The sequence below is a fragment of the Cellulomonas septica genome (assembly GCF_012396155.1).
Lineage (GTDB): Bacteria > Actinomycetota > Actinomycetes > Actinomycetales > Cellulomonadaceae > Cellulomonas > Cellulomonas septica.
In genome coordinates, this window is the sequence record NZ_JAAXOY010000001.1 from 1 (window position 1) to 92,375 (window position 92,375).

Here is a 92,375-nt window from a genome sequence, read left to right on the forward strand (position 1 = left end):
GGTGGGTGCGAGAAGGCGGGCGGCGAGGTCGAGGGCGAGCTGGTCGTCGAAGGCGCGGGCGATCACCGTCACGCCGAACGGGCCGCCGTCGGCCTCGCCCGCGGGCACGGCGACGGCCGCGAGGTCGACGACCTCGGCCTCGGCGACGTCGGACGGCTCCGGCTCCAGGAGCGCGGCCGCCTGGTCGGGCGGCAGGGCCCGCAGGAGGCCCGGCATCCCGGCAAGCTCGGCGACCCGGTCCTGGCAGGCGTCGCAGACCGCCAGGTGCTCCTCGAACCGTCGACGGTCCGACGGTCCGAGCGCCCCCAGCACGTACGCCGCGTCCCACTCGCGGAACGGGTCGTCCGCGGGCAGGTCGGGCCGGTCGGCGCTGTCGCGGCCGGTCATGACGTCACCCCTCTCTCCTGCAGCGCGAGCCGCAGCGCGCGCAGCCCGTAGTGCAGCCGCGACTTCACGGTGCCCTCCGGGATCTGGTTCTCGCGGGCGAGCTCCGCGACCGACCGCCCCCCGTAGTACGCCCCGACGACGACCGCCCGGTGCTCGGCGGACAGGCCCGTGAGCGCGTCCGCGACGAGCCACGCGTCGAGCACGGCCTGCGTGCCGTCGGGCGTCGGGACGTCCGGCGTCTGCTCGGTCATCTGCTCGCGCACGTGCCGGGCGCTGCGCCGGTCGTCGATCACGAGGTTGCGCGTCACCCGGTACAGCCAGGCGCGCGCCGCGTCGTCGTCGCGGGCCATCACCTCGGGGTGCCGCCACGCGCGCACCATCGCCTCCTGCACGACGTCCTGCGCGAGCTCGTGGTCACCCGTGAGCCGCACGACGTAGTGGTGCAGCGGGCGCGCGTACGCCGCGTGCAGGGCGCGCAGCAGCTCGTCCGCGTCGTCGTCCACGCGCACCCCACCTCCCGTCCTGTCACCCACACCACGGACCGCACCCGCCCCGGGTTCAGGTGAACCCGAGACCTCACCCGCCCGTGGACTCCACGGGGAGCCCGCGACACCGCACCACCCGGCGCGGGCCCGCTCCCCCGGGGAAAGGGGACCACCGTGCGACGCACCATCCTGCTCACCACCCTCGGCCTCGTCGCGACCGCCACGCTGGTCGGCTGCTCGGGTTCCGGGGACGACGACTCGGGCGCGCAGACCGAGGCCACGACCGACGAGATGACCGAGTCGACACCCTCCGACGACGGGTCGGCGGGCGCGGCCGACCTCATGACGGCCGACACCAGCCTCGGGTCGGTCGTCGTCGACAAGGACGGCATGACCGTCTACTACTTCCTCAAGGACACCCCCGGCTCCGGGACGAGCGCGTGCACGGGCGACTGCCTCACGGCCTGGCCGCCCGTCTACGCCGAGTCCGAGGACGTCGTCGCCGACGGTGTCACCGGCGAGCTCGGCACCATCGAGACGCCCGACGGCGAGTACCAGGTCACGATCGACGGCCGGCCCGTCTACCTGTTCGCGCAGGACATGGCGCCCGGGGACGTCAACGGCCAGGGCGTGAACCAGGTCTGGTACGCGGTCGCGCCGGACGGGTCGCAGGTCGGCCCGTGACGCTCAGCCCTCCGCGCCGGTCTCGACGTTGAGGATGTTGCCGTCCGGGTCCGCGAACCAGGCCGCCTTCATCTCGCCCGAGACCAGCACCCCGTCCTGCCACGTGCCCTCGGGCACGTCGAAGGTCTGGAAGTCGACGCCCCGGTCGCGCAGGTCCGCGACCTCGGCGTCGAACCGGTCCGCCGACAGCTGGAAGGAGATCGCCGTCGCCTGGTTGGTGCCCGCGTACCCCGAGGGGTACACGAGGAACGAGCCGCCCCCTGACCGGTACATCACGCCCTCCGCGGCGTCCCCAGCGCTGGTGAACCCCAGCGTGGTCTCGTAGAACGCGCGCGCCTTCTCGAGGTCCGTGACCGCGAGGACGGGGATGGCGTCGAAGTCGGAGAGCATGACGGCCTCCTGGGCGGGCCAGACGACCCTCGGCTGGCCGGCGGCTCGACGCTAGGACCGGGGCCGTGACAGGGTCAATCGCGCTGCACGGACGTGCACGTTGTCGATCCTGGCGCGGCCCGCGCGTCATGGGGTCGTCCGCCGGGCACCGCCGCCCGGTTCCTGCGAGCGACGGAGAACCACCATGCGCTACATGCTGCTCATCTGCACCGACCCGACCGGCGAGCCCTACACCCCCGAGGGCGACCGCATCCAGGACTGGCTCGACGAGACCGGGTCCGCCCGGCTGCACGGCGACCGCCTGCGTCCCGTGTCCGACGCCCGCACCGTCCGCGTGCGCGGCTCCGAGACGCTCGTGTCCGACGGCCCCTTCGCCGAGACCGCCGAGCACATCGCCGGCTACGACGTCGTCGAGTGCGAGTCGCTGGACGACGCGCTGCGGATCGCGGCCGGGCACCCCATGGCCCGCTTCGGGCGCGTCGAGGTGCGGCCGTTCTGGCCGTTCGAGGGCTGAGGCGCGCCGACGCGCAGACCTGAAACGGGTGGACGGGCACCCCGCCCCGGTGAGGTAGAGTTTCCGAGGCCCCTGCGGGGGCCATCGGGCTGTGGCGCAGCTTGGTAGCGCACTTGACTGGGGGTCAAGGGGTCGCAGGTTCAAATCCTGTCAGCCCGACACATCAGGCCTGGTGAGACGGTGTCTCACCAGGCCTGAGGAGTCTCTGGACATGGTCCATCCCGCGTTTATCCCGCGTTTTCGGCTCACGAGCACCGTCGCGGGAGCGTCAACGTCGAGCCTGGCCGGCAGCGTCGCGCACTGCGTCGCGACATCTGAGCGGGGTGCGCACACCTCTCTGCATGACCACGCAGACCCATCTCCCGAACGACGTCGCCGGCCCGAGCTCGAGGGTCCCGGGCCTCGAACCGCTGCTGAGCATCGACGCACTGGCCGAGTACGTCGGCGTGCCGGTGGTCACGATCTATCGGTGGCGCACGGAAGGCAAGGGGCCGTGCGCCCTGCGCATCGGCCGGCACCTGAAGTTCCCGTTGTCGTCTGTGCAGAGCTGGCTCGACAGCGTGCGGGAAGCCTCGCCGGGGACGTATCGCGCCGGGCGGTGAGCGGACGTGCCTAGGTCACGGCTGGGGGTGGGCGCGTTCGGCGAGATCTCGACGCAGCAAACACCCGGCGGCCGGTTCCGAGCCCGGGTGCGCTACCGGGACGGGCATGGCCGCTACCGCCAGCTCGAGTCGACCGGTGGCAGCCGGGCCGAGGCGCGGAGGCGGTTGCAGCTCAAGATGTCGACGGTGTCCGACGAGCTCGAGCCGACGGGCGAGATCACGGGCGGCACCGCGTTCGCGGACCTCGTGGCGTACTGGCTCGCGGCTCTGGAGGCCGAAGGCGAGCTGGCGATCAGCACGCGTGAACGATACGCGTGGGAGGCCGAGCACCTCCTGCTGCCGGCGTTCCGGAACTTCACCGTCCGCGAGATCACCGTGGCTCGAGTGGAACGCTGGCTCACGCAGCAGCGTGCATTCAGCTACGCCCGTGCCGTGCACTCGAAGAAGATCCTCAGCCTGGTGATGGGCCTCGCGGTGCGGCTCGAGGCGGTCGACCGCAACCCGGTCCAGGCCACGCGACGTCTCAAGCGGCCTGCCCGGCCTCCGATGGCCCTCGAAGCGGTCGAGCTCGACGTCATCCGCGACGCCGTCGCGTCATGGCGACGGAACGAAACGTCGGTGGGCCCCAGACCGGATGGTCAGCTCGAGGCGATCATCGAGGTCATGGTCGGCACGTCCGCGCGCATCGGGGAGGCGCTCGCTCTGCGCATGTGCGACCTCGACCTCGACGCCGAGCCGCCGACCATCCGGATCGCCGGCACGATCGTCTCGCCCAAGAGCCGGCCGACGTACCGACAGGACCACCCGAAGTCCGCGAGATCGGTGCGCCGGGTCGCCGTGCCGTCCTTCACTGTCGAGGCCGTGCTCTCGCGGCTCGCAGTAACAGGGCCACTGCAGCAGGACCACCTCGTCTTCTTCAGCCGCAACAACACGCCCCTCACGACCGCGAACGTTCGACGTCGACTCCGCGATGCGCTGCAGTCCGCGGGAGTTGCGACGGTGACGCCGCACGCTTTCCGTCGCACGGCCGCTACGGTGGTCGACAAGCACGGCGGGCTCGACCTCGCCGCTGAGCTCCTCGGGCACACCTCGACCGCGATCACGCGGCTCCACTACATCCAGCCGGACGAGCAGGTGGACGCACGAACGGCCGAGATCCTCGAGCACCTGGCGCCGGGCAGCGGTCGCCACGCGAAAACGATCCCCCGATGACACCAGTGCGATCTGCGCCGTGCGTGTGGCAGGGCACAGACATGACCCTGACCCTAAAGTGCGCCGCAGTGCAGTTGAGCGGCGTGCAGATCTCGGCGCTTCCCCGAAACTTCGCCCTGAACTGGGCTGACGCCGGGAATCTGAGGGCGTCGTGGACCCATCTTGTGGCGTCGAATCGGTCGTCCTCGGGGCCGTTGGGTGCCGCGAGGTGTTCAACTGTCCAGCGCCATGGACCCCCGGCCGTGTGTAGGTCGAGTCGATGCCCCACAGTCGAAGGGTCGGCCCTGGCGTGGAGATGCCGAGGGTTCAGCCCGACAGGGGCGTCTCCAGCATGCCGAAGTTGTCGGCTATCGGTCCCCCTTCCGTTCATGGATCGTTTGGCCGAACGACATAGAGGTGTGTCTAAATAGAGCCATGTCGAATCAAGAGCGCGATCTCGTCATCGTCGGATCGGGCCCCGCGGGGTACACCGCGGCGATCTACGCGGCCCGCGCGGGCCTCGCGCCGCTCGTCGTGGCCGGCTCGGTGACTGCCGGCGGTGCGCTGATGAACACCACCGAGGTGGAGAACTTCCCCGGCTTCCCCGACGGGATCCAGGGCCCCGAGCTCATGGACCAGCTGCAGAAGCAGGCCGAGAAGTTCGGTGCCGAGGTGCTGTGGGACGACGCCGTGTCGCTGTCCCTGGACGGTCCGGTCAAGACGGTGACCGTGTGGGGCGGCGAGACGTACGAGGCGCGCGCCGTCATCCTGTCCACCGGCTCCGCCTACCGTGAGCTGGGCCTGGACGACGAGAAGCGCATGTCCGGGCGCGGGGTCTCCTGGTGCGCGACCTGCGACGGGTTCTTCTTCCGCGACCAGGAGATCATCGTCGTCGGCGGTGGCGACTCCGCCGTCGAGGAGGCGACCTTCCTCACCCGCTTCGGCAAGCGGGTCACGCTCGTGCACCGCCGCGACCAGCTCCGTGCCTCGAAGATCATGGCCGACCGCGCCGCCGCGGACCCGAAGATCGAGTTCGCGTGGAACTCCGAGGTCGTCGCGATCCACGGCCAGGACAAGGTCACCGGGGTGACGCTGCGCGACACCCTCACCGGCGAGACCCGTGAGCACCCCGCGACCGGCGTGTTCGTCGCGATCGGCCACGTGCCGCGCACCGACCTGCTGGTCGGGCAGATCACGCTCGACGAGAACGGCTACGTCGAGGTGCAGGGCCGCTCCACGCGGACCAACCTGCCGGGCGTGTTCGCCGCGGGAGACGTCGTCGACCACACCTACCGGCAGGCCATCACCGCCGCCGGCTCCGGGTGCGCCGCCGCGCTCGACGCCCAGCACTACCTCGCCGCCCTCGGTGACGCCGCGCACCAGATCGCCGACCCGACTCCCACCCCCGAGATCCTGGAGACCGCCCGATGAGCCCGACCGTCGTGACCGACGCGACCTTCGCCTCCGACGTCCTGCAGTCCGAGCTGCCGGTGCTGGTCGACGTGTGGGCGACGTGGTGCGGCCCGTGCCGACAGCTGTCGCCGATCGTCGACCAGATCGCGGAAGACTACGCGGGCCGTCTGGTGGTGACGAAGCTCGACGCGGACGCCAACCCGGCCACGGTCGAGCAGATGGGCGTCGTCTCGATCCCCACCCTGGCCGTCTACTCTGCCGGCGAGCTCGTGACGTCGATCATCGGTGCCCGCCCGAAGGCTGCGATCGTCGCCGAGCTCGAGAAGGTCCTCGCGTGACCGCGACCCTGCCGAGCCCGGCGCCCGCGGTCGAGACACGTGGACGGCTGTCGACGCTCGACCGCTGGCTCCCGGTGTGGATCGGCCTGGCGATGGTCGCCGGACTGGTCCTCGGCCGGTTCGTGCCCGCCCTCGGTGACGCGCTGGAGGCGGTGCAGGTCGGCGGCATCTCCGTGCCGATCGGTCTCGGCCTGCTCGTGATGATGTACCCGGTGCTCGCCAAGGTCCGCTACGACCGGGTCGCGTCCGTGACCGGAGACCGGCGGCTGCTCGTGAGCTCGCTGGTGCTCAACTGGGTCGTCGGACCGGCCGTGATGTTCGCACTCGCGTGGCTCCTGCTGCCCGACCTGCCCGCCTACCGCACGGGTCTGATCGTCGTCGGTCTCGCCCGTTGCATCGCCATGGTGGTCATCTGGAACGACCTGGCCTGCGGCGACCGGGAGGCTGCCGCGGTCCTGGTGGCGATCAACTCGGTGTTCCAGGTCGTCGCGTTCTCGCTGCTGGGCTACTTCTACCTGACGGTCCTGCCGGGGTGGCTGGGCCTGGACACCCAGGGTCTGGACGTCTCCGTCGGGCAGATCGCGCTCAACGTGCTGGTCTTTCTCGGGGTGCCGCTGGCGGCGGGGTTCGCCTCGCGATGGATCGGTGAGCGCACCCGCGGCCGGGACTGGTACGAGGAGCGGTTCGTCCCGCGGATCGGGCCGTGGGCGCTGTACGGGCTACTGTTCACGATCGTCCTGCTGTTCGCGCTGCAGGGCGACGCGGTGACGAGCAACCCGCTCGACGTGGTCCGGATCGCGGTCCCGCTCCTGGCGTACTTCGCGATCATGTGGGGCGCCGGCATGGTCGCGGGCTACGTGCTCGGACTCGGGTACGCCCGATCCACGACCCTCGCGTTCACCGCCGCGGGGAACAACTTCGAGCTCGCGATCGCGGTCGCGATCGCGACGTTCGGAGCCACGTCCGGCGAGGCCCTCGCGGGGGTCGTCGGCCCGCTGATCGAGGTCCCGGTCCTCGTCGGCCTCGTCTACGTCTCGCTGGCCCTCGCTCGCCGCTGGCCGGTACCCGTCTCCGCTGGAGGTGCTGTCGATGACGACTGACACGACCTGCACGCCGCTGACGCCGATCGCCACCCGGGCGATGAGCGCGGGCGCGGCGGACGACGTCGCCCGGTCGCTCAAGGCGCTCGCGGACCCGCTGCGCCTGCGGGCGCTGTCACTCATCTCCGCGAGCCCGACGGGAGAAGCCTGCGTCTGCGACATCAGCGAGCTCACCGACGTCTCCCAGCCGACGGTGTCGCACCACCTGAAGGTGCTCAAGGAGGTCGGGCTGCTCACGTCCGAGCGACGCGGCACCTGGGTCTACTACCGCATCGCCCCGGCGCACCGCGGCGCCCTGCGGTCGCTCCTGGAGACGTTCGCCCCGGCCACAGTCAACCCGGCTCCCGACGTCGAGGAGACCGGCGCGGACCAGCAGCCGGCCGATCTGGACCGTCTGCTCGACCGTGTCGCGGCAGACCTCGCCTTGCGGTTCCCCGCGATCGGAGCGGAGCGCGTCCGTGACGTCGTGCGCGACTCGTCGACCGCGCTGGCGCGGAGCGCGGGGGTGAGCAAGCACCTCGTCGTGCTGACCGAGCGGTTCGCCCGTCAGCGGCTCGAGGACCTGGGCCGAGCAGTCACGGGCGACGGCGTCCCGCACGTGCTCTTCGTGTGCGTCGCCAACGCGGGGCGCTCGCAGCTCGCGGCAGCGCTCCTGCACCGGTACGCCGGTGACGCGGTGGTCGTGCGCTCGGCGGGGTCCGCTCCCGCGTCAGACGTCCACGCACACGTCCGGGCCGCGCTCGACGACCTCGACGTCGGCAACGGCGTCTTTCCCAAGCCGCTCACCGACGACGCCGTCCGCGCGGCCGACGTCGTCGTGACGATGGGATGCGGCGACGTGTGCCCCGTCTACCCGGGGACCCGCTACGAGGACTGGGCCGTCGGCGACCCCGCCCTCGCCTCACGGGAAGGGGTCGCCGCGATCCGCGACGACATCGACGCCCACGTCCGTGCGTTGCTGCACGAGCTCGTCCCGGACCTCGCGCTGCCGCGCACCTGACCGACGCCCCACCACCCGCACGACCGACTCCTAGGAGCATCATGAGCACCACGACCGACAAGCCCAGCGTCCTGTTCGTCTGCGTCCACAACGCCGGACGCTCGCAGATGGCGGCCGGGTTCCTCACCGCCTTGTCGGGGGGCGCGGTCGAGGTCCGCTCGGCGGGTTCGGCACCGGCCGACCAGGTCAACCCGGTCGCCGTGGAGGCGATGGCGGAGGTCGGCATCGACATCCGCGCCGAGCAGCCCAAGGTGCTGACCACCGAGGCGGTCCAGGCGTCGGACGTCGTCGTCACCATGGGCTGCGGCGACGCGTGCCCCTTCTTCCCCGGCAAGCGCTACGAGGACTGGGTGCTCGAGGACCCGGCGGGCCAGGGCATCGAGTCGGTCCGCCCGATCCGTGACGAGATCCGCCGGCGTATCGAGGTCCTCCTCGGCGAGCTCGGCGTGACCCCGGTCGCGGTCTGACAGGTGACGACATGGCCGCACCGGCGGAAGTTGCGGAGGCGGAGGTAGCCTCGACGGGTGCCGTCGACCCGCTCAGCATCGTCGCCGGTGCCTGTCTCCGAGACCGGCACCGGCGCGCTGCGGGCTGCGATGGCGCGCGAGCGGGCCGAGGACATCTCGCGCCTGCTGCGCGTCGTGTCCGAGCCGACCCGACTGCAGCTCCTGAGCCTGATCTTCCAGGCGCCCGACGGGCGTGCGCGGGTGGTCGACCTCACCGCGGCGCTGCGGCTGCGGCAGCCGACGATCAGCCACCACCTCAAGCTCATGGACGAGGCGGGGATCGTCGCACGCGAGCCGATCGGACGCGAGGTCTGGTACTCGATCGTGCCGGGACGCCTCGAGGCGATCGGCGACCTGCTGCGCTGACTCGCGGCCGCTCTTCGGGGAGCGCTCGATGAACGCGGCGTACGCCGCTCAGCAGGCGGCGGTGCTGGCCGACCCGGACCGTGTGCAGCTCCTCGCACTGATTCTGAGCGACCCGGGGGGCGAGGCGTCGGCGGACTCGATCGCCGGCGACCGAGACGCGCGCGCGGTACGTCGGCACCTCGAGGCGATGGCTTCCGTCGGTCTGCTCGACCGGATGGGTTCGGGGACGAGCGCGACGTACCGGCCGACGCACGACGCCCTGGCGCGGTTCGGTGCGCTGCTCGGTTCCGAGTCGTCGGCACCCGTCGACCCGCCGCCCGATGTGCTCCGTCGAGTGAGCGATCAGCTCGTGATCCGGTTCGCTGGGTCGCTCTCGGCCGAGACCGTCAACAGGTTCGTCGACGAGAGCTACGAGCTGCTCGCGTCACGCGCGACCGTCCGCACCCACCTGCCCGTCTTGACCGCGCGGTTCGCGGCCGAGCGACTGGAGGCACTCGCCGACGTACGGTCGGCACGGCAGCATGACGGGGCAGACGTGCTCTTCGTCTGCGTGCACAACGCCGGGCGTTCGCAGCTGGCCGCCGCTGCCTTACGCACCCGCGCCGGGGCCTCGGTCCGAGTGCGCACCGCCGGATCGGTCCCCGCCAGCCGCATCGAGCACACGGTGCTCGAGGTCATCGAGAGGCGCGGATGGACACCCGCGCTGGAGTTCCCGAAGCCGTTGACGGACGAGGTCGTGCGAGCGTCCGACTATGTGATCACGATGGGCTGTGGCGACGCCTGCCCGGTCGTCCCGGGACGGACCTACCTCGACTGGAGGCTCGACGACCCGGCCGGACGACCCGTCGACGAGGTGGAGTCGATCGCGGACGAGGTCGACGCTCTCGTGCGAGGCCTCGTCGAGCAGATCCGCAGCTCCCACCACTCGGGTCGCTGATCGTCGCGTCAGCCCTGCGGCGCGAGGTCGGAGAGCAGCGACTCGACCCGCCTCGCGATGTCGTCGCGCAGGGGGCGGATCCCGTCGACGTCCCAGTCGGCCGGGTCGGGCAGCGACCACGTCACGACTCGAGGGTGAGCCGGCAGGTGCAGCCCGGGCTTGAGAGCGACGAGGAGGTCGGCCTCGGCGGCCAGCTCAGGGGTCAGCAGCCGTGGGACCTGGTCGGACCGGTCGATGCCGAGCTCCGCGAGGGAGTCGAGAACCGTCTGGCTGACGTGCTCGTCCGGCTCTGTTCCGGCCGAGAGCACGCGCACGCCGGGAACCGCCTGAGCGACGGCGAGCCCTGCCGCGAGCTGCGAGCGACCGGCGTTGTGCACGCAGACGAACAGCACCGTCACCTGACCGGTCTGCTCTGTGCGAGCGGCGACCCGACGCCCGGGAGTGGTCGTGGTGCGGTCTGTCATGCGCGCAGCGTCCCACGCATCACCGCGGTGTCTCACGCGGTGATCACCGCACCGCTGCCTGTCAGGGCGAGGTGGGGCGTGTCGGCGGGGTCATCCCAGCGATAGCCGACCCCGCGCAGTGTGACGATCGACTGGGCGACACCGAGGGCGTGCAGGCGAGCGCGGATCCTTGTGACCGCGGCGACGAGGGCGCCGTCGGGGTCGCGCGCCCCGGGCCACAGCGACCACAGGTCCTCCCGGGCGACGACCGCTCCCGCTCGCTGAGCGAGCCGCCACAGGACGGCGAACTCCGTGACGGAGGTCTGGAGGCGCCGCCCACCGACGCGAGCGGCCAGGCGGGCGTGGTCCATCTCGAGAGTGCCGAGCCGGAGCGTGACCTCGGGACGCGGGGGGTCGATCCAGACGGGTGCGAGAACGCGCAGCATCTGGATGGGCGACAACGGCAGACTCAGCGCCGGTGTCCCGCCGGCGACGATCGCGGAGGCCGCGCGAGCCACGTCACCGTCGCCGAGTGCCACCAGCACCGGGCAGTGCAGATCGAGGCGCAGGCGCGTGACGAGGTCGGCGGGATCGGGCACGGGTGCCCGCGCGGACAGCACGACCACCTGTGGCGGCCTCTGACGCAACGCGGTCAGCACGCTCGCCGAGTCGGCGTACCGCTCGGCGTGGATCCCGGCGCGCTCGAGAGCGTCCGTCGTGGACGGGGTGAGCTCGTCGCTGTCTACGACCGGCAGCACTCCTGGAAGGCGCCCGCCGCGTCTCCACTCGCGGATGGCGTCGTCGACCCGAAAGTGCGCGGTGACCCCCTGCACGACCGCGGACATGACCGGATGTCCTCCCTGCGCCCTGGTCGGCTCCGGCTCAGCCGAAGCGTCCACTGATGTAGTCCTCGGTGCGCTGGTCCGCAGGGTTCTCGAAGATCTTCCCCGTGTGGTCGTACTCGACCAGGACCCCGCACCGCTCTCCCGTGCGGACGTCGACGTCGGCCGTGAAGAAGGCGGTCCGATCGGCGACGCGTGCGGCCTGCTGCATGTTGTGGGTGACGATGACGATCGTGTAGCGGCTGCGCAGCTCGGCGATGAGGCTCTCGATGCGCAACGTCGCGATGGGGTCGAGCGCCGAGCAGGGCTCGTCCATGAGGATCACATCAGGCTCGACGGCGATGGTGCGTGCGATGCACAGGCGCTGCTGCTGCCCCCCGGACAGGCTGTACGCGCTCTGCTTGAGCTTGTCCTTCACCTCGTCCCACAGTGCAGCGCGCGTCAGCGCCTGCTCGACGTGGTCGTCCATCGAGCCGACCTTCATGCCCGTGACGCGGGGGCCGTAGGCGATGTTGTCGTAGATCGACTTCGGGAACGGGTTCGGCTTCTGGAAGACCATCCCGATACGGCGGCGGACCTCGATCGCGTCGACGCCCGCGCCGTACAGGTCCTGACCCCAGTAGCGCACGCTGCCCGTGACGTGCGCGCCGACGATCAGGTCGTTCATGCGGTTGAGCGAGCGCAGGATCGTCGACTTGCCGCAGCCGGAGGGGCCGATGAGGGCCGTGACCTCATGCTCGCCGAACACGAGCGAGACGTCGCGGACGGCTCGGTGCGTCCCGTAGAGCACGTCGACGTCGTCGCACTCGAGCACGGCGACGGGGTGGGGCGGCACCTCGCGATGCACGCCCGGCTCGGGGCGGGTGCTGATCGATCCGCCGGCGGCATCGCGCCTCGCGTCGTCGACGGTCGACGTGGTGCTGGTCATGGCGTGGCGTCCTTCGGTCGGTGCGCTCACCAGCGGCGCTGGTAGCGGTTGCGGATGACGATGGCGAGGGCGTTCATGGCGAGCAGGATCACCATCAGCAGGACTGACGCGGCAGCGGCGAGCTCGCGGAACCCCGCCTGCGGGCTGTTGGTCCAGCCATAGATCTGGATGGGCATCGTGGTGAAGCCGCTGAGCAGCCCGTTCGGGTCGAACGAGATGAACACCAGCGCGCCGAGCAGCAGCAGTGGCGCGGCCTCGCCGAGCGCGCGTGAAAGCGCGAGGATCGTGCCGGTCGCGATGCCGGGGATCGACGAAGGCAGGGTGATCCGCCAGGCGGTCTGCAATGGTGTCGCGCCAAGGGCGAGGGAAGCCTCACGCATCTCCGCCGGCACCGCTCGCAGCGCCTCCCTCGTCGCGATGATGACCACCGGGAGGATCAACAGGGCCAGGGCGAGGGCGCCGCCGATGACGATGTTCTTGTTGCGGACGCCGATCAGGGTGAGGGCCCCGATCGCGAGCATCCCGTAGATGATCGACGGGATCGCCGAGAGGTTTTGGATGTTGAGCTCGACGAACCGGTTGATCCAGTGCCGCCGGTCGGCGAACTCCTCGAGGTGCAGCGCGGCGGCGATCCCGAGGGGGATGGCGAGCACGGCCGTTGTGACGATGACCCACAGCGAGCCGAGCACGGCGGGCCGCGCGCCGGCTTCCTCGGGTCGGGACGACGGGTACTCGGTGAGCAGACGTGCGTCCAGCCGCGGAGCACCGGCGTCGATCGTCGTGACGACGAGCGCGATGAGCGTGACGAACGCGATCAGCAGGCTGAGCCAGAGCAGCCCGAGGAAGACGAGGGAGGCTGTGCTGTGGTCCTTCGTGCGACGTCCGGTGGCGAGCCGGGTCGTGGTCGCGGACAGCGCGGTCATCAGTAGGCCTGCCGGAAGCGTCGGACGAGCCGGATCGCGATGAGATTGACGACGAGCGTCAGGACGAACAGCAGGAGCCCGACGGCGAAGAGGGTGTTGTACTGCAGCGACCCCACGCGCGCGTCACCGAGGGCCATCCGCGCGATGAAGCCGGTCATGGTCGCCCCCTCCATCGTGGGGTCGGTCACCATCTGCGGCCGGGCACCGGCGGCGATCGCGACGATCATCGTCTCGCCGATCGCGCGGGAGATCCCAAGGACGATGGCCGCCACGATCCCGGACAACGCGGCCGGGACGACGACGCGCAGGCTCGTCTGCATCCGGTTCGCGCCGAGCGCGGCGGACCCCTGCCGCAGCGCCTGCGGGACCGCGGACATCGCGTCCTCGGAGAGCGAGGCGACCGTCGGGATGATCATCACGCCCATGACGAGACCCGCCGCGAGGATGGAGAACGTGCCGACCTGGATTCCGAACCACTCCTTGAGCACGACGGGTGCGACCCATGTGAGCGCGAAGAAGCCGAGCACGACTGTTGGGATGCCGGCGAGGATCTCGAGGATCGGCTTGAGGACGCGCCGGACTCGGTCGCGGGCGTACTCGGCGAGGTAGATCGCGGCTCCCAGTCCGAACGGGACAGCGACCGCCAGGGCGATGCCGGTCGTCCAGAACGTCGCGGTGACCAGCGGCAGGACCCCGAACGTCGGGTCGGCGAACTGCGGTGCCCAGCGCGTTCCTGTGAGGAACTCGACGACCGAGACCTCTCGGAAGAACTCGAGCGCCGGAAGGAGAAGCGAGATGACGATCCCGAGGGTGATCGCGATCGAGAGGTACGCCGCCAGGCGCAGCAGCAGCCGGACGAGCTGTTCGCCACGGCGAGGTCGGCTGCTGGAGAGGTCGGGAGGGCCGCCCTGCACCGACCGGCGCTGCGCGCGCAGACCGGCCGGTGCAGAGGCACGGACTGTGCTCATGTCAGCCGTCGACCAGCGAGGCGAGCTCGTCCTGGGCCGTCGTGACCTGCTCGTCCGTCAGCGGGACGAAGAGGGCGTCCTCGGCCGCCGAGACGGCGTTCGCGACGTAGAAGTCGACGAAGTCGCGCAGGGCGGCGTTGTCCGCGTAGCGGGTGTTGTTGACGTAGATGAACAGAGGCCGGCCGAGCGGCTCGTACGAACCGTCCTGGACCGTCTCCGTCGACGGGACCACGCAGCCGGACCCGTTGTCGACGGCGAGGAGCTTGATCGTGTCGGCGTACTCCTCCGCATAGCTCAGCCCGAAGAACCCGATGCCGCCTGCGGCCCCCGCGACGCCCTGGACCGTGAGGTTGTCGTCCTCGGAGGGTGTGTAGTCGGCACGGATCGCGCCCTCCTCACCGTTGATCGCGTCGGTGAAGTAGTCGAACGTCCCCGAGTCGGTGCCCGCTCCGTACAGCGCGAGAGGCTCGTCCGGGAAGGACGGGTCGACGTCCTTCCAGCTCATGACCGTGCCCTCTGCTGTGGGTCCCCAGATCGTGGCGAGCTGCTCGGTCGTGATGCACTCGAGCCAGTCGTTCTCCGGGTTGACCACGACGGAGAGCCCGTCGTTGGCGATGACGATCTCGGTGTACTCGACACCCGCCTCCTCACAGGCGGCGGTCTCGTCCTCCTCGATCGGGCGCGAGGCGTTCGAGATGTCGGTCTCGTCCGCGCAGAACTTCTTGAACCCACCGCCGGTGCCGGAGGTGGCGACGGTGACGTCCACGTCGGGCTGCTCGTCGCGGTAGAGCGTCGCGGCAGCAGACGTGAGCGGCTCGACGGTGGACGAGCCGTCGGCGACGACCTGCCCCGACAGCGCCGAGCCGCCGGTCGAGTCGCCTGAGACATCCGCACCCGCGGCGGGGTCCTGCCCGCCGCACGCGGTCAAGGCCAGCAGGAGGCCGGCTGCCCCGAGGGCGGCCGACGAGCGAAGGCGGAGTGTGGACACGTGGGGGTTCCCGTCTCTCGTGCGAGCACCGGTGCGCTCGGCCATCTGGACGGATTGATAGAAGTCGGTCTATCGAAACAGGAGGTGAACCACAGTGCAACGAGAGATGATGAATAGATGGTCACCTATTCATCGGTGATCCGGCATCGGGAGGTGCGGCATGACCAGCGACGTCATGGTCTCCGTCGAGCTAGCGGCCCCACCGGCGACGGCATGGGACGCGGTCGCCCGCACCGGGCGCGCGACGGTCGCCGGCAACCGGCGGCCGCGCCGCCTGCGGCTGTCGACGGCGGACATGACGGTCGAGGTCTTCGTCCCCGACGAGGACGCGATCGGCACCGCGGTCTGGGACGGCCAGGAGTTCCGCGTCTCGGTTCACCTCGTCCCTCGTGCGACCGGTCGAAGCCTGCTCATCCTCACCGCGGCACCGATGCGGGAGTCGTTGCACGTGTTCGGTGACTCGCACTCCCGCCGGGCGCACCGGCTCGCCCACACCGCGCTGCGCGCGTTCGCCGATGCCGTCGCCCACGACGCCGAACGCGACGGCGCCCGGCCGACGACGGTCAGGAAGGGTCGACACTCCGACCGTGCGGCTCGCCCGAGCTGAAGTCCACGTCTGGCGCCGCGAGCTCGGTTCGCGCGGTCGTCGTATCGTCAGCCTCGCGCGCGCCTCGCGAGCTCATTGATGCGGTGCCGAAGGGCCGGGTCGTGGTCGCCAGACTCGACGCGTCGAACGAACTCGGCCGCCTCCGTCTCGCTGATCAGCCCGGCGCGCAGCACCGGAGCGAGACGTGCACGGACGTGCTGGGCGCAGACACCACGGAGGACCTCCTGCTGGGCCAACACGATCGCGTCGCACCGCTACGAGGTGCGGACCGCCGTCCTGCGTGCCACGTCCACCGTGGTGGCGGATCGCGGGCTGCTGGGGGTGACGATGACGGCGATCGCGAAGGAGGCCGGCATCGGGCGAGCCACGCTGTACAAGTACTTCCCCGACGTCGAGTCCGTCCTCCAGGAGTGGCACTCCGAGCAGGTGCACGCGCATCTGGAGCAGCTTCACGCGCTCGCCGCCGATGCCGGCGACCCCGTCGAGCGGATTCGACGTGTGCTCTGCACACACGGCGTGAACCTGTTCGAGTCGCGGATCGACGCCGGTGCGGCGGCCGTGGTCGCGTCGCGGCACGCGAGCGGCCGGTTCGAGGAGCACGGATCTGCCTTGCAGCGCCTGGTGGCAAGTCTGATCAGGACCGCGCAGGCCGATCCCAGGTGCGTGACGACCTGGATGCGGACGAGCTCGCCCTGTTCGCGATCAGTGCAGTTTCGGGAGCTGGGAGCGCAGCCTCGAAGGTGGCGGCCCTCCGGCTCGTCGACACGACCTGCGCCGCCCTAACGCCATAACCGGACGACCGTCGTCGGGCGCTGCGTAGGTGCTACACCGAGTCTCCGATCCGCCGCCGCAACGGTCGACGCAGGTGCAGCGCCATCGACATCGCGATGACGTGTCGATGACGCGCCCGGACGCCGGTGGACGCCCCCACGGCGTCACCGACGCGTCTAGTGAGCGTGAGGAGGGTCGCTGCCGACGACAGATCGGAGGCGACCATGAGCACGAGCCTGCGCGGCCAGCCGCAGCGCATCACCAGAGACCACGCGTCGCTGCTCGGGGCGCTCGAACGCATCGACTCTGAGGGCTGGGACGGCCCGAGCGCGACGGAGCTGCTGACGTTCGTCCGCGTCCAGATCGCTCGCCCGCTCGCCATCGACGTGGGTCTGCGCGGGCTTGCCGCGTCGCAAGGCGAGGCCTCGGCGTGGCAGGCAGCGTGGGTCGCGATGACGAAGCCCGCGATCCGGCGGGCCGAGTCGCCGTGGGGCGTCGTCTGGCGCGCGGCCAAGCGAGCAGCGCTGGGTGAGGTGATCGCGGCCCGGTACGGCAAGGTCGAGCGTCGAGCATGGGAGCTGCTGCGCCCGGCGGACGGCTCGGCGCCCGTCCGGCTGCCGCTCAGCCTCGACGTCCTCCTGGAGAACGGCTGGGAGGCTGCGACGCCCGAGCCCGCGGCCGGCGAGCTCCTCCCGGTGATCGACTGCGTCGTCTCGGCGCTCGTCGAGAACGGGTGGCCCGACGAGGAGGCCCGGCGGATCGTCCGTGCGGTCGTCGACCTTCCCGACGCCTCGAACGGTCCACGCTCAGGAGCGCTCGGCTGGCGGCACATGGCTCGCGACCTCGATCTCCCGCCGTGGCAGGCGCGTCGTCTGTGCGTGGCGCTGCGTGGGACGGCGACATGGTCCGGTCTGATCGCGAGGATCCTGCGTGACGGTCCGGCCGCAGCCGCCACGCCACCGATGCGCGCCGCCCTTCGTTCGACCCGGGTACGCCGGCACCGGTCCCCCGTGCTCGCCGCGGAGCGAAGTGGCGCGCCGCTCGACGGTCCACAGCCCGCTTCGCGGTGAGCCTGTCCACAGATCCGACCGGATCAGCGGCGCGCGTTGGCAGACTCGTGGCACACCTGCACCTATGACGACGTCCACGATGCTCTGGGACACGTGCCCAAGATGCGCGCGTCGCGCCGAAGGGTGTGCAATGGGCGCTCCGACGCAGTCGTCGAGCCGGTTCGCGGGCGCGCGGACCGCAGGGGGCGGGTGTCCGATGAGGCATCGACACATCTCCACGCGCTCCGCGTTGGGCGGGCTTCTCCTCGCCGGCGCGGTCCTCCTCGCTGGCTGCACTCAGCCGGGACCGGACTCGACCGCCACGACTACTGCGTCGCCGGCATCTCCGACACCGTCGGCGAGTCCGACGCCGACGAAGGACCCCGCCACCGCCTCGGCAGAGGCCGCGATCCTTGATGCCTACCGTGGCTACTGGGCGGCGAAGGTGACGGCGTTCAGCGACCCCACCGTGGAGCCGGGTGCGGAGCTCGAGCGGTTCGCCGTCGATACGGCGTTCGCGGAGGTCATCTCGGGCGTCTACACGTTCCGTCGCAACGGCATCAAGGTCCTCGGCGAACCGACGCTCTCCCCCCACGTCTCGGACATCGTCGTCGGCGAGCAGGGCACGGCCACGATCGTCGACTGCGTCGACGGCGCCAATTGGACCCCGGTGTACGCCGCGACCGGAGAGTCCGCGGCGCAGCCGGGCCAGGCGTCGAAGCTGACGACGACGAGTACCGCGTACTACTACGTCGACCGCTGGACCATCCGGTCGTCAGTCGTCGACCACGAAGCGCCATGCTGATCGACGGTGCTGTCGCAGTGGCACTGGCGCTCGGCTCTGTCATCGGTACGAGCGGCGAGGTCGTCTGCTCGTCGCACTCGACGTTCTGCGTCATTGACGTCGGCACGCCGGGCGCGCCCGCCCAGCCCGCACCGCCCGCGGGTGGGGGCAGCGGGAGCGGCGCGGAGCGTCGGTGCATCGTCTCCGCGACCGGCGTCGAGGTCCCGTGCCAGAGCCCGCTCGGGTGGTTCAACGATCGCGACGACTGCTACTGGCGCAAGCTCGACGTCCAGCCACCTGCCACCGACGTGATCTGGGCCGGCCACCACCCCGAGGGTGCGATCTACTCCGTGTCGTGCGTCGGTACCCAGCCCGGGGGGCGCCAGGGCTGGGTCTGGTCGGCGGCCGAGCCACCCGGCTACGGCGGGACGTCAATCACGCCGCAGCAGCTCGCCCAGCGTGCGGTGTCCCTGCTCGAGCTCGCCGGGCCAACGATCCGGCTGACCATCGGCTCGGACGAGACGGGTGTCGTCGGTGTCCCTGTCTGGCTGTGGACAGACGTCACACCGTCGACGTGGGGGCCCGCTTCGGCGACCGCAAGCGTGCCCGGGCTGTCTGTGACGGCCACCGCCAAGGCGCGACACATCGTCTGGTCTATGGGTGACGGGCGATCGGAGACCTGCGCCTCGCCCGGGACCCCGTACGTCGAGGGCGGAGTCACCTCGCCGACCTGCCAGCACATCTACGACCGTCCGTCGACGGCCGAAGCAAACGGCGTCTTCCCGATCAGCGCCACCACGACGTGGGACGTGACCTGGAGCGGAGGCGGCGCGTCGGGCTCCCTCACCGTCACGCGCCAATCCACGGCAAGTGTCCGCATCGACGAGGTGCAGGTGCTCGTCACCCAGCAGTGAGCTCAAGCAGGAGGGGCCATGACGGCCACCAGCGAGAAGCAGACACATGACGGATCCCCGGCTCGGCCGGACCTTCGGCCACCGCTGACCATCGCGCCACGAGGGCGGCGGCGACCGTCGCTGGTCATCGCCGGCGTTGCCATGGTTGCTGTCGGCGCCCTGGCGGTGGCGTGGCTGGTGTCCTCGGCCGGAGACCGCGAGGAGGTCGTCGTCATGGCCCGCGACGTGCCGTACGGCGCGACGATCACGGCGGCCGACCTCACGACCACCTCGGCCTCGCTCGACCCCACTGTGCGGGCGGTGCCGGCGCGCGACGCCGACGACCTTGTCGGTCTCGTCGCCTCGACCGAGCTCACACGGGGCAGCCTCGTCTCCCCGGACGATGTCGTGACGGGCGGCATCGTCGAAGCCGACGAGGTGCTCGTACCTCTTCCCCTCGTGCCGGAGCGCGTTCCGGCGGGCGGACTCGCAGCGGGCGACCGACTCCTCGTGGTCGACGCTCCTTCACCCGGCGCGGACCCCGTCGCCGGCGCTCCCTCGACGCACGAGGCTCGCGTCGTCCGGGTCGGTTCCCCCGACGTCAACGGGACGGTCGTCGTCGACGTCGTGACCAGAACGGACGATGGACCCTACCTCGCGACACGAGCCGCGACGGGGCGCTTCGCGATCGTGGTCCTCCCGCCTGAGGCCTCGCCATGACGGTCGTCGCGCTGTGCTCTGCAGGAGGTGCACCGGGCGTCACGACGACCGCGCTCGCCTTCCTCGCCGCGTGGCCGTCCGGACGGCCGGGGCGGCGGGTTCTCCTCGTCGACGCGGACCCGGCAGGTTCCGGAGTTCTGGCAGGCGCGCTCCTGGGGACGCCGACGGAGTCGGTCGGGGTCTCGCTGGTGGCGGCGGACCGGGGGTCGGTGTCGCCCAGCTCGGTCATCGAGCGGACGGCCGCGCTCGACCTCGAGGCGAGCCGGATGGTGCTGCCGGGCGTCAGTGAACCCCGACAGGCACGCCCGCTCCTCACGCTCTGGCCCGCGCTCCTCGACGTCGCACGAGATCTCTCCGACGACGGGATCGACGTCGTGGTGGACGTCGGTCGGATCGGCCATCGGTGGGAGCCGACGCCCTGGATCTCCGGTTCCGACGTCGTTGCTCTCGTGGTCCGGCCCACGGTCGGGTCAGCCGTTCGAGCCGCAAGCGCGATCAGGGCGATCGCAGCGGACCGCGCCGGTCGCACCCCGCCGCTCGGCATCCTCGTGGACGCCGGTGGATACAGACCACCCGAGATGGCAGACGCGATCGGCACAACCGATGTCTTTGCCCTGGCGTACGACCGCTCGGCGGCAACGACGCTCTCCGCGCCGACGTCGCTCGACTCGCACCGTCTCGCCGCCTCGCGACTCGTGCGGTCGTCTCGCGCCGTCGTGGAGCGGCTCACTGAGCTCGCGCCGGACCCCATGGCGGTGGCGCCATGACCGGGCGTGACGTGGGCATGGACCACAGGAACGGCCACGCCGCAGGGTCGCCCTTCGCCGCGACGTCGGTCGCCATCCAGTCCCCCGCGGGCTCGGTCGCCGCCGACCTTTCGCTGGTCCGAGACGTGCGAGCGGTTGTCGCGGCACGGCTCGCCGAGCGCTTGCAGACCCAGCGGATCGACTCCCCAGAGGCTCGTCGGGAGCTCGCGCGGTCGCTGGTCGCCGCTGAGCTCGGCGAACGAGCGCGAGACCGCGTCCGCCGTGGCGAGGACCCGTGGCCGCTCGAGACCGAGCTGGCGACCGGGCGGGCTGTCATGGCCGCGCTGTTCGGTCTCGGGCGCCTCCAGCCCCTGATCGACGACCCGGCGGTCGAGAACATCGAGGTGGATGGGCACGACCGCGTCTGGGTGTCGTACGCGGACGGTCGCATCGTCCGCCATGCCCCGGTGGCCGACTCGAACGACGAGCTGATCGAGGTGCTGCAGCTGCTCGCGGCGCGCACCGGCACCGCAGAGCGCACGTTTTCGTCCGCGCACCCGGCGCTCCACCTCCGGCTCGACGACGGCTCACGTCTCGCCGCGGTCGCCTGGACGACGCCGCGGCCGCACGTCGTCATCCGCCGGCACCGGGTCCGTGACGTCGACCTCGACGACATGGTGACGCTCGGCTCGCTCGACACCGTCCTCGCAGCCTTCCTGCGGGCTGCCGTCCGAGCTGGCAAGAACGTCGTCGTGACAGGTCTCCAGAACGCGGGCAAGACGACGCTGGTCCGGGCGCTGGCGAACGAGTTCGACCCGATGGAGCGGTTTGCCACGATCGAGAAGGAGTACGAGCTGCACCTGCACGATCTCCCAGACCGACACCCACGCGTCGTCGCGATGGAGGCCCGCGAGGGCTCGGCCGAGCTCGATGCGCTCGGCCGTCGTGCAGGCGAGGTGACCTTGACCGAGCTCGTCACCACGGCCCTGCGGCTGAACCTGCGCCGGATCATCGTGGGCGAGGTTCGGGGGGCCGAGATCCTGCCGATGCTCGAGGCGATGTCGACCGGTGACGGTTCGCTGTGCACCCTGCACGCGCGGTCGGCGCATCACGCGGTCGACCGGATCGTCACGCTGTGCCTCTCGGCGGGCGTGCACATGACCGACACGTTCGCGTACCGCCTCCTTGCCGGGTCGGTCGACTTTCTCGTGCACATCGAGCTCGTCGACGAGCCACCGCCCGCGAAACGTGAGCGCTTCGTCTCCCAGGTCGTGGAGATCGACGGACTCGGCGAGCGCAACCGGCCTACGACGACAACCGTCTTCGGGCCCGGTCCGGACGGACGTGCCGTCCCGCTCCACCGACCCGCGTGTCTGGCGGACCTCGTCCGGGCGGGCTTCGACGAGCGACTGCTCGACCACCCCATGGGCACCTGGGCAGTGCACGAGGCGGGGGCGGGCTCATGACCGGCGTCCTGGCCTCTGTAGCGGGCGCAACGCTGGCGGGCGGGCTCGTGCTCGTCGGCATCGGGCTGCTGCGACGTCCAGGTGCGGACGCGCCCCGCGCACGACGGATCCTGCGGCGACGGGCTTCTGCGGCGGGCTGGCACCGCTGGCGATGGCTCGCCGCCGGCGCCAGCGGGGTCGCGGCGTGGGCGGCGTCGTCGTGGCCGGTGGCCGGTGTCATCGTCGCCGCCGCGGTCGTCGGCCTTCCCTACTTGCTCGGGTCCGAGAAGGTCGCTGCACGGGCGATCTTGCGCGTTGAGGCCATCGAGGAGTGGACCCGCCGTCTTGCTGACGTGCTCGCCACGGGTGTCGGCCTCGAGCAGTCGCTACAGGCGTCGGTGGCGACGTCCCCTGCGCCGATCTCGCGCGAGGTCGGCGCGCTCTCCGCGCGACTCTCGGCGCGTTGGACGACGGAACAGGCGCTGCGATCGTTCGCCGACGACCTGGACGACGCGGCCGGCGACTTCGTCGTGGCATCCCTCCTGCTCGCGTCACGGCGGCGCGGGCCTGGGCTCTCCTCCGTGCTCACCGCCGCTGCCGGTTCGGTCGCCGACGAGGTGGCCTCTCGCCGCAAGGTGGAGGCCGAGCGAGCCCGGCCTCGGTCGACCGCTCGCCTCGTCACGCTCATCACGCTCGGTGTCTCCGCGGTGCTCATGCTGAACGGTTCCTACCTGGCGCCGTACGGCGATGGACTCGGGCAGCTGGTGCTGCTGGCGATCGCCGGCGCGTTCACGGGTTGCCTGCTGTGGGTGCGTGCGCTGACTCTCAGCCCGCCCTCCCCTCGCTTCCTGGCGGCCCCGGACGGTGCACGATGACGGCGAACCTCGTCATCCTGATCGCCGGCGGGCTCGTGGGCGCCGGGATGGTCGTCGTCACGGCGGGCCTCAGACCAGCGCGGCCCGACGTGGTCCAAGCTGTCCGCTCGCTCACGGAGTCGTCCCCATCGCGCCGTGCGCCGAGGACGACGCGATGGGGCGCGCTGCAGGACCGCGCGCTCCCTCCGGCCGCGCATGTCTTCAGACTGACGCGGTACGCCAGCGACCTGCGGATGGTCGAGATGTCGCCGGAGGACCTCGCAGCGCGGAAGATCCTGTACGGCCTCGTCGGTGTCGCCGCTCCCCCGGTGATGTCCGGGCTGATGCTCGTCGCGGGGGTCAGCCTCCCCGCTGGTGTGCCGGTCGGGGCAAGCGTCGCGCTGGGCGCGGTCTTCTTCCTGCTTCCCGACGTGAACGTCCGCCAGCAGGCGGTCACCGCGCGAGCATCGATGCGGGCGGCGACATGCGTGTTCCTCGAGCTGGTCGCGATGGAGCGGCTCGGCGACGCAGGACCTACGGAGGCGCTGGACCGCGCGGCGGGCGTCGGAGGGTCGCGCGAGTTCGCGCGGATCCGGGACGCCCTCCTCCGAGCCGAGCTCGCGGGCCTGCCGTCGTGGCACGGCCTCACCGAGCTCGCGGCAGCGACACGCGTCCCCGAGCTCGCCGACGTCGCCGACATCATGCGACTCGCCGGGCGCGACGGCGCCGCCGTCTACGCGACGCTCCGCGCCCGCGCCGCCTCCCTCCGAACCCAGCTGCTCGCGACGTCCGTCGCCAAGGCGAACGCCGCCTCCGAGCACATGGTCGTGCCGGTCTCCCTGCTCGGCCTGTGCTTCATGGCCCTCCTGGGCTATCCCGCGTTCGTGCGCATCCTGCTCGCCTGACCGGAGGACCTCATGCTCCCGCTCCTTGCCCTCGCCTACCTCGACAGCCTCATGACGTCCGCTCGAGCGAGGGTGCGCTCGCGAGCGGGGTCGGACGCCGGCGCCTCGACGCTCGAGCTCGTGATCATCATCCTCGGCCTGATCGCCGTGGCCGGCGTGCTCGTCGTCGCCATCACCGCCGCCGTCCAGCGGCGGGTCGACCAGATCACGTGACGGCGACTGATGTCGTCAGCCAAGCGCCCGCGCGACGAGGGGTCGGCCAGCGTCGAGCTGGTCATCCTCTTCCCCGCCCTGCTGCTGATCGTGACCGCGCTCATCCAGTACGGGCTGTGGTTCCACGCGCAGTCGGTCGCGACCGCGGCGGCGCAGGAGGGCGTCGCCGCCGGCCGCGCGCTCGACGCTGGGCCGGGCGCCGCACAGGCGAGCGCACTGTCCTTCATCGCTGCCCACGGGTCCGACACGCTCGTCGATGCCACTGCCACCTCGGCAGGGCGCGTCGGAGAGATCACGGTGGTGGTGACGGGCCGCTCGTTGTCAGTCGTTCCCGGCGTCGGAGGCCTGGCAGTCCAGGCCTCCGCGCACGCGCCCGTCGAGCGCTTCGTCAGGGAGGACGCCGGATGATTCGCCTGCCACCTCACGACGACCGCGGCTCGGTCACTCTCGAACTCGCGATCATCGCGCCTGCGCTGCTGCTGCTCCTGGCCCTCGTCGTCGTGGCCGGACGGGTCACCGCCGCGGCAGCTGCTGTCGAGCAGGCAGCGCGCGCGGCCGCTCGGGAGGCGTCGCTCGCTCGGTCTCCGGAGGGTGCCCGAGACGCGGCGACAGCTGCAGCCCGGGCGGGCCTCGACGAAGCGCGCTGCACCTCTTCGAGCATCAGCGTCGACACCAGCGGCTTTGCCGCGCGACTGGGCAGCGACGGCAGCGTCTCGGTCTCCATCGTCTGCCTGGTCACCTTCGGCGACCTCGTGGCGCCCGCGATCCCCGGTTCCCGCTCGATCACCGCGTCGTCGACGTCACCGCTCGACAGGTACCGGTCGCGATGAACGCCCGCCTGCAGGCTCTCGTCGCGGACTCCGACCGGGGATCGGTCTCGGTGTTCGTCGCCATCAGCATGCTCGGACTGCTCGTGCTGGTCGGGCTTGTCGCCGACGGCGGAGCGAAGCTGCGGGCGACGCAGCGCGCCGATGCTGTGGCCGCAGAGGCGGCTCGTGCCGGCGGCCAGGCACTCGACCTGCCCGCCGCCGTCACCGGCCAGCACGACCGGGTCGACCGAGCGGTCGCCGTGCGTGCTGCGGAGGCGTACCTGGCAACCGTGGGCGCGACCGGTTCCGTCACGGTCAGCGGCGACCGGACGCACGTCGAGGTCACCGTCACCGACACCGCGCCCACCGCCTTCCTCGGCCTCCTCGGGATCGAGCAGCTCACGGTGACAGGGAGCGCCTCGGCCACGCTGGTCGACAGCACAGGAGAAGGTGCGCCATGACCGCGTCATCTGCGCGATCGGAGACGGCTCGGGACACCCACGACGTCGTCCGCGCGCTCGCTGCCGTAGCGACCCTGGCGGCGTTCGTCTTCGGAGTGCCGTTGGCGCTTGTCGCCCTGGCCCCCTCCTACGTACCGGGCGGGGCCTTCGCAGCGTCCGAGAGCCCGGCCGACCTCGTCACGCGTCCGGACGACGGCGCGCTCCTCCTGCTCGTGCTCGCCGCCGCGGCGTGGCTCGCGTGGCTCGCCTTCACTGCATCGGTCGTCGTCGAGGTCGTCGCGAGCCTCAAGCGGGCGGCATCACCGCGGTTGCCCGGCCTGCCAGGGGTGCAACGCGTGGCCGCGAGGCTCGTCGCGTCGGTGTGGCTGCTGGGCTCGGTCGGCTCCGGAGTGGCCGCGCTTGGAACGCCGGCCCTCGCGTCGCCGGCGACGCTGGCGTCCGCGCCGGTGGTACCGCACGGGCCAGCCGATGGTGAGCGACCGCCGCTGAGTCCCGAGCCTGAGTCTGTGCCTGAGCCCGCGGTCGACGCTGGGGTCACGCCCACCACCGGACCGATCGTCCGCGTCGAGAGGGGCGACACCCTGTGGAGCCTGGCCGAACGCCACCTGGGCAACGGTGCGCGGTACGTCGAGATCCGGGACCTCAACGCAGGCCGCCTGCAGGCCGATGGTCGGACGTTCGAGGACGCTGACTGGATCCTGCCCGGCTGGACGCTTGAGCTCCCGAGCGATGCGGTGGGCGTGCAGCCCGCACCCGGGGCTCCCGCACACGAGGCGGCAGCGACCGTCACCGTCGAACAGGGCGACACTCTCTGGGACCTCGCGGCCGAGCACCTTGGCGACGGTGGGCGCTACGGCGAGATCCTCGACGCGAACCGCGGGACCACTCAGCGCGACGGCACCACGTTGACGGACCCCGACCTGATCAGGCCCGGGTGGGTCCTGCAGATGCCCGGCATGGACGCTGCCCTCCCGGCAGCCGAAGCCGAAATCACCTCGCCGGCCGCGACGTCAGAACCGGTGCGCCCGAGCGCGGCCACTGGGAGTCAGACGCCGGCCGTCGGGTCGCCTCTCGAGGAGACTGCCACGCCAGACGCCGAGCTGAGCGATGCCGCAACAGCACCCGCTCTGGCGGACCTCGCGGCAGGCGCAGGTCGGGATCAGGGCACCACTGACCAACCTGGAGAGGCGAACCAGCAGCTCTGGTACCTCGGGCTGACCGCGCTCGGTGCAGCCGGTGTCGTGGCAGAGATCGTCCGGCGCCGCCGCCTCCAGCACCGAGCGCGCCGGCCAGGTGAGCTCATCCCGATGCCGACTCCGGATTCCGGAGCGGCTGCCGCCGAGCGCTCGCTCCGGGCGGCACCGGCGCCGGTGAGCCCGGCAGCCCTCAAGGTCGCGCTCGCGAACCTCGGATGTCGGTGCTTCGACGCCGGACTCGACCTCCCACGGATCGGCGCGATGCTCCTCGACGAGCACTCCCTGACCGTGCTCCTGACGGAAGACTTCGTGCAGCCCGTTACCCCGTTCGTCGCGGTCGACAGCCGCACGTGGCGGGCGGCGACCGCGGACATCGCGGCGGAGCGTCCGATGGAGGACAGCGAGCAGTCCGTCCCGCACCCTCTCGTCGTCGTCCTTGGTCATACGGAGTCGCAGACGCTGCTCGTGAACCTCGAGGCAGCGGGCACGCTCGTCGTCACCGGGCAGACTCACGTCCAGGACGTCGTGCGAGCGCTGCTCGTCGAGCTTGCGACGTCTCCGCTCTCCAGCGACGTGACCGTCGTCGTCGACTCCGAGTGGTCGCGGCTGGCCGAGGTCTTCGAGGCACATCGGATGCGCGGGCGACACGACGACGCCGAACGGCAGACCCTCGCGCGACGCGTCGCGCACCACCTCACGGCGACCGGCGTCGACGACGTCCTCCAAGCACGGGGAGATCGCCATGCGGGCGACTCCAGCATGCCGATCGTGTTTGCGGAGCACGAGGCAGTGGGCACGGAGTGCGCGCCGTGGAGCGGTACCGCGCTGGTCACGACAGACAGCGCAGCCGCCGGATGGCGGCTCGACATCTCGCCTGAGGGCGAGGCAACACTCGTGCCCTGGGAGATCCGGTTCCGCCCTCAGCGACTCGACGCTGCCACGACCGAGCGCCTCCATGAACTGCTTCTGACGTCCGTACCGCCGGCACCGGCGGGGGTAGCACCAGGTCCGGGCGGGGACCCGCTCGACCTCCTGAGGGAGCCGCCAGAAACGGCGGTCGCCCGGAGCTCTGATGAGAACGCCGATCCGGTACTCGTCCGCGTGCTCGGCCACGTGGAGATCGAAGGCCTGCGGACGCCAACAGACAGTCTCAGCCCGAGGATGACCGAACTCATCGTCTACCTCGCCCTTCACGGACCTGCGACCGGCGCCGAGCTGGACGACGTGCTGTGGGCCGGCGCGAGGATCAGCGCCGGAACTCGAAACGCACTCGTCTACAGGACGAGGCAGAAGGTCGGCGAAGAAGTGCTCCCCCTCGTGGGACCGGACGGGATGTACCGGCTGGGCCACGAGGTGGACTGCGATTGGCAGAGGTTCCAACGCTTCGCCAACGAAGCCGCCGGCGCTTCGGGCGATGCCCGCGTCGACCTCTTGCGCGGTGCGCTCGACCTCGTCCGCGACACGCCATTCAAGGGCGTCGCCGGAACACAGTTCGCCTGGGCTGACCCGGACATCGAACGGATGTCGAGCACGATTGCCGACGCATCGCTCGCCCTTGCTCAGGCGCTCACGGGCGAGCACCGGGACCGCGAGGCCCTCGACGTCGCGTTGCGAGGACTCATGGCCGAGCCGTTTTCGCGCCCCCTGCAGGATCTCGTGGTGCAGACGACCGCCGCGACGAGCGGCGTGGAGCAAGCCCGGGCGCGCCAGAGGCAGTTTGTGGCTCGGAACTCGGACCTCGATCCTGAACAGCTCTAGCGGACCGGCGGAGTTCGCCTCACCTCTTGCGGGCGAGCTGTACCTCCTCGAGCGGCACGTCAGCGGCGTCGAGCGGGCTCACGGCCGGCCATCGCTTCGTCGATCGCGGGCCGCTGCAGAGGTGATCGTGCGCGCGTCCGTGCGCGGCCGTGGCTGATGACAGCGACGCCCGCCAGGATGCTGAAGGCGGCCCAGATCTGGGGCTGCGTCAGCCCGAGCAGGACGTGCTCGTTGAGGCGCAGAAGTTCAACCAGGAACCGCGCGACACCCGACAGGACCAGGTACGCACCGAGGAGCTCGAGCTCTGGCCGCCATCGTCGCTGGAGCGCCCAGAGCACTGCGGCGATCGCCACCGCGGCGAGCGCCTCGTAGAGCGGTGTGGGATGCACTGGCACGTCGGTTGCCACGGTCGCGTCAGGCAGCGCAGCGCCCCACGGCAGCGTCGTCGGCTTGCCGTAGGTGCCGTCCCCCGACAGCCAGCACCCCACACGGCCGACGCCGTATGCAAGCGTCAGCGGTATCACCGCGGCATCGACGACTACCGCGGTCGGCAGGTGCCTGCGGCGGGCGACGACCAAGAAGGATGCGACCCCACCCACCAGTCCGCCGTACCACGTGAAGCCAGAGCCCCCGAGATGGTGCCATGTCACCTCGTCGGCGTGCTCGAGCAGGAAGTAGACCTTCGCACCGACGAAACCCCAGATCGTCGCCCACATCACGAGCGCGTGAGCATCGTCCCGACGAAGCCCGCGATGGGTGAAAGCCCGGCCGAGCACATACGCGGCGAGGAGCGCCGCGACCGCCTTGCTCACCCCGTACGACTGGACGTCGACGCCGAAGATCGAGAAGAGAACTGGCTGCACCTCAGAGTCCTTTCGTCGTCGGCAGAGGAGGGCTCCGCGCGACGCCCACGGCGTCCGTGAGCACTGCCGATCCTCGAGCTGCAGCACCGCCGTCCCGATCTTCTTGCCGTCAAGATTTGGTCAACAGGAGGACCGAACGCGTTGACGCGACCAAGCAGCGCTTCACAGGCCGCCAGGTCGTTGACGGCTTAGTCGGAACTTCACCAAGCCTCGACCGAGCGAGATGTGGAACCGCTCCACGATGGGCGCCATGACCGATGTCGAAGCCCGCGTTCGAGCCGACTCGGCCCCCGAGCGCCCGCCAGCGACGGCCGGCCGGCTGCGCGCGGTGTGGACCGCAGTCTCGGGAGCCATGGGCTTCGTCGCGGGTCTGGCTCCGCACGTCCTCCACCACGTCGGGCCACTGATCGGTACGGCTCTCGTCGCGGGTGCTGGAGGAACCGTGGTGTTCGCCGTCATCGGGCTGGCCGCGTCCATCCCCTTCCTGCTCCGCCTACGTCGGCGCTTCCGCTCCTGGTGGGCTCCGGGAGTCGCTCTGGCCGTGTCCGGAATCGCCTTCGCTCTGTCGACCGTGGTGATAGGGCCGCTGATCAGCGAACAGCCCTCGGCTCCCACAACCCCCGCGGAGCACGCCCAGCATCACTAGCGGTGGCCGCAACGGAGAACGGCGGATCGAGTCCCCGAGCCGCGTCCGATCGGCAGGGTCTCGCCCGCTGGCGCCCGTGTCCGAGCAGAAAGCACGAGCGAAGGAGCATTCGGCACCGCGGCAGGCCGGTCAGATGCGGGCGTTCGTTGCCCCCGGTCCCCGCGAAGCCCGAGACACGGAATGGGACGACACAGCGCAGGACGGCCGACGGCCGTGCACGGGCGGGACGGACAAGACGAGCGGCACAGCACGCCACGACGCAGAACACCGTCCCGCCTCGTAGCGCCGGCCAAGGTCGCCGTGGCGGTCACTCTGGCGACGTCGCTAGGCGCAACCGTGTCGGCGCTCGCGGGCACTGGGGCGTCCGCTCGCCCGTCCACGTCCTCGGCCGGCCCCAGCACGGTCGAGGCGCTCACCTCCGAGCTTCCCGACCTCGTACCTCCTGCATCGCTTGTAGCGAGCAGCAGCGGGGACACGAGGCGTCTCGCAGTGGGACGAGCGTCCCGCTCCTCGGCTCGGCCGGAACCGGAGGCCGACGACGGTCCTGACGCGTGTGACGGCGTCGTGACCGACCCTGGCACGAACGGTCGGGTACCTCGGTCGGAGCTGTGCGCGCTATGGCAGCGTCCGTTCGAGGACAGGGCGGATGCTGTCGTTGCCCTGTTCGCGCTCAACGACGAATACGCCGTGGTGTTCGGCGAGCCGATCTGTCTCTCGTCGGGCTACCGGACGTATGAAGAGCAGGCCGCCCTGCGTCGCACGAAGGGGGCCGTCGCGGCTCCGGCGGGCCTGTCCAACCACGGCTGGGGGCTCGCCGTGGACCTCTGCAGCGATGCGTACACGGGTGCGCGTGGTCGCTGGCTCGCGAAGAACGCCGGGGCCTTCGGCTGGGAGAACCCCGCGTGGGCCCGGAAGGGCGGTTCCGGCTTCTACGAGCCGTGGCACTGGGAGTACGTGCCCGGACGAGACGCCATAGAAGCCACCCAGCGCTGACTTGGCGGGAAGGTCGCGCACGCGATGGACCCGGCTGCGTCGCACGTTGGGTGACCGGCCGCGCACCTCCCGACAGAGGCCGTGCCCACGGCTGAGGCGATGTGGAGGTCAGTCGAATGAGCGCGCAATCCGTCTGCTGCCGCCTGGGCGACCCCGGCGTGACGCCGAACGAGAGCGGACTTCCCGGGCTCGGGGTGGCACGGGAGGTCGTCGGCGCGCTCATGACGTGGGGCCTCGTCGCGTGCGTCGCGGGCGTCATCGTGTCGGTGATCGTGTGGGCGGTCGCGAGAGGCAACGGCAACTACTCGTACGCGTCGGGCGGCAAGACCGGTGTACTCGTGTGCGCGGCGGGGGCGCTGCTGATCGGCGGCGCCAACGCGATCGTCGCGTTCTTCTCCGGCCTGGGCGGGCAGATCTGAATGTCCGTCGCGATTGTCGATCCATGCGTCGGCCCCATCGCCTTCGTCTGCGACGTCGCCAACGCGACCCAAGAGGCGGCGGCCGACTACGTGCTGGGCAGCCTCGGCGCCGGCTTCGTCGAGAGTGCCGCACAGGTCGGTGAGCTGGCTGTCGCCGCGCTCGACTCCACCACGTCCATCGACCTCGGGGTGGCGTGGTTCCGGGACAACGTCGCGGTCATCACGGCCGTCGCCCTCCCCATGATCGTCGGCTTGTTCGTCGTCCAGGTCATGGCGTCAGTGGTGCGGCGCGAGCCCGGCGGGCTCGTGCGCGCGGTCGTCGGTGTCGCGAAGGCGCTCGTCGGGTCAGTGCTGGCGCTGGCGGTGACGCAGCTCGCGCTGACGGCGGTGGACGGCGTCTGCGAGTACATCGCCCGCAGCGCGGGGACGACAGTGGCAGATGCGGCCGCGCGGTTCTTCGACTTCGCGGCGATGCTCACGTTCGCACCCGGGCTGCAGCTGCTCCTCGGATTCGCGCTGATCGTGGGTTTCTTCCTCCTGTGGGGAGTCCTGCTGTTCCGCAAGGCGGCGCTCGTGCTCGTCGCCGTCTTCGCTCCGATCGCCTTCGCAGGTTCCGTCTGGGACCAGACGCGCGTCTGGACGCGACGGTGGATCGAGGTGGTCGCCGCACTGGTGTTCTCGAAGATCGTCATCGTGGTGACGTTCGTCGTGGGCTCGTCGGCACTCGCCGGCGATGCCGGCGTCAGTGCGCCGACGCGCGTCGCCGAGGTCGGTGCAACCGGGCTGTCGGACATGCTCGTCGGCATCCTCCTGCTGGCCATCGCCGTCTGGGCGCCGTGGCTGACGTGGCGTTTCGTGCACTGGTCGGGGATGGAAGCGGCGGGTGTCATGCACAGCGCCGTCGCCGCCAACCCGATCAGTCGGGCGGCGCGGTCCGCAGCGACGACGAGCCGGCACGTGACGCAGCAGCTGGCGATGAGCGCTGCGACGTCTGGCGTCAGCGCCGCCGCTCGCGGTGCACGCGCTGCAGGGAACGGGGCACGAGTGGCGGCGCCGCAGCGGCCTAGCCCTCCCCCGCACCCCACTCCCTCGTCAGCCGGTGAGCAACCATGACCTCGAGCACCGCGGCGCCGACGCGCTTCGGGCGCCGGGAGAGTCGAGGCATCCTGCTCGGGCTCACCGCGGCTCAGCTCGGCGTCGTGGCAGTTGCGCTCGCCGTCGCCGTGGGGGCGGTCTACTCGTCGGGCGCTGCCGGACTCGTATCGGCATCACCAGCCTGGGGGCTCCTGCTCGCGGTCGGCACCGTCAGCGTCAGCGACCGACCCCTGGTGGACTGGACGCCTGTCGCCGCCGAGTGGTGCATCCGGAAGGCGCTCGGGCGCACGACTGCGGCGCTGTCGACGCGTGGCCGCAACTCGCACGGCGTTCTCGTTCCGGGGCTGGCCCGCCCCATCGACCTCGTTGACTGCCCGTCGGCCGGCGCGGTGCTCGCGATCGATCGAGCAGCGGGCACCGTCTGCGCCGCACTGCGTGTCGACGGCACCGGATTCCTCCTCACGGACGGCGCCACCCAGGACCACCGGGTGAGCGCGTGGGGGCGCGTGCTGGCAGCGCTCTGCCAGCAGCGAGACGTCGTGCGCGTCCAGGTGCTCGTCCGGACGCGCCCGGGCGGCATGTCACGGCCGCGCGCCTGGTGGGCGGAGCACTGCGTCCAGCACGGCGACGCCGTCACGACAGAGCTCACACGGCTCATCGACACCTCGTTCGTCGACCCGTGGGTGCACGAGGCGTTCGTCGCCGTCTCGATGAAGCTGGCTCGAGGGAGTCAGCGTGGCATGTCCTCCACCGACGTCGAGGCGACTGCCACGACCCTCAGCAACGTCGAAGCCGCCCTGGAGGCCGCTGAAATCAGGTCGTCAGGGTGGCTCGACCGTGAGCACCTGCTAGACGCGATCCGAGCGTCCTACGAACCCGGACCCAGCGGCCGGGCTGAGGGCGCCATGACGACGTCGGTAGCGACGGGTGTCGACGAGCACTGGACGCACCTCGTGACCGCTGAGGCCGTGCACGCGACGTACTGGATCGCCGAGTGGCCGCGGAGCGACGTGCATCCGGGCTTCCTCCAGCCGATGCTGCTCGAGAGCGCGGCTCGGCGGACGTTCTCCCTCACCGCAGAGCCGCTGCCGATCGCGAAGGCGCTCAGGGAGATCCGGCGCGCCAAGGCCGAGCACGCCGCTGACGCCGTGCAGCGGGCGCGACTCGGTCAGGTTGAGAGCGAGGTGACGCGCGCAGAGGTCGCGGAGCTGGCACGACGAGAGGCGGAGCTCGTCGCCGGCCATGGCGACGTCCGGTTCACGGGGCTCGTCTCGGTCTCGGCGGACGACGAGCCCGAGCTGGCCCGACGGTGCGCAGCGCTCGAGACAGCTGCGGCGCAGTCGCTGTGCGATGTGCGACGACTCGTGGGCCAGCAGGGCGCGGCGCACCTCGCCGCGTGCCTACCGCTCGCGCGAGGTGTCCTGTGACCGGGCTGCCGCGTCGCCGGCTGTTCCGCGCGACGCCGGGGCGGTACCGCCCTGGGACCCTTCGACTGCCGCCGCACCGCGCGTCGACGGCTGTCCTTGCCGGCGCCTACCCCTTCTTGGGCACCGTCCCGAGCGACGTCGGCGTCCCCGTCGGCGTCGACGCCTTAACGGGTTCGCTCTACTGCTTCGACCCGTGGGCGCTCTACGCCCGGGACGAGCTGACCAACCCGAACGTCGTCCTGGCGGGGGTGATCGGGCAGGGGAAGTCAGCCCTTGCGAAGTCGCTCGCCCTCCGGTCCATCGCTGCCGGCCGTCGGGTTTACGTCCCGGGTGACCCGAAGGGCGAGTGGGCAGCGGTCGCCGAAGCCGTCGGCGGGACGGTGATCCGCCTGGGGCCCGGGCAGCCCTCGAGGATCAACCCGCTCGACGTGTCCGCCGCAGGCGATGACGGCGCACGGGGTCGGCTGCTCGCGGCCTGCGTCGGAAGCAGCCTGCGACGCGACGTGTCGGCGCGCGAACGCGGCGCGCTCGATGCCGCCCTGAAGACCGCCGCCGCGCAGGCGGGGTGCCCGACTGTCGCCGACGTCGTCGAAAGCCTGATGACGCCCGATCGCACGGTAGCTCGGCAGGACGGCATCGCCGTCGCCGACAGGACGCTCGACGGCCGCGACGTCGCACACGCGCTGCGCCGCCTCGTCCGGGGCGATCTCGCCGGCATGTTCGACGGCCCGTCGACCGCGCGCATTTCCCCCACCTGTCCCATGGTCGTGCTCGACCTGTCGGCGCTGGGCACGGACGACGACGCTCTCGCGATCGCGATGACGTGCTCGGCCGCGTGGCTCGAGTCGACGTTCGAGGGCTCGTCCGCCAGACGCTGGGTCATCTACGACGAGGCGTGGCGCCTGATGCGCGACGTGGCGCTGGTCCGCCGCCTCCAGGCCCACTGCAAGCTGTCGCGGGCCCACGGGATCGCGAACCTGCTCGTTCTGCACCGCCTCACCGATCTCGACGCCGTCGGGAAGCGCGGCTCTGAGGCCCGGGCGCTCGCGGAAGGACTGCTCGCCGACTGCTCGACCCGGATCGTCTACCGCCAGGAGTCGGATCAGCTCGCCGCGACACAAACCGCGCTCGGCCTCACTCGGCCGGAGCGGGACCTTCTTCCGCTGCTTCCTCGCGGGACCGGCCTCTGGCGGACACCAAGCCGAGCCACGGTCGTGCACCACGTGCTTCATCCCGTGGAGCTCGACCTCATCGACACAGACCGAGCGATGCGTGACCAACCCACCGGTGGAGATGATCGCGATGCGGCATGACGAGCTCGTGCGCCTCGCCGAGCAGGCGACGCTCGGCGGCCTGATGCTGCGACCGGAAGCCCTCGGCTCGGTCCGGCCGTGGCTGCGAGCCGACGACTTCGCCGACTCGTGGCACGGCCAGGTCTACACCGCGCTCCTCGAGCGTGAGCCGGTCGGCGGCCGCGATCCACACTCGATGGCCGCAGTGCTGGTGGACAGGTTGGGGACTCGACGAGCGAACCTCCCGCGGTTCGCCGACCTCATCCACATGACTCCCCCGGCGCCCGAACCGGCCGAGTACGCGCGCATGGTCGCCGGCAACGGACTCCGCCGAGAAGTTGCCGGCCTCGGCGTGCTGCTTCAGGCGGCCGCTCTCGCCAGTGCGAACGACTTGAGCGCTGGTCCCCTCACCGCGACGTGCTCGCTCGTCGACGCCGGCCTCGACCGCGTCGACATGAGGTGGTCCGACGCCACCGGGACACCGCACGACGACGTCGTCGTCCCGCTACAGCTGCGCGCGGCGGCCCGGAACACGGGCCGAGCTGCTCGTCTTGCGGCCGACAAGTACCTGACGGCGCACCCGCCGCGCGACCGCGAGTCGGAGCGCCTGCATGTCGCACTCCTCGTCGGGTCGTTGATCGCACACCCGGGGCGCATCTCCGACGTCTCCCGCTGGCTGCCCCCGACGCGGATCGAGGACGTTGGGTGGCGCGTGCTGTACGGCACGACGCTCGAGCTCGCGGAGCTCGGGCGTCACGTCGACGTGGTGACCGTCGCCTGGGCCGCCACCGCCCACGCACATCACGGCCCAGAGCTGCCGAGCCTGGCGTTGCTGCGGCAGACCGTCGACGACTCCTGGTATGTGCACCCGCGGGAGATTGTGCGACTCGTCGCCGCGGACCAGGCGCGCCAGATCGCCGACGTCGGAGCCGAGCATCTGCAGGCCGCCGCCTCGAACGTCTCACTGGAGATCGGCGACCTCGTCGACGCGGGACGGGCGGTGACCACGACGCTCCGGACGATCGCGCGCGCGCTTGAGCCCCGCCCGGCGACCGAGCCGACCACGGTTCGCATCGTCGAACCGCCGGCGATCGCGGCGCACGGCGCCGCACGATGATGTCGCCGCGGCCGCCTGTTCGCCCCGGCCCAGCACGCTCCGGCGGACCAGACCTGACGTCATTGGCGACTGCTGCTCTCAGCGGAGTTCTGGTCGTCGCCAGTGTCCTGTGGGTGGGAGCTGCTGTCGGATGCTTCCTCACGGGGCGTGGTCTCCCACGTGGCGGGCTGGTACCGCCGCTGGTCGCCCTGCGGCACGCCTCCTCGCCGTCGACCGCGTGGCCGTTTCCGGCCGACCTGCCGGGCGCCGGCCCCTACTGGCTCGGGACAGCGCTGGTCGTCGTCTCACTCGCGGGCGGCGGCGTCGCGGTGTCGCGCTGGAGGCGCCGCATCGTCAGCACGTCCGGAGCCGTCCAGGCGCTCCGCACACTCCCCGGCATGGCCGCACCCGGCCAGGTCATCGCGGTCGCCGGCGCGCGGGCTGTGCGTCGACAGGCAAGCGTCGTCCGCCCATCGCTGGCCGGTCCGGTACCGGCCGACCAGGTCGGGTACCGGCTCGGCTCGCTCCGGGGGCACGACCTGTGGTGCTCGGTCGAGGACTCGGCGCTCGTGGTCGGCCCGCCTCGCATGGGGAAGGGACTGCACGTCGTCGTGCCGTGGGTCCTCGACGCACCGGGCGCGGTGGTCGCGACGTCGACACGCCCTGACACCCTCGCCGTGACGCTGCGCCATCGGCGTCGGAACGGTCCAGTCGCCGTCTTCGACCCGCAGCGACTCGCAGGACTTCCTGGGGGCCTCGCGTGGTCGCCCGTGCGCGGGTGCGAGACGCCACGGACCGCGCTGGTCCGCGCGCGCGGGCTCGCGGCGGGCGCGGGCTTCGGTCACACCGTGTCGGACTCCGACTTCTGGGCGGGCCAGACGGAGACCGCGCTCCGGTGCCTGCTGCATGCCGCAGCACTCGACGGGCGCCGAGCGGTGGACCTCTACCGCTGGTCGCTGAACCCAGCGCTCGCCGAGGACGCCGTCACCATCCTCAATCGAACGTCGTCCGCCGACGGCTGGGCAGACGCACTGGACGCGGCGATCCACTCCGACCCGCGGACGCGGGACTCGATCTGGCTCGGCGTCCGGCAGTCGCTCGCAGCGCTCGCCGACCCCGACGTTCTCGAGGCCGTCGACCCGGCGGCCGGCGCAGAGTTCGACCCGCACACGTTCCTGGCGGAGGCCGGAACGCTGTACATGCTGGCGTCGGCCGTCACGTCCGGATCGTGTGCCCCGCTGATCGCGGCGTTCGTCGAGGACATCACCGAGACCGCGCGAGCCGTCGCCGCCCGCTCCTCCGGCGCGCGCCTCGACCCCCCGCTCCTGCTGGCGCTGGACGAGATCGCGAACCTCACACCGCTCCCCTCTCTTCCTTCGCTCATGGCGGAGGGCGGCGGATCAGGGATCACGACCCTGGCCGTCCTGCAGTCGCTCGCACAGGCTCGGGCGCGCTGGGGCGAGCACGCTGCGGATGCGATCTGGGACGCCGCCACGGTCAAGGTCGTCCTGGGCGGGCTCGCGAAGTACCGCGACCTCGACGACGTCGCGCGCCTCCTCGGCGAGATCGACGAGCTCACCGAGACCCGGTCGTCCGGCCGCGGCGGCGAGCGGTCCTCATCGACATCCGTGCGTACCGTGCCGGTGATGCCGGCGTCGGTGCTGCGCACACTGCCGTTCGGGACCGCGATCCTCCTCCTGCGACAGACGGCGCCCACGGTCATCGACCTCTCCCCGTGGACCGCCCGACCCGACGCGACCGCACTTCGAGTCGACCAACGTGCGGTCGAGCACGCGACGGCGACCGGGACGGCGGTGCCAGCGTGATCGGCAAGCTCCTCGGCGCCCTCGGTGTCGTGGCCGTCCCTGCGCTCGCCGTCGTGACGGCCATCGGAGTCGGCCTCCAGGCAGGCGCATGCATCAGCACGTCCGCACTGGGGCCACTCAATGACCGCGCCCCCGTCCCGCCGGAGGCGCGGCCATGGATCCGCGAGGTGCGCGCAGGGTGCCCGGACCTCCCGGAGGTGTGGATCGCGGCCGTCATGGCGCAGGAGTCCGGATTCCGGCCGGACGCGTACGCCGACGACAGCAACGGCGGCACCTGGGGCCTCTTTCAGCTCAACCAGAGCATCTGGCGCGCGCACTACGGCCACCCGTGGTCTGCGGATCTCGACCACGACGGTCGCTGGGACGTCACCCAGCCGGAGATCCACGCCTCCGTCGCCGGCCGTTACCTCTGCGCCCGCCTCGCAGGCGTCCGGGGCATCCGCACCGAGCACCCGGACTGGCCGTCGGCGTCGATCCCGGAGCTTGACGCACTGATCGTCGCGCACAACGCCGGCGAGTCGAGGCTGCGCAGCTACCCCGCGATCCCGACCGTCACGGCGAGGTTCATCTCGAACGTCGACGAGCGCGTTCGCGCCTGGTCGGGGAGCGACCCGCCGGACAGCCGCGAGGAGAACCCCTCGCCGAGCGCGGCCGAGCCGGCGGCGACGTCGTCCGATCCCCCGACCAGCGATGGATGCGTTCCCGAGCTCGGCGACGGAACCGTGAACGTTCCACCCGGCACCTCCGACGACGTCGCGACCGCCGTGAGCAACGCGCTCGCCTACGTCGGTGTGAAGTCAGGGTGGGACCAGCTCTGCGACAGGCTCGCGTGTCGCGCGTACGGGTACGTCGGTTCTGGATTCACCTCGGCGAAGGTGCACTGGCAGACGATGGTCGCCGATGGGCACGCGCATCCAGGCGACCGCTGCCCGCCGCTCGGCTCCTTCGTCTTCTTCGAGACCGGCCGCCCGTTCGGACACGTCTCGATCGTCGTGCGAGCGGATCCCGGGCGGTGCGACCCCGAGCAGATCCTCGTGACGTCGAACAGCGCCTTCGACGCGGCGACAGGCAACCACGGCGGCGTCTACCTGCTGAGCCTCGGCCGCCTCAACAGCTTCTACCTCCGTGGCAGTGGCTACCTCGGTTGGTCGGATCCTGTGTGCCGCGGTGCCCTGCTCCCAACCGGTACGTCCCACCCGGCACCACCCGGGCGATGAGCATGATGCGTTCACGACAGGCCCCGTCGAGCGACGACAAGTTGCTCGCCATCCACGCCCAGCTCGTGCAGGCGGTCGAGGACCTCATGAGCTCCGACGCGTGGATTGCCATGCTTCGCGTCGCCGCTCGGTTCACGACCTACTCTCCGTCGAACATCCTGCTCATCGCCGCTCAGCGGCCCGACGCGACTCAGGTCGCCGGCATCCGCACGTGGAACGCGTTGGGAAGGCGCGTCGTGAAGGGTGAGCACGGCATCGCGATCCTGGCGCCGTGCTTGTATCGGCAGCGGGATGAGAGTGCCCAGGCGCTGCCCAGCGGATCACCCTCGCCCGAAGCGGACGAACCTACGAGGGTGCTGCACGGGTTCAAGGTCGTCCACGTCTTCGACGTCGCACAGACCACCGGCGACGACCTGCCCGACACCGAGCCGACCCTGCTGCGCGGAGACGCGCCGGCGGGGCTCTGGGACCACCTTGCGCGGCTCGCTGCGGACGACGGCTACGCTCTCGAGCGCGGTCCCTGTCCGCTCGGGGTCAACGGGTTCGCAGACCCAGCGGGGCACCGCGTCCGGGTGCGCGTCGACCTCGACCCGGCGCACGCCGCGAAGACACTCGCTCATGAGCTCGGTCACATTCGAGCCGACCACCCCACTCGGTTCCCGGGGTACCTCACCGACTTCGCCTGCAGAGGCCAGGCTGAGGTCGAGGCCGAGTCCGTCGCTTACATCGTGATGACTCACGCGGGTGTCGCCGCCGAGGCGTACTCCACGGCGTACATCGCTGGGTGGTCCTTCGGAGACCCCGACGCGGCGAAGGCTTCCGTCGCCATCGTCGTGACCACGGCCCGGAGCCTGCTGCTCGGCGGAGCAATGGATCAGCGGCCGTCACGCCGTAGCGGGCCCGAGGAACGTGTGGAAGCCGCAATCAGCGGCAACCGCACAGCGAGCGCGGAACCGCGATGCCTCGGCCAATCGTGAGCTGAGGGAGGCAGCCGCTCGATGGCCTCTCCGACGAAGCACCGAACAGTAGCGGGCGACTGACCACCGGAAAGCGTCCTCCAAGGGTCTTCGGTGCGTTGGGTTTTGGTTCTGAGTTTCGGTGGGCCCTTCGAGGCTCGTCCGCGTGTGACTTTGCGACTTGCGTGGCGGCTTTCTTCTCGCACTGAGTGGCCGGGTCGACGTCCGGCTCTTGCGTGCCCGGGGCCAGTGTCAGCTGGTGAATGTCTCCCCGCCGTCCACGGACCGGAGCAGTGCGTCCTCGATTACGACGAGGATCTCGAGCTGGCCGTCAGGTTGGTTCCGTGCCGTGACCGCTTCGGGTGCTTCGCTGACGGTGCCCTTCGCCGCCCAGGTCGTTCCGGCGTCGGTGCTGAGGAACATGTTCCCGTCGGGTGCGACGTCGACGACGGTCTGGTCGTCGGCGAAGAAGGTGAGCTGTAGCAGTGGCGCTTCTGGGACGAGTGCCCAGGTCTTGCCGCCGTCGGTGGAGCGTGCGGGCCCGGACTGGCTTGTGGTGAGCAGGGTGGTCCCGTCTGGGGAGGCTGCGAGGTCGAAGGTGGCGACGGGGGGTGACAGGGTGGTCCAGGCCTGTCCGTCGGTGGTGTTCAGCACCGCAGTTCCGTCGGATCCCGTGACCCCGGCCGCGGAGGCGGTGAGGGTGTGAAAGTCGGTCTGCCCTTCGCGCGAAAGGGTCGACCAGGTCTCGCCGGCGTCGGTGGATTCGATCAGCCCGACAGGATTGGCCATGTCGACGCCAGGCCCTGGGTGCCCTGAGGCGTAGAAGTGGTCTGGGCCGGCCATGGTGAAGCCCATCAGGTCGATCACCGGGCCGACGCGGACGGGGCCGGTGTCGTCGTAGCGGAATAGGCCGTCGTGGGTGGCCAGGTAGACCTTGTCGTCGGCGGGGTTGAACGCGACGCCGTGCACGTGGTCACTTGGCACGCCCTGCTCGCTCGGGGATTGTGCGGCCCTATCGGTCTGGTCGATGGCGGGAGCCGAGCAGCTGGCTAGGGCCCCCACGACGGCAGCGACAGCGAGGGTCGTACGTCGCGTTCGGCGCATCCTGGGGGCAGACGGCGTGACAGGGGTGTCCGTTCGTTCGGCGGTACCGGCAGTCGGGTCGAACTCAGATCACGGTGACGAAGCCTCCGATGAGCCCTTGGAGGCTCTGGGTCCATGCGGTCCACAGCCCGGTCATCAGGGCGATGCCGATCACGACCAGCAGCGCCCCGCCGATGCGCATGATCGCCACCCGGTGCTGGCGGAGGAACGTCACCGCGGCGGTGGAGCGGTGCGCACCTAGGGCGATCAGCAGGAACGGGATCCCGAGACCCGCGGCGTAGGCCGCGGCCAGGAGTGCCCCACGCAGGGCGCTGGCCTCGTTCAGGGACAACGACAGCACGGTGGCCAAGGTAGGCCCGATGCAGGGCGCCCATCCGAGGCCGAAGACGATACCGAGGAGAGGTGCGCCGAGCAGTCCCTGGCGGGGGGCGAGGTGGATGCGGCGTTCGCGTTGTAGGCCGGGAATCCACCCGAGGAACGACAACCCCATGAGCACGACCAGTGCACCCATGACGGGCATGACGACCGCGAGCCATGGCCGTATCGCGACCCCGAGGGAGCCGAAGGTCACTCCGAGGAGGACGAACACCGCCGAGAAGCCCAGGACGAACAGGCCGACGCCGGTCAGTAGGACGGCCTTGGACCGTTGGCCTGTGGAGGCACCGCTCATTCCGGTGACGAAGGCGAAGTACCCAGGCAGCAGCGGGATCACGCAGGGTGAGGCGAACGAGACGACTCCGGCGATGATCGCCACAGGGACCGCGAGGAGCATCGGCCCGGAGAAGGCGGTCTCCTGGAACGTGCTGGCCAGGTCCTGCCAGAACCCACCGCTCACGGCGCCTCGGCCAGCGCGGTGTCGATCAGCTCACGCAGGGTGGTCGGGTCCAGGAGACCGATGATGCGACCCAGCACCCGCGCCTGCCGGTCCAGCACCACGGTCGTGGGAACCGCCTCGACCGGCACCCGCCCCTGCAGGGCGGCGATCGCGGACCCGTCGGCGTCGTGGATGCTTGGGTAGGGGATCTGGAAATTGCGTTCGAAGGGCTGCGCAGCGCCGACGTCGTCGGTCCCGTTGATCCCGATGAAGTGAACCCCTTCGTCGGCGTAGTCCGTAGCGGCGGCGACCAAGTCAGGCGCCTCTGCCCGGCACGGCGGGCAGGCCGCGTACCAGGTGTTGATCACCACGACGTCACCGGCCCATGCACCGGTGTCCACGTCGGCGCCCGCGAAGTCCTTGCCGACCAAGCGCACCGGCTCGCCGCGGTCCGCGGCATCCCACATCGCCACGGTGCCATCCCCAGAGACGTACCCCGCCTCGCTGCCGTCCTCCGTCCACCCGCCGGTCACCGCCGACGCGCACCCGGCGAGGAAGATCGCGGCGATCGTCCCGAAGAGCAGGCCACGGAGCGCCGTGCGCCCGACTCGGGCAGGGGTGGTGCGCACCGCGTGCCGCCGAACCGCCGGCACGTCCCCGACGCTCATGTCGACCGCTCGCCCTCGGAGCGATTCGGTCGTGTGCTGGGCTCGGCATCATCGGGCGCAAGGTGCCGAAGGCCGGTCAGCACCAGTAGCGCGGCGCCGATGACGATGGCGGTGTCGGCGAGGTTGAAGGTCGGGAACCACCCGCTGTGCAGGTAGTCGGTGACGACCCCGTCCCCGGCTCGGTCGACGAGGTTCGCGACTGCACCACCCAGGACCAGGGCGAGGGCAGCCAGCCGCTCCCGCGAGGGGGCGGCGGCGGTCCGCCAGGCGACCACGCCAACTGCGGCAGTCACGAGGGAGGTGACGGTGAGCACGAGCCAGGTCGGCGCGCCGGCCCCGACGGAGAAGGCGACCCCGGGGTTATAGGCCAGCCGCAGGTCGACCGGGCCCACAGGGATGACTCGGTCTTGCAGCGCTGCGACCGCCCACGCCTTGGCGGCCAGGTCGACGGCGGCGACCAGCGTGACCCCCAGGGCTGCTGCGACGCGTCGCCCCGCCGGGCCGCGCGCGCCCGTCTGGCGTGCGGTCGCCGTCGTCACGGTCATCGGGCGACCGGTGCCGGACGCTCGAGGGGAACGGGCGTCCCGGTCGGGGCGGCGTGCGGGAGGGGGCGGGTGCGCCCGGCGCGGACACCGTTGGCGATCACGACGACCTCAGCGATCTCGTGGACGAGCACCACCGCAGCCAGCCCCAGGGCCCCGGTCAGGGCGAGGGGCATGAGCACGACGATGATCGCCAGGGACAGGCCGACGTTCTGCAGCATGATGTGCCGGGCCCTGCGGGCGTGGGCGAACGCCTGTGGCAGGTGACGCAGGTCCTCGCCCATGAGCGCGACGTCGGCGGTCTCGATCGCGACGTCGGTACCCATCGCACCCATGGCGATCCCCAGGTCAGCGGTCGCCAGGGCGGGGGCGTCGTTGACGCCGTCGCCCACCATGGCGGTGCGCCGCTGGTTGCGCAGCTGGGCGACCAGTGCGGCTTTGTCCTCCGGGCGCAGGTCGGCATGCACCTGGTCGATGCCGACCTCCCGGGCCAGGGCGGTGGCGGTCAGGGTGTTATCGCCGGTGAGCATGGCGACGTGGTACCCGTCGCGGCGCAGCTGGGCCACGACCTGCGCGGCCTCGGGGCGCAGCTCGTCCCGCACCGCGACGGCACCGAGCAGCTGCCCGTCCTCCTCGATCAGGACGGCGGTGGCACCCGCCTGCTGCATCCGCTCCACCTCGTCGGCCAGTACGCCGGACGGCACCCAGCCGGGTCGGCCGAGCCGGACCGGTCGACCGTCGAAGGTGCCGGTCAGGCCGGCGCCGGGCACGGCTTCGACGTCGGTCGCGGGGGTGACCGCCGGCACGGCGGCCAGGATGGCGCGGGCCAGGGGGTGCTCGCTGCGGGCCTCGAGGGCCGCAGCGACCTCCAGCACGCGGTCCTGGGCGTGTCCGGGGGCCGCGACGACGGCCACCACGGCGGGGGCGTTGCGGGTCAGGGTCCCGGTCTTGTCCAGCGCGACTCCGCGGATGGCGCCGAGTGCTTCGACCGCCGCGCCGCCCTTGATCAGCACGCCCTGCTTGGACGCCGCTCCCACGGCCGCGACGACGGACACCGGCACGGAGATCGCCAGGGCGCACGGTGAGGCCGCGACCAGGACCACCAGTGCCCGCTCGATCCACGTGCCGGGGTCTCCCAGGAGGCTGCCGGCGACGGCGATGAGGGCGGCGGCGATCATCACGCCAGGCACCAGCGGCTTGGCGATGCGGTCGGCGAGGCGCTGGGCCTGGCCCTTGCGGGACTGCTCGGCCTCGACGATGCGCACGATCCGCGCCAGGGAGTTGTCCTCGGCCGTGGTGGTGACCTCGACCTCCAGCACACCGGAGCCGTTGATCGACCCGGCGTACACCGCCTGCCCAGGCCCGGCCTCCACCGGCACGGACTCACCGGTGATGGCCGAGACGTCCAGCGCGGTCCGGCCGGTGCGGATCAGCCCGTCGGTGGCGACCCGCTCGCCTGGCTTGACCAGCATCAGATCCCCGACCCGCAGCTCCCCGGGGGACACCGTGGACTCCGACCCGTTGCGCAGCACCGTGGCCTGCGCGGGGACCAGGTTCAGCAGCGCCCGAAGGCCTCGACGGGTGCGGGCCAGGGAGTACTCCTCCAGGCCCTCGCTGATCGAGAACAAGAACGCCAGCGCGGCCGCCTCGGCGACCTCGCCCAGCAGGACTGCGCCGATCGCGGCGATCGTCATCAGCGTCCCGACGCCGATCTTGCCCTTGCCCAGCCGCCGCAACGTGCTCGGCACGAACGTCCACGCCCCGACAAGCAGGGCGACCCAGTTCAGGACCAACGCGACCGCGGGCTGCTCCATGGACCCCGCGATCAGGCCGGCCAGGAGCAGGGCGCCGGCGACCGCGGCGAAGCGCAGCTCGCTGACCTCCCACGGCCGCTCGGCCTCGTGCTCCTCGGCCTCCTTGCCGGCGGGGGTGGTCTCGTCGTCGCTGCAGCCGCACGCGTCGCTCATCGTGCCGTCTCCTTGGGTGCCGGGGTCGTGTCGTCGTCGTCAGCCGCGGGGGCTGCGTAGGTCGGGCACAGCGCGACGGCGTTCCCCGTCGCCACCAGCAGGCCCTCCGCTGCGACCAGCAGATCCATCAGCTCCGGACGCGTGAGGTGGTAGACCGATGCGCGGCCCTGCGGGCGGAAGTCGACCAGGCCGCACTCGCGCAGGCAGGCCAGGTGGTTGGAGACCGTCGACTGGCCCAGCCCGAGCGCGGCGCACAGGTCCACAACGCGTGCCTCGCCCAGTGCCAGTCGGCGCACCAGCGCCAGCCGGGTGGGATCGCTCAGGCCGCGGAACAGGGCGACAGCAGGGGCCAAGGCAGCGCGGTCCGCCACATCAGAACTTGCGGCAATCATCTGCATGCGCTGATGATACATGCACGAAGTGATGGTTGCGAGACGGGATGGGGACGCGCCGTGCTGATGAACCGGGCAGAGACGATGCTGATGAACAACCCGGCCCGGGCCCGGCTGCAACGAGCCTACGAGGTACCGCTCCTGCAGCGGCTCGGCGCCGAGCTCGACGAGGCCGACGTGGTCGAGATCGGGTGCGGGCGCGGTGTCGGGACCGAGCTGCTCCTCCGGCGGATGGGTGCCGCCCACGTGACCGCGCTGGACCTGGACCCGGCGATGGTGCAGCGCGCCCAGCGTCGCCTGGCCCGGTACGCGACCCGGGTCGACGTCAAGCTCGGCGACGCGTGCGAGCTCCCGCTCGCCGACGCCGCTGTCGACGCGGTGGTCGACTTCGGGGTCATCCACCACGTGCCGGCCTGGCGCGACGCGGTCGCCGAGGTCGCGCGCGTGCTGCGCCCGGGCGGCCAGTTCGTCTTCGAGGAGGTGACCCGCCACGCACTGCAGCGGTGGTCCTACCGCACCTTCCTCGAGCACCCCGAGCACGACCGGTTCAGCGCCGAGGAGTTCCTCGCCGAGCTCGCACGGATCGGCTTCACGCTGCCACGACCGGCCGTGACCCGGTACTTCGGTGACTTCGTCATCGGCGTCGCAGTCAAACCGTCGACCACGAGGCCTGGGCCGCGGTGAGCGGCTACGCCATCGTCGCCCTGGCCCTGTTCGCCACGTGGGCCCTGCTCGCCGGGGTCGGTCGCATGGCCCTGCAGCGCCGGCGCACCGGGGACAGCGGATTCCGCTTCGCGGCCGCCACCGCGGGCAGTCGGCAGTGGTGGGCCAACCGGATCAGCGCCGCCGGGTCGGTCCTCGTCGGCGTCGCCGCACCGGTCGCCGACCTCCTCGGCCTCGACGCGGTCGCCCCCGCACTGAGCGCCCCGTCCCTGCGGACCGCAGCAGCCGTCGTGGCCGCCGCAGGGGTCGTGGCCACCTACCTGGCACAGCTCGCCATGGGCACCGCCTGGCGGATCGGTGTCGACCCGACCGAACGCACCGACCTGGTCACCTCCGGGCCCTTCGCACTCGTGCGCAACCCCATCTTCACCGCAGCGCTCATCACCTTCACCGGGCTCGCCCTCACCACCGCGAACGCCGTGGCCCTGTCCGGTCTGGTCGTCGTCCACGCGGGCATCCAGATGCAGGTCCGCGCCGTCGAGGAACCACACCTGCTCGCCACGCACGGCCAGGCCTATGCGCACTACGCCGCCCGTGTGGGGCGGTTCCTCCCCTGGATCGGACGCCTGCGCCGCTAGCGGGCCGCTGACAAGACCAACCTCTGCGCTGCTCCACCCCCAGTACAACGAAAGGCGTGTCCATGGACCTGGCAGTTGCCGCCCTCCAAGCGGTCGGACTGTTCCTGGTGACCAACATCGACGACATCATCGTCTTGTCGCTGTTCTTCGCCCGCGGCGCCGGCGCTCCAGGCACCACCGCCAAGATCATCGCCGGGCAGTACATCGGCTTCGGCGGCATCCTCATCGCGTCCGTCCTCGTCGCGCTCGGCGCCAGCGCCTTCCTGCCCGAGGACGCCATCCCCTACTTCGGGCTCATCCCGCTGATCCTCGGCCTCCACGCCGCCTGGCAGGCCTGGCGCAACCGCGACGACGACGATGACGACGACCCCGGCAAGGCCGTCGCCGTCTGGACCGTCGCCGCCGTCACCTTCGCCAACGGCGGGGACAACATCGGCGTCTACGTCCCCATCTTCCTCACCGTCGGCCTCGCCGCGATCGCCGCCTACGCGGTCGTGTTCCTCGCCCTGGTCGCCGTCCTCGTCCTCGCCGCCCGCTACGTCGCAACCCGACGCCCCATCGCCGAAGTCCTCGAGCGCTGGGAACACGTGCTGTTCCCCCTGGTCCTCATCGGCCTGGGCATCGTCATCCTCGTCGAAGGCGGCGCCTTCGGGCTCTAGCCCTTCCGGCTTGCGCGCTGGTCGATCCCCGCCCAGAGTCGACGATCAGCGCCGGCGCGGTTTCCAGGAGCCCGCACCGCCACAACCCTCGATCTTCTGGCGGCCCACGACCGCGTCGGTCCTCGACGCCTTGTCCCGGCGCGATGGGAGACCGGCGCCAAGTTGAGTACCTCGACCGACACCGCCCGAACCCATCCCGGAACGGCGGGGCCGGGCCCGTACCTCCGCTGCCACGCCACGCGCTGGGGCAGCACCGGATGCGGGCCAGGGGCGGCTGAGAGAGTCGGGCCTGACCTGCTCGGGTCAGGAGCTCGGCGTTCCTACATCGGAGGGCGGGATGACGTGACACACCTGCGACGGGTGGCACTGGGCAGGGTCCAAGGTGGTTGCGCGGTGGCCCAGGCGCCGCACCTGTGCGAGGAGAGCGGTCAGCTCGGCGATCCGTCGCTCGAGACTGCCGGCGTGCTGCTCCAGCAGGTCGACGACGTGCTGACAGGGCGGCCCGCTGTTCTCGCGGGCAGAGACGACGTCGGTGATCTGCCGGAGTGTCAGGCCCGCCGCCTGCGCTGCCCTGACGAACGCGAGCCGCTCGATGGCGCCGTGGTCGTACTGCCGATAACCCGACGCTTGACGCGCAGGCGCAGGCAGCACTCCGGCCTTTTCGTAGAACCGGATGGCCTTGGTCGTCACGCCGCTCGCTGCGGCCAGCTGACCGATACGCATCTGATGACCCTACGCCTTGACCTTCCCGCGCAGTGGAACGTCTACCGTCGGCCCCCCTTAGAAGGTGGGCACGGTCGGTGACGCGCTAGGAGCACCCCATGGACGAGTACGACGTGATCGTGATCGGCACCGGAGGCGCCGCGATGGCCGCCGGGATCGAGGTCCGCTCCCGCGCAGCAAGCGTCCTGCTCGTCGAGCACAACGCCCTCGGCGGAACCTGCCTGAACATCGGCTGCGTGCCGAGCAAGAGCCTGCTGGCCGCAGCAGACCAGCGCCACCGCGCCGCGGTGAACCGTTTCCGCGGCGTGGCCACGAGCACCGGTGGGGTCGTCATGGACGCGCTGCTCGCGCAGAAGCAAGCGCTCATCGACCATCTTCGCGAGGTCAAGTACGCCGAGGTAGCGGCCGCCCACGGCCTCCGCGTCGTCTACGGGCACGCCCGGTTCCTCGACGCGCACACCGTGCAGGTCAACGACCACCAACTACGGGCCCGGGCCTACGTCGTGGCAACCGGGTCCGCGCCGTACGTCCCCGACCTGCCTGGCATGGCCGACGTCGACTACCTCACCTCCACCACCGCAATGGAGCAGCGAGACCTGCCCGCATCCATGGTCGTGGTCGGCGGCGGGTACGTCGGGCTGGAGCAGGCCCAGCTGTGGGCGCACCTGGGCGTAGAGGTCACCCTCGTCGGGCGCTTCGCCCCGCACACAGAGCCCGAGGTTGCTGACGTACTCCGCGGCGTGTTCAACGACGAAGGCATCACGGTGGTCGAGGAGCGCGCGGTCACGGTCGCGCGCACAGAGAACGGGGTCGTGGTCACCACGACAGCCGGCACCCGAGCGCAGGGTCAGCGGCTCCTGGTCGCGACCGGCCGCTTCGCCGACACACGCAACCTGGGCCTGGACGCCGCAGGTGTGCAGACCGACGAGCGCGGGTTCATCGTCGTCGACCAGAACCAACGCACCACCAACCCGCGGGTGTTCGCCGCCGGTGACGTCGCCGGCGGACCGCAGTACGTCTACGTGGCCGCGCAGACCGGACACGTCGCCGCCGCCGGCGCCCTGGGCGAGCCATCCACGGTGGACTACCGCGGCCTGCCCGGTGTCACCTTCACCACCCCGCAGATCGCCAGCGCGGGACTCACCGAGCATCGCGCCACGGAGCTGGGGCACTCCTGCGAATGTCGGGTCCTAAGCGCCCAAGACATTCCCCGAGCACTGGTCAACCAGGATCCCCGCGGAACCCTCAAGCTCGTCATCGACGCGAAGACCCGCGAGGTCCTCGGGGTCCACGCCGCCCTCGACGGAGCCGGCGACGTGATGCTCGCCGCGACGTACGCGATCAAGTTCGGTCTTACCGTCGACGACCTCGCCGACACCTGGGCGCCCTACCTCACCATGAGCGAGGCACTGCGCATCGCCGCCGGGCTGTTTCGCTCGAACCTGCCCACCAGCTGCTGCGCCTGACGCCCGGCGACGCAAGGAGGTTCAAGAGCGTGGACAGCGCCTTGCGTCGCCGGCTCCTCGGCGGATCCCGCATACGAACGTTTCCGCTACACCGGAGTCGAGATTCCGGTGAGGTCTGACATCGACCCGGATCGTGTAGCGGAACTCAGTGCCGAAATCTACGGTTCGGAACTTCCCGGTGGGGATGAGTTTCGCTACGCTCGACCGGTGGGGCATCTGCTGGGGTACGCGCGCGTGTCCACCGCTGATCAGGACGCGGCGTTGCAGATCGACGCCCTGAATCGGGCGGGGTGCTACCGGGTGTTCGTCGACACGATCTCCGGATCGCTGCAGCAGCGCCCCGAGCTGGACAAGCTGCTCGACCAGCTGCGTCCAGGGGACACCCTGGTGGTGTGGCGCCTGGATCGGCTGGGCCGGTCGATCCGGCACCTGATCGACCAGCTGCAGGTCCTATCCGACCGCGGCGTGGGGTTCCGGTCCCTGCAGGAGACGATCGACACGACCTCCCCAGGAGGACGGTTGGTCTTCCACGTCTTCGCCGCCCTGGCCGAGTTCGAGCGCGACCTGATCCGGGAGCGGACCAACGCCGGCCTGGAGGCCGCCCGCGCACGGGGCCGCACCGGTGGGCGCCCCTCGGCGCTGTCCGGCGACCAGGTCCGGGCGGCCCGGCGGATGTATGAGCAGAAGGACATGACGGTCGCCCAGATCGGTGAGGTGCTCGGGGTTTCCCGCACCACGATCTACCGGGCCCTGAACCGCCCACCCGCTGCGCCGGCCTCGCCGCGACGAGCCACGAGCGCCGTGTAGCAACGTGGATGCGGGCGGGCGGTGGCAGATCCTGCGGCTGCATGTCGAGGACCAGGTCCCGCTCGCCGCGCTGGCCCGGCATCACGGCCTGGGTGTGCGCACGCTGGAACGCTGGCACGCCCGCTACCGCGCAGGCGGCCTGGCCGCCCTGGACCGGACACCGCGGGCGGACGTCGGCGGGCACCGTCTGCCGGCGGAACTCGTCACGCTGATCGAAGGGCTGGGCCTGACCCGGCCCCGCCCACCAATCGCCGCGATCCACCGGACGGTGGTGAAGGTCTGCGCCGGCGCCGACTGGCCGGTCCCGTCCTACGGCGTCGTCCGCTCGATCATCACCGCCCTGGACCCCGGCATGGTCACCCTCGCCCTTGAGGGACCAGGCTCCTACCGGGACAAGTACGAGCTCGCGGTGCGCCGGGCGGCGGACCGGCCCAACGCGATGTGGCAGGCCGACCACACCCTGCTGGACATCGTGCTCGTCGGCACGGATGGCAAGCCGGCCCGGCCGTGGCTGACCGTCGTCATGGACGACTGCTCGCGCGCGATCTGCGGGTACATGGTCTTCTTCGGCGCGCCGGCCACGATGAACACCGCCTTGGCGTTACGGCAGGCGATCTGGCACAAGAGCGACCCACGGTGGCCGATGTGCGGGATCCCCGAGGTGCTCTACGTCGACCATGGGTCGGACTTCACCAGCGACCACCTGGCCCGCACCACCGTCGACCTGCACATCCGCCTAATCCACTCCGCCGTCGCCCGACCACAGGGGCGGGGCAAGGTCGAGCGGTTCTTTGGAACCGTCAACACCGAGTTGCTCACCACCCTGCCCGGACACCTCCACCACGGTGCCGGGCGCTGGCCGGCGCCGGCCCTGTCCTTGGCCGACCTGGACGGCGTGGTCGGGGCGTTCGTCCTGGACTACAACGACCGCACCCACAGCGAGCTCGGCATCTCGCCGCGGGCGGCGTGGATCGCCGACGGGTGGCTGCCACGCACCCCCGACAGCCTCCAGGCTCTGGACGGGCTGCTGCTCAGCGTGGCCCGATCCAGAACGGTGCGCCGCGACGGCGTCCACTTCCAGGGCCTGCGCTACGTCTCCCCGACCCTCGCCGGCTTCGTCGGGCGCCCCGTGGTCATCCGGTACGACCCCAGAGACATCACCGAGATCCGCGTCTTCGACCACGACCAGTTCCTGTGCGCCGCCGTCGACCAGGACCACCACGGGCGCCAGATCAGCCTCAAGGAAGTCCAGGCCGCCCGCAACGCCCGCCGCCGCGCGCTGCGCCGAGGCATCAACGAGCGGATCGCCGTGGTCGGCGCCCACACAACCGACCCCCGTGCCAGGCCACTGCCGCCACGGACCCCAGCCTCGGGCCCGGTGAAGCTCAAGGTCTACAAGGAGGACCTACGGTGAGCGAACGCTTCATCGTGACCAAGGAGCACCGCCGCTTCACCGAGTTCGCCGACTCCGTCCGGCGAGGGCGCACCATCGGGCTGTGCTTCGGACCGGCCGGGGTCGGCAAGACGGTCTCCGCCCGCCGCTACGCCCACTGGGACCAAGCCCACGAGTTGGTCACCGCCTGGGGCCCACGCAGCGACGACGACGCCAAGGTCTACGCCGCCCTGGCCAAGAACCGCACCGCCCTCTACACCCCCGGGGTCCTGACCACCCCGCGGCTGCTACGCGAGGACCTGGACCGGATCATCACGCGCACCAGCATCTGCATCCAGCAGCACCTTGAAGCCCCGGGCCGCGCCCCTGTGGACCGGGGCGGCGCCCGGCGCACCACCAACTACGTCCAGCTCGTCATCGTCGACGAGTCCGAACGTCTCAGCCCCACCGCGCTCGAGCTCCTGCGGGACCGCTACGACCGCGACCAGATCGCCCTGATCCTCATCGGCATGCCGGGCCTGGAGAAGCAGTTCAGCCACTACCCCCAGTTCTACAGCCGCGTCGGGTTCGCCCACCAGTACCGCCCCCTGAGCAACGACGAGCTCCTCTTCGTCCTGCAACGCCACTGGCGCACCCTCAGCAAGACTCTCAACCCCGACGACTTCACCGACGCCCAGGCCATCGCCGCGATCAGCCGCATCACCCGCGGCAACTTCCGCCTCCTGGAACGACTCTTCCCCCAGATCGAACGCGTACTGAGAATCAACGAGCTGCAGACCATCACCAACGACGTCGTCGAAGCCGCCGCGAGCACCCTCGTCATCGGGGTCGAGTGAGCCCGCCAGGAATCGGCTGCCGCAGGCCGCCACCTACCGGCGAAGGTCACATCCGCGAGACCGACTGACCGAGACTACCGCCGCACCGAAAACGATCAGATTCGGCGGGTTGTAGGAAGGCGACATGCCGGTGCGCACCAGTCTGCAGAGCGACGGCAACGCCGTTCGGGCGCCGCGTGCGGACCACGGTCAGGAGGGTGCCGATCACCCGAGCCGATGCGGGGTGGGCCGCCGTGGTCGCGGCGTTCCCGGCGCTGGCGGTGAGCCACACATGTGCATTGCTCGCTGGTCGACGTCGCCGCGCGCTAAGCGTCTTGCAGCAGGGAGCGTCGCCTCCGTCGACGCGCTATGTATGCCAAGGGCATCAAAGAACCCGCACCCAGGGAATAGGTTCGCGTCATGGCTCCGATGAGTAGCGCCCGGCAGGACCTCATCTGCCTCGAGGCGCTCTACGACGCTCCCGCGGACGATCGGTTCGACGCGCTGGCCGCCCTGCAGCGCACGGGCCTGCGTCTCGAACAGGCACAGGAGTGGCTGCGGATAGCGCGTGCAGAAGGGCTGGTCGCTGAGCTCGAGGGAAGCTTGGTACCAGGCGATCGACCGACAAGGCGGGGACGGGCGATCGTCGAGGAGGCCCGCCAGCGCCGGAGCAACCGGTCACACATCAGGCAGACCGCTCAACGGAATCTGCTGAGATGGACGGACGACACCGGCGGCGGAAACCTTGCCCGCTTCCTTGAGAGCGACTTCGCTTGGATCGACGGCCTGACCCTGACACTGGAGCAGGCAGCCGAGGCTGCACGCGCACTTCACGAAGAGGGCCTGATCAAGGCTCGGATCATCGGCGCCTGGGGGGCGGAGGTCGTCCGCGCTGACGTCGAGATACTTCCCCTCGGCCGCGAGGTGGTCGACGAGCACAACGGCGATCCGACTGCGTGGCGAGCAAGGCTGGCCAAGCACAACGCCCTCGTGAACATTCAGCACAACGCCGGATCGATCGCCATCGGTGGTCATGGGTCGACGGTGAACGCCAAAGTCACCAACGAGATCGACTCCGACAAGCTCGGCCAGCTCGTGGAAGCGCTCGTAGCCGCGCGGGGGACGCTCGCGCTCGCCGCACAGGACCAGGACGACTACGACTCGAACCTCGAGGACCTTCAGTCAGGCGAGCCCAGCCGCGTCCAGCGCGCGCTGACCTGGTTCGGGAGGCTCGGGCGCGATATCGGAACGAACGCGCTAGGCGGGATGCTCGCCGGCCAGGCGCTCGGATTACTTCCGGGCTGAGCTTGTCCTCCGTGCCTTCGTCATAAGCCGTGAGGCACCGGACACAAGTCAGCCAGCGCAAAGCGTGGCGACGGGCACGGTCCCACGCCGCGAGAATCCGCCGACCGTGACCGTCGCAACTGACCAGCCTCAAGACGAGTGCGCAGTAAGGCGACGTCAACCAGCGCCCGCCCCGCGCATCCTCAGAAGCGGATCTGGTCCACCGTGACGTTGATCTTCGCCCCGCCGCTGACCGCCTCCGCGTACTCCGCCAGCTCAGGGTCGCTGATGCTGCCCCCTTGGTCGGCAAACATCTGTCGGATCGCGGGCCGGATCTCGGAGACGGGCCGTCCGGCGTACTGAATCCGCAGGCGGTCGAACTCGCGCTCGAAGTTGCGGGCGACCTCGTCAAGAGCTGATTGCGTCTCCTGCTGTAGCGCTCGACGGAAAGCGCGGTCGTCGAACTGGAACGACATGGTGGCTCCTCAGTAGGTGGGGTAGGGCCTCACGGACATCTCGAACATGCATTCGAGTATGGACGGGGGGTCTGACACCCGGCGCCGACACGCCGCGGCCCCCGGGTAGGCAGGCCGGTCAAGCGAGAGGAGGGGTACGCGCGGCTAACCAGTGCGCCCGCTCGGCGCACGAGCGGTGGCGAGGCAGCGCCGTGCGGGCCACGATGACGGGCGTCCACGACGTGGGGAGGAACTGATGGCAGGGAACGGCGTGCACACGGTGCCGGCGGGTGGCTCCGGCTGGGTCAACGAGGTCGACGGCACCAAGGTCGGCGCGGCCTACGCGACCAAAGACGAGGCCGTGAAGGCCGGGCGGGAGGAAGCCAAGCGGCGGCAGACCGAGCACCACATCCACAACCTCGACGGCACGATCGGCGAGAAGAACTCCTACGGCAACGACCCGCGCAACATCCCCGGCTAGCGGGCCGCGCGACGTGCGGCAGGTACGCCCAAACCCGGGCGGCCGACAAGATCGCCCGTGACCTCGACGTCCAGCAGATGCTCGTCGACGCCGGCGGACCGTCATGGAACGTCGCCCCGACCAACGTCGTCCCGGTGGCGCTCGAGCGCGTCGAGGACGACGAGATCGTGCGCCAGCTGCGGGCGGTGCGCTGGGGCCTGGTGCCGTCCTGGGCGAAGGATCCTGCGATCGGCAGCCGGCTCATCAACGCTCGCGCCGAGACGATCACCGACAAGCCCAGCTTCCGCCGCGCCGCCCTCGCCCGGCGGGCGGTGGTGCCGATGGACGGCTACTACGAGTGGGGCGCCCCGCAAGCCGGCTCCAAGCGCAAGACGCCGTACTACCTGCGCTCCCCCGACAAGTCGCCGCTGGCGGCCGCCGGCCTCTACGAGCTGTGGCCCGACCCGGCGAAGGACAAGGACGACCCCGAGCGGTGGAAGTGGACCTTCACGGTCATCACCACCACCGCGACCGACTCCACCGGGCACATCCACGACCGCTCACCGCTGCTGCTGCCGGCGGACCCGGTCGACGCGTGGCTGAACCCCACGGTGACCGAGCTCGACGACGTGCGCGACCTGCTCGCCGCCGTCCCGGAGCCCCACCTGGTTCCACGGCAGGTGGGATACGACGTCGGCAACGTCCGCAACGACGGCCCCCACCTGGTCGACCCGGTGGCGTAGAACGGCAGGCCTCGACGCTGCTTCGGCCCGGCCGACAGGCGGCGTCGGTGCGACGCTCACCCTCACGGCGACGTCAGCGAACTTGACCTGCCCGGTCGGAGGAGCGTCTCCTTCGACCGGGCGTGGGCTGGACCCTGCACGTGAAGCGGTGCCCCCGCGTGTCGTGCCATGTAGGCGCACGCGGTACGTCGACCGCCGGACGCTCGAGGACGAGCGACCAGACCGCCCCCGGCGTGAGCAGCGCGGCGTTGATCGGGACGGGTGCCAGCGCGCGAGCAGCCAAAGGTCACTCGAGTGCTCATCGCCGCCATCGAGGGGCGGGGCGGCGAGGTCCCGGACCCCCGCAGTACGTCCCCACACCGTGCGCTCCTGAAAGAACGCCCGCGTCGGCGGAATTAGCCCCGAGTCCGGTGCTCAGCCGGGCGGCAACCGCTGCGTGCCACACAGTCGGACAGCCTCGTTCGCGCTGCGGCGAACTGCTCGAGCCACCTGAGCGGGGCGTCGGCGTTGGCGGTGGTGGCGTAAGCCCCTTGCCACGCGAGGTGGAGCGCTGACAGCTCTTCGATGAGCTCGGCGTGGTCGTGCCAGCATTCCGGGACGACGCGGCGGTCGAGCTTGAAGCGTTCGACGAGCCAGCCGATCCAGAGATCGAGCTCCTCGAGGAGGAGCTCCTGGTCCTCCGGTGCGTGGGCAGACCACACGATCGGCACGGGTAGTGCTGTCGGCTGGTTCATCTGTAGCGGCGGGTAGAAGAGATCACCTCGGCCGTCATCGCGGTTCACGAGAGTCACCTCCCCATGACGTTCGAACCCGCAACGGCGGAAGGGCGCACAACCTCGGCTGGCGGCGCGGCGTTGACGTGGTGCTCAAGGGTGAAACTCCAACCGTTGTCGGGCATGCCCGGTTCGGCTGCATCGGCGCACAGCCCTAGCCAAGACTCGTCGTTCACCTCGTCTGCGGTTCTCCGGATCGCGTCGTTCTTCGCCATGAGGCCCTCGACGCGATCGAGAATCTTGATGCCGTCTGCATCGAGCCCAGCGCGTGATCGGGGAGCCGGCGTCGCGTCCTGCTCTTCAACGACTCGCTCGATCCATGCCCGAGCTCTTGCCAGCAGGCGCGTGGACGCGTCAGCTCCGTGGATCCCTTTCACCAGGCCTCGGACGACGCCCGTCGGGCGCGATGTCAGAGCCGCGATGCGGTCGAGAGCGATGAAGATCCCGCCGCACTCGGGCGACGCCGCGATGTCCCGAACGGTTGCCTCGCCGAGGCCGCAGGCGTGCAGCCGTTCCGTCCACCTGGCGCGCGCGGCGTCGGCGTAGATGGTGCGGATGATCGGTTCGAGTCGACGCACCGACGTCGACTCCGACTCACGTCGGGCGATCGTGGCCGTCGCCGACAGTTCCGCGCCGCTGGTCGCGAGGATGCCCTCGAGAATCTCGTGAGCGTCACCGGCGGCATGGGGATCCGGCAGCTCGTCGCACTCGGGGTTGACGGGATCGACCGAGACGTAGAGGCGATTGCTGCGCCTTCCCCGCGTCATGGCGACGTACAGGTTCTCGCGCGTCATGCCGGGGTGGACGAGGACGTGGGCGAGGTCGACCGTGACCCCCTGCGCGCGATGTGTCGTGGTCGCGTAGGCGAGGTCGACGCTGTCCGTCACGTAGGCCGGCGGCAACGTCACTGACCGCGCCTCATCGGAGCCCGCCGTGCCGACGACGCCTCGCCTCGCCAGCGCAGTCCTCGCCGCGACGACGACGAGGTGGCCGTCGGCCCCCACGCCCTTCACGTCCCAGAGGTCGCCGTTCCTGACGTGGCCGTGTGCGGCGCGGAGCCCGCGGTCGTTGAGGCGAGTCACCACCCGGTCTCCGACGCAGATCATCGTGCCGCTCTTGGTGGTCACACCGTCGCGCGCCACCAGGCCTTCCTGCACCCGGTCGTTGTGGGCTCGCGTATTCAGCGCCGCGACCGTCGCCGCGTCGGGCGCCAGCAGGATCGTCGTCGCGCCCGACGCCACGTCCGCGGACCACGCGGCGTACGCCTCTTCGAGCATCGACTCGGCCGGTCCGGCGCGCAGCCGCCCGGCGTCCTCGTACTCGTCCAGCACGCGCGCGTCGCCGGCTCGCAGCCGGATGGTGGCCCGCGCCTCCCACTCCTCCGCGAACCGCCACAGCGTGCGCAGCTGCGCTCCCCCGGTCCTGTCGACGATCAGTCCAAAGGCACCACCGGCATCGACAGCGGACAGCTGCTGGTGATCGCCGACAAGCAGCACCTTGCCGCGTGCCCGGGCGACTTGGTCGACGAGCTCGCGCAGCATGAGCGTCCCGGCGAGCGACGCCTCGTCGACGATGACCAGCTGACCATCCCTGATCTGCCACCGTCGCGCCTCGCGCGTGAGGCTCATCAGTGCAGTGTCGAGCAGCCGTAGCCGGCGTACGTCGCCGCCAATCGCCGACCTCTCGTCGATCAGTCGCTGGATGACGGCGCGGCGCTGCTCGCCGCCCAAGCCATTCGTCTCGTGACGCCATTTGGCGGTGTTCTCGCATGCGATGCCGAGCGCTCCCGCGAGGTTTGCTGCCGCAGAGGCGGAGGGCGCGAGGCCGATCACCGATCCGTGCCCGTGCTGCCGTTCCCACACGTGGCGAAGGGCGGCGAGCGCGGTCGTCTTGCCCGAACCCGCCGGCCCGACCAGGACGTCCACCAACCTCCCCGAGGAGGAGATCGAAGCGACTGCGGCGAGCTGGTCTGACGCCAGCTCGAGGGCGTCGTCAGCGCGCATCATGCGTGACGTCGGCGCCGACGTGTCGGCGGCTGCGGCGAGGAGCGTGTGCTCAGCATCGAGGATGACGATGTCGGTGAAGGTGTGCTCGCCTGGACGCTCGAACACGCTCGACCCGTCCTCACGCGCGTAGCGTCCCGACGACGGGAACGCTGGCGCGGCCTCGAGGCTGACGCAGCGTCGCAAGGCGGAGTCGCACACGTCGTCGACGATCCGCAACCGGTCTGCCACGCTCGCGGCGATGAGCGGCTTGGTGACGCGCAGCGCCTCAGCCATCACGTTCCAACGGGTCCAAGTCGATCGCCGCTCGCGCACGCCGTCGAGCACGCGCGCCGCAAGGACATCCAGCACAGCCGGGGCGACCTCGGATCGCTGGACGGGTCGCATCAATGACGCGCCGATGACGCGGGAGGTGAGCTGCTCGGGCGACTCCCCCGTCACCGTGGTTGCCCGGTGCCTCCATCGCTCGACGAGCCGCCCCAGCGCGCGGACCTTCTTCGCTGGCCGCGTAGCACGAGCGACCTGCTGACGCAGTCGGACGATCTCGATCCGGTTCGGCGCTCGCCCATGCCTCGCCGTGAAGTCCGCGACCTCCGTCGTCATCGCCGCGTCGATCTGGGTTGAACGCTGCGAGAACGCCGCCATGAGCTCGTCACCGACGCCGTCGAGCTCGAACGCGGGCGTGCGCCTCGGCCCACGGGAACGCCAGCTCCACCGCACCGGCAGGCTGCGCGCTAGCTCGTCGACGAGTAGGGCTTCGTACAGCTCGCTGATCGTGACGACCGCGTGGTGCAGCGCCCGCGAGTCGAGTGACCTCCACGCGCCATCGCGCCCCTGCACCTTGTTGGCCACTACCAGGTGCGTATGGAGGTTCGGGTCACCGGCCCGGGAGTCCCAGTGGTCGAACGCCGCCGCCACAGCACCGCCGGTCGACTCCTGCCGGCATCCCGCGGCGCCGGTCCTCGTAAAGAGCGCACGGTCCTCGAGGAACCGGAGCGATGCCCCCACGGCTCGCCGGTGCGCCGAGTACACCGCGGCCTGCGTCTTTTCGTCAGCGACGGCCCAGAGAGTCGACACCGACTTCATCACCGTGAACGTGAGATCGAAGCCTGCGATGCAGGGCGACGACTCCCTCGCCAGCTCAACCCTCGTGATCGCGTCGACCGCCCGCTGTCTCGCCTCCGCGATGAGATCGCCGGGAAGAGCGCGCACCTGGGCCGCGACGCGATCGGCCGGTGGTGCCGCCGGGGAGTAGCGCCGACCGAGCGGCACGCCAGTCGACGGGTCCAGACCATGGCTGAAGAGCCGCGCCATCCCCTCCTCCGCTACCACTGTGCCCTGCCCCACCCCGACGGCCACGGCGGTCCCGGTGCGGCGGCCTAGCGCACCTAGCCCACGCCCCAGCCAACGGCCCGGTGGGTTGCCCGAGGCGGCGTAGTACGTAGTCATGGGCGACGGTCCGCGCCGCTCGCAGTCACCCGTGGCAATGTGCCGGAGCAGGTAGCGGTAACCCGCCCCTGCGGTGAGTCGGTGCAGCGTCATGACCACAACAGTGCCGCCGCGCTCACGGTCCGGATCCGATCGCCCACACTCCTGGGAGTGCGGGTCGGCGGCCGAACACCCGACGGGACTCACGCGGCCAGCCCTAGTGCCAGACGAGTCAGGGGCTCATCGACCCGCAGGCCGGCTGGTGGCCGGCGCCCGGCGACGCCGCCGACGGGCGCATCACTCAGCCGGCGGGACCTCCGGCTGAGATCGGTCGATCTGAAGCGGCCGCAGCGCCGCAGGCTGCTCGGCGACGCCCGGCCCACCCTTCTCGAGCCATCGCTCGAGCTCCTGGGTGAGTTCGTCTCCTGCGAGACGCTCGAACCACGCCGGCCGGCCCGCAGAGCGTCGGCCCACGACGCTCGGTCGCGCGACGACGACGTCGCCGCGCTCGCACTCGTCGAGGCACTCCGACAACGTGAGGTCGGCAAGCCCGCGACTGCGCAGCGCCTCGAGCCGCGCGAGCTGCCCACCTTCCAGCGGGTCGTCGTCACCCAGGGTCTCGCCGGCGCACAAGCTGCAGGCGGTCAGACCTGGACGCGTTGCAGGGCGCGGAGGAGTGGTCGAGCGATCGGGCACTTGATCAACGGTACCGACGTTCTCGAGGGTCTCGATCGGTGAGCGGTCCGATCCGCGTGAAGGTTCGATCAAGGTCCACGGGAGATCCGCTTGAGCCGGGCCGATCCGGGACCTTCGGTGTGGTTCCTGGAAGGACCGCTCCTCGTACGGTCGTCGCGCCCGGGTCCGACCTCGATCCGGAGGGCGGGCGGTCGAGCAGGTCGCGACCGCGCGAGCGGTGACCGAGAGGAGCAGTAGGTGCAGATCGTGGTGTGCGTCAAGCACGTCCCCGACGTCCAGTCGGACAGGAGGTTCACGGAGGACGGCCGCGTCGACCGCGAGCAGGATGCCGGCACGCTGAACGAGCTCGACGAGTACGCGCTCGAGGCAGCGCTCGTCCTGGTCGAGGCGAACGGCGGAGAGGTCACCGTCCTGACGATGGGACCAGCTGCGGCCGAGGACGCGGTTCGTCGGGGCCTGCAGGTCGGTGCCGACCACGGCGTCCATGTTCGCGACGAGGCACTCGAGGGATCGGACGTCTTCGCGACCGCACGCGTACTCGCGTCGGCTGTCCGCCGCGTCGGTGAACGAGCGCCCGTCGACCTCGTCCTCACGGGAACGTCGTCGTTGGACGGTCAGATGGCCGTGCTGCCGGCGCTGCTCGGCGCCGAGCTCGGCTGGCCGACGGCGCCCCACGCGGCGCGGATCGACGTCGCAGGCGCGAGCCTCGAGGTTCGTCGTCACCTCGAGGACGCCGAGGAGACGCTGGTGGCACCGCTTCCCGCCGTCGTCAGCGTCACGGACCGGGCAAACGAGCCGAGGTACCCGAACTTCAAGGGAATCCAGGCCGCGCGGAAGAAGTCCGTCGAGCTCTGGACGCTCGCCGACCTCGCGATCGCTCCGAACGAGGTCGGGCGGTCCGGCGCCCGGACGCGCGTTGCGACCAGCGCGCTCCGCCCGCCGAGGGACGGCCGCGTGCTGCTGACCGACACGGGCGATGCCGGGGTGCGCATCGCCGACTTCCTCGCCGCCAACCAACTCCTCTGAGGGGGACGACCATGACCACGCAGCCTGACCCGGTGCTCGTTCTCGTCGACCACGACCACGGAGGGGTCGCGCCATCCGCCTGGGAGATTTTGGCCGTGGCTCGTCACCTCGGGCCGGTCCACGCTGTTCTCGTCGGTGCCGGCCCTGAAGGGGCGCTCGAGGAGCTCGCCGCCTACGGCGTCGCGGCCGCGCACGTTGTCGAGGCGCCAGCTGACGTGGCGCTTCTCGCACCAACCGTCGCGCGCTCGCTAACCGGGGTCGCCGCATCCGCGGACGCGACGGCAGTCGTACTGGCGGCGAGTCCGCGGAATGCCGAGATCGCCGCGCTCGCCGCCCGTGAGCTCGGTGCCGGACTCCTCCTCGATGCGCGGTCCCTTGGCCGCGGCGCCGACGGTCGCCTGGTGACCGAACAGCTCGCGTTCGCGTCCATGTGGTCCGTCGTCGCGGAGTCGATCGCTGAGCGCTGCGTCGTCACGCTGCGTCCGGAGTCGTCACACGTCCTTGCGCACGACGCTCCTACAGAGCCCTCGGTTCATCGGCATCGGTTGCCCGAGGGCGATGAACTGCGTGGGCTGCGCCTGATCTCTCGGACATCGAGCGTCGCGGCGGAGGGTCCGAAGCTCTCCAGCGCCCGGGTCGTCGTCGCGGGCGGCCGGGGTACCGGCGGAGACTTCGGGCCCCTGCGGGAGCTCGCCGCCGCACTCGGCGGTGCGGTGGGCTCGACTCGCGTCGCCACGGATGAAGGGTGGATCGCCGCCGACACCCAGATCGGGCAGACCGGTGCGACCGTGAGCCCGGCGCTCTACGTCGGTGCCGGCGTCTCGGGAGCCGTCCACCACCGCGGTGGCATGCAGTCGGCGGGCGTCGTGGTCGCCATCAACAACGATCCCGACGCACCGATCTTCGAGATCGCCGACTTCGGGGTCGTGGGCGACCTGTTCGAGGTCGTCCCGCAGCTGACGGCGGAGGTGCTGCGCCGCCGATCGTGAGGCGTCGCAGCCTTGACCCGACCTCACGAGCACCGTGATCAGTCCTCAACCCGGCGAGAGCAGGATCGAACGGGGCGGATCGACGGAGGAGGCCCCATGGACGTCGAAGTCGTCGTGCGGGCACTCGCCGAACGACGCCGGCTCGCGCACCGGGATCGGTGGTCGCGTGAGCAGGTCCACGCCTACCGCCAAGAGCGGTTGGCGGAGCTGCGCCGGTGGGCGGTGACCCGGTCGAGGTTCTACGAGCGCCAACACGCAGGGCTCCTCGATGCACCGCTGTCGGCGTTGCCTCCCGTCACGAAGCCCGTGCTGATGGACGCGTTCGACGACGTCCTCACCACGCGGGACATGACGCTCGCAGCCATCGAGGAGCACCTCCGGCAGCTGAGCGACTCGAGCGGCGACCCCGGCGCGCGCTGGCGCCGCCGCTGGCGCACAGCCGCTACCGCGGGGACGACAGGTGTGCGCGCAGTCCTCGTCTGGGACGAGCAGGAGTGGGCGACTGTGCTGGCGTCCTACGCACGGGCGACCGTCTGGGCGGGTACCCCCACAGGCATGCGACCGGTTCGCATGGCGGTGGTGAGCTTGCGCAACCCCACCCACCAGAGCGCGGTGGTCGCAGCGTCGGCCCGCTCGCCCTTGATCCGCTCGCTGCGGCTTGACGCGACGGCACCGTTGAGCGAGACCGTCAGCGCTCTCAACGCCTTTGCACCCGAGGTGCTGGTCGGCTATTCCTCAGCGCTGCGGCCGCTTGCATTGGCGCAGATCGACGGCTCCTTGCGCATCCGGCCTCGGGCGGTCATGTCTGCCTCCGAAGTCCTCAGCGAGAGCGCGGCGCGGGTCATGACGACCGCGTGGAACAGGGCGCCATTCGACGTCTACGCCGCCACGGAGACAGCCGGCATCGCCTCGACGTGCGAGCACGGCCGGCGCCACCTGTACGACGACCTCGTCATCGTCGAGCCGGTCGATGCCGCAGGGGCGCCGGTTCCCGTGGGAACCACCGGAGCGCGCCTTCTAGTGACGGTGCTCTTCTCACGCACCGTGCCGCTGATCAGGTACGAACTGTCCGACCGCGTGGCGATCGGCTCCGGTGACTGCCCGTGCGGGCGGCCGTACCGGCTGCTCGAGACCCTCGAAGGCCGCGCCGAGGACACGTTGAGCGCGGCCGGACGAACCCACGCCGGCGACCTGACGGCGCTGCTGAGGAACGTGGTGGAGCAGTTTGCCGTCGACATGTGGCAGCTCGCGGAGACGGCACCGGACGAGATCCGTGTCCTCGTCGTGCCCCATGGCGGCGACGCGCTCTCCGTCGACGCGATCCGACGACGCCTCGAGGCACGCCCGGAGCTGCACGGCCATCGGATTCGGGTCGACGAGGTCGCGACACTGCCGCGAACACCGCTCGGGAAGGCCCCGCTGCGCCGCTCACCTCCCGGGCGGTGACCGCCTGGCACGCACCGCTCAGCCGTGGTGATCGCCTTCGCCGTGTCCGTGCCCGGCGTCGTCACCCCCGTCACCCTCGTCGCCCGCCGCGTCGGTCGAGTAGTCCGGCACGTCTACCGCGGTGTCGGCAGAGGCCCCCGTGGCCGTCACCGGGGAGAACGAGATCCCGTTCGGCATGTCCCCGACCGTGATCGTCGCGGTCACGGCGAGGTTCGTGAGGTCCAGCACCGAGACCGTGTCGGCGTAGAGGTTGGTCACCCAGGCGAGACGCCCGCTCGGGTCGACGACGACCCCGTGCGGCCCCGCTCCCGTTGTCACCGTCGCGGTCACCGACATGGTCACCACGTCGATGATCGACACCGTGTCGCCTGGCGCATCGGCGGTGCCCTGGTCGGCAGAGAGGAGCCGGGCTCCGTCCGGCGTGAGGTAGAGCTGCACTGGAGGCGTCGGGACGGTGACCTTCTGGACGACCTCGTGGCGGACGAGGTCGACCTTCGCCACAGCGCTCTCGCCCGCGAGACTGACGTACGCGAAGTTGCCGTCGTCGGAGACGGCGACCTGCACGGGCGAGCTGCCCACGGCGATGCTCGTCGTGCGAGTCAGATTCTGCGGGTCGACGACGTCGATCGCGCCCGCCGTCGTTCCGGCCACGACGAGCGCTGCCCCGTCACGACTCGGCCGCAGACCGTGTGGTCCCGCACTGAGGGCGACCGTGCCCATCGAGTTCGCGGTGGTGGCGTCGTACCGAGCGAGAGTGTCCTCGCCCGAGTTGGTCACATAGACCGACGATCCGTCCGGACCGACGACCACGTGTGCAGGGCTCGCGCCTGTAGCGGCGGTCATCAGGAGCCGCGAGGTCACACCGTCGAGTGCGACGAGCGCGTTGTTGTGACCGCTGACCGCCCACACGGTCGCCCCGTCGGGGCTGGCCTGGACGTTGTGCGGGCTCGGGATTCCGGTGACCGTGGTCAGGACCCTCCCGGTCGCAGCGTCGATCGCCGAGAGGCTGTCGGCACCCTCGTTCGCGACCCAGACCGTGCCCGACACCCCAGGGTCCGCTGTCCGCGAAAGGGTAGGGAAGGGTGAGTCCAGGCCGGCAGGGCTCGCGGTCGCCGCGCCGCACGCCGCCAGGAGGAGAGGGCTCACGGCGAGCAGCGCGGTCTTGCGTCGACGGGTCCAGGTCCACATGAGTGCTCTCCCACGGTCGGGTGTCGGGTTCCGCACCACTGTTGGTGACCGACCCCGCACGCACCCCGGTTATCCCATGAAGAATCCGTGGATATCCGCTCGACGGCTCAGCCGTCGCTGAGCGGCGCGAACCCTGCGTCGAGGTCGCGCGACTCGAGGGCGCCACCCTGGGTGATCACGACGACGCGGAGCGAGCCGTCCGACGCTCGCACTGCGGCGAGAGCCTGGGGCGGACCCTCGACCTCCGCCTTCTGCTCCCACGTGGCCCCGCGGTCCTCGCTCACCGCTACGACCCCGTCCGGGGTCACCCCGACCACCGTGTCGTCATCGGCCCACGCGACCACCTGCAGCAGCGGCACGTCGGCGATCTTCTCCCACTGTGCCCCGCCGTCCGTGGACCGCACCGGGCCGGACTCGCTGGTGACCACGAGGGTTGCGCCGTCGGGCGAGACGCCCATCGCGAAGGGCGGGACCGGGACGGGGAGCGGACGCCACGTCGTGCCGTCTCCCGTGCTCTCCAGGCGTGAGCCGTCGAACGCGACCACGCCCTCTTGCGACGCGGTCATGGCGTGGAAGTCGGACACCCCCTGGCGTGAGAGCGGCTGCCACGTCTCCCCTGCGTCGGTCGACTCGATGAGCCCCACCGGGTTCGGGAGGTCGACTCCCGCGCCCGGGTGGCCGGAAGCGTAGAAGTGCCCGGGACCGGCCGCGGTGAAGCCCATGAGGTCGATGACCGGGCCGACGCTGGTCCACCCCGAGCCGTCGCGCAGGAACAGTCCTTCGTGTGTCGCGAGGTAGACGCGACCGTCGCCCGGGTCGATCGCGACACCGTGCACGTGCTCACCGGGCAGTGGCGATCCCGAGCTCACGTCGTCATGTGAATGGGCGTGCCCGTCGCTCGCCGTGGTCACCGGCGCCGCTGGCGTCGGCTGACCGCCGGCGTCAGAGCAGGCGGTCAGGAGGGCCGCAGCGACGAGCGTGGTCAGAGCCGCCACGGCGCGGCGGGGCATGCGGTTCATGAGGTCGTCCTGATCGATGGCGGGAGGAGGTGCGCTGGCGAGGTCGCGGCCCGCGCATGACCAGCCTCACCCGAGCCGTGCCGAGCGGCGCCGCGATTTGCTCAAGGTTTGATGAAGTCACCTCCCCCAGCGTGCGCAGCGAACGCCGTCTGGGCCCTTGGTCTCCTTCTATGAAGATCCCGTTGAGTTTCGTGTCGGCGGGGTCGGCGGGGTCGGCGAACGCGGACGCTCGTCTAGCCTCGACTTGCCGGTGCACCGCCGGCACGTCCTCGGTGGGCGCCGAACCCTGCCGACCCCGAGGCCGCACATCGAGCACGAGAGGCAGGGACGGGGGACCCAGGAGTGCGGGCACCACGGTGCCCTCGGGGTGAAGCCAAGACGTGGCCGGGAGACTTCCGCCCGAACCCGACAGCTAACCTCGCAGGCGTTCGGGAGGTTCTTCCATGCCCGCTCGCTCCGCGAGTTCCCGCCACCGCGCGGCCCGTCGTCCACGCACGGCCCTCGATGACCTGGTGGTCCGTTCCACCGACAGCATGAACGAAGCCGGTCGACGCTCCGTCGCCGTCGCTGCCGCCTCCGGCCTCGCCCTCGGGCTCGCTGCCGCACCGACCTACGCCAACCACCCGCGCGAGTCTGCCCAGTCGATCGGCGGAGTCGACACGGACGCCTCCACGGCGGCCGCCCGCGCCCTCATCGGTGCGCGGGTCGTCACGGCGCCGGCCGAGGCGACATGGACGTTCGACGCTCCCGTCGTCACCGCGGTCGCCCCGCCTCCCCCTCCAGCCGCGGCTCCGGCCGAGACCCGGGCGACGGCGTCCAGCCGTTCCCAGGAGCGCCGCGCCGCCACCCCCGCTGCCGCACCGGCGGCCGCGGCCCCTGCCGTGGAGGTGCCGGCGAGCGCCTCCGGAAGCGCGGTGGTCGAGATCGCCATGCGGTACATCGGCGTGCCGTACGTGTCGGGCGGCACGACTCCCGCCGGCTTCGACTGCTCGGGTTTCACGTCGTACGTCTATGCGCAGGTCGGCATCAACCTTCCGCGGACGTCGAGCCAGCAGCGCTACGCAGGGACGGTCGTGTCCCGTGCCGACGCGCAGCCGGGCGACCTGATCTGGTCTCCGGGGCAAGTCGCGATCTACGCGGGCGGCGACATGCAGGTGGACTCCCCGCGACCTGGCAAGACCATCCAGCTGCGCGAGATCTGGCAGTCCAGCCCCACCTTCATCCGCTTGGGCTGACGACCGCCCGGCGGGCGACCAGCGGCACCGACCGGCGCGACCGTCTGCCAGGACGGCTGAGACGACGAGAGGGCCGGCCACCGCACCCGCGGTAGCCGGCCCTCTTCGTGCGCTGACTAGATGTCGCTCAGCAGGTTCGTCATCTCCGTGATCTCCGCAGTCTGCGCGTCGATGATCGTGCGGGCGAGCGCGAGTGCGTCGGCGTTCTCGCCGTCCTCGAGCTGCTGCTCGGACATCTCGATGGCGCCCTTGTGGTGCTCGATCATGAGCTCGAGGAAGCGCCGGTCGAAGTCCGCTCCGGAGAGGGCTTCGAGGTCCGCCATCGCGCCCTCCTGGTCCATGCCGTCCATGTCCATGCCGCCATGGTCCATGCCGCCGTGCCCCATCTCGTCCGGGCCGGGCTCGCCCCACGTCTCGAGCCACCCGGTCATCTGCTCGATCTCGGGGCCCTGGGCCGCGGAGATCCGCTCCCCGAGGGCGACGACCTCGGGTCGTTCGCCGCGCTCGATGGCGAGCTCCGCCATCTCGATCGCGCCCTCGTGGTGGACGATCATCATCTGCGCGAACTGGGCATCGGCGGCGTTGTGCGCCTCGGTCTGGGAGGTCTCGGCGGTGGTCGGCGACTCGCCGGCGCCGGTGCCCTCGGACGCGTCGCCCCCGGAACATGCGGCGAGCGTGAGGGCGAGGGTCGTGGCGGCCGCTGCGGCTACCAGGCGGCGGCGTGCGGTCGTGGTCATGGGGATCTCCTGAACGTCGGGACGGTGCGGTCGGTGCGGACCTAGGCGGCAGGCGTCTGCGAACAGCATCCGCTCGCGGCGGCTTCGGACGAGCTGCAGCACTGCTGAGGCTCGGTGGTGGTGCTCTCCGGTTCGGTGAGGTCGTTCTGCTGGCAGCAGGACATGCGCTTCTCCTTGATGGTGGTGATGGATCGGAACGGGTCAGAGGTGGCGTCGGACCTCGGTGAGCAGGTCGTCGGGTGCGAGCCACATCGACGGGTAGTCGCCCTGCCACACCTGCTGGCCCTCGGCGTCGACGAGGACGAAGCCGTGCCCCGGAAGGCCCTCGTGCATGCCGGTGCCGAGCGTGCCGTACGCCTCGGAGACGGTGCCGTCGTCGAGGAGGAACGGTGACTCCACCCCCAGACGCTCGCGGTCTGCGTTGATCTGGTCGGCGGTGTTCATGACGATCGGCAGGACGGTGATCCCGGCTTCGGCGAAGTCGGCGTCCTCCTCGATCTCGGCCATCTGCTGCAGGCACGAGTCGCAGCCGGCCCCCTCGTTGAAGTACAGCACCACGGGCTCGCCACGGTAGTCGGCCAGGGAAACCTCGGAGCCGTCGGACGTGGGCAGCGTGAACGGCGGGGCCTCACGAACCTCGCTCGAGGCTGTCGGCCGGGACGACAGCAGCCCGGCCGCGACCAGGACACCGACCACGACCGCTCCCACGCCCCACAGCACCCAGGTCCGCAGCCTGGCGCGCCGTTCGGCTCGCTGCTCTGCCGCACGGGCTCGCGCAGCTGCGAGCTCGCGCTCCTCACGCCGTCGTGCGGCGGTTCCGGACGTCATCGTGTGGGCCCTTCCGTCGTAGGTGCCGCCGACTCATGGCAGGTCGGCTCGTGCAGGACCGTGTCCGCGTCGGGAGCCGTTGACCGCTCCGCCTTGGGGGTCGCCGCACCCGCGCTCGAAGTCCCGGTACGGCGGCCCACCAACGCGCCCCAGGCGAACGCCCCGGCGAGCGCGAGGAGCCCGATGCCGAGCACGACCTCGGGGACGGGAGCGAGCCAGCTCTGCACGGCGCCGAACGTCCGTGTCAGGACGCGGCTGGCGGCGTCCTGTGCCGACGTCCCACCAGTCATGTCCTCGCTCGCAGCGAGCGCGATGACGAGCAGCCCCATGATCGCGAAGGCGATCGCCACGGCGACGTTGATCGTGTTCGTCACGAGCGTGAACCGGCCAGCGTGCAGCCGGACGACACGCGCGCGCAGCAGCCGCCGCTCCCCCAGCCGCGCGCGGTCCCACAGGAGCGCCATGACGAAGAGCGGGAACACCATCCCGAAGACGTACGCGAGGCCGAGCGCGAACCCACCGGCCAACGAGCCGGAGAGGGCGGACAGCGTCATGACGCCCGCGAGGACCGGCGCGCAGCACGAGGAGGCGATGCCCGAGAAGACCCCCAGGGCGAAGAAGCTGGCCGTGTCTCCCCGGGCGGTGTCGGGTGCCCGGACGAACGACGGCAACGACCACATGCGCCCGGACAAGGCGAGCGCCGCCAGCGCCAGCATGAGCACTCCCCCGGCCCAGTACAAAGGCGCGTGGTAGCGCGCGATCGCACCGGCGAGCGCGCTCACGCCCAGGGTGATCGGCACGAGCACCACGGCGAGCCCGGCGGCGAAGACGAACGTCAGCGGCAGCAGGCGCCAGCGAGCGTTCTTGACCGCCCCTGCGAGGTAGGACGGTGCAAGGAAGACGATGCAGCACGGCGCGAAGAGTGCGACGCCGCCGGCGAAGAACGCGGCCAGGATGCTGCCGGTCGCGAGGAGCTCGGTACCCATCAGGCCTGTGCCCCTTGCAACGCGTGGCGGCGTGCGGTGAGCGTGCGCTCCAGCTTGCGGCGGGGCAGCCGCCCGGCGGAGAAGTACACCCCGTCGACCAGGACGAGAGGCGCGAGCGGCGGCCGGTGCCGCGCCACGAGCTCGCGGCCCGCGTCGGACTCGGCCTCGACGGTGTCGACGACGATCGGATGGTCCTTCGCCAGCTCGGCGAGCACGGCCTTCGCGTCGTCGCACAGGTGGCACGCCTGCGCCTGGACGACAGTGATCCGCACGGGTGGACGGGCGTGGACCGGCACAGGGGCTCCTCGGGTCGTTCTGACGGACCCAGCCTCGCCCGGGCGCCTCGAAGGACCGCTCGCCGTTCGATCAAGGTTTCGTGAAGTCCCGGGACACCGGTCGACGGTCCCCGAAGATGGAGCAATGACGTCCACACCCGCACCCGTCGCCGCGCGACGTGCCGTCGTCGTCGACGACGAGGTCGCCCTCGCCACGCTCGTCGGTGGATACCTCGAGCGCGACGGGTTCGAGGTGACCGTCTGTCACGACGGCGCGCAGGCCGTGGAGGTCGTCCGCCAGGTCGATCCGGATGTCGTGGTGCTCGACCTCGGGCTGCCGGGCGTCGACGGCATCGAGGTGTGCCGCCAGCTCCGGACCTTCACCGACTGCTACGTCGTCATGCTCACCGCGCGAGCGGAAGAGGTGGACACTCTGATCGGGCTCTCCGTCGGTGCCGACGACTACGTCACCAAGCCGTTCAGCCCGCGTGAGCTGATGGCGCGCGTGAACGTGCTCCTGCGGCGCCCGCGGCAGTCGACGTCGACACCGGCACCTGCCGCGCTCGCCCTGCAGATCGGCCCGCTCTGCGTCGACGTCGACGCCCGCGAGACGCACCTCGACGGGCGCCGCATCGAGCTGACGCGGACCGAGTTCGACATCCTGACCGCGCTCGCGTCGCGGCCCGGCATCGTCCTCTCGCGCCGAGCCCTGATCGACGTGGTGTGGGGTGCGGGGTGGGTCGGCGACGATCACCTCGTCGACGTGCACGTCCTCCATGTCCGGCAGAAGCTCGGTGACACCGCGAAGGAACAGCGGTTCGTCCGCACTGTGCGCGGCGTCGGCTACCGGATCGGCACTGGCGAGTGACGCGCTCGGCGCGCCGGTTCGGCCTGGCGTCGCGGCTCCTGGTGGCGATCGGGATCGTCCTGGCGACAGCTGCCGCGACGGCCTGGATCGTCGTCGCGGCGGTGGGTCCCACCGTGTTCCACGAGCACCTGATGCGCGCGGGCATCTCCGACCACGCGATGGCGGACATGCACGTCGAGGAGGCCTTCACGTCCGCCACGACGGTCGCGTCCGCCATCGCCCTCGTGGCCGCGGGCGCAGCGGCGGCCGCGGTGAGCCTCGTCCTCACGAGGCGGATCGGCGGGTCGCTGGCGGCGGTGTCGACGGCCGCCACCTCGCTTGGCGCCGGCCACTACGACGTCCGCGTTCCGTCACCCGGGCTGGGGACGGAGTTCGACGACCTCTCCGAGTCGTTCAACCGGCTGGCGGACCGGCTGGAGGAGGCGCAACGGCTGCGGGGACGGCTGCTCGCCGACCTCGCGCACGAGGTACGGACGCCGGTCGCCACGATCAAGGGCTACCTGGAAGCGGTCGAGGACGGTGTGCAACCGCTCGACGCGACCACGATCGCCGTCCTGCACGAGCAGGCCGACCGGCTGACCCGGCTCGCCGCCGACCTCGCCGCCGTGACGCACGCGGAGGCGGGTGACGTCGTCCTCGAGGCCGAGCCGACGCCGCCACGGGATCTGGTGGACGCCGCCGTGAACGCCGCACAGGAACGGGCAGCGGCTCGGGGCGTCACGCTCACGGGCGCCGCGACGCCCGGACTGCCGGCGGTGCTCGCCGACCGTCACCGCATGTCCCAGGTCATGGACAACCTTGTGACGAACGCACTGCGCCACACGCCGAGCGGCGGCGAGATCGTCATCCGCGCCGAACGTGAGGGCGACGGTGTCCGCGTCGTCGTCACGGACACCGGTGAGGGCATCCCGCCTGAGCACCTCACGCACGTCTTCGACCGCTTCTACCGGGTCGGGACGGCGCGGGACCGTGCGAGCGGCGGTTCGGGCATCGGCCTGGCCATCAGCAAGGCGCTCGTCGAGGCCCACGGCGGCTCGATCCGCGCGGCGAGCGCAGGGCCCGGTCGCGGCGCCACCTTCACCGTGAGACTGCCGGCGGCCTGACGGACGTCAGCGGCGGTGTGCCGACCACGGGCGCTCGGAGGCCCCCCGTGGCCGCGTCGGGAAGAGGCGGGCGATCGCCCACACCGCGATTGCGACCGCCACGAGGACGACCGGCACGACCACCCACACACCGAGTGACGACACGACGTCGGGCATGGTGGGCACCTCCAGAGCCGCGACCGGACGGTCGCACTCCTCGATGCTGCCGGGCCGAGATCAAGGCACGGGCGACGACAGATGAAGACTCGCTCAAGGCGAGCGGACCGCCTCAGCGTGAGTAGACCCAGTGCCACGGCTCGCGCGGCGTGTCCTCCTCGAAGCCGTACGTGCTGGCGTTGGCGCGCATCCAGGCCTGGGCGCGGGCGTCGAGGTCGAGGTCGAGGGCGAGCCCCCAGCCGTGCGGGCTCGTCCCGGGCGCGGCGGCGAGTCCGCCCTGCGAGTACAGGCCCTTGCGCGCGGCGACGTCGACCTGCGCGTCGTAGGAGCGATAGGAGTCGGTGACGCCGATGCGCACGCCGTCTCGTGCCGCCGCAGCACTCAGCTCGCCGAACGCCTGCGCTGCAGGGGCCCAGAGACGGTGGCCCGACGAGCCGACAGGTGCAAGGGCATCCGCGGGGATCCTCCCGTTGCCGAAGCGCGCGAGGTCGGCGGGAACCCCGTCAGCGTTCCGTGCGGACGAGGCAGGCGACGACGCCGTCACGGCGGATCCGAGCGCCGCAGCGAAGGCCGTCGCGCTGCTGGAGCCGCTGGTTGCCCGATGGCTGGCTACCGCGGTAGTCGGAGTGACGGCCTGCAGACCGCTGCGGATCTCCGCCATGCGCTGGGCGATACCCACGATCGCGTCCACGAGACACCTCCTCGGTCTCGTCGATCGGCAGGGATCAGCGCTACCTGAGGAAGGTCGCCGCCGAGGCGGACCGCGCGTGAGGCTCAATCGAATCTTCATGGAAGGGCGGGAGTAAGCGGCTGGGGCGCCGCGTTAACGTCGACATACCCCCTGGGGGTATCCGCGCTCGGTGTCCCGGATGACGGGACGCCGTGGCATGCGGACCGGATCGACGACTGAAGGGACACGGCCATGGACCACCAGACGACCGTCCTCGAGGTCGGAGGGCTCCACTGGGCGACGTCGGCAGCATCGGTCGAGCGGGCGCTGTCGCGCCGGCCCGGTGTGATCGCGGTCGACGCTAACGCTGCGGCGCAGACCGCCAGCGTGACCTTCGACCCGAGGCGCACCTCCGTGCCGCAGCTGACCGACTGGGTCCGTGAGTGCGGGTACCACTGCAGGGGTGAGTCCGTGCCGGCGCACGTGTGCGAGCCGATGTCGAGCGCCGCCGGAGCCCCTCCCGAGGCTGTGACCGTTGAGACGTCCGACCACCACCACGGTGCGGCCCACGGAACGACTGCGATCGACCACTCCCACGGACACGGTCACGGCCAGGGCACGCAGGTGACGCCGTCCCCGCACGACGCCATGGGGCACGGCGGGCACCATGGCGGCGGCTCGATCGCCGAGATGGCGCGGGACATGCGGAACCGCTTCCTCGTCGCGCTCGTGCTCTCGGTCCCGATCACGCTGTGGTCACCGATCGGCCGGGAGCTGATCGGGTTCACGGCGCCTGCTCCGTTCGGGCTCCGCGACGACGTCTTCGCACTGCTCCTGTCGCTGCCGGTCATCTTCTACTCCGCCTGGATCTTCTTCGACGGCGCCTACCGAGCTCTGCGTGCGCGCACGCTCGACATGATGGTGCTGGTCGCAGTGGGCGTCGGGACCGGGTGGCTCTACAGCCTGGGCGTGACGCTCACCGGCGGCGGAGAGGTCTTCTACGAGGCCGCGAGCGTCCTGGCCACCTTCGTCCTGCTGGGTCACTGGGTGGAGATGCGCGCCCGAGGCGGGGCGAACGACGCGGTCCGCACGCTGCTCGAGCTGGCGCCTGCGACCGCCGTCGTCGTGCGGGACGGCGTCGAGGTCGAGGTGCCGACGAGCGACGTGCAGGTCGGAGACCTGCTGCTGATCCGGCCGGGCTCCAAGATCCCGGTCGACGGCGTGGTCGAGTCCGGCGAGTCCGAGGTGGACGAGTCGATGGTCACCGGGGAGAGCCTGCCGGTGGCGAAGCAGGTCGGTGACGAGCTGATCGGTGCGTCGATCAACACGACCGGCGTCATGCGCGCCCGGGCGACCAAGGTCGGGGCCGACACCGCGCTGGCTCAGGTCGTCGCCCTCGTGCAGCAGGCGCAGAACTCCAAGGCGCCCGGGCAGCGGCTGGCCGACCGGGCCGCGTCCTGGCTGGTGCTGGTCGCGCTGGCCGGTGGGGCGGCGACCTTCCTCGTGTGGATCCTGGCGGGCGCGAGCGCGCCCACGGCGATGCTCTTCGCCATCACAGTCGTCGTCATCACCTGCCCCGACGCGCTCGGCCTCGCGACACCGACCGCGATCATGGTCGGCACCGGGCTGGGCGCCAAGCGCGGCATCTTGTTCAAGAACGCGTCCGCGCTGGAGGCCGCTGCGAGCATCGACACGGTGGTGCTCGACAAGACGGGGACTCTCACCGTCGGCCAGCCCGAAGTCACCGACGTCGTCATCGACGGCATCGACAAGGAGGAGCTGCTCGCGCTCGTGCACTCCGTCGAGCGGGAGTCGGAGCACCCCCTCGCTCGGGCCATCGCCCGCTACGCGGAGGCCGAGGGGGCGACCGCCGTGGACGCGACGGGCTTCGTCAACGTGCCCGGCCACGGTGCGACCGCGCAGGTCGGCGGCCGACGCGTCGTCGTCGGGAACGACCGCCTGATGGTCGCCGAGAGCGTCACGCTCGGGTCACTCGACACCGAGCGGGACCGCCTCGCGGCGGCCGGGCGCACAGCGATCGTCGTGGCTGTCGACGGCCGGGCCGTCGCCGTCTTCGCCCTCGCCGACGAACCGCGGCCCACCGCTCCCGCCGCCGTCGCCGCGCTGCACGATGCGGGGGCGCGCGTCGTGATGCTCACGGGCGACAACGAGTCGACCGCACGGCGTATCGCAGACGAGCTCGGGATCGACACGGTCATCGCGGAGGTCCTCCCCGGCGACAAGGCGGAGAAGGTCGCCGAGCTCCAGCGCGATGGCCGCAGGGTGGCCATGGTGGGCGACGGGGTCAACGACGCGCCTGCCCTCGCGACCGCCGACCTCGGCATCGCGATCGGTGCGGGGACCGACGTGGCCATCGAGACGGCCGACGTCGTCCTCATGCGGTCCGACCCGCTGGACGTCCCGGTGGCGTTGCGCCTCGGCCGGGGCACGGTGCGCAAGATGCGGCAGAACCTCGGTTGGGCGATCGGCTACAACGCTGTCGCTCTGCCGATCGCGGCAGGCGTGTTCTACCCCTCGCTCGGTCTGTCTCTGAGCCCGGAGATCGCCGCGCTCTCCATGTCCGGCTCATCCGTCATCGTCGCGGTGAACGCGTTGCTCCTGCGGCGCCTGCGCCTGCCGGGCACGGCCGTCGTGCCGGAGGTGTCCGCGCCCGACGCCCGGGTGCCGGTGCAGCCGGCATCGGCAGGGCGGGGAGACACGTGAATGCTCCAGCCGTTGATGGAAGCCGGTCAAGGGTCCTCTAGGGGCTCCCCCATCGTGCGGCGCACCCCGCCGCCCTGCGTCGTCCGACCGGTCGACGCACCGTCCCACCAGAAGGAGTCGAGATGAGCACCACCACCTACGGGGTCACCGGGATGACGTGCGGGCACTGCGTGTCCTCGGTCACCGACGAGGTGAGCAAGCTCGCCGGGGTCAAGGACGTGACGATCGAGCTCGTCACCGGTGGCGAGTCCAAGCTGACGGTCGCCAGCGACGAGCCGCTCGACGTCGACGCCGTCCGCGCGGCGGTCGACGAGGCCGGCTACGCCCTGACCGGCGCGACGGCGTGAGCACCGCCGGTCGGCTCGCTGGGTTCGGCGCCCTGCTGGCCGCGTCACTCGGCCTCGGCCTCGGGCTCGGCGCGGTCCTCGGACCGCTCGAGCCCGGTGCCACGGCGCCCACCGTCGAGCCGACCGGCGACATGCCGGCCGAGCACCGCTGACTGGAGGCTCACGCATGACTCAGTCCCTCGAGCTCGAGATCGGCGGCATGACCTGCTCGTCCTGCGCAGCTCGCATCGAGAAGAAGCTCAACCGCATGCCCGGCGTCGAGGCGTCGGTGAACTACGCCACCGAGAAAGCCAAGGTGTCGCTGCCGGACGGCACGTCCGTCGAGGACGCCGTGGCAGTCGTCGAGGCAGCCGGGTACTCGGCTCGGCAGAAGGTCGCGCAACCCGCACCGCCTGCCGAGGGCGAGGCCGAGGCCGAGCCGGACGAGACCGCCGCGCTCCGCCGCCGCCTGCTCGTCTCCGCGATCCTCACCGTGCCCGTCGTCGCGCTCGCGATGGTCGAGCCGTTGCAGTTCGACAACTGGCAGTGGTTGTCGCTCACGCTCGCCGCCCCGGTGGTCGTCTGGGGTGCGCTGCCGTTCCACCGAGCCGCCTGGACCAACGCGCGCCACGCCGCAGCGACGATGGACACCCTCATCAGCGTCGGCGTCCTCGCCGCATTCGCCTGGTCGCTGTACGCGCTGTTCTTCGGCGCGGCCGGCGCGCCTGGCATGCGCATGAGCTTCAGCCTGGTGGCCGCCCGCGGCGGAGGGGCGCACGAGATCTACCTCGAGGTCGCCGCGGCGGTGACCGTCTTCATCCTGCTCGGACGGTACTTCGAGGCACGCGCCAAGCGACGGTCCGGGGCAGCCCTCCGTGCACTCCTGGAGATGGGCGCGAAGGACGTCGCGGTGCGCCGCGAGGGAGCGGAGATCCGCATCCCGATCGGCGAGCTGAAGGTCGGAGACGTCTTCGTCGTCCGCCCCGGCGAGAAGATCGCCACGGACGGACTGGTGGTCGACGGGACGTCGGCGGTCGACGCGTCGATGCTCACGGGCGAACCGGTACCCGTGGAGGTCGGTCCCGGCGACTCCGTCGTCGGGGCGACCGTGAACGCCGGTGGTCGCCTCTACGTGGAGGCGACGCGCGTCGGCTCGGACACGCAGCTGGCACAGATGGCGCGGCTCGTCGAAGAGGCTCAGACCGGCAAGGCGCCGGTCCAGCGCCTGGCCGACCGTGTGTCGTCCGTGTTCGTCCCGGTCATCATCGCGCTCGCCGTCGCGACGCTCGGGTTCTGGCTGGGGATCGGCGCCGGTCCGGAGATGGCGTTCACCGCGGCCGTCGCCGTCCTGATCATCGCCTGCCCGTGCGCGCTGGGGCTCGCCACTCCGACCGCCCTCATGGTGGGTACGGGGCGGGGGGCACAGCTCGGGATCCTCATCAAGGGCCCGCAGGTGCTCGAGTCGACCCGGCGCGTCGACACGGTCGTCCTCGACAAGACGGGAACGGTCACGACAGGGCGGATGGAGCTGCTGGAAGTCGTCCCCGCCGCCGGTACGAGCGAGGAGTTGCTGCTCCGTCTGGCAGGGGCGCTCGAGGACGCCTCCGAGCACCCGATCGCCCGGGCCATCGCCGCCGGGGCGCGCAATCGACTCGGCGACCTTCCCGCGGTCGACGGCTTCGTCAACACCCAAGGCCTGGGCGTGTACGGCGTGGCGGACGACCACGCCGTCGCCGCAGGGCGCGTCGGGTGGTTGGCGGACCAGTGGGCGCAGCCGGCGGACGCGGAGCTGCAACGCGCGGTCGATGCTGCCGAGTCGGCGGGACGAACGGTGATCGGCGTCGGCTGGGACGGTCAGCTGCGCGGCCTCCTGGTCGTCGCGGACACCCTCAAGCCGACGTCCGCCAGCGCCGTCCAGGAACTGCGAGGGCTCGGCCTGACGCCGGTCCTGCTGACCGGCGACAACGAGCGGGCCGCGCGTGCGATCGCGCGTGAAGTCGGGATCGACGAGGTCGTCGCGGAAGTCATGCCCGAGGACAAGGTGCGGGTCGTCCGAGACCTGCAGGCGCGTGGACGCGTCGTGGCGATGGTCGGTGACGGCGTCAACGACGCCGCAGCCCTCGCGCAGTCGGACCTCGGCATCGCGATGGGGACCGGCACCGACGTCGCCATTGAAGCGAGCGACCTCACGCTCGTGCGCGGCGACCTCAGGGTCGCTGTCGACGCCGTGCGCCTGTCGCGCAAGACGCTGTCGACGATCAAGGGCAACCTGTTCTGGGCATTCGCCTACAACGTCGCCGCTGTCCCGCTGGCCGTGGCGGGCTTCCTTAACCCGTTGATCGCGGGCGCGGCCATGGCGTTCTCGTCGGTCTTCGTCGTGACGAACAGCCTGCGGCTGCGTCGCTTCCAGGCGGTCTCGGCGAGCAGCGTGCCGGCGGAAGAGCTCGACGCCGTCAGCACCTCCTTCGACAGCTGACCTTCGCCCGCACACGAAGCGAGCCGCCCAGGTCCTGAGGACCTGGGCGGCTCGTCGCGCGTGGTGCAGGCGCCGTCGACGCCTACGTGCGAGGCGCCCCCTGGCGCTCAGAAGTCGACGACGAGTCGTGGTGCGGGTCGTGCTGGTGCCCGTGGCGCCCCATCATCAGCATCATCACGACGAGCATCACGGGGCACGCGAGCAGCGCCGCGTACGACAGCGCGTCGCTCCACGACCGACCGGTCACCACCAGGACCGCGAAGATGCCTGCCCCGATCCCCACCATCATCAGCAGGTGGCCTGCCGGTGAGTGGGCGCTCATCCATCGCTTCCTGTCCACGGTCACTCGCTCCCTCGTCGCTCGGACTCGGCCGCCGGACATCGCCCGATCGGCATGCACTCACGATCGCCCTACAGCCACGCGGTTCGGGTCGCGGGCGGACGAAGATTCGCTGAAGACGGGTGGTCTGGCCGCGGTGGTGCGTCGTCGCTCGCGGCCCAGGCCGGTACGGCTCCTGTCGGCACGATGAAGATTCGATAGAGGAGGGCCGCCCGGGACTACAAGTCCCATGTCGCGCCTGTCCCCCAGGACAAAGGTTCACCAGCAACCACCCGTCCCGAGGAGGACCGCGATGTCGCCCACCCTCGTCCGGCTCGGCGTCGCCCTCGCGGCCGTCGCGCCGCTGATCGCCGCCGGATCCAGCGCCGCACCTGCCGGCTTGGCACCACACCCCGGCGCCGAAGTCGTCCTCGGCGCGGCGGGCGTCCACGCCGGCGAAGACCCCGCTCCCCACGTCCACGGCGACCCGCTGCCGACCTCGTCGTCCACCCCCTCGACGACTCCCCGCCCCACAGCCACGGCGCCGGACGCACACGCGGAGATGGCCGGCATGGATCACGGCGACATGTCCGACATGGACCACGGGGACATGAGCGGTACGGACGACGAGATGGCCGGTATGGACGACATGCCGGGGATGGACCACGGCGACGACGTGGCCGGGATGAGCGACGACGACACCGACGGCACCGACGGGCACGACGAGCACGCGGCGGACGACACCACGTCGACGCCCCCGGGCCACGAGCACGACGAGTCCGGCGCCGGCGCTGTCGGAGACGACCACGGCGCGAGCGGCCCGGCCCCGGAGCGCCCGCGCGCCCTCGTGCTCGGCGCCTTCGCGGTCGTCAACGGCGCCGTCCTGATCGTCGCCGCGGTCCTCCGCCGCCGAGGCAACGCTCGCCCACGACACCGTCCGCACGCGTCCGCTGCCCCGACGACCGCCTGACCGGAGAAGACGATGGCCACCCCGACCCTCACTCCCCCGCCGCCGGCGGACCTGCCGGACCTCGACCCCGACGTCGACCCCGGACCTGACCTCACGCCGCCCCGCCCGGGCCGAAACCTCATGACGATCCCCTGGGTCGCCAGGACACTGCGGAGCGGTTGGTACCCGAAGATCCTGCAGATTCCCGTGGCGGCCGTCTTCGGGCTCGTCGCCTACCAGCTCCTCGTCGGGCCCGACTCGGCTCACGACAACGCGGGTACCGCGCTCATGTGGGTGCTGTGGTGGCCGGTCATCCCCATCGTCTTCGTCCTGCTCGGCCGGTTTTGGTGCGCCGTCTGCCCGTTCGGCGCCATCTCCGACTTCGTGCAGAGGTGGGTGGGCGTCAACCGCCCGGTCCCGAACTTCCTCAAGAACTACGGGATCTGGATCATCGACGCGTCGTTCCTCGCGATCACCTGGGCGGACCACGTGTGGGGCGTCGTCGAGTCTCCGTGGGGCTCCGGGGTGCTCCTGCTGATCCTCACCACCGCGGTGATCGCGTCGGGCGCCCTCTTCCAGCGGCGGACCTTCTGCCGCTACCTGTGCTTCCTCGGCGGCCTGTCCGGCAACTATGCGCGCGTCGGCATGGTCGAGCTGCGGGCAGACACCGGCATCTGCAAGACCTGCAAGGCCAGGGCCGTCTGCTACAACGGCAACGACAAGGTCGCCGGCTGCCCGCTGTTCACGTTCCCCCGCACCATGGAGGACTCGGCGAACTGCAACCTGTGCGCCAACTGCATCAAGGTGTGCCCGAACGACGCGATCCAGGTCCGCCTGCGCAAGCCCACGAGCGAGCTGTGGTTCATCACCAAGCCGAAGCTCGAGCAGTCGTACCTCGCCATGGCGATCATGGGCATCGTCCTCATCCAGAACGTCACGATGCTCGAGGTCTGGAACGACTTCCTCGCGTGGATCGAGAGCACGACCGGCATCACCAGCTACGCCGTCATCTTCACCGCCGCGTTCGCGGTCGCCGTCACCGTGCCCGTAGCTCTCCTTGCCCTCGCCTCACGCGTCGCGGCCGGCGCGAACCTCGAGGACACGAAGATGAACTTCGCGAGGTTCGGCTACGCGCTCATCCCGCTTGACGTCGCCGGGCACCTCGCGCACAACCTGTTCCACCTGCTTGCCGAGGGAAAGTCCGTCTTCTACACGGTGGCCGCGCTGTTCGGCCGGCAGAGCGCGGGAGCGGACGCCGCGCTCGTGAGCACCAGCAACATCCAGGTCCTGCAGTTCGTCCTACTCGCGCTCGGCCTGGCCGGCTCGATCTATACCGCCCGCCGGATCGCGCACCGCCGCTACCGGACGGTGGCGCGGCGACGGGCCACGCTCGCGCCGTACCTCGTGATCATCGTGCTGCTCGGCGCGATCAACGTCTGGATGTTCCTGCTGCCCATGGCTCACCGCATGTGACGCGACGCGGTTCCTCGCCCTTCACGCCAGCACCCGATCGGAGAAGCCATGTCGCACACCACCACGCCCGCGCGCACCCACGGCCGCGCGCTGCGCGTCGCCGTCGTCGGCGCCGGACCGGCCGGCATCTACGCCGCCGACATCCTGTCGAAGACGGACCTCGACGTCAGCATCGACCTGTTCGAGCGCCTCCCTGCGCCGTTCGGGCTCGTGCGCTACGGCGTCGCGCCGGACCACCCGCGCATCAAGCAGATCATCGTTGCGCTCCACAAGGTGCTCGAGCGCGGCGACATCCGCCTGCTCGCGAACGTCGACTACGGCACCGACCTCAAGCTCGACGACCTGCGCCAGTTCTACGACGCCGTGATCTTCTCCACGGGCTCGATCCGCGACGCGGCCCTGCCGATCCCGGGCATCGACCTCGACGGCTCCTACGGTGCCGCGGACTTCGTGTCCTGGTACGACGGGCACCCTGACGTCCCGCGGACGTGGCCGCTGCAGGCCCGGCACGTCGCGGTCCTCGGCGCGGGCAACGTCGCGCTGGACGTCGCGCGCATCCTCGCGAAGCACGCCGACGACCTGCTGCCGACCGAGGTGCCGGCCAACGTCTACGACCTGCTCAAGGCGTCGCCCGTCACCGACGTGCACGTCTTCGCCCGCCGCGGCCCCGCGCAGGTGAAGTTCTCCCCGCTGGAGCTGCGCGAGCTCGGCCACGTGCCGGACGTCGACGTCATCGTCTACCCCGAGGACTTCGAGTTCGACGAGGGCTCGATGGCCGCGATCCACTCCTCGAACCAGACCAAGCAGGTCGTCAAGACCCTCACGGACTGGACGCTCAAGGAGCCCGAGGAGCTCACGGCCAGCCGCCGCATCCACCTGCACTTCCTGCACAAGCCGGTCGAGGTGCTGAGCGAGGACGGCAAGGTGGTCGGCCTGCGCACCGAGCGGACCGCGCTCAACGGCGACGGCAACGTCACCGGTACCGGCCAGACGCACGACTGGGCCGTGCAGGCCGTCTACCGCGCGGTGGGCTACTTCGGGTCGCCGCTCGTCGACATCCCGTTCGACGAGGTCGCGGGCGTCATCCCCAACCGCGAGGGCCGCGTCGTGGACGTCGACGGCGAGCACATCCCGGGCGTCTACGCCACGGGCTGGATCAAGCGCGGCCCGGTCGGCCTCATCGGCCACACCAAGTCGGACGCGTCGGAAACGATCGCACGGCTGCTCGAGGATGCCCCTGGGCTCGAGCAGGCCGCGTCGCCTGAGCCGGAGGCCGTGACGGAGTGGCTCGTCGAGCGAGGTGTCGAGCACGTGGAGTGGTCCGGTTGGCTGCTGCTCGACGCGTACGAGCGAGCACTGGGAGCACCGCAGGGCCGTGAGCGCGTGAAGGTCGTCCCGCGAGACGAGCTGCTCGCAGCAGCCCGCGGAGCAGCCCCGCGACGGGGAGCCGACGCCAGGTGAAGCGACCGGCGGGCGTCGCCGTAGCACCCCGAATCCCTCCTGGGACGTTGCGGAGGCACTCCCCTTCCGAGACTGACCACGCCGGACCGGCGCCGGCACGCGACCTGCGTCGCGTCTGGCTGCGCGTGGTGCACACCAGCACGTGACGACGCATCGGTCCACAAGTGCCCATCCGTAACTGCGGCCGAGTAGCCGCTGGCCCGACCGTCGTCGTGGGCGTGGACCGACCACGCCCGTGGAGGTGGTCGGGATGACGTCGTCATGGCGCGAGCCGGCTCAGCGGCTCATCGAGAGTCGTGACCTGAGCTGGGACGGCCTCTGGGCTCTGCTCGACATCGCGGGGCACGCCGCCATCCGACTGAGCCTCAGCGCGCCACTCGGTTCAAGCGTTGACCTGACATTCGCTGCGCTCGACCTCGGCGAGGCTCGCGAAGAGCTCGAGTGGGCACGGCCCTCCCTGAGGAGCGACTCGTCACACCACCCGCTCCCCGCGCTGTTCCCCGACGACGACACAGCAGACGCGCGCCGCGTACTCGAAGAGGTCGTCGACGAGGCAGCTCGGCGGCTCCTCGCCGCCGGCGGGGACAACCGCGAGCAGGACGAGCTCAGCACGCTCGGCCGAGCATTCCGACGCATCGTCAGCGCGCAGGACGAGTTTAGGCGATGCCGGGCATGAACGCCGCGACCTACGGCGCGCTCATGGACGCTGCCGCTGCGCATCTCGCCGAGGGTCGGCGCCAGGTCGAGGGCCACCGGTTCGACGGCAAGGAAGACGCGAGTCTGACTGTCGCCGCCTACCTCGATCTTCTCGACGCCGCACGGCGCCACGCCTGGGCGCTGATCTCCCCTGCCCGCGTCGCCGGCGTCAGGGCGTCAGCTCATCCTCACCCCGTCGAAGCCGCGGCCCTCACCATGGTCGACGCACTGCCGCCGGCACCCGGCGACGCTCCGATCACCGACGGGGGTCCTAGACGACAGCACGCCTGGGCTGTCGCACGCACGCACATCCGCGCGGCCTCCGACCTGATCGCCTCGCACGTGACGATCGATGGCAGCGGATGGACTCCCGATGCCGCCCTCGTCTGGGACGACGTCGCCCGCCAAGGCGCACTCGGTCGTCTCGGTGGTATGACCGCGACACTGCTCGCGACCCAGGACGCCCTGGCCCTCCGAGCCGGGCAGGCTGGGCTGCGATGGAGCCAGATCGGTCGTTGGCTGCCGCCGGCCGACCGGGCGCATCGAGCAGCCTTGGACGTCGTGCGCACCGCGGAGGTGACGGGAGCGACGACGACAGAGCTCGACGGCCTCTCGCCTGCGAGCACGACCATCCGAGCCGCCACAGCCGTCGACGAGCTCGCCGAGCGCGTCGCTCGGATCCGCCGCGCCGCCTGGGACCTGCGCCAGCACCCGGACTACTCGACCGCCACCCTCGTCGACATCGCCCAGGTCGGGCTCCACCTGTCGGTGCACACCGCCGCGTTCCACGGGCTCGACCTGCACGCGCACGCCCTGCCGGCCGGCGACCTCCAGGTCGGCCGTGCGCGGGCTTGGCTAGAGCTGCTCACCGACCTGAGGACGTACGCCGACACGGCGCCGCGGTCGCAAGACGTCCACAGTGACTTGGTGGCCGTTCGTCGTCTGCTCACCGCCCTCGTGCCGCGCGGCAGGGTGAACGGCGACCGCGGACTGTCGGCCCGGCCCGCCGAACGGGCTCTCGGCGGGACCCTCCACGCGGGCTGCGCCGCACTGGCCGAGAGCGCCTCGTGGTGCTCCGCCTCCTTCAATCGGCTCGCGCAAGCAGGACATCTCTGGGTCGACGTCAGAAGCCTCTCGGGAGAGGCACTCAGCGAGGATGCATCCCTCGCGGAAGCCAAGCTCGTCGGAGGTACCACCCTCGCCCGCGCCCCGCGAGACCACGTCGACGGCACGCTCTCTCGCTTCAGCACCGCTGTCGCGACGGCGGTCCAGCCCTCATTCCGACGTTCGCCGGCCTCGAGCCTCGAGTCATCAAGTCGCGACAGCTGGGGCGTGCACGCGCAACCGATGGCGATCGCGCTGCCCTAGCTTTCCGAGGCGGCGTGCTGCTGAACCCCGGCAGGCGGGCATCTACGACGGTCCGCTTGCAACCGGCGGCGTGACGAACCAGCTCACGCTGCGAGCCACATCCGCCGCCCTCAGCCATTCGTATCGCTCGGAGCGCGGGCCGGGCGTCAACTCCAGCCACGCGACCATCACGTGCGTCTTCGTCCACCGCACCGCCCTCGCCGCACGCCACTCGTCGGTGCCGTCGGACCAGACCACGTGAGCGACGACCGGGATGTCTCCTTGTGGCCTTGAAGGCACATCCCGCGGAACCTCGCGGTTCACGACCGTCCGCGGGTCTCGACCAACGCTCACCAACGCAGCATATCGAACACACGTTCTATCCCACGCGCGCTAGTGGTACCGCCCGACCGCTCAGACTCGGAACGGCTACGCGTGGCCAAACGCTGGCGATCGGCGTGGTCGCTTTCCGCCTCGTATCGCTCGGGGCGTCGGAGGGGCATGCGAGCATCCCCCTGTGAACGCCCCGATCGAACCCGAGCCGCCGAACGCCGCTGTGCTGGACCGACTGCACCGGTGGGCCGACCTTCCGCTCGCCGCCGATCATCTGAGTGGCTTCGCTGGCCCGTGGAAGTTCACGATTCGCCGATGGCTGCGGAAGCAGTCCGTACTTGACTTCCCGGCGCCCGCCACCGTGACGCAGCCCGACGAGGCGCTCATCTGGGAACGACGCGCTCGCGCCATCGCCGCCCAGCACTCGACTCGTGGCCAGTTCGCGATGTGGCTCCTCAGCGGCTCGGTCGGCGCATTGCTCGGACTGCTGATAGGAGGGTGGGCATCCGCAACGCGCTCGTCGAGTGCGTGGCCGACCGTCGTCGGTGCTGCGATCGCCTGGGCCATCGGAGTCGCGCTCGTGATCGGGATCCTGGTGCTCGTCGCAGGACCGACACTCGCCTCGCTGCATGTGCACGCGCCGACGTGGGAGGCTCGGGCGGAGGCATACGCCCGGCGTCGGGAGGAGCTCCTCAAGCCGGACCCCGACGAGACAGCGGACGCGTCGCACCAGGGCTTGGCCGCCTCGCTCGCCAAGATGTTCCGATCAACGTGAGACGACGTCGTTGCATGTGGTCCTCCGCACGGAACGCCGCCGCGTGACCGAGCGCATCCGCATCTCATCAAGTCCAGGCGCTCGCCGTGCGCGCCTCTGGCACGGCGTCTAGCTCTCCGATCTCGTACCCGTCACGAGTACCTCGTCGCTCGCGTCACTCTCGAGGCAGTTCAGCCATCGCCTCTGCCAGACCGGGGTAGGACGAATCTTCGGCGAGAACCTTCTCGAGGTCCTTGCGAGCCATCGCCCGCTTGTTCTCCGCCAGGTAGGTGTAGGCCCGCTCGACGAGGGCCCGGTGCCGCAACTGGGCAGGCCTCGAACGAAGCCGGAGCGCCTCCTTCAGCGCTTCCCGCGCCGCACCCGGGTTGCCCGTTGAACGCAGCGCCACTGCTCGCTGGACGAGCAGGTACATTGACGCCTCGTCCTCGTTCGCAACCCCGTCGGTCAGTGCGATCACATCTGCCCAGCGCGCCTGCTCGGCGTAGAGCTCGGCCAACGACACAGCGGCAACCGTGGAGGGCGTCACCTCTTCGACGATGTCGGATGCGCCGCGTACATCGCCGGCAGACTGCAGCGCCTCAGCGAGCGTCAGGCCGATGGTGTCCCGTGTCAGAGGGAGCTCAACGCTGATCTCCGGTGTGATCTCCAGGGCGAGCGCCGCCTGAGGGAGATACCGGGACAGGAACGGGTCTGTCGCGGGCTCGTACCCCTCGCGCCAGAGCCAGCCGAGGAGCTCTTGAACACGGGCGACATCGTTGCTCGGCAACGCACCCAGGAGGGCCTCAAGCAGAGCAGCAGTCCGCTGCGCCTCGGAATGGCCAGCGGCCACTCTCTGCACAGCGCCGGGATCGCGCTGGAGCACCGCCGCAGCGTGCAGGGCCTTCTCCCACCTCGGCGCCAGCATCCCAGGCTTCGGTGCCGACACCGGGGCGACCGCACGGGGTGGAGCACCAGTGCGGGCTTGGCTCGCGCCGCCCGCAGAGGTCGTATACGAGACCCCGGATCCCGGGATGCCGACTGTGCCCGTCACCCGGCCCGACGAATGCGCTCGAACGCGCGCGCCGTTGACCCCGACCGATGTGGAGACGCCTCGTGGCGTGACAGTCATCCGTACGCCGGGCATCACCTTGAACGACTTGCGGACGCGAAAGCCCATGCTCGCCCTCCTTTGGTCGGAAGTTACTCCGACGGCGCGCGACCGTGAGCCGTTCGGAACCGGGCGGCCGGGTGAAGACCGAAGCACTCGGTTGCCTGCGGGTGCATGCTGGTTCAGGGCTCGCGGGCGGGCCCGGGCCCCCCACTCGACGCCCGCGTTTTCCCCACGGATTCACTGAATGACAGCGGTCGTAGGTGCTGATCGCTGCACGGCCTCGATGAGGCACCGGCCTCATCAGTTCGCAGACCACGCGCTGTTTCGCTGACTGGTGCAAGACGACAGCAGATCCAACCGGCGACGCCTGGATGCTTCAAGGGGTCGCAGGTTCAAATCCTGTCAGCCCGACAGTGTTTATGCAGTTCAGAGGCTCAAAGCCTCGAAGGCACGGAGCCCGTGCCACCTACGTGCCACGAAGCAAGCGGCACGGGTGGCGCGGGCTCTATTACTTCCTGGCCGTGACGCGACTCACACCCGTTCGCGAGCCCGCTCCCCCGGCGTCATTGTCAGAGCACCTTTGTACGGTCCCGCCCGTGGACTACTCCCGCCGTCTCGTGAACATGACCGACCCCCGCCGAGACGGTGAACCTCGCCCCTCCCCGGCACGCGACCGTCACGTCCGAGACCTACGGCGGTGAGACCGTGTCGATACCGGTCGCGGTGATCCAGCGGAGCCCGGCTCCTCCCGCGCCCGCCGTGTGGCTCTGCGTCCGGCAGCGGCTGGAGGCGGAGGTCTACTGGCTCGCGTGGCCGCCAGAGGACCGCGTCCGGCCGGCGTGACCCCGTCCGACGCCAGACCAGCACGCGCCGCGCCGCCGCGCCGACGTCAACGGCGAGCCGTGACGTACTCCGGGACGTCGGCTGCGAGACGATGCCGACGTGAACTGGTCAGCACTGGCTGAGTGGGCCGCCGCACTGATCGCTGCCGGAGCCCTCGTCGTCGCGCGTAGAGCTCGCACTGATTCGCGCGATTCCGCGACGGCGTCGACCGCGTCCGCGACGTCGTCAGAGCGATCGGCGAAAGCCGCCGAATCAAGCGCGGAGGTCGCGCTCCTGGAATCGCGAAGGGCCGTCGAACGCACCGACGTCACATGGACGATCACCGGAACGGCCGGCGACAGGACCGGACCGGAGCCGGGCATCGTGTCGGTTCGAAACGATGGCACGACGGAGGCCCGCGCCGTGATGGCGAACCTCTTCGTCAACGGTGCACGCTACGCGACGGCGTCGAGCACCGTGAGGCCAGCGGAATCGTTCGAGTTTGACGCGAGGGACGGCTACCGAGCGGGACTGGCCGCAGCCGCCGCCTTCCCGGAGAGTGCTCCGCTCGGGGACCCTGCGCTCGTCACGTTCCGCCTCCGAGTCGCTTGGGAGAGTCCTCTGGGCACTCCCGGACTGTTCGACGTGCCCGGATACTTTCGCCGCGAGAGCGATCGCTGACAAATCCGCGCGAACTAGCGCATGTGCTCATGGTGGAACGGTTCACCGTCGGCCCCGCCACGGCGCTGCCGGGTGCGTGGGCGTGCCACGACCCCCGCAGCGTCTGGAGCATCTCTAGCGTCATGCTCCATGGCGTCGCTCGTGGTGCTGCTCTCGGTGGTCGGTGCCGCGCTGCCGAGCCTCGGCGTCTTTCGCGTCTACCGGCGCGCTCGGTCCATCGAGCGCAAGCGTCGAGCGCTCGTCGCCAGTCGGGGCGGAGCCGTCTATGCGACCTATGACGACGTCGAGGAGTTCTGGAGACGGCTACACGCACCCACGGACCGCGTGCGAATCGCAGCACTCGACGTCGCGCTTGTGTTCGCCGGGCTCGCGTGCACGGCTGCCGCGTCGATCCTCGGATTGGTCGCTGCCCGACCCTGCCCTCCGTGGAGTACGCCCTTGAGCAGACCCCCGCGCGGCCCGTCATCGTGAACGCGCGCGGACAGGAGCGCCACGCCACCTACTCCGGGCCGACGCCGGGTGGGGATAAACGCCGCGCGGCTCCCGGGAGCCAGGCACCCGAGAGCCGCAACGGTCCTACCGGATCACTTCAGGATCCTGGTGGCGGAGGAACCACGGGGGCCTCCCTTCCCCGTGCACACGGGGAAGATGACCGACCCGACCGGCGCGCCGCGTGCCCATGATGGGCACCGCCCGCCGCTGCCTGGCTACGCTCGTGGTCTCCGCTGACATCGACAACCACAAGCCCCGGAGCGGTTCCCCCGGACCGTTGTCTGGGGTTTGTTCCTTCCGACCTAAGAAAGTCTGCGCGACGAAGTGGGGTCGCCGACGCGACCCGAGACGTGTTCGGGTAGCCGTGGCGGCGTGCGTGCGCTCGGCGACTTCCAGTGCACGCACATGCGCGCGCTGACTATGGCGAGGCGGCAAGTGTGATCTGCGTCACATCTCGATCGTCGGGCCCGTCTCTCCGCAGCCGCTCCTGCGCCCGCCGACGAGCCCGTCAACTACGGGCCCTCACCCGCGACGGCGACGCCGGACCGCTCCCCTGACCAGCGCGAACGCCGCTACCGGGGAGCGATCCAGCCGAAAACGGAACGACCGGCGTGTAGGACGGTTCTGAGCGTAAGGGCTGGTCCTTGTTACGAGCCGTTCTCGGGTGGGACGAAAGATCATGGCGCGGGGTCCGGAGAGGGGTCCCGGAACGAACCGGGAGGGGTCCCCGCTCGTGATCGACGATCGACGCGTCTACGTCTCGTCATCGGCCAAGACAAGGGGCCCCGCGCCGATCGACGTCGGCGGCAGGGCCCCTGGCTATCTGACTACGCGACGCGCACGAACGAGTAGACGGTCCGGTCGCGGAACACGCGGTGTCCGCCGCCCGTCGCGTGGAACGTCACGCCCTCGATCTCGATCGGGTCAAGCGTCGAGACACGTTGCCGTTCGACCTCACCCGTAGACGGTCGCAAATACTCGATCGTCACCAGATCCTCATCCATGTCCTCTTCCAATCGTTAGGCCCTGCCGGGCAAACACCCCGGTCCGGCTTCCCCGGCCGCGGTGGCATCTACTGTCGCGCACCCGCGTACGGGTTGTCTGGTCCCCGGCTGGGTGAGTCGTAGGCTCCACGCGCCGTGGGCGCTCTCCACCCGCTCACGCCCGGAGCGTCGACGTCCGCACGTTGGGGTGCGCCCCTAGCCTCTGGCCATGGGTTTCGAGCTGGACGTGATCCTTCACAGTGAGCCGACGGCGTGGTGGGTGCCGTGGGCACCGTTCTTCGGCTCCGTGGTCCTAGCCGTTGCCACGTTCCTTGGCGTCGTCCACTCGTCGAACAAGAACGCCCGGACGATCGCTGAAACGGAGACTCGACGGCACGAAAACGTCGTGGCGGAGGCGCACACGGTTGCGACACGCAACGAGAAAGTCCAGGTGCTGCTGCGGCTCATCGACGAGTCGAACAAGCTGATCTTGGTGACGACAGACCTCTTTCAGACGATCCGTCGCGTTCGGTCTGGGGACGAACGTGCCGACTTCGTAGCAGCGCAGAGCGCGTTCAACGCGCAGAGCGCAGAAGTGACCAGCGCGGACGCGTCCGCGTACCTGTATGCACCGGAGTCACTCGCGACGCTGTCTCAGCGGCTGCAGAAGCATGTGGGGGCGGCGTTCGCGGGGGCGTTCGAGTTGGACGACACGGAGCTGGAGGTACGCCAAATGCAGACGCACGCGGAATTGAAACAGGACCTATCGGCCCTCGTTAACGCCGTGCAGGCAGAACTGGGCCTGCGCCCTCCGGACCGGCTCGACGACAAGTAACGCGCAGGCGTTGTGCCGTGCGTACAAACGTCCGCGTTCATTTGCGCTCACCCATCGGCCGCACCGCCGCTGTATCGAGCCGCCTCGGCTTACCACCCGCGCGCGGCCTCACGCTCGGCGCGCCGGTCGCGCACGGACCGAGCCCGCCCTGACCCCGGGCCTACCAGGACAGCGTCGCCTGGCCGCGCAGCACGCGGTGGTCGGACACCCAGAGGGACGTCGTGACGCCGCGGTGGTCCGCGGCCCAGCGGTTCCTGGTGAAGAAGACGTAGTCGCACTTGCGGGTGCCGCACGTGGGCGCGTCGTACGTACCGTCGCCGCCCGTGCGCGCCTGGTCGGCCTCGACCATGACACCCGTGCCCGTCTGGCAGCCGGTGGTCGACGTCCCGCCGAACGCGCTCGAGTAGAGGGGCCGGAGCGCCGCGGCGGCGGCGCAGGCGCGGACGTCGATGTTCGCGTCGACGCCGAGGATCGCGGCACCTCCGCCGGCCGCGTGCGTCGCGAGGCGGCTGCCGACCGCGGTGACCTGCTCGGCCGACGCGGCGCTCTGCACGGAGAAGTGCGAGGTGCACACCCGCAGCGCGGTGCCGATGACGACGTCGCCGCACAGCAGGTACCGCCGCTCGCTCTCGCCGAGCGGGTTGGGCAGGAGGGTCGCGGTGACGTTCGTGGGTGCCGGGGCGCGGGCGAGCAGCGCGATCCCCCAGCTGCGCGCGCCCGGGGCGCAGCGGTCGTCGCCGATCGTGACCGTCTGGAAGAACGTGCCGTGCCAGGCGGTGCCGAGCCGTTGGAGCAGGCGGTCGTAGGTGTAGCGGCACACCTCCTGCAACGTCACGACGTCGCTGTCCGCGGTGAGCACGCTGCTCGCGACGACGTCCGCGCGTTGCGCCGCGGTCGAGTCGCAGACCGGGTCCCGCCCGAACTGGTCGCACGCGTTGAGCTCGAAGACCTTCGTCCGCACGGTCGCGGCGTCGGCGGCCGAGCCGACGGCGAGCGTCCCCGCGACGAGCGCGAGGAGGGCCAGGACCGCGACGAGGTGCCGGGGGCGGCGTCGGGCGTTCATCGCATCGCGCACCGGGGGATTTCGATGCGGTCGGCGGCGACGAGGTCCGCAGCCGCGCCGATCGGGGCCGACGCGGTCAGGACGAACCGTCCGCCCGCGTCGCGCGACCAGGTCCGGGCGACCGGCGCGGACCCGCCGTTGTCGATCGTCGTGACCTGCGAGCCGTCGGCAGCCGTGTAGGCGAGGTCGCCGCCGACGCCCCGCAGCACGACCGTCGCGCGTCCCGTGGCCGCGTCGATCTCGACGGCCCGGTCGCGGGACCGGCCGGTGGCGGACGGCGCGCGCCCTTCGGCGGTCAGCAGCGTCGTCCCGTCGGGCGACCAGTCCAGCGACCGGAGTGCCACGGTCGCGTCGACGTGGTGCAGCGTCGTGGTCGCGCCGGACGTCGTGTCGGTCACGCGGACCTCCTGGGCGGCGTCGGGCAGGGTGACGACGAACGCGAGCCGCGTCCCGTCAGGGCTCCAG

98 protein-coding genes, 1 tRNA gene, 1 pseudogene and 1 riboswitch are annotated in these 92,375 nt (G+C 70.9%); of the genes and pseudogenes, 67 read left to right on the plus strand and 33 right to left on the minus strand.

Features of this window, described 5'->3' with window-relative positions; translation table 11 throughout:
* Both HGA02_RS20640 and HGA02_RS00010 read right to left on the minus strand, forming a co-directional pair.
* On the minus strand, nucleotides 1–387 hold a 387-nt coding region (locus HGA02_RS20640), incomplete at its 3' end, for an anti-sigma factor family protein (RefSeq protein WP_246247186.1).
* Entirely contained in the window at nucleotides 384–890 is a 507-nt protein-coding gene (locus tag HGA02_RS00010) for a sigma-70 family RNA polymerase sigma factor (RefSeq protein WP_168676100.1), read from the minus strand. The genes HGA02_RS00010 and HGA02_RS20640, both read right to left, overlap by 4 nt.
* 156 nt (nucleotides 891–1,046) lie before the next feature.
* Between HGA02_RS00010 and HGA02_RS00015 the strand changes: the two genes are divergently transcribed.
* A complete protein-coding gene (locus HGA02_RS00015; RefSeq protein WP_343035157.1) occupies nucleotides 1,047–1,556 on the plus strand; it encodes a COG4315 family predicted lipoprotein in 510 nt (169 codons plus the stop codon).
* Between the two features lie 3 nt (nucleotides 1,557–1,559).
* On the opposite strand, the gene HGA02_RS00020 is transcribed toward HGA02_RS00015, so the two are convergent.
* Entirely contained in the window at nucleotides 1,560–1,946 is a 387-nt protein-coding gene (locus tag HGA02_RS00020) for a VOC family protein (protein WP_168676102.1), read from the minus strand.
* Between the two features lie 184 nt (nucleotides 1,947–2,130).
* Here HGA02_RS00020 and HGA02_RS00025 point away from each other — a divergent pair, with 184 nt between their 5' ends.
* The 11 genes from HGA02_RS00025 to HGA02_RS00075 all read left to right on the plus strand — a co-directional run bounded on the left by HGA02_RS00025 (nucleotide 2,131) and on the right by HGA02_RS00075 (nucleotide 9,913).
* A complete protein-coding gene (locus HGA02_RS00025) occupies nucleotides 2,131–2,460 on the plus strand; it encodes a YciI family protein (RefSeq protein ID WP_168676104.1) in 330 nt (109 codons plus the stop codon).
* 85 nt (nucleotides 2,461–2,545) lie between these two features.
* Nucleotides 2,546–2,619, plus strand: a tRNA-Pro gene (locus tag HGA02_RS00030).
* Between the two features lie 182 nt (nucleotides 2,620–2,801).
* On the plus strand, nucleotides 2,802–3,062 hold the full coding sequence (locus HGA02_RS00035; RefSeq protein WP_168676107.1) for a helix-turn-helix transcriptional regulator: 261 nt from the start codon (nucleotides 2,802–2,804) through the stop codon (nucleotides 3,060–3,062).
* A 6-nt stretch (nucleotides 3,063–3,068) separates the two neighbouring features.
* Nucleotides 3,069–4,274, plus strand: coding sequence for a tyrosine-type recombinase/integrase (locus HGA02_RS00040; RefSeq protein ID WP_168676110.1), 1,206 nt, complete (start codon nucleotides 3,069–3,071; stop codon nucleotides 4,272–4,274).
* Nucleotides 4,275–4,688: 414 nt separating this feature from the next.
* A complete protein-coding gene (gene trxB, locus HGA02_RS00045) occupies nucleotides 4,689–5,684 on the plus strand; it encodes a thioredoxin-disulfide reductase (protein WP_168676122.1) in 996 nt (331 codons plus the stop codon).
* A complete protein-coding gene (gene trxA, locus HGA02_RS00050) occupies nucleotides 5,681–6,004 on the plus strand; it encodes a thioredoxin (protein WP_168676134.1) in 324 nt (107 codons plus the stop codon). The genes trxB and trxA overlap by 4 nt, the downstream gene beginning before the upstream one ends.
* Nucleotides 6,001–7,104 carry an ACR3 family arsenite efflux transporter gene (arsB, locus tag HGA02_RS00055; RefSeq protein WP_168676144.1) on the plus strand — a complete coding sequence of 368 codons (1,104 nt, stop codon included), beginning with the start codon at nucleotides 6,001–6,003 and terminating at the stop codon, nucleotides 7,102–7,104. Before trxA ends, arsB begins: the two co-directional genes overlap by 4 nt.
* On the plus strand, nucleotides 7,094–8,104 hold the full coding sequence (locus HGA02_RS00060) for a metalloregulator ArsR/SmtB family transcription factor (protein ID WP_210727964.1): 1,011 nt from the start codon (nucleotides 7,094–7,096) through the stop codon (nucleotides 8,102–8,104). Before arsB ends, HGA02_RS00060 begins: the two co-directional genes overlap by 11 nt.
* 41 nt (nucleotides 8,105–8,145) lie before the next feature.
* Nucleotides 8,146–8,571, plus strand: a complete 426-nt coding sequence (locus tag HGA02_RS00065) for an arsenate reductase ArsC (RefSeq protein WP_168676147.1) — start codon at nucleotides 8,146–8,148, stop codon at nucleotides 8,569–8,571.
* An 87-nt stretch (nucleotides 8,572–8,658) separates the two neighbouring features.
* Complete coding sequence (locus HGA02_RS00070) at nucleotides 8,659–8,976, plus strand: ArsR/SmtB family transcription factor (RefSeq protein ID WP_210727965.1); 318 nt, start codon at nucleotides 8,659–8,661, stop codon at nucleotides 8,974–8,976.
* Nucleotides 8,977–9,004: 28 nt separating this feature from the next.
* Nucleotides 9,005–9,913 (plus strand): arsenate-mycothiol transferase ArsC, encoded by a 909-nt coding sequence (locus HGA02_RS00075; protein WP_246247189.1) that lies wholly within the window; start codon nucleotides 9,005–9,007, stop codon nucleotides 9,911–9,913.
* Between the two features lie 8 nt (nucleotides 9,914–9,921).
* Here the strand turns inward: HGA02_RS00075 and HGA02_RS00080 are convergent, their stop codons facing one another.
* The 6 genes from HGA02_RS00080 to HGA02_RS00105 form a co-directional block, all read right to left on the minus strand.
* Nucleotides 9,922–10,377 carry an arsenate-mycothiol transferase ArsC gene (locus HGA02_RS00080; protein WP_168676151.1) on the minus strand — a complete coding sequence of 152 codons (456 nt, stop codon included), beginning with the start codon at nucleotides 10,375–10,377 and terminating at the stop codon, nucleotides 9,922–9,924.
* A gap of 32 nt (nucleotides 10,378–10,409) precedes the next feature.
* Nucleotides 10,410–11,015 (minus strand): winged helix-turn-helix domain-containing protein, encoded by a 606-nt coding sequence (locus tag HGA02_RS00085; RefSeq protein ID WP_168676155.1) that lies wholly within the window; start codon nucleotides 11,013–11,015, stop codon nucleotides 10,410–10,412.
* Between the two features lie 223 nt (nucleotides 11,016–11,238).
* Complete coding sequence (gene pstB / locus HGA02_RS00090) at nucleotides 11,239–12,012, minus strand: phosphate ABC transporter ATP-binding protein PstB (protein ID WP_425483018.1); 774 nt, start codon at nucleotides 12,010–12,012, stop codon at nucleotides 11,239–11,241.
* A gap of 140 nt (nucleotides 12,013–12,152) precedes the next feature.
* Nucleotides 12,153–13,049, minus strand: coding sequence for a phosphate ABC transporter permease PstA (gene pstA / locus HGA02_RS00095; protein ID WP_168676162.1), 897 nt, complete (start codon nucleotides 13,047–13,049; stop codon nucleotides 12,153–12,155).
* Nucleotides 13,049–14,017 (minus strand): phosphate ABC transporter permease subunit PstC, encoded by a 969-nt coding sequence (gene pstC, locus HGA02_RS00100; protein WP_168676165.1) that lies wholly within the window; start codon nucleotides 14,015–14,017, stop codon nucleotides 13,049–13,051. The genes pstA and pstC overlap by 1 nt, the downstream gene beginning before the upstream one ends.
* 1 nt (nucleotide 14,018) lies before the next feature.
* The gene (locus tag HGA02_RS00105; RefSeq protein ID WP_343035160.1) at nucleotides 14,019–15,005 is read right to left on the minus strand and encodes a PstS family phosphate ABC transporter substrate-binding protein; all 987 of its coding nucleotides are present in this window, start codon (nucleotides 15,003–15,005) and stop codon (nucleotides 14,019–14,021) included.
* A 160-nt stretch (nucleotides 15,006–15,165) separates the two neighbouring features.
* Between HGA02_RS00105 and HGA02_RS00110 the strand changes: the two genes are divergently transcribed.
* The 15 genes from HGA02_RS00110 to HGA02_RS00180 all read left to right on the plus strand — a co-directional run bounded on the left by HGA02_RS00110 (nucleotide 15,166) and on the right by HGA02_RS00180 (nucleotide 28,216).
* Nucleotides 15,166–15,612 carry a hypothetical protein gene (locus tag HGA02_RS00110; RefSeq protein ID WP_168676170.1) on the plus strand — a complete coding sequence of 149 codons (447 nt, stop codon included), beginning with the start codon at nucleotides 15,166–15,168 and terminating at the stop codon, nucleotides 15,610–15,612.
* A gap of 261 nt (nucleotides 15,613–15,873) precedes the next feature.
* Nucleotides 15,874–16,395: a TetR/AcrR family transcriptional regulator gene (locus HGA02_RS21345; RefSeq protein ID WP_210727966.1), complete on the plus strand. Its 522-nt coding sequence runs from the start codon at nucleotides 15,874–15,876 to the stop codon at nucleotides 16,393–16,395.
* A 212-nt stretch (nucleotides 16,396–16,607) separates the two neighbouring features.
* A complete protein-coding gene (locus HGA02_RS00120; RefSeq protein ID WP_168676175.1) occupies nucleotides 16,608–17,453 on the plus strand; it encodes a hypothetical protein in 846 nt (281 codons plus the stop codon).
* Nucleotides 17,454–17,583: 130 nt separating this feature from the next.
* Entirely contained in the window at nucleotides 17,584–18,237 is a 654-nt protein-coding gene (locus HGA02_RS00125) for a hypothetical protein (protein ID WP_168676178.1), read from the plus strand.
* Between the two features lie 17 nt (nucleotides 18,238–18,254).
* Nucleotides 18,255–19,130 (plus strand): hypothetical protein, encoded by an 876-nt coding sequence (locus HGA02_RS00130; RefSeq protein WP_168676181.1) that lies wholly within the window; start codon nucleotides 18,255–18,257, stop codon nucleotides 19,128–19,130.
* 141 nt (nucleotides 19,131–19,271) lie between these two features.
* The gene (locus HGA02_RS00135; RefSeq protein WP_168676183.1) at nucleotides 19,272–19,829 is read left to right on the plus strand and encodes an SAF domain-containing protein; all 558 of its coding nucleotides are present in this window, start codon (nucleotides 19,272–19,274) and stop codon (nucleotides 19,827–19,829) included.
* The gene (locus tag HGA02_RS00140) at nucleotides 19,826–20,596 is read left to right on the plus strand and encodes a ParA family protein (RefSeq protein ID WP_168676185.1); all 771 of its coding nucleotides are present in this window, start codon (nucleotides 19,826–19,828) and stop codon (nucleotides 20,594–20,596) included. The genes HGA02_RS00135 and HGA02_RS00140 overlap by 4 nt, the downstream gene beginning before the upstream one ends.
* On the plus strand, nucleotides 20,593–22,041 hold the full coding sequence (locus HGA02_RS00145; protein ID WP_210727967.1) for a TadA family conjugal transfer-associated ATPase: 1,449 nt from the start codon (nucleotides 20,593–20,595) through the stop codon (nucleotides 22,039–22,041). The genes HGA02_RS00140 and HGA02_RS00145 overlap by 4 nt, the downstream gene beginning before the upstream one ends.
* Nucleotides 22,038–22,895, plus strand: coding sequence for a type II secretion system F family protein (locus HGA02_RS00150; protein ID WP_168676188.1), 858 nt, complete (start codon nucleotides 22,038–22,040; stop codon nucleotides 22,893–22,895). Before HGA02_RS00145 ends, HGA02_RS00150 begins: the two co-directional genes overlap by 4 nt.
* Nucleotides 22,892–23,779 (plus strand): type II secretion system F family protein, encoded by an 888-nt coding sequence (locus tag HGA02_RS00155; protein WP_168676191.1) that lies wholly within the window; start codon nucleotides 22,892–22,894, stop codon nucleotides 23,777–23,779. Before HGA02_RS00150 ends, HGA02_RS00155 begins: the two co-directional genes overlap by 4 nt.
* Before the next feature lie 12 nt (nucleotides 23,780–23,791).
* Nucleotides 23,792–23,992, plus strand: coding sequence for a hypothetical protein (locus tag HGA02_RS00160; RefSeq protein ID WP_168676193.1), 201 nt, complete (start codon nucleotides 23,792–23,794; stop codon nucleotides 23,990–23,992).
* A 9-nt stretch (nucleotides 23,993–24,001) separates the two neighbouring features.
* Nucleotides 24,002–24,400 carry a TadE/TadG family type IV pilus assembly protein gene (locus tag HGA02_RS00165; RefSeq protein WP_168676195.1) on the plus strand — a complete coding sequence of 133 codons (399 nt, stop codon included), beginning with the start codon at nucleotides 24,002–24,004 and terminating at the stop codon, nucleotides 24,398–24,400.
* The gene (locus tag HGA02_RS00170; RefSeq protein WP_168676197.1) at nucleotides 24,397–24,822 is read left to right on the plus strand and encodes a TadE/TadG family type IV pilus assembly protein; all 426 of its coding nucleotides are present in this window, start codon (nucleotides 24,397–24,399) and stop codon (nucleotides 24,820–24,822) included. The genes HGA02_RS00165 and HGA02_RS00170 overlap by 4 nt, the downstream gene beginning before the upstream one ends.
* Complete coding sequence (locus HGA02_RS00175) at nucleotides 24,819–25,262, plus strand: pilus assembly protein TadG-related protein (protein WP_168676199.1); 444 nt, start codon at nucleotides 24,819–24,821, stop codon at nucleotides 25,260–25,262. The genes HGA02_RS00170 and HGA02_RS00175 overlap by 4 nt, the downstream gene beginning before the upstream one ends.
* Nucleotides 25,259–28,216, plus strand: coding sequence for an AfsR/SARP family transcriptional regulator (locus HGA02_RS00180; protein WP_168676207.1), 2,958 nt, complete (start codon nucleotides 25,259–25,261; stop codon nucleotides 28,214–28,216). The genes HGA02_RS00175 and HGA02_RS00180 overlap by 4 nt, the downstream gene beginning before the upstream one ends.
* 59 nt (nucleotides 28,217–28,275) lie before the next feature.
* Here the strand turns inward: HGA02_RS00180 and HGA02_RS00185 are convergent, their stop codons facing one another.
* On the minus strand, nucleotides 28,276–29,079 hold the full coding sequence (locus HGA02_RS00185) for a prolipoprotein diacylglyceryl transferase family protein (protein ID WP_168676212.1): 804 nt from the start codon (nucleotides 29,077–29,079) through the stop codon (nucleotides 28,276–28,278).
* A gap of 250 nt (nucleotides 29,080–29,329) precedes the next feature.
* On the opposite strand from HGA02_RS00185, the gene HGA02_RS00190 reads away from it, so the two are divergent.
* The 10 genes from HGA02_RS00190 (at nucleotide 29,330) to HGA02_RS00235 (ending at nucleotide 40,067) form a co-directional block, all read left to right on the plus strand.
* A complete protein-coding gene (locus tag HGA02_RS00190) occupies nucleotides 29,330–29,725 on the plus strand; it encodes a hypothetical protein (RefSeq protein WP_210727968.1) in 396 nt (131 codons plus the stop codon).
* 564 nt (nucleotides 29,726–30,289) lie between these two features.
* Complete coding sequence (locus HGA02_RS21525; protein WP_168676217.1) at nucleotides 30,290–30,718, plus strand: D-alanyl-D-alanine carboxypeptidase family protein; 429 nt, start codon at nucleotides 30,290–30,292, stop codon at nucleotides 30,716–30,718.
* 116 nt (nucleotides 30,719–30,834) lie between these two features.
* Entirely contained in the window at nucleotides 30,835–31,137 is a 303-nt protein-coding gene (locus HGA02_RS00200) for a DUF6112 family protein (RefSeq protein ID WP_168676221.1), read from the plus strand.
* On the plus strand, nucleotides 31,138–32,250 hold the full coding sequence (locus HGA02_RS00205) for a hypothetical protein (protein WP_168676224.1): 1,113 nt from the start codon (nucleotides 31,138–31,140) through the stop codon (nucleotides 32,248–32,250).
* Complete coding sequence (locus HGA02_RS00210) at nucleotides 32,247–33,659, plus strand: SCO6880 family protein (RefSeq protein WP_168676228.1); 1,413 nt, start codon at nucleotides 32,247–32,249, stop codon at nucleotides 33,657–33,659. Before HGA02_RS00205 ends, HGA02_RS00210 begins: the two co-directional genes overlap by 4 nt.
* Complete coding sequence (locus HGA02_RS00215; protein WP_343035164.1) at nucleotides 33,656–34,972, plus strand: ATP-binding protein; 1,317 nt, start codon at nucleotides 33,656–33,658, stop codon at nucleotides 34,970–34,972. The genes HGA02_RS00210 and HGA02_RS00215 overlap by 4 nt, the downstream gene beginning before the upstream one ends.
* The gene (locus HGA02_RS00220) at nucleotides 34,932–36,068 is read left to right on the plus strand and encodes a DnaB-like helicase N-terminal domain-containing protein (RefSeq protein WP_168676234.1); all 1,137 of its coding nucleotides are present in this window, start codon (nucleotides 34,932–34,934) and stop codon (nucleotides 36,066–36,068) included. The genes HGA02_RS00215 and HGA02_RS00220 overlap by 41 nt, the downstream gene beginning before the upstream one ends.
* Nucleotides 36,069–36,445: 377 nt before the next feature.
* Nucleotides 36,446–37,873, plus strand: coding sequence for a type IV secretory system conjugative DNA transfer family protein (locus HGA02_RS00225; RefSeq protein ID WP_343035165.1), 1,428 nt, complete (start codon nucleotides 36,446–36,448; stop codon nucleotides 37,871–37,873).
* A gap of 167 nt (nucleotides 37,874–38,040) precedes the next feature.
* Nucleotides 38,041–39,090 carry a transglycosylase SLT domain-containing protein gene (locus HGA02_RS00230; RefSeq protein WP_168676237.1) on the plus strand — a complete coding sequence of 350 codons (1,050 nt, stop codon included), beginning with the start codon at nucleotides 38,041–38,043 and terminating at the stop codon, nucleotides 39,088–39,090.
* Complete coding sequence (locus HGA02_RS00235) at nucleotides 39,087–40,067, plus strand: ArdC-like ssDNA-binding domain-containing protein (protein ID WP_168676240.1); 981 nt, start codon at nucleotides 39,087–39,089, stop codon at nucleotides 40,065–40,067. Before HGA02_RS00230 ends, HGA02_RS00235 begins: the two co-directional genes overlap by 4 nt.
* Before the next feature lie 231 nt (nucleotides 40,068–40,298).
* Here the strand turns inward: HGA02_RS00235 and HGA02_RS00240 are convergent, their stop codons facing one another.
* The 6 genes from HGA02_RS00240 to HGA02_RS00265 all read right to left on the minus strand — a co-directional run bounded on the left by HGA02_RS00240 (nucleotide 40,299) and on the right by HGA02_RS00265 (nucleotide 45,539).
* Nucleotides 40,299–41,015 carry a F510_1955 family glycosylhydrolase gene (locus tag HGA02_RS00240; protein ID WP_343035166.1) on the minus strand — a complete coding sequence of 239 codons (717 nt, stop codon included), beginning with the start codon at nucleotides 41,013–41,015 and terminating at the stop codon, nucleotides 40,299–40,301.
* A gap of 199 nt (nucleotides 41,016–41,214) precedes the next feature.
* A complete protein-coding gene (locus HGA02_RS00245) occupies nucleotides 41,215–41,985 on the minus strand; it encodes a cytochrome c biogenesis CcdA family protein (RefSeq protein ID WP_013882318.1) in 771 nt (256 codons plus the stop codon).
* Entirely contained in the window at nucleotides 41,982–42,632 is a 651-nt protein-coding gene (locus HGA02_RS00250) for a TlpA family protein disulfide reductase (RefSeq protein WP_013882317.1), read from the minus strand. The genes HGA02_RS00245 and HGA02_RS00250 overlap by 4 nt, the downstream gene beginning before the upstream one ends.
* Nucleotides 42,629–43,177, minus strand: a complete 549-nt coding sequence (gene lspA, locus HGA02_RS00255; protein ID WP_013882316.1) for a signal peptidase II — start codon at nucleotides 43,175–43,177, stop codon at nucleotides 42,629–42,631. The genes HGA02_RS00250 and lspA overlap by 4 nt, the downstream gene beginning before the upstream one ends.
* Nucleotides 43,174–45,141: a heavy metal translocating P-type ATPase gene (locus HGA02_RS00260; protein WP_168676246.1), complete on the minus strand. Its 1,968-nt coding sequence runs from the start codon at nucleotides 45,139–45,141 to the stop codon at nucleotides 43,174–43,176. The genes lspA and HGA02_RS00260 overlap by 4 nt, the downstream gene beginning before the upstream one ends.
* A complete protein-coding gene (locus HGA02_RS00265; protein WP_168676250.1) occupies nucleotides 45,138–45,539 on the minus strand; it encodes an ArsR/SmtB family transcription factor in 402 nt (133 codons plus the stop codon). Before HGA02_RS00265 ends, HGA02_RS00260 begins: the two co-directional genes overlap by 4 nt.
* Before the next feature lie 60 nt (nucleotides 45,540–45,599).
* On the opposite strand from HGA02_RS00265, the gene HGA02_RS00270 reads away from it, so the two are divergent.
* From HGA02_RS00270 to HGA02_RS00280, 3 genes are all read left to right on the plus strand, one after another.
* Nucleotides 45,600–46,217, plus strand: a complete 618-nt coding sequence (locus tag HGA02_RS00270) for a class I SAM-dependent methyltransferase (RefSeq protein WP_210727969.1) — start codon at nucleotides 45,600–45,602, stop codon at nucleotides 46,215–46,217.
* On the plus strand, nucleotides 46,214–46,834 hold the full coding sequence (locus HGA02_RS00275) for a methyltransferase family protein (protein WP_013882312.1): 621 nt from the start codon (nucleotides 46,214–46,216) through the stop codon (nucleotides 46,832–46,834). Before HGA02_RS00270 ends, HGA02_RS00275 begins: the two co-directional genes overlap by 4 nt.
* A 62-nt stretch (nucleotides 46,835–46,896) precedes the next feature.
* On the plus strand, nucleotides 46,897–47,493 hold the full coding sequence (locus tag HGA02_RS00280) for a cadmium resistance transporter (protein WP_013882311.1): 597 nt from the start codon (nucleotides 46,897–46,899) through the stop codon (nucleotides 47,491–47,493).
* Between the two features lie 303 nt (nucleotides 47,494–47,796).
* On the opposite strand, the gene HGA02_RS00285 is transcribed toward HGA02_RS00280, so the two are convergent.
* On the minus strand, nucleotides 47,797–48,216 hold the full coding sequence (locus tag HGA02_RS00285; protein ID WP_013882310.1) for a heavy metal-responsive transcriptional regulator: 420 nt from the start codon (nucleotides 48,214–48,216) through the stop codon (nucleotides 47,797–47,799).
* A 98-nt stretch (nucleotides 48,217–48,314) separates the two neighbouring features.
* On the opposite strand from HGA02_RS00285, the gene merA reads away from it, so the two are divergent.
* The 5 genes from merA (at nucleotide 48,315) to HGA02_RS00310 (ending at nucleotide 54,002) form a co-directional block, all read left to right on the plus strand.
* A complete protein-coding gene (gene merA, locus HGA02_RS00290; RefSeq protein WP_168676259.1) occupies nucleotides 48,315–49,682 on the plus strand; it encodes a mercury(II) reductase in 1,368 nt (455 codons plus the stop codon).
* A gap of 207 nt (nucleotides 49,683–49,889) precedes the next feature.
* Entirely contained in the window at nucleotides 49,890–50,489 is a 600-nt protein-coding gene (locus HGA02_RS00295) for a recombinase family protein (protein ID WP_048699889.1), read from the plus strand.
* Nucleotides 50,490–50,493: 4 nt separating this feature from the next.
* Nucleotides 50,494–51,903: a Mu transposase C-terminal domain-containing protein gene (locus HGA02_RS00300; RefSeq protein ID WP_168676263.1), complete on the plus strand. Its 1,410-nt coding sequence runs from the start codon at nucleotides 50,494–50,496 to the stop codon at nucleotides 51,901–51,903.
* Nucleotides 51,900–52,718 carry an AAA family ATPase gene (locus tag HGA02_RS00305; protein ID WP_013882285.1) on the plus strand — a complete coding sequence of 273 codons (819 nt, stop codon included), beginning with the start codon at nucleotides 51,900–51,902 and terminating at the stop codon, nucleotides 52,716–52,718. The genes HGA02_RS00300 and HGA02_RS00305 overlap by 4 nt, the downstream gene beginning before the upstream one ends.
* 399 nt (nucleotides 52,719–53,117) lie before the next feature.
* The gene (locus tag HGA02_RS00310; RefSeq protein WP_168676267.1) at nucleotides 53,118–54,002 is read left to right on the plus strand and encodes a hypothetical protein; all 885 of its coding nucleotides are present in this window, start codon (nucleotides 53,118–53,120) and stop codon (nucleotides 54,000–54,002) included.
* Nucleotides 54,003–54,184: 182 nt separating this feature from the next.
* Here HGA02_RS00310 and HGA02_RS00315 read toward each other — a convergent pair whose 3' ends face one another.
* On the minus strand, nucleotides 54,185–54,457 hold the full coding sequence (locus HGA02_RS00315) for a hypothetical protein (RefSeq protein WP_168676271.1): 273 nt from the start codon (nucleotides 54,455–54,457) through the stop codon (nucleotides 54,185–54,187).
* A 235-nt stretch (nucleotides 54,458–54,692) separates the two neighbouring features.
* On the opposite strand from HGA02_RS00315, the gene HGA02_RS00320 reads away from it, so the two are divergent.
* Together HGA02_RS00320 and HGA02_RS00325 are read left to right on the plus strand one after the other, a co-directional pair.
* On the plus strand, nucleotides 54,693–54,917 hold the full coding sequence (locus HGA02_RS00320) for a DUF2188 domain-containing protein (protein WP_168676276.1): 225 nt from the start codon (nucleotides 54,693–54,695) through the stop codon (nucleotides 54,915–54,917).
* A gap of 26 nt (nucleotides 54,918–54,943) precedes the next feature.
* Nucleotides 54,944–55,639, plus strand: a pseudogene (locus HGA02_RS00325) (SOS response-associated peptidase); the annotation flags it as partial.
* Between the two features lie 395 nt (nucleotides 55,640–56,034).
* Here HGA02_RS00325 and HGA02_RS00330 read toward each other — a convergent pair.
* The 3 genes from HGA02_RS00330 to HGA02_RS00340 all read right to left on the minus strand — a co-directional run bounded on the left by HGA02_RS00330 (nucleotide 56,035) and on the right by HGA02_RS00340 (nucleotide 60,539).
* Nucleotides 56,035–56,421 carry a hypothetical protein gene (locus HGA02_RS00330; protein ID WP_168676279.1) on the minus strand — a complete coding sequence of 129 codons (387 nt, stop codon included), beginning with the start codon at nucleotides 56,419–56,421 and terminating at the stop codon, nucleotides 56,035–56,037.
* 5 nt (nucleotides 56,422–56,426) lie between these two features.
* On the minus strand, nucleotides 56,427–59,957 hold the full coding sequence (gene mobF / locus HGA02_RS21350) for a MobF family relaxase (protein ID WP_168676291.1): 3,531 nt from the start codon (nucleotides 59,955–59,957) through the stop codon (nucleotides 56,427–56,429).
* Nucleotides 59,958–60,140: 183 nt separating this feature from the next.
* Nucleotides 60,141–60,539 carry a hypothetical protein gene (locus tag HGA02_RS00340; protein WP_168676293.1) on the minus strand — a complete coding sequence of 133 codons (399 nt, stop codon included), beginning with the start codon at nucleotides 60,537–60,539 and terminating at the stop codon, nucleotides 60,141–60,143.
* A gap of 237 nt (nucleotides 60,540–60,776) precedes the next feature.
* Between HGA02_RS00340 and HGA02_RS00345 the strand changes: the two genes are divergently transcribed.
* The 3 genes from HGA02_RS00345 (at nucleotide 60,777) to HGA02_RS00355 (ending at nucleotide 64,000) form a co-directional block, all read left to right on the plus strand.
* Nucleotides 60,777–61,565 (plus strand): electron transfer flavoprotein subunit beta/FixA family protein, encoded by a 789-nt coding sequence (locus HGA02_RS00345; RefSeq protein WP_168676296.1) that lies wholly within the window; start codon nucleotides 60,777–60,779, stop codon nucleotides 61,563–61,565.
* Nucleotides 61,566–61,576: 11 nt separating this feature from the next.
* On the plus strand, nucleotides 61,577–62,554 hold the full coding sequence (locus HGA02_RS00350) for an electron transfer flavoprotein subunit alpha/FixB family protein (RefSeq protein ID WP_168676298.1): 978 nt from the start codon (nucleotides 61,577–61,579) through the stop codon (nucleotides 62,552–62,554).
* 96 nt (nucleotides 62,555–62,650) lie between these two features.
* Entirely contained in the window at nucleotides 62,651–64,000 is a 1,350-nt protein-coding gene (locus HGA02_RS00355) for a phenylacetate--CoA ligase family protein (protein ID WP_168676300.1), read from the plus strand.
* A gap of 18 nt (nucleotides 64,001–64,018) precedes the next feature.
* Here HGA02_RS00355 and HGA02_RS21530 read toward each other — a convergent pair whose 3' ends face one another.
* Together HGA02_RS21530 and HGA02_RS00365 are read right to left on the minus strand one after the other, a co-directional pair.
* Complete coding sequence (locus HGA02_RS21530; RefSeq protein ID WP_168676302.1) at nucleotides 64,019–65,188, minus strand: YVTN family beta-propeller repeat protein; 1,170 nt, start codon at nucleotides 65,186–65,188, stop codon at nucleotides 64,019–64,021.
* A 107-nt stretch (nucleotides 65,189–65,295) separates the two neighbouring features.
* Nucleotides 65,296–66,057 carry a F510_1955 family glycosylhydrolase gene (locus HGA02_RS00365; RefSeq protein ID WP_343035168.1) on the minus strand — a complete coding sequence of 254 codons (762 nt, stop codon included), beginning with the start codon at nucleotides 66,055–66,057 and terminating at the stop codon, nucleotides 65,296–65,298.
* Between the two features lie 427 nt (nucleotides 66,058–66,484).
* Nucleotides 66,485–66,649, plus strand: a riboswitch (cyclic di-AMP (ydaO/yuaA leader).
* Nucleotides 66,650–67,121: 472 nt separating this feature from the next.
* Between HGA02_RS00365 and HGA02_RS21535 the strand changes: the two genes are divergently transcribed.
* Nucleotides 67,122–67,442, plus strand: coding sequence for a C40 family peptidase (locus tag HGA02_RS21535; protein WP_343035169.1), 321 nt, complete (start codon nucleotides 67,122–67,124; stop codon nucleotides 67,440–67,442).
* 116 nt (nucleotides 67,443–67,558) lie between these two features.
* Here HGA02_RS21535 and HGA02_RS00375 read toward each other — a convergent pair whose 3' ends face one another.
* The 4 genes from HGA02_RS00375 to HGA02_RS00390 all read right to left on the minus strand — a co-directional run bounded on the left by HGA02_RS00375 (nucleotide 67,559) and on the right by HGA02_RS00390 (nucleotide 70,265).
* The gene (locus HGA02_RS00375) at nucleotides 67,559–68,179 is read right to left on the minus strand and encodes a DUF305 domain-containing protein (protein WP_168676308.1); all 621 of its coding nucleotides are present in this window, start codon (nucleotides 68,177–68,179) and stop codon (nucleotides 67,559–67,561) included.
* A 201-nt stretch (nucleotides 68,180–68,380) separates the two neighbouring features.
* Nucleotides 68,381–68,875, minus strand: coding sequence for a peroxiredoxin family protein (locus HGA02_RS00380; protein ID WP_343035170.1), 495 nt, complete (start codon nucleotides 68,873–68,875; stop codon nucleotides 68,381–68,383).
* A gap of 128 nt (nucleotides 68,876–69,003) precedes the next feature.
* A complete protein-coding gene (locus tag HGA02_RS00385; protein ID WP_168676312.1) occupies nucleotides 69,004–69,993 on the minus strand; it encodes a cytochrome c biogenesis CcdA family protein in 990 nt (329 codons plus the stop codon).
* Nucleotides 69,993–70,265, minus strand: a complete 273-nt coding sequence (locus tag HGA02_RS00390; RefSeq protein ID WP_272726585.1) for a thioredoxin domain-containing protein — start codon at nucleotides 70,263–70,265, stop codon at nucleotides 69,993–69,995. Before HGA02_RS00390 ends, HGA02_RS00385 begins: the two co-directional genes overlap by 1 nt.
* Before the next feature lie 148 nt (nucleotides 70,266–70,413).
* On the opposite strand from HGA02_RS00390, the gene HGA02_RS00395 reads away from it, so the two are divergent.
* Nucleotides 70,414–71,136 (plus strand): response regulator transcription factor, encoded by a 723-nt coding sequence (locus tag HGA02_RS00395; RefSeq protein ID WP_168676316.1) that lies wholly within the window; start codon nucleotides 70,414–70,416, stop codon nucleotides 71,134–71,136.
* 41 nt (nucleotides 71,137–71,177) lie between these two features.
* A complete protein-coding gene (locus HGA02_RS00400; RefSeq protein ID WP_343035172.1) occupies nucleotides 71,178–72,239 on the plus strand; it encodes a HAMP domain-containing sensor histidine kinase in 1,062 nt (353 codons plus the stop codon).
* Nucleotides 72,240–72,507: 268 nt separating this feature from the next.
* On the opposite strand, the gene HGA02_RS00405 is transcribed toward HGA02_RS00400, so the two are convergent.
* Entirely contained in the window at nucleotides 72,508–73,086 is a 579-nt protein-coding gene (locus HGA02_RS00405) for a D-alanyl-D-alanine carboxypeptidase family protein (RefSeq protein WP_168676321.1), read from the minus strand.
* A 231-nt stretch (nucleotides 73,087–73,317) separates the two neighbouring features.
* On the opposite strand from HGA02_RS00405, the gene HGA02_RS00410 reads away from it, so the two are divergent.
* The 4 genes from HGA02_RS00410 (at nucleotide 73,318) to HGA02_RS00425 (ending at nucleotide 78,591) form a co-directional block, all read left to right on the plus strand.
* Nucleotides 73,318–75,789, plus strand: a complete 2,472-nt coding sequence (locus tag HGA02_RS00410) for a heavy metal translocating P-type ATPase (RefSeq protein WP_168676322.1) — start codon at nucleotides 73,318–73,320, stop codon at nucleotides 75,787–75,789.
* 122 nt (nucleotides 75,790–75,911) lie between these two features.
* Nucleotides 75,912–76,136, plus strand: a complete 225-nt coding sequence (locus tag HGA02_RS00415; protein WP_130779772.1) for a heavy-metal-associated domain-containing protein — start codon at nucleotides 75,912–75,914, stop codon at nucleotides 76,134–76,136.
* The gene (locus HGA02_RS00420; RefSeq protein ID WP_168676326.1) at nucleotides 76,133–76,288 is read left to right on the plus strand and encodes a hypothetical protein; all 156 of its coding nucleotides are present in this window, start codon (nucleotides 76,133–76,135) and stop codon (nucleotides 76,286–76,288) included. The genes HGA02_RS00415 and HGA02_RS00420 overlap by 4 nt, the downstream gene beginning before the upstream one ends.
* Nucleotides 76,289–76,302: 14 nt before the next feature.
* Complete coding sequence (locus HGA02_RS00425) at nucleotides 76,303–78,591, plus strand: heavy metal translocating P-type ATPase (protein ID WP_168676331.1); 2,289 nt, start codon at nucleotides 76,303–76,305, stop codon at nucleotides 78,589–78,591.
* Between the two features lie 82 nt (nucleotides 78,592–78,673).
* On the opposite strand, the gene HGA02_RS00430 is transcribed toward HGA02_RS00425, so the two are convergent.
* Nucleotides 78,674–78,913: a DUF2933 domain-containing protein gene (locus HGA02_RS00430; RefSeq protein ID WP_168676333.1), complete on the minus strand. Its 240-nt coding sequence runs from the start codon at nucleotides 78,911–78,913 to the stop codon at nucleotides 78,674–78,676.
* A gap of 607 nt (nucleotides 78,914–79,520) precedes the next feature.
* Here HGA02_RS00430 and HGA02_RS20275 point away from each other — a divergent pair.
* The 7 genes from HGA02_RS20275 (at nucleotide 79,521) to HGA02_RS00465 (ending at nucleotide 85,944) form a co-directional block, all read left to right on the plus strand.
* Nucleotides 79,521–79,880, plus strand: coding sequence for a hypothetical protein (locus tag HGA02_RS20275; RefSeq protein ID WP_210727971.1), 360 nt, complete (start codon nucleotides 79,521–79,523; stop codon nucleotides 79,878–79,880).
* A gap of 12 nt (nucleotides 79,881–79,892) precedes the next feature.
* The gene (locus HGA02_RS00440) at nucleotides 79,893–81,332 is read left to right on the plus strand and encodes a 4Fe-4S binding protein (RefSeq protein ID WP_168676335.1); all 1,440 of its coding nucleotides are present in this window, start codon (nucleotides 79,893–79,895) and stop codon (nucleotides 81,330–81,332) included.
* A 48-nt stretch (nucleotides 81,333–81,380) separates the two neighbouring features.
* Nucleotides 81,381–82,793, plus strand: a complete 1,413-nt coding sequence (locus HGA02_RS00445) for an FAD-dependent oxidoreductase (RefSeq protein ID WP_168676337.1) — start codon at nucleotides 81,381–81,383, stop codon at nucleotides 82,791–82,793.
* 250 nt (nucleotides 82,794–83,043) lie between these two features.
* Nucleotides 83,044–83,469, plus strand: coding sequence for a hypothetical protein (locus tag HGA02_RS00450; RefSeq protein WP_168676340.1), 426 nt, complete (start codon nucleotides 83,044–83,046; stop codon nucleotides 83,467–83,469).
* Nucleotides 83,466–84,857: a hypothetical protein gene (locus tag HGA02_RS00455; RefSeq protein WP_168676342.1), complete on the plus strand. Its 1,392-nt coding sequence runs from the start codon at nucleotides 83,466–83,468 to the stop codon at nucleotides 84,855–84,857. Before HGA02_RS00450 ends, HGA02_RS00455 begins: the two co-directional genes overlap by 4 nt.
* 70 nt (nucleotides 84,858–84,927) lie before the next feature.
* A complete protein-coding gene (locus tag HGA02_RS00460) occupies nucleotides 84,928–85,098 on the plus strand; it encodes a hypothetical protein (RefSeq protein ID WP_168676344.1) in 171 nt (56 codons plus the stop codon).
* Between the two features lie 255 nt (nucleotides 85,099–85,353).
* Nucleotides 85,354–85,944 carry a hypothetical protein gene (locus HGA02_RS00465; protein ID WP_168676346.1) on the plus strand — a complete coding sequence of 197 codons (591 nt, stop codon included), beginning with the start codon at nucleotides 85,354–85,356 and terminating at the stop codon, nucleotides 85,942–85,944.
* 154 nt (nucleotides 85,945–86,098) lie between these two features.
* On the opposite strand, the gene HGA02_RS00470 is transcribed toward HGA02_RS00465, so the two are convergent.
* Nucleotides 86,099–87,100 (minus strand): DUF4236 domain-containing protein, encoded by a 1,002-nt coding sequence (locus tag HGA02_RS00470; RefSeq protein WP_168676348.1) that lies wholly within the window; start codon nucleotides 87,098–87,100, stop codon nucleotides 86,099–86,101.
* 876 nt (nucleotides 87,101–87,976) lie between these two features.
* Here HGA02_RS00470 and HGA02_RS00475 point away from each other — a divergent pair.
* On the plus strand, nucleotides 87,977–88,537 hold the full coding sequence (locus HGA02_RS00475; RefSeq protein WP_168676350.1) for a hypothetical protein: 561 nt from the start codon (nucleotides 87,977–87,979) through the stop codon (nucleotides 88,535–88,537).
* 129 nt (nucleotides 88,538–88,666) lie between these two features.
* Nucleotides 88,667–89,008: a hypothetical protein gene (locus HGA02_RS00480; protein WP_168676352.1), complete on the plus strand. Its 342-nt coding sequence runs from the start codon at nucleotides 88,667–88,669 to the stop codon at nucleotides 89,006–89,008.
* Nucleotides 89,009–89,856: 848 nt separating this feature from the next.
* On the opposite strand, the gene HGA02_RS00485 is transcribed toward HGA02_RS00480, so the two are convergent.
* Entirely contained in the window at nucleotides 89,857–90,018 is a 162-nt protein-coding gene (locus tag HGA02_RS00485) for a hypothetical protein (RefSeq protein WP_168676354.1), read from the minus strand.
* Nucleotides 90,019–90,241: 223 nt separating this feature from the next.
* Here HGA02_RS00485 and HGA02_RS00490 point away from each other — a divergent pair, with 223 nt between their 5' ends.
* On the plus strand, nucleotides 90,242–90,847 hold the full coding sequence (locus HGA02_RS00490) for a hypothetical protein (RefSeq protein WP_168676356.1): 606 nt from the start codon (nucleotides 90,242–90,244) through the stop codon (nucleotides 90,845–90,847).
* A gap of 160 nt (nucleotides 90,848–91,007) precedes the next feature.
* Here HGA02_RS00490 and HGA02_RS00495 read toward each other — a convergent pair whose 3' ends face one another.
* Nucleotides 91,008–91,910, minus strand: coding sequence for an endonuclease/exonuclease/phosphatase family protein (locus HGA02_RS00495; protein WP_168676358.1), 903 nt, complete (start codon nucleotides 91,908–91,910; stop codon nucleotides 91,008–91,010).
* The coding region (locus tag HGA02_RS00500; protein WP_210727972.1) for a PD40 domain-containing protein at nucleotides 91,907–92,375 on the minus strand (469 nt) is incomplete at its 5' end. The genes HGA02_RS00495 and HGA02_RS00500, both read right to left, overlap by 4 nt.

What these genes read in the sequence shown, in the direction of transcription:
- HGA02_RS00410 (WP_168676322.1), top strand. Translation starts at nt 73,318, where the DNA reads ATGGACCACCAGACGACCGTCCTCGAGGTCGGAGGGCTCCACTGGGCG.
- HGA02_RS00470 (WP_168676348.1), bottom strand. Translation starts at nt 87,100, where the DNA reads ATGGGCTTTCGCGTCCGCAAGTCGTTCAAGGTGATGCCCGGCGTACGG.
- HGA02_RS00145 (WP_210727967.1), top strand. Translation starts at nt 20,593, where the DNA reads ATGACCGGGCGTGACGTGGGCATGGACCACAGGAACGGCCACGCCGCA.
- HGA02_RS00425 (WP_168676331.1), top strand. Translation starts at nt 76,303, where the DNA reads ATGACTCAGTCCCTCGAGCTCGAGATCGGCGGCATGACCTGCTCGTCC.
- HGA02_RS00265 (WP_168676250.1), bottom strand. Translation starts at nt 45,539, where the DNA reads ATGCAGATGATTGCCGCAAGTTCTGATGTGGCGGACCGCGCTGCCTTG.
- HGA02_RS00125 (WP_168676178.1), top strand. Translation starts at nt 17,584, where the DNA reads ATGGGCGCTCCGACGCAGTCGTCGAGCCGGTTCGCGGGCGCGCGGACC.
- HGA02_RS00395 (WP_168676316.1), top strand. Translation starts at nt 70,414, where the DNA reads ATGACGTCCACACCCGCACCCGTCGCCGCGCGACGTGCCGTCGTCGTC.
- HGA02_RS00210 (WP_168676228.1), top strand. Translation starts at nt 32,247, where the DNA reads ATGACCTCGAGCACCGCGGCGCCGACGCGCTTCGGGCGCCGGGAGAGT.
- HGA02_RS00180 (WP_168676207.1), top strand. Translation starts at nt 25,259, where the DNA reads ATGACCGCGTCATCTGCGCGATCGGAGACGGCTCGGGACACCCACGAC.
- HGA02_RS00375 (WP_168676308.1), bottom strand. Translation starts at nt 68,179, where the DNA reads ATGACCACGACCGCACGCCGCCGCCTGGTAGCCGCAGCGGCCGCCACG.
- HGA02_RS00025 (WP_168676104.1), top strand. Translation starts at nt 2,131, where the DNA reads ATGCGCTACATGCTGCTCATCTGCACCGACCCGACCGGCGAGCCCTAC.
- HGA02_RS00285 (WP_013882310.1), bottom strand. Translation starts at nt 48,216, where the DNA reads ATGCGTATCGGTCAGCTGGCCGCAGCGAGCGGCGTGACGACCAAGGCC.
- mobF (WP_168676291.1), bottom strand. Translation starts at nt 59,957, where the DNA reads ATGACGCTGCACCGACTCACCGCAGGGGCGGGTTACCGCTACCTGCTC.
- HGA02_RS00280 (WP_013882311.1), top strand. Translation starts at nt 46,897, where the DNA reads ATGGACCTGGCAGTTGCCGCCCTCCAAGCGGTCGGACTGTTCCTGGTG.
- HGA02_RS00235 (WP_168676240.1), top strand. Translation starts at nt 39,087, where the DNA reads ATGAGCATGATGCGTTCACGACAGGCCCCGTCGAGCGACGACAAGTTG.
- HGA02_RS00450 (WP_168676340.1), top strand. Translation starts at nt 83,044, where the DNA reads ATGACGTCGTCATGGCGCGAGCCGGCTCAGCGGCTCATCGAGAGTCGT.
- HGA02_RS00430 (WP_168676333.1), bottom strand. Translation starts at nt 78,913, where the DNA reads ATGAGCGCCCACTCACCGGCAGGCCACCTGCTGATGATGGTGGGGATC.
- pstC (WP_168676165.1), bottom strand. Translation starts at nt 14,017, where the DNA reads ATGAGCACAGTCCGTGCCTCTGCACCGGCCGGTCTGCGCGCGCAGCGC.
- HGA02_RS00385 (WP_168676312.1), bottom strand. Translation starts at nt 69,993, where the DNA reads ATGGGTACCGAGCTCCTCGCGACCGGCAGCATCCTGGCCGCGTTCTTC.
- HGA02_RS00190 (WP_210727968.1), top strand. Translation starts at nt 29,330, where the DNA reads ATGACCGATGTCGAAGCCCGCGTTCGAGCCGACTCGGCCCCCGAGCGC.
- HGA02_RS20275 (WP_210727971.1), top strand. Translation starts at nt 79,521, where the DNA reads ATGAGCGGTACGGACGACGAGATGGCCGGTATGGACGACATGCCGGGG.
- HGA02_RS00315 (WP_168676271.1), bottom strand. Translation starts at nt 54,457, where the DNA reads ATGTCGTTCCAGTTCGACGACCGCGCTTTCCGTCGAGCGCTACAGCAG.
- HGA02_RS00150 (WP_168676188.1), top strand. Translation starts at nt 22,038, where the DNA reads ATGACCGGCGTCCTGGCCTCTGTAGCGGGCGCAACGCTGGCGGGCGGG.
- HGA02_RS00160 (WP_168676193.1), top strand. Translation starts at nt 23,792, where the DNA reads ATGCTCCCGCTCCTTGCCCTCGCCTACCTCGACAGCCTCATGACGTCC.
- HGA02_RS00270 (WP_210727969.1), top strand. Translation starts at nt 45,600, where the DNA reads ATGAACCGGGCAGAGACGATGCTGATGAACAACCCGGCCCGGGCCCGG.
- HGA02_RS21530 (WP_168676302.1), bottom strand. Translation starts at nt 65,188, where the DNA reads ATGTGGACCTGGACCCGTCGACGCAAGACCGCGCTGCTCGCCGTGAGC.
- HGA02_RS00135 (WP_168676183.1), top strand. Translation starts at nt 19,272, where the DNA reads ATGGTTGCTGTCGGCGCCCTGGCGGTGGCGTGGCTGGTGTCCTCGGCC.
- HGA02_RS00200 (WP_168676221.1), top strand. Translation starts at nt 30,835, where the DNA reads ATGAGCGCGCAATCCGTCTGCTGCCGCCTGGGCGACCCCGGCGTGACG.
- HGA02_RS00060 (WP_210727964.1), top strand. Translation starts at nt 7,094, where the DNA reads ATGACGACTGACACGACCTGCACGCCGCTGACGCCGATCGCCACCCGG.
- HGA02_RS00310 (WP_168676267.1), top strand. Translation starts at nt 53,118, where the DNA reads ATGGCTCCGATGAGTAGCGCCCGGCAGGACCTCATCTGCCTCGAGGCG.
- lspA (WP_013882316.1), bottom strand. Translation starts at nt 43,177, where the DNA reads ATGACCGTGACGACGGCGACCGCACGCCAGACGGGCGCGCGCGGCCCG.
- HGA02_RS00165 (WP_168676195.1), top strand. Translation starts at nt 24,002, where the DNA reads ATGTCGTCAGCCAAGCGCCCGCGCGACGAGGGGTCGGCCAGCGTCGAG.
- HGA02_RS00170 (WP_168676197.1), top strand. Translation starts at nt 24,397, where the DNA reads ATGATTCGCCTGCCACCTCACGACGACCGCGGCTCGGTCACTCTCGAA.
- trxB (WP_168676122.1), top strand. Translation starts at nt 4,689, where the DNA reads ATGTCGAATCAAGAGCGCGATCTCGTCATCGTCGGATCGGGCCCCGCG.
- HGA02_RS00250 (WP_013882317.1), bottom strand. Translation starts at nt 42,632, where the DNA reads ATGAGCGTCGGGGACGTGCCGGCGGTTCGGCGGCACGCGGTGCGCACC.
- pstA (WP_168676162.1), bottom strand. Translation starts at nt 13,049, where the DNA reads ATGACCGCGCTGTCCGCGACCACGACCCGGCTCGCCACCGGACGTCGC.
- HGA02_RS00120 (WP_168676175.1), top strand. Translation starts at nt 16,608, where the DNA reads ATGAGCACGAGCCTGCGCGGCCAGCCGCAGCGCATCACCAGAGACCAC.
- HGA02_RS00140 (WP_168676185.1), top strand. Translation starts at nt 19,826, where the DNA reads ATGACGGTCGTCGCGCTGTGCTCTGCAGGAGGTGCACCGGGCGTCACG.
- HGA02_RS00155 (WP_168676191.1), top strand. Translation starts at nt 22,892, where the DNA reads ATGACGGCGAACCTCGTCATCCTGATCGCCGGCGGGCTCGTGGGCGCC.
- HGA02_RS00445 (WP_168676337.1), top strand. Translation starts at nt 81,381, where the DNA reads ATGTCGCACACCACCACGCCCGCGCGCACCCACGGCCGCGCGCTGCGC.
- HGA02_RS00080 (WP_168676151.1), bottom strand. Translation starts at nt 10,377, where the DNA reads ATGACAGACCGCACCACGACCACTCCCGGGCGTCGGGTCGCCGCTCGC.
- HGA02_RS00320 (WP_168676276.1), top strand. Translation starts at nt 54,693, where the DNA reads ATGGCAGGGAACGGCGTGCACACGGTGCCGGCGGGTGGCTCCGGCTGG.
- HGA02_RS00065 (WP_168676147.1), top strand. Translation starts at nt 8,146, where the DNA reads ATGAGCACCACGACCGACAAGCCCAGCGTCCTGTTCGTCTGCGTCCAC.
- merA (WP_168676259.1), top strand. Translation starts at nt 48,315, where the DNA reads ATGGACGAGTACGACGTGATCGTGATCGGCACCGGAGGCGCCGCGATG.
- HGA02_RS00490 (WP_168676356.1), top strand. Translation starts at nt 90,242, where the DNA reads ATGGGTTTCGAGCTGGACGTGATCCTTCACAGTGAGCCGACGGCGTGG.
- HGA02_RS00415 (WP_130779772.1), top strand. Translation starts at nt 75,912, where the DNA reads ATGAGCACCACCACCTACGGGGTCACCGGGATGACGTGCGGGCACTGC.
- HGA02_RS00495 (WP_168676358.1), bottom strand. Translation starts at nt 91,910, where the DNA reads ATGAACGCCCGACGCCGCCCCCGGCACCTCGTCGCGGTCCTGGCCCTC.
- HGA02_RS00075 (WP_246247189.1), top strand. Translation starts at nt 9,005, where the DNA reads ATGAACGCGGCGTACGCCGCTCAGCAGGCGGCGGTGCTGGCCGACCCG.
- HGA02_RS00260 (WP_168676246.1), bottom strand. Translation starts at nt 45,141, where the DNA reads ATGAGCGACGCGTGCGGCTGCAGCGACGACGAGACCACCCCCGCCGGC.
- HGA02_RS00455 (WP_168676342.1), top strand. Translation starts at nt 83,466, where the DNA reads ATGAACGCCGCGACCTACGGCGCGCTCATGGACGCTGCCGCTGCGCAT.
- trxA (WP_168676134.1), top strand. Translation starts at nt 5,681, where the DNA reads ATGAGCCCGACCGTCGTGACCGACGCGACCTTCGCCTCCGACGTCCTG.
- HGA02_RS00035 (WP_168676107.1), top strand. Translation starts at nt 2,802, where the DNA reads ATGACCACGCAGACCCATCTCCCGAACGACGTCGCCGGCCCGAGCTCG.
- HGA02_RS00205 (WP_168676224.1), top strand. Translation starts at nt 31,138, where the DNA reads ATGTCCGTCGCGATTGTCGATCCATGCGTCGGCCCCATCGCCTTCGTC.
- HGA02_RS00225 (WP_343035165.1), top strand. Translation starts at nt 36,446, where the DNA reads ATGGCCGCACCCGGCCAGGTCATCGCGGTCGCCGGCGCGCGGGCTGTG.
- HGA02_RS00440 (WP_168676335.1), top strand. Translation starts at nt 79,893, where the DNA reads ATGGCCACCCCGACCCTCACTCCCCCGCCGCCGGCGGACCTGCCGGAC.
- HGA02_RS00110 (WP_168676170.1), top strand. Translation starts at nt 15,166, where the DNA reads ATGACCAGCGACGTCATGGTCTCCGTCGAGCTAGCGGCCCCACCGGCG.
- HGA02_RS00480 (WP_168676352.1), top strand. Translation starts at nt 88,667, where the DNA reads ATGGCGTCGCTCGTGGTGCTGCTCTCGGTGGTCGGTGCCGCGCTGCCG.
- HGA02_RS00355 (WP_168676300.1), top strand. Translation starts at nt 62,651, where the DNA reads ATGGACGTCGAAGTCGTCGTGCGGGCACTCGCCGAACGACGCCGGCTC.
- HGA02_RS00020 (WP_168676102.1), bottom strand. Translation starts at nt 1,946, where the DNA reads ATGCTCTCCGACTTCGACGCCATCCCCGTCCTCGCGGTCACGGACCTC.
- HGA02_RS00175 (WP_168676199.1), top strand. Translation starts at nt 24,819, where the DNA reads ATGAACGCCCGCCTGCAGGCTCTCGTCGCGGACTCCGACCGGGGATCG.
- HGA02_RS00350 (WP_168676298.1), top strand. Translation starts at nt 61,577, where the DNA reads ATGACCACGCAGCCTGACCCGGTGCTCGTTCTCGTCGACCACGACCAC.